This is a genomic window from Allobosea sp. RIT-PG3_2 (assembly GCF_057321085.1).
Genome location: NZ_JBXWCA010000004.1, coordinates 392,381 through 504,699 on the forward strand (window position 1 = coordinate 392,381; position 112,319 = coordinate 504,699).

Here is a 112,319-nt window from a genome sequence, read left to right on the forward strand (position 1 = left end):
CTCCCGCGGCGAACTCGAACAGATGCTCGGCGACCGAGGATTTGACGACGAAGAGATAGGTCTCGTTCGCGCTGGTCACGGACAGGTCCAGCGCGCCGTCGGCGACCTCGATCTCGACCGAGCCATAGGGGCCGTCGAGACGAGCGCCCTCCGGGTGGCGTGTCACGCTGCCGTGCTCGGTGAAATGAGCGCAGACGCGATCGAGCACGGCCATCGGATCGGCCAGCACGACGCGCGCGCTCGCATGGAGCTCGATCTCATCAGCCATGCCGGCTTCCTCCGCGGTTCAGCAGCCAGACCAGATAGGGGCCGCCGATCAGCGCGGCGAACAGCCCGACGGGCACCTGATAGGGGAAAGCGACGAGCCGCGCGAGCCAATCTGCGAGGATCATCACGCCGCACCCGATCAGGACCGACGCGAGCAACTGGTCGCGGCTGCGCGCGAAACCGGCGAGACGGGCGAGGTGCGGGGCGATGAGCCCGATCAGGCTCAACGGTCCGACCAGAAGCGACGCGACCGCCGTCATCAGGGCAGCCAGCGCGGCGAGATAGAGCCGGCTGCGCTCGACCGGCAGGCCGAGGCTGCGGCTCGTCGCCTCTCCCAGCGGCAGCAGGTCGAGCCAGCGCACCGCGAGCAGGAGCGGCGCGATCAGCACGATGCAGGCGATGAGGCCGGTCCAGGCCTCGACTTCGCCGGCGCGGTTGGTCGAGCCCGACAGCCAGACCAGCAGCATGTAGGCGCGCAGATCGCCCTGAGCCATCGCGGTCGAGACCACGGCCATGCAGAGCGCGCCCATGGCGATGCCGGCGAGCAGCAGGCGTTGCGGCCCGACCCCCGGGCGCGCGGCGAAGAGCAGCATGACCAGGAGCACGGCGAGCGAGCCGCCCGCGATGCCGGCCAGCATCGCAAAGGGACTCGCCGGCAATAGGCTGAGCGCAAGCAGCAACCCGACGCCGCCACCGGCGCTGACGCCGAGCACTTCGGGTCCCGCGAGCGGATTGGCGGTGAGGCGCTGCATCAGGCAGCCGGCGGCGCCGAGCAATGCGCCCGCTGTTCCGGCTGCGACGAGGCGCGGGCCGCGGAAGGGCAGCAGCTCCCAGAAGAGCGGGCCGGCCGCGAGGCCCCACCCGTCAGGTCCGCGCCCGAGAACAAGGCCGAGCGCAGCGACCGCCATGATGAGCGCGGCAAGCGGCGCGAGAGCCCGGAACGATCTCGAGGTTCGGTCGGCGCCCGGCACGGCGTCGGTTGCCTGAGGCGGCAGGGCAGGCGGGACGCGCCGCATCAGCCACAGCAGCAAAGGCCCACCGAACAGGGCGGTCGCGGCGCCGGTCGGGGCGAGGTCGTTGAAGCCGGAGCCCAGCAGCTGCACGGCGCTGTCGGTGATCGACAGGAGCAGCGCGCCGAGCGTGGGCGCCGCGAGCAGCATCTGGCGCGGCGTACGGGCGCCGAGTTCACGGGCGAGTGCCGGTGCGGCCAGTCCGACGAAGCCGATCACGCCGACCTCGGCCGTGACGCTGGCCGCGAGCCAGATGGCGATGCCGAGCACGGCGAGGCGGGTGGCATGCAGGGCGAGGCCGAGGCTGCGGGCCATATCCTCGTCGAGCCCCAGCAAGGCGAGGGGGCGAAGCAGCAGCGCGGCGGCAAGCGCGCTCAGCAGAAAGCGCGGGCCGAGCGCCAGAGCCACATCCCAGCTCTGCTGGTTGAGCGAGCCGGCGCCCCAGATGAAGAGCGACAGCACATATTCGCCCTTGGCGAGGATGACGGTCGCGCTTGCCGCCGCCGAGACCAGCGAGACCACCATGCCCGAGAGCACCACGGTCATCGGGTCGAGACCGCGGCGCCAGCTCAGGCCGAGGACGAGGGCGACCGCGACGATGGCGCCGACCAGCGCGACGCCTTCGCGCGAGAAGGCGATCAATGCGGGTGCATAGGCCGTGGCGATGGTGAGCGCGAGCTGCGCGCCGGAGGCGACACCTAGCGTCGAGGCGTCGGCGATCGGGTTGCGCAAAACGCGCTGCAGCAGCATGCCGGCGAGCCCGAGCGCGGCGCCGCATATCAGCGCCGTGACGGCGCGCGGCATCAGGCTTTGCCAGAGCAGGATGTTTTCGAGTGCCCGGGCGAGCTCCGGCGAGCCGGGCAGCGGCGGCCGCGTGGCCACGACGGTGGCGAGGAGCGCTGCCGCTGTCAGCGCGGCCAGGAGCCAGGCGCCGGGATGGCCTTTCCGCAGCGGCCGCGCGGGCTGGACGGCTTCAGCCACGCGCCGTCTCCGCCTTGAGCAAAGCCTCTGCCAGCAGCCGCGCGAAGCGCCGTGCCGCGGGCAGGCCACCATAGGGATTGATCGAGCCGAGCTCCAGCAATCGCCCGTCGCGGAGATTGGGCAGGGCGTTCCAGAAGGCGCTGGCCGCGAGCGTGCGCATCGCGCCGGGCGGCACCGGCGGGATCAGCGCGACGAAGGCATCGGGCATGCGAACGAGCGCCTCGAGGCCGATCGGCGCCATGGCGGAATAGCTCGTCTGGTCCGTCCAGGCGTTGGCGAGGCCGAGACGCTTCAGCACTTCGCCGAACATGCTGTCGGCGCCGAAGACGCGGAAATGCCTGGTGTCGCCGAGATTGACCGGGATCACCGGGCGCGCGGCATGGGGCTTCAGCCGTTCGCGCAGGGCCGCGAGTTCGGCCTCGGTCTCGGCGATGTAGCGCTCGGCCCCGGCGGCGATGCCGAGGCGCTCGCCGATGCTGCGAGTCATGGCGACCGCCGGCTCATAGGGGGCTCGCCCCGGCGCATAGATCGAGAAGCTCTCGACCGGCGCGATCCGACGCAAACGTGGTTCGGACGAGACATAGAAGCTGGACGAGTAGATCAGCTCCGGTCGCGACAGCAGCAGCAATTCGAAGTTGACGGTGCCGCGCAGGCCGAGATCGGTGACCCCTGCCGGCACCTCCGGCTCGACCGCGACCTCGCGGAACTGCCGCAATTCCGGTGCGGCGACCGGGGGAGCTTCGAGCGCGAGCAATGTCTCCAGCACCGACCAGTCCACGGTTGCGACGCGCAGGCCGGCCGCCCGGGCCGGCAGCGGCAGGCCCGCAGCCGCGAGAAGCGCGAGTGCGCCGCGTCGTGTCGGGAATGGAGGGAGGGCGATCATCTATCAGGGTCTAGTGCGTGCTGCGTTTTGATTGAAACGCATGTCATCCCGGACACGGCGAAGCGGAGACCCGGGATCCATGCCTGACGATCTCTTGAGAAACCCGGCATGGATCCCGGGTCAAGCCCGGGATGACGGCGCGGTTCCGTGAAAATTCAATGTGTTCGAGCACAGCCCCAAGGCCGCAGCGGGTGGCTGCGGCCTTGGGTGGTTGATGGTGCCCTTACCAGCGGTAATTCGCCGAGACGGTGACGGTGCGCGCATCGCCGTAGCCGCAGCCGGAATAGCCGTTGCAGCTCTTCACATAGGTCTTGTCGAAGAGGTTGGTGACGTTGACCGCCATGCCCCAGTTGCCGATCTGGTAGCGGATCGCGGCATCGACGAGGGTCGCGGCTGGCACCTTCAGCGTGTTCTCGGCATCGGCGAAGGAGCGGCCGACATAGCGCACGCCGGCGCCGAGCCCGACGCCTTTGAAGAAGCCCTCCGGCACAGTGTAGTCGAGCCAGGCGGAGGCGGTGACCTCGGGTACCACGATCGGCGTCTTGCCGACGAGCAGCGGGCGGGTGTCCTTGGTCGTCTTCAGGTCGAAGGCGGTGAAGGAGGCGAGCAGCTTCAGGTCCTTGGTGACGTTGGCCTTGGCCTCGAACTCGACGCCGCGCGACGTCACTTCGCCGAGCTGCTGCTGGGCAAAGAGATTGATCGCCGTCGGCGCCGGGTTCAGCACGTTCTGCTTGGTGAGGTGGAAGACCGAGGCCGTGAGCAGCGCGTCCATGAAGGTCGGCTTGTACTTCACGCCGGCCTCGAACTGCCGGCCCTCTTCCGGACGGAAGGGCTGCGCTGCCCCGCCGGTGAGGTTCGGGTTCGCGTCGAAGACCGGGTTGAAGAAGGTTGCGACGCTGGCATAGGGGGTCAGCCCGTTGGCGAATTCATAGGCGAGGCCGGCGCGGCCGCTCCAGGCGGCCTCCTCCTTCTCGTAGCTCGGCGAGAACAGCAGCCCGGACGCGCTGACCGACTTCTTGTCGACATAGTCGTAGCGGCCGTTCAGCGTCAGCAGCCAGCCGCCGCCGAAGCGGATCTGGTCCTGCGCGTAGAAGCCGAGCTGATGATGCTTCAGGTCCTGATCGAGATAGACGCCGGGCACGCCCTGCGGTGCGCCGTAGATCGGGTTGGTGACGCTGATCGGCGTGGCGCCGCCCGAAGCCTGCGTGTGGTCGATGTTGAAGTATTTGTAGTCGACGCCGAACAGCAGCGAATGCTGCAGCGGGCCGCTATCGACCTTGCCGTCGATGCGGTTGTCGACCGTGAACGTCCTGACCCGCGTCCGCTCCTGGAAGCCGATGCGGTAGAGCTGGTAGTCCGGCCCCACCGGCTGGAAGCGATTGCCGAAGGGTGAATCCGGGGCGAAGTAGCCGTAGCCGTAGGGGCCGAGCTGCGAGCCCGTCATCACGCCGTAGCGCATGTTCTGCGTGAAATTCCAGTTGTTGGCGAACTGGTGCTGGAACTCGTAGCCGACGAGCGTCTGGGTGCGCTCCTGATCGTCGATCGCCGGCTCGCCGAAGAAGGCGTCGCGGCGGATCTTGCCGAAGGGCGCGTTCACCACCGTGCCGACATAGGGCAGGAAGCCGCCGCCGACACGGACCTGATCGAGCGCCGCGTACATACCGTAGGCGGTGAAACGGGTGGCGCCGGTCGGCTGGTAGGTGATCTGCGGCATGATCACGCCGCGGAAATCCTTGGAATAGTCGGTGTACTGGTCGCCGCCCGAGAGTCTGCCCGTCAGGCGCGTGCTCCAGATGCCCTTCTTGTCGCTGACGCCGACATCGATGCCGACATAGGCGTTGCCGAAATTATTGATGCCGACCTCGACATTGCCGAAGTTCTTGCCGTTCGGGCGCTTGCTGACGAGGTTGATGATGCCGCCCGGATTGGCGCCGCCATAGAGCACGGAGGCCGGGCCCTTCAGGACCTCGACGCGCTCGAGCAGGAACGGGTCGATCTGGAAGCCGCCGAAGCCGTAGGAATAGAGCTGGAGGCCGTCCATGAAGACGCCGGTCTGCGTCGCCTGGAAGCCGCGGATGTAGAACCAGTCGGTATCGGGATCGGGCCCGAAGGTCTGCGCGGCGACGCCGGCTGTGTAGCGCAGGGCTTCATCGACCTTGAGGGCCTTGCGATCGTCGATCTCCTCGCGGCCGACCACGGAGACGGCCTGCGGAATCGCGATGATCGGGGTGTTGTCCTTCGAGCCCGTGGCCGAGCGCGTTGCGACATAGCCGTTGACAGGCCCCGCCGCGGTGTCGGCCTGGCCTTCGACCGTGATGGTGTCGAGCTGGACCGTCGGCCCCGGTGGGGTTTGAGCGAGCGCCGCGCCGCCGTAAAGGAGCGCTGCGAGCGATGCAGTCGAGCAAAGAATAAAATGGCTCTTCATATTCGTAAAATAGCACATAACCGGTTCAAGCCCCAATATTGAGTGCCTCAGCAGAATTGGTTGAATTTAGAACCATTCAAAATCGGGGCACTGCTTCACGATGTGCCGTATCATCGTTGCGAAATTCTGGATTGATCGTTCCTGTGATGCATTGAACGTTTCTGGGCGTGCAGGTACAATTGCGGTCTTCGCGTTGCATTTCGATCACGCACCGCGGCGCAAGTGCCCGGCCATCGGAGAGGCAGATATGGGTTTCCAGCCACGCATGCATTCGGTCCGCGAAGGCATCAGCGTGATCGGCTCGCTCAAATACCGCGTCTGGAACGGCGTCGTCGCCGATCTCTGGCAGGCGGAATGCCAGGCCGGGGCGAAAGGCGAGTATGTCTCGGAGCATCCGCGCCTGTTCGTGGTGCTCGACAAGGTCGGGGGCAATTTCGAGACGCGGCTGAACGCATCGGAGCCCGGCGCCTCCAGCCGGGGGCGGGCGCATTCGATCAGCTTCATGCCGGCCGGCGTGCCGGTCTGGGGGCACACGCAGCAGCGCATGCGCATCCGCCATCTCGATCTGCATTTCGATGCGGCCGAGGTGAGCGAGCGCCTCGGGGAGGCCCTGTCGCCCGACCTGCTGACGCAGCCGCGGATCATGTTCTCGAACGAGCGTATCCAGACGCTGGCCCGGCTCATCGCGGGCGAATGCGCCGAACCCCATGGGCGGCACGATCTCTATGGCGACGGGCTGGTTCTGGCCGTGCTGATCGATCTGCTGGGCGTGCGCGGCAGCGCGCCGCGCCGCAGGACCCCGTTGACGAGCTGGCAGCTCAAGGCGGCGACCGACTACATCACCCAGCATGCGGCGGGCACGATCCGCCTGCAGGACCTCGCCGAGCTCGTCGGCCTGTCGCAATCGCATTTCAGCCACGCCTTCAAGGCCTCGACCGGGCTGCCGCCGCATCAGTGGCAGCTCAAGGCCAGGATCGAGCGCGGCCAGCGCCTGCTTGCTGCCGGCGACAGGTCGCTGACGGAGGTGGCGGTGGAAGCCGGCTTCTCCGACCAGGCACATTTCACCCGCGTCTTCCGGCGCATGGTCGGCGAGACGCCGGCCGCCTGGCGGCGCGGCACGGTGCAGGGCTCGGCGCTGCTCGGCTGAGGCGGGCAATCTGTCGCAGGCCTTTCTTGCGTTCCGTACGCGAGAGCCCTGCACACGGTGACCGGCGCATGGCCGGACCGGACAATGCGATTCTGAAATGGAACACCCTACTTCCGCCATCGGCCGCGGCGGTGTAGGGCGAGGCGCAACGGCTGAAACCCCAGCGACCCCCCGAAGGCGAGTTCGATCATGGAGAGCAAGGCTTCCGCATTTCCGCACGGCGACGGCCTTCTAGCAGCGCAAGCTCTGTCGATGGCGGGGAGCGTTTCCTTGTCAGGCGGCCAGGGCGATCTCTTCGAGCTGGAGGGTTTGACGTTCAGCGTACCGGGCCGCGTGCTGCTGGAGCCGCTGACATTGTCGCTGCCGACGCAGCGCGTCATCGGGCTGATCGGTCATAACGGCTCGGGCAAGTCGACGCTGCTCAAGCTTCTGGCGCGCCAGCAGGCGCCCTCGGGCGGGGCGATCCGGTTCGAAGGCAAGGCGCTCGATGCCTGGAACGGCCGCGCCTTTGCGCGCAAGGTCGCCTATCTGCCGCAGCAGACGCCGCCCTCGTCCGGGCTGCTGGTCAAGGAACTCGTCGCGCTCGGCCGCTATCCCTGGCATGGCGCGCTCGGCCGCTTCGGCGCCAAGGATCGCGAGAAGGTCGCTGAAGCCATGGTGCTGACGGATGTCGAGCGCTTCGCAGACCGGCTGGTCGACACGCTTTCGGGCGGCGAGCGCCAGCGCGTCTGGCTCGCCATGCTGGTCGCCCAGGATGCCGAGTGCCTGCTCCTCGACGAGCCGACCTCGGCCCTCGACATCGCCCATCAGATCGAGGTGCTGTCTCTGGTGCACAAGCTTTCCGCTGATCGGGGGCTCGGCGTCATCGTCGTGCTGCACGACGTCAATATGGCGGCGCGATTCTGCGACGAGATCATCGCGCTGCATTCCGGCAGGATGATCGTCAGGGGAACGCCCGAGGACGTGATGACCTCCGAGCAGCTTGCCCGTATCTACGGCGTCGACATGAGCGTCATCGCCCATCCGCAGACACAGCGTCCGATCGCCCTGCCAGCCTGAGCGCGATCGCCGCGGAGACCGACATGGATCTGATCAAGCGGTTCGCCGCCTATTATCGGCCGCATCGTGGCCTTTTCCTGCTGGATTTCTGCTGCGCGGTCGCGGCCGGCCTGCTCGAACTCGCTTTTCCTGTCGCGGTGACGCTGTTCATCGACCGGCTGCTGCCGACCGGCGAGATCGGCATGATCGCCATCGCCGGTGCCGTCCTGTTCGTCGCGTATCTGGCCAGCGCGGGCCTTCAGGTCGTGGTCACCTATTGGGGCCACATGCTCGGCATCGGCATCGAGACCGAGATGCGCGCCAAGGCCTTCGACCACCTCCAGAAGCTCTCCTTCGGCTTCTTCGACAACCAGAAGACCGGCCATCTCGTGGCACGGCTGACCAAGGATCTCGAGGAGATCGGCGAGGTCGCCCATCACGGCCCGGAAGACCTGTTCATCGCGGTGATGACGCTGATCGGCGCCTTCGCGCTGATGATGTGGGTGCACGCCCCGCTCGCCATCATCACCGCGCTCGTCGTGCCGCTCACGGCGTTCGTCACTATCCGCTACGGCAGCCGCATGACCACGAACTGGCACGCGCTCTACGGCCGGGTCGGGGACTTCAACGCCCGCATCGAAGAGAATGTCGGCGGCATCCGCGTCGTCCAGGCCTTCGCCAACGAGGATCACGAGCGCCGGCTCTTCGCCGAGAGCAACCGCCATTACCGTGACACCAAGCTCCAGGCCTACAAGCTGATGGCGGCGTCGACCTCGCTCTCCTATCTCTCGATGCGCTTCGTGCAGGTCGTGGTGATGCTGGCGGGCGGGTGGTTCGTGGTGCGCGGCGAGCTGTCGGCGGGTGGCTTCGTCGGCTTCCTGCTGCTGGTCGGCGTGTTCTTCCGCCCGGTCGACAAGATCAACGCGGTGATCGAGAGCTATCCGAAGGGCATCGCCGGCTTCCAGCGCTATCTCGCCTTCCTCGAAACACGGCCGGATGTCGCCGATCGGCCCGGCGCCAATCCGATCCAGCGGCTGAAGGGCGACATCGCCTATCGCGACGTACGGTTCGGGTACAGTGCGGAGAGGCCGGTCTTCGCCGATCTCAGCCTCGATATCCGCGCCGGCGAGACGATCGCTTTCGTCGGTCCCTCCGGCGCGGGCAAGACCACGATCTGCTCGCTGCTGCCGCGCTTCTACGAGGTCTCGGGCGGCGCGATCCTGATCGACGGCATCGACATCCGCGACATGACGCTGAAGTCGCTGCGTTCCAATATCGGCATCGTGCAGCAGGACGTCTTCCTGTTCGCCGGCTCGATCCGCGACAACATCGCCTATGGCCGGCTGGACGCGACCGAGGATGAGATCGTCGAGGCGGCCCGCCGCGCCCGGCTCGACGGCGTGATCGCGGCGCTGCCGCAGGGCCTCGACACGGTGATCGGCGAGCGCGGCGTCAAGCTCTCCGGCGGCCAGAAGCAGCGCCTCGCCATCGCCCGCATCTTCCTGAAGAACCCGCCGATCCTGATCCTCGACGAGGCGACCTCGGCGCTCGACACCGAGACCGAGAAGGCGATCCAGCAATCGCTGGCGGAACTCTCGCGCGGCCGGACCACGCTGGTGATCGCGCACCGGCTCGCCACCATCGCCAATGCCGATCGGATCGCCGTGGTCGAGAACGGGCACGTCGTCGAGCAGGGCAGCCACGCCCAGCTGCTCGCCCGCAAGGACGGGCGCTATCGCAGCCTGCATGGTGCGCAGGCCGCCCAGAGCGCTCCGCCCTCAAGCCCCGCGGTCGCCTGAGATCGGGATACCGCCTGCGGCGTCCGCGTCAGAACAAGCCGCGGAAGCTGTCGGGCAATCGCCAGGCTTCGCCGCCGGCGATGTCGAGCGGCGCGACATACATCGTCCCGACCTCGCCGCCGCGCTCCGAGGGCTTGATGCCCTCGATGAAGCTTTGGCAGTAGCGCTCGATCGCCTCGTCCTCCCACTCCCGGCGTTCCAGCCTGTCGAAGCTGCGGTAGAGGTTGAGCAGATCGAGATCGCTATTGCGCTGGTGGTGGCCCTGATCGGCCTGGGCGAAGTCGAGCCCGCGCGTCAGGGATTGCCGGTGCACGCGCTCGCCGAGATCGGCGTATTTCAGGTGGAACAGATAGGCGCCGGAGAAATGCGGCGGGCGGTTGGCGTGGTGGAAGCCGCCGCCCCAGCGCACAGGCTTGCGCACGATCAGCGTCTTGCACATCGGCGAGACGAAGCGGACATGGCCGCGCTGGCGCAGCACCGGGCCGTCGAGCAGAGCCGCGTTCTCCTCCTGCAACATCGGCGTCACGTTGAAGCCGATGCAGGTCGCGTGCTCGAAATCTGTGGCATCCAGCCAGTCGCCGAAGCTCTCGAAACGGCGGGGATCATGGCTGATGAACTCGTCGCAATCGCAATAGATCACGGTTTCGTAGAGTTCGAGCAGCGCACCGACGAGCTTCGAGATGAAGCGTGCGCGCTCCTGATCGTCCAGCGCAGAGCGGGGATAGCGCACGACGCTGACCCCCTGCAGGGTCTCGCGGATTTCCTCGTCGCTGTCGTGATCGACGACATAGAGGTTCTCGCGCCCGACGAGCCCGGAATAATACTCGATCCAGCGCGAGACGTAGAACGCCTCGTTGTACTGCATCGTCACCACGGCGACCTTCTTCATCGCTGGTCTCCGCCGATCACATCCGGTGTGGGACGCCGTTATGGTCGAGGAAGGCCCGCATCCGGTCGTAGGAGGCCGCATAGGACTTCGCGAGCCCGTTCAGCGCCGCCTCGCGATAGACCGCGCGCCAACCGCCCTCTGCCAGCGCCTCCTCGGGCACGACCGGGATCTTCAGCGTCTCCGCCAGTTCCTGGCTGCGCGTGTCGTAGGCGACCAGAACGCCCGGCACTCCGTGTGCGACGGCCGGCAGCACGCCGTGGACGCGGTAGCCGACCGCGAGGTCGACGCTCTGCGCGAAGCGGTCGTAATCCTCGACGTCGAAGAAGGTGAAGAGCTTGCGCTCGTAGATCTCGCGCATGCGTCGGTCGTCGGGGCCGTCCCACCAGCCGGTCCTGGCGAATTCGGCGATGGCCTTCTCCTTCGCTTCCTCGTCGCGCAGGAAGAAGGCCTTCTCCTCCTGCTCGCCATGGGAGGACATCACCATCTCGCTCTGGCCGTCGACCTTGAGCAGGGCGGCGCGTTGGTTGCGCAGATAGGCTTCCGGATCGACCGTGTAGCTCTTGTCGGCCTCGCGACGCAGGCTGAAGGCGACCTTGCGGATCTCGCGCTGATCGGGGACGCGGATATGCAGGTCGCGGTTGCGGGTGCGGAAGATCGAGGGGCAGCCGACGACCTCGACATTGCCGATGCCGTTGCGGCGGAGCGTCTCGGCGCTGAAGGCGCCGCGCACGCCGATGGCCGCAGAGCGGTCTCCTACGATCTGCCAGAAGCGCTTCGAGGCCTCGGACAGCTCGATTGCGCGGTTCTGGCTGGCCTGTGCGCCGACGCCGATGGCGTAGACCGGCAGCTTGACCTTCTCCAGCACCTCGACGGCCTTGAACCACTCCATCTTCTCGTGGATGAAGTTCGAGCCGCGCACGAAGACGAAATCGAAATCGCTCGCATAGCGCTCGATGTCGGCCTCGGTCGGGTTCATGATCTTCATCGGCTCGAGATGCGCATAGCGCAGCAGCTTGAGCGTGGAGTCGAAGACGATCATGTCGCCGATGTTGAAATAGTCGGCGAGCAGCCGCTCCAGCGGGGCGCGATACCAGCGCACCTTGTCGTGTTCGTAGACCTCGCCGGCGGGATAGATGACGAGGGCCCGCAGGTTCTTCGCCGTCGCGACCGGGCGCAGCTCCGAGCCGGGGGCCAGCGCGCCGGTGCGCGCATCGGCGACCGCAATGGCACGCAGCCGCGTCTCGGGCAGGGCGGGCAGCGGGATCGCGATCTCGGCGACGGTCGCGTCGCCGGTGACGAGGGCGCCTGGATGGATCGTGGCGTAGTCCTGCCCGTCGAGCAGGAGCCTCAGGGACGGCCAGCCTCCGCCCGGTTCGCGGGCAACGAGCACGACCACCTCTTCGGTGGTCGCACGCAGGATCTTCATGGTCTGCACGGTCTGGCTGGCGGTGAAATCGTGAGCAGGCGCGTTCATGGTGTCTCTTTCACGATACGGACCTTGATGCGGACGAGGTCGCGCTGCGGCCCCATCTTGCAGCCGGTGACGTGCATCTTGGTCATGAACAGGTAGGGCTCATCGCCCGTCGTCTCGAAATTGCGCGAGGGCGAGGCGGGGTCGGCGACGGCGCCATAGGCGTAGCGCACGCTGTCGCCGCAATCCTTGCTCCACATCGTCGGATGGGTGAGCAGGGTCTGCAGCGGAGACCAGTTCCTCAGGTCCTTCGACCAGCTATAGGCGACGCGGCCGCCGGCAACGCCCTGCTTCGCGTCTGGGCCGAGATGGAAGATGGAGAGCCATAATCCGCTCGCCTCGTGGCGCGTCACCGAGCCGACCGTCGTCGGCAGCACCTTCAGCGGCTGGCAGGGCTTTGCCTGCGCGGTGTCCTGACGGTAGGGGTCGACGGCCGGAACGGTGAAATCCTGCCCGTCGAAGGCGCGCCAGGCCTTCGCATCAGTGATATCGGTCGTGCGGTAGAGGCAGGTGCCGCCCTTCTGGCCCTCGCCGCCGGTCGTCGCGATCAGCGCATACCAGGCGCCGTCCTTCTCGACGATGTTGGAGGGGTTGAAGAAGCCGCGATGACGGCCCTGCCCGACTTCCTGCCGGAAGGCCGGGGCGGCGACGACGGTGGGCGGATCGTCGACCTTGAAGCTTGCGCCACCGTCGCCGGAGCGCGCCGCCGTCACGACGTTGTACCAGCAGGCCATGCCGTCCTTGAACTTGCAGGCGCCGGGGTGGCGGTCGGCGTGATACTCGTCATGCATCAGCGCGTAGACGTCGCGCCCGTCCTTGGTCCAGGTCGCGGCGATCCAGCTCATGTCGCTGAACTGGCTGGGATCGGCGCTGTTCTTCGCCTCGAAGGAGATCGCGCAGGTGGTCTTGATGCGGTCGAGCCCGTTGCCAATTAGCGCGCGGTTGCGATGGTGGCTGGCGAAGGCGACGACTTCGCCCTTGTCGTCCCGGAAGGCGCGCAGCGGCGCGTCAGGGATGTGCCATTCCTGGCAGCGCTCCTTCGACCAGTCGAAGACCGTCTCCTCCTGCGCGCCGGGGGCGATCTCCAGCCGGTAGCGCGGGCCTTCCGCGGCACCGGCGAACGAGGCGGGCAGCAGCGTCGCGAGGAGCAGCGCCGCGCGTGGGAGGCTGCGGGCGGTCCTCATGCCACCTTCCGCTGCGGCTCCGCAGCCGCGCGGCCCGCCATCTTATTGTCGACGCGGTTCTCGACCAGGAAGTCGCGCATCCGCCCGTAGACCTGGGCGTAAGCCGCGTTGAAGCGGTCGAAGCGTGACTGCTCCCAATAATCCTCGAGCCTGAAGTCCTGGCCCGAGAAGACGTCGACGCTCGGGATCTTGAAGGTATCCGCGAATTCGACGGTGCGGCTGTCATAGGTGAAGTAGATCGAGGGCGTGCCGTTGGCGAGCGCCATCAGGTTGCCGTGCAGCCGGTAGCCGAGGACAAGGTCGAGCCCGCGCACCAGCCGCTCATATTCGGCGACCACGTCGGAATAGAACATGCGGCTCTGGTAGAGCCCCTCGACCTGCTCATCGAGATACCAGTCGCGCGCCCAAGCGTTGTCGCGCAGCGCCGCCATGGCTTGCGCCTTCTGCTCGGGTGTGCCGAGCGCGAGCTTCTTCTCCTCGACCTCGCCCTGCGACATCAGCGTGACCTCGAAACGGTCGGCCATCGCCTTCACCAGCGAGCGGTGGAAGGTGAGGTAGCGCTTGATGTCCTGGGCATAGGTCTTGGAGACCTCGCGCCGCAGCGTGACACCAGCCGTCTTGACCTGTTCCAGCGGGGGCAGGCGGATGGCGAGGTCGGGATTGTTGTTCCGGAACGCCGTCGGGCAGCCGATGATGCGGACATTGCGGATGCCGAGATCGTTGAGCACTTCGGCCGAATAGGTGCCGCGCACCCCGAGCGAAGCGGTGGAATCGGAGATCAGCTTGAGGACGGTCTTGGTGTCTTCGCTGAGTTCGAGCTTGCCGCTGACGGGGGCCTGCGCGCCGATGCCGAAAGCGATGACCGGCAGTTTGAGGCGGCGCAGCACCTCGGCCGTGCGCGACCAGTTCATCTGCGCGTGGATGTAGTTCGAGCCGCGCAGGAAGACGTAGTCGTATTCGGCATTGAAGCGGTCGATCGCGGCCGGATCGACATGGGCGATCGGCAGCTCGTCGAGCTTCTCGAAATTCAGAAGCTTGAGCGAGGAATCGAAGACGAAGGCGTCGCCGATGTTGTGATAGTGCTCGATATGGCTGGCGAGATCGGCATAGCGATACCAGCGCACATTGTCGTGGTCGTAGACCTCCCCGGACGGGCTGATGACGAGGATGCGGGCCATGGTTCGGTTCTCCCCTGTTTTATGGTGCTGTTGGCTTCAGGCGATCATCGCGGCGGCGTCGCGCCGCACCGGCGCTGGCTGACCCCGTTCGGCGATGAGGCGGCGATAGAGCTCGAGATGCGTTCCGGCGCATTCGACATGGCTGAGCGGGCGCTTGATGCCGCCGCGCAGCCGGTCCCAGAGCTTCGGCTCGGTCAGCGCGCGGGTCATGCAGTCGACGAGATCCTCCGGGCTGCCGGAGCGGAAATGCAGGCCGTCGACCTCGTCGGTGATCTTCTCGGCCATGCCGCCGAGATTGCTCGCCAGGATCGGGCGCCCGTGGAAGAACGCCTCCTGGATGACGATCGGCGAGTTCTCCCACCAGACCGAAGGCATCACCACCCAGTCGACCGAGCGCATCAGGTTCGGCATCTCGTGGTTCTGGAAGGCGCCGCAGAAGCGGACGCGGCGCCCGGCGCTCTCGACCAGCTTGGCGAACTTGTCCTGATAGGCCTGCGGCTGGCGTTCGAGGTTGCCGCCATAGACGAGCAGGATCGCATCGTCGTCCCAGAGCGAATCGGGAATGCGGGTCACCGCGTCGATCAGCACGTCCGCGCCCTTGTAGGGCGTGAGCTGACCGAAATAGGCGAAGCGCGAGCGCCGCGTCTTGCCCTCGGGCAGGGCGCGCGGCGGGGCGGGCGCGGCGACGTCGATGCCGTTCTCGATCACCGAGAAGCGCTCCTCGGCCAGGCCCCAGTCGGTGAAGCGGTCGGCGAGGAAGCGGCTTGGCGAGACGAAGTGGTCGGCGAGGCCCAGCATGCCCTTGATGAAGGTCTCGCGCGCCAGGAAGCGGGCCGGCGAGATGTCCGGGAAGCAGGCGTTGCAGTCGGTTGGCGAGGACCGGTAGCAGAGCTTGAAAGCGCCGGTCTTCACCATCTGGCCGTGGTGGTGGCAGATGCTGAGATATTCGTGGAAGGTCACGACGATCAGGGCGTCCGGCAGGGTGTCGCGCACCGCGAACAGGCATTCGAGCCCGAGCCCGATGAAATGGTGGAAATGCACGACGTCCGGCTTCAAATCGTTCAGGACGCGCACGAAATCGCGCTCGATCTCTTCCGTCGCGCGGTTGGAGATCAGGAAGTGGTCGTAATCCTCGGCGTAGTAGAGCAACTCGCCGCCGCGCTGCCGCAGGCTCATCAGCGCCGTGCCGGCATGGCGGGGCGTCGGCGCACCGATGCGGGCGAGGTAGTGGGAATCGACGTCGGTGCTGGCCTGCAGACCCTTGTGCAGGTTGTAGGACGCCATCTCCGCGCCGCCTAGCGAGAGCGAGGGATGGCCGTGGGATATTACGAGAACCCGCATCCTCAGCCTTTCATGTTGGAGATGGCGAGCGCCCAGCGCCGGTCGAAACTCGTGCGGTCGGCGAGCTGGGCGAGGGTGCCGACATGCGGCGTCGCCATGTCGCCGTCATCGACCGCGTAGACCTCGACCTCCGGCACCCAGAGCGAGGGCGATCCCGCCATCCTGAGCTTGAGGCAGAGATCGAGCCCTTTCTCCGCCGTGGTGAAATAATTGCGCGCGAAACCGCCGACCTCGACGAAGGCGGCTCGCGAGAGCACGCAGCATTCGCTCGCTCCCGCTGCGACCTCCATGGGGCCGAGATTGCCGACCGCCTCCAGCGGATAGCCGACGAAGCGATTGGCGATGCGCCGGCTTGCGCCTTCGCCCTCCAGCCAGGCGCCGGCCCAGCGGATGGAATCGTCCTCGAAGAGCAGCGTCGGGCTGGCGACGCATTGGCCGCCGCGGGCGCGATAGGCCCGTTCGAGCCTGCCGAGCCAGCCGGGCATCCTGATCTGCGCGGCGCCCGACAACATCGCCACCGTCTGGAAGCGGCAGGCGCGGACGCCGGCCTCCAGCGCGTCGCAGGCATCCTCGACACCCTCGACGGCGACGAGGCGCACCGAGAGCCCGTAGAAGCGCGCGAGCCGGCGGGCCTCGGCGCCGACGCGGTCGAAGCTCTCGGAGGGTGCCGCCAGCACGATCGGCAGGGGCCTCACCTCTGGGTCCATCGCCATCAGCGCGAAGAGCGCCGACAATTCGCGGTGGCGGTGGTCGAGCCCGACGACGAGGCCGAGCGCAGCCTCCGGATCGAAGGCGCCGACATCGACGGTCTCGACGGCGCGTGGCGGCGCGATCTCGGCCGCCTGCAGCGCTGGCGCGATCTGGCGTTCGACCACGGCGCTCGCCGTCGAGGAGCGCGGGTCGAGCAGGCCGAGGATGCGCTCCAGCGTGCGCCGCGCCTGGCCGCGATTGGGTTCGAGCGGCAGGAAGGCCGGGCCGGTACCCTGAACCTCGAAGGCGAGGTGGAGCGGCTGGCCGGGTTCCGGCACGAGCTTCGGCGCGAAGACGATGAAGCCGTGGCTGTTGCGCCGCGAGGCCAGGGCCGGGCCGAAGCGCGGGTCCTCCATGAAGGCCGCGGTCACGTCCGGTCGCTGCACGCGCGTCCAGAGCCGGTCGACGGCGCAGGACTGGCTGCCGCTGCGCAGCGTGACGGCATCGACCCTGCGCTCGGGATCGAAGAGCCAGCCGATGATCAGGACGCCGGTGTTCTCGACGATGGTCACGGCGTCGATGCCGGCGCGCACGGGATCGTCGAGCAGGCAGACGGTGTCGCGGCCATCGAAGCGCTGGGAGGCGCGGCGCAGCTTGTCCGCGGTGGCCTGCGGGGCCGTGCCGCGCTGCAAGCCGTCGCGCAGATGGCCGGGGACGGTGATCGGGTCGAGCAGGACGTAGCGCTCATAGACCTCGAGCGCGCGCCAGCCGTCATTGCCGCGGAAATACAGCCGCTCGATCTCGCCGGGATGCTGAGCGTGGCAATCCTCGAGCAGGCCGTAGAAACCGCGGGCGCCCTCGCCGAGATCGTCGCGCTCGAAGGTTCCCGCTTCCAGATTGGCGGGGGAGAGGCCGCCATGCGCGATCAGGAGCTTGATCCGCCCGGCCGCGAAATGGGAGGTCCAGCCCTGCAGGAAGATGCCGTCGCCATCGAGCGAACCCATCACCTCGACGAAGCCGCCCGGCCGGGCGACGGTCTGCAGGAGCATGGCGACCGCCCGCAGGCGGCGCGGATTGGCGGCGCCGGTCAACAGCACTTCGAGCAGGCCGTCGACGACGCTCGGAAAGGCCTGGCCGGCGTCCTCGGCGAGCTCGGACAGGAAGGCCTGCAGCGGCAGCGGCTTCGGCGCCAGGATCAGGCGCAGGGGACGGCCGGGGCGGCCGATCAGGAGCGCGCCGTTTCCATCCTTGTCGACGGTCGGCGCCGGGGCGAGGCAAAGGAAGCCGGTCGCCGCCGAGGACTCGGCCTGGGGCCGGCGCCAGCTCAGGACCATGGTCTGTGCGCGGTTGCGCGGATTGCCGTCGACCGCGACCGGGACCTTCGCGGGAATCGCGTCGCAGGCGCTGCGGACGAGGATGGCGTTCTCGCCGAGCGGCGTCCAGGCGATGGTCGGAGCCGGGCTGATGGCAGTCCTTTCGGGAACGATGACCTCGCTCATCGTCAGCCTCCCCAGATCGTGACGGCGAGCGTGACGAAGGACATCACGGCGGCGAGCCCCGACAGGAAGCCGAGGATCACGGTGACCTGCCGCAGCGGCGCGCGGGCCTCCTTGCGAATGGCGGTCAGGCGTTCGTCGAAGGCGCGGAGCGTGCCGTCGAAGCGGAGCTGGAAGACGTCGAGCTCGCCGAGGCGCCGCGCGATCTCGCTCTGCGTCTCGGCATCCATCTTGGCGGCCTCGGCAAGCGCGTGGCTCTCTTCGAGACGCGCGGCGATGCGATCGAGCTTCTCGCTCAGATCCTTCTGGGCGAGCTGCCCGCGCCGGTTCAGCGCGATCAGTACCTCGACCTTGTCGAAGAAGCGCGCGAGCGGCACGGCGATCGCCGCCTCCGCCGCCAGCTCGTCCGCTGCCGGCAGACGCAGCTCCAACTGGGTCCCGGTCGTCGGCGAGACGCCGATGACCGTAAGGCGCGCGCGCGCCGCGACCAGCGCGTCGTCGAGCTCCATCGAGAAGGCGTGCTTGCCGTCGCCGATGCCGTTGCGGCGCAAATCGATGCGGCTCTGGTCGGCCTTGATCTCGCGGGCGAGCTTGCCGTCGCAATAGAGCTTCACCGTCATCGGCTGGTCCGGGCGGGTTTCGTCCCAGATCCAGCCATGCAGGCGGTTGCCGTCGAGGGCGTCGACCCGTCCGTTCAGCCGCGCCGGGTTGATGGCCGGCGAATCAACGCGCGGCAGGCGGATTTCGTTGTCCTGTTGGGGCGCTGTGGTCATGCGGCCTCCGCAAGCTTGAGGCTATCGAAGAGGGCGAGATGGCGGCCGGCGCATTCGGCGAGCGAAGGCTGCGCGGCGATGCCGTCGACGAGGCGCTGCCAGAGACCGTCCTCGTCCATCGCCCGGCGCATCGCGCGGGCAAGCGCGGCCGGGTCGCCCGGCCGGACATGGAGCCCGTCGATCTCGTCGCGCACCATCTCGGCCATGCCGCCGATGTTGCTGACGATCAGGGGCCGGCGATGCTGGAACGCCTCCTGGATGACGAGCGGCGCATTCTCCCACCAGATCGAGGGCATCACGACCCAGTCGACTTCGGCCATCAGTGCCGGCACCTCGTGGCGGCGATAGGGGCCGCAATGGGTGACGACGCCTTCGGTCGTGGCGAGGGCGGCGTCGAGCGCCGTGGTGAAGGCTTCGCTCTGGAACGGGGCGCCGCCATGGATGCGCAGCGAGAAATCCTTGTCCCCGGCCGTGCGCAGCAGCCGCGCCGCCTGCAGCAGCGGCAACACGCCCTTCCACGGGTTGACATTGCCGAAATAGCCGAAGCTAATGCGCCGTTCGGCGCCGTCCCGATGCGGAGCCGGCTCCTGGGCAGGGCGCGCATTGGCGATGACCTCGATCTTCTCGGCCGGCAGGCCCCATTCGGCATAGCGCTGGCGCAGGAAGCGGCTGGGAGCGACGAAGCGGTCGACGGCCGCGAGATGCGTCTTGATGAAGCGCTCGCGCAGCAGGAAGCGGTCGGAGCCGATCTCGGGAAAGCAGCCATGGCAGCCGGCGGGGGAGGCGCCCGAGCAGCGCTGCCGGTCGCCGGGCCGCACCATCAGCCCGTCATGATGGCAGATCGAATAATAGTCGTGCAGCGTCATCACGATCGTCGCCTCCGGCAGCAGCCGGCGCGCCAGCGTCAGGAATTCCGCCCCGATCAGCACGAGATGATGGACATGGATCACGTCCGGCCGGAACTCGTTCAGTAACGTTCCGAGGTCCTGCAGCGTGCCGTAATGGTCGATCTGGCTCAGGTGGAAGCGGTCGAAATGACCGCTCCACAGCACGACATCCTCGCCGACGGATTGCAGCGCGGTGCCGGGATGGGGCTGGCGGTGGATCGCATTGGTGGCGCCGAGGAAGAGCACTTCGCAACCCTGCTCGCGATAGGCGCCCGCGAGGTCATGCGCGAAAATCTCGGTCCCGCCCGGATGCAGCTCGGGGTGGTTATGCGCGACGACGAGGATGCGGCGGGTCATCGGCCGCCCCCCGGTTTCGTCGCGATCAGCACGTCCTGGTAATGCGCCGCGCTGATGCCGCGCCAATGGCCCGGCCGCAGGTTCTCGACGGTGAGCCCGGCCTGCGCCGCCTGCTCCAGCAGGAAGGCCGTATCGATGCCGGCAGCGGCAAGCGGCGCCTCGTCGATGGCGTACCAGCCCGGCCCGTCCTGCCAGCGCTTGAACGAGAGGCGTTCCAGTCCCGTGCTGCCATCGATGGCGAAGGCGGTCAGGAAGAGGCGCCCGCCCGGCGCCAGCAGGCGCGCGGCCTCCTGCAGATAGACCACGAGTTCGTCGGGCGGCAGATGCGTGGCGACCGAGATCATCGTGATGAAATCGAAGCTGCCGTTGGCGAAGCCGAAACGGACCTCGATGCCCGGCAGCGAACCCTGCGGGTTGTAGAGGGGATGGGCGATGTCGAGGCGCTGGAAGCGGAAGCGCGGATAGGCCGGCGTGATCGTCTGGGCGCACCAGAGAATGCCGTCCATCACCGGGTCGACGCCGTCATAGCTGCCCCGTGCGGGATCGAGATATTGCGTCAGCGGCACCGCCATGCGGCCGATGCCGCAGCCGATGTCGAAGACCCGCTCATGCGGCTGCAAACGGCCGATGCGGATGAAATGGCCGAGGAATTCGGCGCCGATGGCGCGATAGTCGCCGTCGCCGACGAAGATCGAATCCGGCGGCGGGTGCGGCATGAAGCGGTTGGTCTGCAGCGAGGCCAGCAGCCAGTCGAGTTCCGGCCCCGCAGGGCCGCTCGCGGGCGCCGGCTCGGGCGCGATCTGTCTCAAGGCCGTCATTGCCGTCATGCCGCGGTCGCTCTCCTGAAGGTGAAGCGGGGGGCGAGATTCGGCTCGCTCGGAGCCGGCTCGTGGAGCGCGGGCTCCGCCGCCGAGGTCTCGAAGGCCAGCATCAGCGCATCGATCTGCGCGTCCCAGCGCCGCGTCTGCAGCCAGGCATTGTGCTGGGAGGCGGCGCCGCGCGTGTAGTCGACGCTGCGGGCGATGGACTGCCGCTCGAGATGATAGAGCGCGACACCGGGCGCATAGACGATGCCGAAGCCGGCGCGGCGGACCTTGAGGCAGAGATCGCTGTCCTCGTAGTCGCCGATCACATAGCTCTCGTCGAAACCGCCGAGCTCGGTGAACAGCGCATGCGAGATGACGATGCAGGCGCCGGTGACACCGGGCACCGGGCGCTCGACATTGGCCGGCGCATAGCCGCCCGGCATGCCCTTGAAGTAATGGTGGTTGAGCCAGGTGCCTTTACTGTCGCGCTTGAAGTAAAGCCCGGCGTGCTGCAGCGAGCCGTCGTCATAGAGCAGCTTGGGCCCGACGGCGCCGACCCGGCCGCGCCGGTCGAGCTTCTCGATCAGGGCCGGCAGCCAGCCGTTTTCGGCGGGGATCACATCGGAATTGACCAAGGCGAGCGCCTCGCCGCGGCCCTGCCGGGCGCCGGCATTGCAGGCTGCCGAGAAGCCGCCGTTGCGCCCCATCACCACGAGCCGCATCGGCAGGCCGTAGGCGAGGAACAGCCCGCCGAGGAGATGGGCGACCTCCGCCTCGTGCTCGGGTGAATCGAGCACGTAGATCAGCTCGGCATTCTCGACGAACCAGGGATCGCCGGCGAAGGCGGAGACCTGCACGCGCAGGAAATCGTAGACGCGGTAGAGCGGGATCACGACCGAGGCCTTCGGCCTTGCCGGCGCCCGCCCGTAATCCTTGACCGCTGGCTCCGGCCGGTTTTCCTGCAACTCGTCCTGGCAGGCGGCGAGGATCGGGGCGAGCGTCGCCTCCAGCATCGCGGATGTCAGGTATTGCGGCGGGATCGCCGACAGCGCCTTGGCGCGGATCGTCGTCGCGTCGGCCGGCTGCACCGGCGGGCGCAGCGTCAGCGTCGTGCCGGATTTCAGCTTGATCTCGCAGCGCGGCTGCAGCACCGGCGCGCCGGCGGCATAGTCCGAGGCGAAGGCGGCGAAGCCCGTCGCGGCGCGTGTCTCGCCTTCCGCGCCCGTCGGCAAGCGCACCGGAAAGCGCTGCAGGCGCGCGAGCATGGCGATCGGTTCGCCAGCGCCGCGATGCAGCAGCACCTCCTCGAGCAGATCGTCGGGATCGCGCAGCCAGCCGCCGATCAGCAGGCCGGCGCCGTTACAAACCGCCATATCGAGCTCGGCGGCCGGGAGATCGTCGTTCCGGCGGACATGCTGGACGGCGAGCGGAACCCGGCGCTGCATCTCGACGGCCAGCAGCCGGCCCTGCTCGGACAAACCCGCGAGCTGCTCGACCACCCAGTTGCGCAGGCCGTCGCGGCTCGCCGCCTTGCCGGCCCACCAGCGGCCGAGCGACGGCGCCGCCTGCCGCCCAGGGAGAGCCCGGACCACGAGAGAGCGTTCGCCCTGGAGGATCAGCAGCCCGCCGCCACGAATGGGCGGCTCGTCCAGCACGAGGTGAAGCTCGCGCTTGCCGCTGCGATCGGGAGTGCCGAGGCGTGAGCCGAGGTCGAGGCGGGCGAGGCCGGCGCCGTCGAGGCGCGAGGCCGTGCGCAATTCGCCGAAATCGGCCGGGACGATGGTCTCGAACAGCCACCGGCCCTCGACGAGCGCCGCGGTCGGCTGCATCGCGGCGGGCTTCGGAAACAGCGTCAGCAGAAGCTGGCGCAGAAAGGACAGATAATTCGGAATGGCGGAGAGGCCGAACAGAGGCGGCCAGGCCCGCACGAGTGCATTGGCCAATGTCAGCCGAGCCTGCGGCGCGAGCTCCTTCAGAAGTTCGCGGGGATCGACCAGCCCATGGACGAGCGCCGGGTCGAATGCTGCTGTGACATCGCCCTGCGGGCTCTGGTCGGACAGAGTCGCCACGATGTTGTCATGGCCCGAAGAGCGGAACGCGATCGCGAGCCGTTCGCGGCCATCGCGCAATCCCAGCGAGACCGATGCCGCCGCAAGACGACGGCCGCCTCCCGTCAGCGCAATCGACGGCTTGCCGAAGGGCGAGGCCTCCAGCGTCCAGCAGAGCAGGAAGACCGAGCCGCCGAGGCGGTGGAGCTCAAGCTGGGTCGGGGCAGTCACGGCCATGGTGACGGGCGCAAGTGAAAGCATGGAGGCATCCCTGCGGCACGGAGGGTCCTGGGGGCGCACCTCGCGAAAGCGGAGGCCACTTTCCCGGGGAGCGTTTGCTCCAGAACGGAGATCGGGCACGGATTCTGCCCGCCCGGCCGTTTCCAGCCGGGCGGACGGAACGCTGGATCGATCAGGCGACCGAGAAGTACGAGTTCGGATCGGCCTGGACGTCTTCGGCCGACACGCCGACGAGCGTCAGGGTGTCGCCATGGCCGAGGTCGATGACGGTGTTGCCGCCGACCGAGGTCGCACGCGCAGCCACGTCCTCGGCAGAGGCCACACCGGTGCCGTTGATGTCGGACGCGATCTGCAGGATGTCCGAGCCGGCCTCGAAATCGAGGACGACGTCGTTGCCGCCGCCACCGGCGAAGACGAAGACGTCGCTTCCGGCACCGCCATGCAGCGTGTCGTTGCCGGCACCGCCGAACAGCAGGTCGTCGCCCGCGCCGCCCTGCAGGATGTCGTCGCCGGCACCGCCGTAGAGGACGTCGGCGCCATCGCCGCCCTGGAGGACATCGTTGCCGATGCCGCCCTGCAGGATGTCGTCACCCGGACCGCCCTGCAGGATGTCGTCGCCTTCGCCGCCGATCAGGACGTCGTCGCCGGCGTTACCGCGCAGGATGTCGTCACCGGCGCCGCCGGTGAGCACGTCGTTGCCCTCTCCGCCGAACAGGGAATCGTTCCCTGCGTCGCCCGAGAGGACATCGTCGCCGAGCCCGCCGAAGAGGATATCGTCACCCTCGCCGCCGAACAGGGCATCGTTGCCGCCGTCGCCGTAGAGCAGATCGTTGCCCTCTTCGCCGAAGAGCGAATCGACCTGATCCCCGCCCTTGACGATGTCATCACCCGCTCCGGCGAGGATCACGTCGCTGAATCGACTTCCAATCAAAAAGTCGTCGAATGCACTTCCTTCGATCGTCGCCATCCGGCACCTCCTAGGCGATCTGGTGAACCCGAACCCCTTGGCGGCGAAGCCGCCGAAAATGGAAGTTCAGGAACGGTTCCGACAGCTCCGCATAGTCATGCTGTCGCTCGACGATCTAAGAATTACTCAATGAGTGCGATGCAGCAAGGCTTTTATTGTGACGATTTTGCGATGCAGCACAGTTTAGCCTTTATTTTATAAAGATTATTCTTTCGATGATTGCGTGAATATACTTCCAAAATTGAAATATGAAGTCGAGCGTACGAGATGCCGCCGCGGTCGATGCCGCGCCGCGCCCGGTCAGTCCTCGCGGAAAGCACGATTGAAGCTGTCGGTGAAGGGCGAGATCAGATAGTCCACCGCCCGGCGTGCGCCGTTGACGATCATGACCTCCGCGGTCATCCCGGCATGGAGCGGGACCTTGTAGGCGCGCAGGCTCTCGGGATCGATCTCGGCGCGCACCACGAAATAGGGCACGCCGGTCTTCTCGTCGACGAGCTGGTCGGGGGCGACATAGGTCACCTTGGCCTGCAGCGGCGGCAGCAGGCGCGAGTTGAAGGCGGTCAGGCGAACGCGCGTGCCGGAGCCGACGCGAACCGCATCGATGTCGCGCGGATCGACCTTGGCCTCGACGATCAGGGGCTCGTTCTCCGGCACGATGTCGAGGATCGCCTCGCCGGCCGCGATCACGCTGCCGGCCGTCCGCATCCGGATATTCGCGACGATGCCTTCCTGCGGCGCGGTCACGATCAGCCGGCGGAGCACGTCCTCGGCCTGGACGATGCGCTCGGTGACTTCCGACAGCATCAGCTGCGCTTCCTGGATCTCCTTGGCGATATCGTTCTGGCGTTCCAGGCTGATCGACAGGATCTCCAGATTGGCGCCGGCCACGGCCTGCTCGGCCTTGGCCTTGCGCGCGGCGAATTCGCCGGCCCGGCCGGAAAGCTCGCTCTGCTTGGTCTGCAGCTCGACGAGCTGGCTGCGCTTGGCGTAGCGCTTCTCATAGAGCTCGCCGACCGTGCGGACCTCGTCGTCGATCAGCGAGCGCTGGTGGTTGGTCGCGTCGATCTGCGCCTTCAGCGCCTCGGCCTCGGCCTGGTGCTGCTCGATGACGCGCTGCTGGATGTGAACCTTGCCGTTGTGGACCTGGGCGCGCGACTTGAACAATCCGCGCTCGGCCCGCAGCACCTCGCGCGCGATCGGCGTCACCATCCGCTCGATGTCCTCTGGAAAGGCGACCTCGTTCGCCTCCGTCTGCTCGGCCCGCAGCCGGGCGAGCTTGACGTCCAGGCCGATGCGCTTGGCCTGCAATTGCTGCAGCTCGGCGCGGGCGCGGGCATCCTCCAGCCGCAGCAGCGGCTCGTCCCTGGCGACCCGCTCGCCCTCGGCTTTCAGCAGGGTCTTGAGAATGCCGCCCTCGAGATGGCTGACGGTCTTGCGCTTGCTGTCGACCGCGACGATTCCCGTCGCGACGGCGGCATTGTCGAGCTGCGCGGTCACTGCCCAGGCGCCGAAGCCGCCGAAGCCGACGCCGATCGCCGTGACGCCTGCCAGCACGAGGCTGCGCAGGCTCGGGACGCGCTCGTCCTCCGTCTCCGGCTCCGCCTGCGCCACGAGCGCATGCTCGGGGCGCTTGATCAGAGAACGTCCGGTCATGCCTTCACCTCGCGAATCGGGGTCGGTGCGACCGGCGCATTGGCGGCGGGCTCCATCTCGACGCGGCCACCGGGCGTGATCATGCCGGCGATGGCGGCGCGCGGGCCGAATTGCTGCACCCGGCCTTCGCGCAGCACGAGGAGCTTGTCGACGACCTGCATCACCGAGGGGCGGTGGGCGATGAGCACGACGATCGCGCCGCTCTCGCGAGCAGCGGCGATGGCGCGGATCAGGCTCTGTTCGCCCTCGGCGTCGAGATTGGCGTTGGGCTCGTCGAGCACGATGAGGCGCGGCGAGCCGTAGAGCGCCCGCGCCAGGCCGATCCGCTGACGCTGGCCGCCCGAGAGATTGAAATCGCTGTCGGCGACATTGGTGTCGTAGCCGAGCGGCAGCCGGCCGATCAGCTCGTGCACCCCGGCGATGCGGGCGGCCTCCAGAATGGCGCGGGGATCGGGCTCGCGCATGCGGGCGATGTTCTCGGCGATCGTGCCGTTCAGCAGCGAGACCGATTGCGGGAGATAGCCGACCATCGCGCCGAAGGAGCCGCGCTCCCACAGGAAGGTGTTGTGGCCGTCGAGATAGACGCCGCCGACATTGGGCTTGAGGACGCCGACGAGCAGCCGCGCCAGCGTCGATTTTCCGGCGCCGGACGGGCCGACGATGCCGAGCACCTCGCCCGGCTCGAGCGAGAAGGAGACGCTCTTGATCACCGTCTGCTCCGAGCCCGACGGCGCGAAGACGACGCGGTCGACCACGAGATCGCCCTGGCAGGCCGGGGTCGGCACCGTCTGGCGCTGCGAGGTGCGCGAGAGAACGAGTTCGCGTACGCGCTTCCAGGCGGCCGCAGCCAGGACCCATTGCCGCCAGTCCGTGATCATCGAATCAAACGGCGCGAGCAGCCTGCCGAGCAGGATGCTGGCGGCCATCAGCGTGCCCGCGGTGACTTCGTTGCGGATGATCAGCACCGCGCCTGTCGCATAGACGGCCAGCTGCATCGTCATGCGTGAGGAACGGGTCAACGCAGCGATGAACTTGCCGCGGCGCGTGCCCATGTCGAGCTGCTCGATCATCGCCAGCTGCTGGGCGCGCCAGCGCCGGGACAAAGCGGGCAGCATGCCCATGGCCTCGATCGTCTCGGCGTGGCGCAGGCTGGCGCCGACTTCGTTGATGCTGGCGACGCCGGCCTCGTTCGCCTCCTTGAGCACCCTGCGGGTCAGCATGTCCGACATCACGCCGAGCAGGAGCAGGATGATCAGCGAGGCCACGCCGACCAGCCCGTAGACCGGGTGGAGCGCGAACAGGACGGCGAGGAAGACCGGTGACCAGGCCGCCTCCAGCGGGGTCGCGATCGCGGAACTGGCGATGAAGAAGCGGATATCGTTGAGGTCGCGAATCGCCTGGGTCGCCTGGCCGGAGCCCTGCTCCAGCGATGAGCTCACGGCCGCCTGCAATGCCGGCAGATTGAGCCGGCGTGCAAAAATGCTCGCCATGGTCTGGAAGGTCAGGGAGCGGATGAACTCGACCGTTCCATAGAGGGCGAGCGCGCCGACCGCGATGACGAGCAGCATCGTGAGCGTGTCGTAGCTATGGCTGACGATCACCCGATCCTGAACCTGCATCATGAAGAGCGGCACGGTCAGCAGCAGCAGATTCACGCAGAGGCTGAGGAACGCCGCATAGCCGAGGCCGCCGACGAAGGACCGCTGGAGACTCCGTATCAGAACGTCGGACGCTGGCTTCACCGCCTTCATGCATGTCTCCAGGAGTGAGAATTTGGCGCGGGGAAGCGACACAGCGGCCGCCGCAAGCATGCCCGCTATCAGCAAGGCAAACGTGATACGGAACGAGTGTCAAGATTATGACAGATTAGAACGCTAGTCCATTGAGTCGGAAGAAAGCAAATGGGGCAAAACTATGCAAAACTTTGAATTTCGAATTAGTTTCCGGTCATATCTGGATTGATGCAATCTTAATTGTTAGCCAATGTATGTGGCATGTGCTTTGCCTATAGGCTCTAAGGAGCGAAGGGGATCAAAACGGGTGGATTGTTCAATTTTCGATCAGGCGGAGTAAGGGATGCACTTCAAATTGCATGGCGGCGAGCAATTCCTAGGCAGATCCTTGAACGGCCACCATCAGGCCAACGGTTCGGACGACCTCGACGAGGGGCCCGACCGCAGAATTTCCCCGTTCGACCTGGCGCGGGTCGTCGAACGCGTCAGCCGGCGCTTTCTGGATTATCTGCGCCTCGAGCTGACCAAGCTCGGCATCGACGACATCTCGCCATCACAGGTGATGGTCCTGATGACGATCGGGCAGGGCGAGATCGCGGTCCGCGATCTGCTGGACCGCGGACATTATGGGGGGTCCAATGCGTCCTACAATCTCAAGCAGCTGGTCGAAAGCGGCTATCTCGACCGTGGCGCCTCGCCGCGGGATCGCCGGCAGGCGCGGATATCCCTCTCCCTGAAAGGGCAGATGCTGTGCGAGCGGCTACGCCTGCTCGACGAAGCCAGCCAGGTCGGCCAGCGCCTCGAAAGCAATAGAGACACCGATCTCAACACCACCCATGAAACCCTGCGCCAGCTCGAGCAGTGGTGGAACGACGCACTCCGTTATGGCGGGGTCCTGCTCGCATCATGCATGTCCTATTCGTTCATCGCGCAGGATCTGGTCAATTCGCTGCTCTGATCGCGAGCCTCGTCGCCCAGGGCGACGAGGTCACGCTGATCACGGAACGCCCGGCGCAGGAGCAGCCGGGCGTCAGCCAGCTCGTCTATTCGGTGGAGGAGACGTCGACGCGGCATGCCGCGCTCGCCGCCACCGAATATCATCTGCGGACGGGCGAGGCGGTTGCAGGGTTGATGGAACGCCTGAAACACAGCGATCCGCCCGATGTCGTCCTCGGACATATCGGCTGGGGCGGGATGCTGTTCGCCCGCGACGCGCTGCCGAATGCGGCGCTGATCGGTTATTGCGAATATTATTATCGCAGCGTCGGGTCGGATCTGGATTTCGGTACGGCCGAGCCGATTCCGGCAGAGGAGCGCCACCGCGTCCGCATGCGCAACGCTGCTCAGCTTCTCGCTCTCGATGCGCTCGACGCGGCCTATGCTCCGACGCAGTGGCAGCGGCAGCAATATCCGGCGGCTTATCGCAAGCGCATCGCGGTCTGCCATGACGGGGTCGACACGGCTTTCTGCCGGCCCGATGCGCAGGCTTCCTTCACGCTTCCCGATGGCCGCGTGCTCTCATCGGGTGCGCCGGTCGTCACCTTCGTGGCGCGCGATCTCGATCCTTATCGCGGCTATCCCCAGTTCATGCGTGCCGCCGCGATCCTGGCCGAGCGCTATCCGGACCTGATATTCGTGGCGGTCGGCGGCGATGGCTCGGGCTATGGGCGCCCACGCAGCGACGGGTCGAGCTGGCGCGATGCGATGTGCGCGGAAACCGGCCTGGCCGATCGGGTCATCCATATTCCCTGGCTGCCTTATGAGAGCCTGATCCGGCTGTTCCAGGTTTCGGCAGCCCATGTCTATCTCACCGTTCCCTTCGTGCTGTCATGGTCGTTGCTCGAGGCGATGGCCTGCGGCTGCCTCGTCGTCGGATCGGACACCGACCCGGTGAAGGAGGTGATTCGCGACGGGGTCAACGGGTTGCTGACGCCGTTTCACAACGAGCGCCTGCTCGCGCAGCGCATCGAGCAGGCGCTGTCCCATCCCTTGTCGACGCTGTCTCTGAGACGGGCTGCGCGCGAAACGGTCGTCGCCGGTTACGAGCGTGAGCGCTGCATCGACCGGCAGATCGGCTGGATCCGACAGCTCGGCGATTAGAAAAGCGAGGTGTTTGTAAGCCGGGAGCTTGCTGGTACCGGTGGGGATCGCTTTTCCGTCAGCGGTCGCCATGCAGGGGCCAGACAATCCAATGCGCGTGGATGTTCTCGGGCTTCAGGCCTTCATCAGCATCGCGGAGCGCGGCAGCTTCCGCGCCGCGGCGTCGCATCTGAACCTGTCGCAGACCGCCCTCAGCCACCGCATCCGCAAGCTCGAGGAATCGCTGGGCACGCCGCTGTTCCTGCGCACCACGCGTCAGGTCTCGCTGACCGCCGCCGGCACGACGCTGCTACCGCGGGCGCGCCGCATCTTCGAGGATCTCGGATCCGCGCTCGACGAGGTCAGGGTCGATGTCCGCGAGGGCGACGAGCAGGTCTCCGTCGGCTGCCTGCCGACGGTCGCCGTCCATTGCATGCCGCCGGTGATTGCAGCCTTCGCGAAGCGCCATCCCGGCATCGGGGTGAGGATCCACGACAATTCGGCTTCGGAGATCGCCGACAAGGTCCAGTCCGGCGAGGCGGAGTTCGGTGTCACCATCGTCGCGGCGAATCGCTGGGACCTGGAGCTTAAGCCGGTCGTGAAGGAGCCTTTCGTGCTGGTCAGCCATCGCAGCATGCCGCTGGCACAGGCGTCGTCTCTGACCTGGGCCCAGCTGCAGGGCGAGCCGTTGGTGCGCATCAGCGCCGAGACCGGCAACCGCATCCTGATCGACGATGCGCTGGGGGCGCGGCGCGAGAGCCTGACCTGGCGCTACGAGGTGCAGCGGGTCGTCACCGCCGTCAGCCTCGTGCGCTCCCGCATCGGCTATGCGATCGTTCCGCAGTTCGCGCTCGACGCCGTCGATGACGGCGAACTCGTCGCCGTGCCGCTGCGCGCGCCGGCGGTGACGCGCACGCTCGGCATCATCACCCGAAAGACCGTGCCGCTGCGCCCGGCGGCGCGCGATCTTCTCTCGCTGTTGAGCCAGGCGCTGAAGCGATCGGTCTCGCCGCGATGAGATGAATGAAATTAATCAATCGCTGCATTCTTATCATTTGATGAAGCAATGAGCCTGTTCCACCCTTGCTGCGGGAAGAAACGCGCAGGGAGTGGCGACGATGTCTGGTTCGACACCGGCGACGATCGCATTCATCGGATTCGGCGAGGTCGGGCAGAGCTTTTCGCGCGGCCTGCTGGCCAACGGTGCGGCCGGCATCGGCGCCTATGATCTGCTGTTCGGCAGCGGGGCGGGACGGCGGCTGGAGGATGCGGCGAGCCAGATCGGCGTGACCTGCGGTGCGTCACCGGCGGAGGCCGGCGCGCAAGCCTCCTTCGTCTTCTCGGCGGTGACAGCCGATCGTGCGGAGGCGGTGGCTGTCGAGGCCGCGCGCTGGCTCAGGCCCGGCCAGATCTTCGTCGATGTGAATTCGGCGGCGCCTTCGACCAAGCAGCGCGCCGCCAAGGAGGTGGAAGCCAGCGGCGCCGATTATGTCGAGGCGGCGGTGATGGCGCCGGTGCTGAAGCCCGGCATCGCGGTCTCGATCCTCGCCGGGGGCCCGAAGGCGCAGGCTGCAGCCCAGGCGCTCAACGGGCTCGGCATGAACCTGACGGCGGTTTCCGAGGCCTTCGGCCGCGCATCGGCGATGAAGCTCTGCCGCAGCATCGTCATCAAGGGGCTGGAGGCGTTGATGGTCGATTGCGCCGCCTCCTGCGAGGCATGGGACGTCAAGGACCCGGTCTTCGCGAGCCTGCACGCCACCTTCCCCTCGATCGATTTCCATGCGCTCGCATCCGACATGCGCGAACGCGTCGCGACCCATGGTGTGCGCCGTGCGGCCGAGATGCGCGAAGCGGCGGAGATGCTCACGGCTGCCGGGCTGGAGCCCGGCCTCGCCAGTGCCGTCGCCGATGCGCAGCAGCGCGGGGCACGCCGCAAGGGAGGCGCCTGATGCAGCCCGATCGCCGCTCCGTTCTTGCCGGCCTCGGCACGGCCGGGCTCTCCGGCTTGGCATCGACGCAAGCCCGGGCCGAATGGCCGAGCCAGATCATCCGCCTCGTCGTGCCCTTCACCCCCGGCGGCAGCACCGACGTGCTGGCGCGGCTGATCGCCGCCAGGCTGGAACGCGCGATCCCGGGCAAGGGCTTCGTTATCGAGAACCGGCCGGGGGCCGGCGGCATGACGGCGGCGGGCCAGGTCGCGAAGTCCGAGCCCGATGGCCATACGCTGATGATGGGGCATATCGGGACGCTCGCCTTCGCGCCCGCTCTATATCCCAATGTGCCCTATGAGCCGGTCAAGGATTTCCAGCCGGTCGCGCTTGTCGCGATGGTGCCGAACATCCTGGCGATCAATCCGAAGCTGCCGGCCAAGACGCTCGGTGAGTTCGTGGCCTACGCCAAGGCAAATCCCGGCAAGCTGAACTACAGCTCGGGCGGGCAGGGCAGCGCGGCCCATATCGCAACGGCCTATCTGACCTATCGCGCCGGTATCGAGGCCGTGCACGTGCCCTATCGCGGCACGGCGCCTTCGGTGAACGACCTCGTCGCCGGCAATGTGCAGTTCACGCTGACCGGCGGCCCGGCCGTGCTGCCGCTGTCCGAGGGCGGACAGCTCAGGGTGCTCGGCGTCGCCAGCCGCGAGCGCGTCGGCTTCGCGCCCGAGTTGCCGACGCTGGCCGAGAGCGGTCTGCCGGATTTCGAGGCGGTGCAGTGGTACGGCGTGGTGGCGCCCGCCAAGACGCCGCGTGCGATCGTCGATCGGCTCAACCGCGAGATCAATGCGCTGCTCGGCCAGCCCGATTTCGCCGCTGCCCTGGCCCGCGACGGTGCGATCGCCCGGCCCGAGTCGCCGGATGGCTTCGGCAAGTTGATCGCTTCGGAGCTGGCGCTGTGGCGCGACGTGATCACGCGCGCCGGCATCAAGGCATCGGAGTGAGGCGATGAGCCAGATCGCCGTTCCCTGCATGCTGATCCGCGGCGGCACCTCGAAGGGGGCCTATTTCCTGCGCGACGACCTGCCGGCCGATGTGGCCGCGCGCGATGTCTTCCTGCTCGCGGTGATGGGCTCGCCCGACAAGCGGCAGGTCGACGGGCTCGGCGGGGCTCATCCTCTGACGAGCAAGGTGGCGATCGTTTCGAAATCTGACGAGCCGGGCTGCGACATCGATTTCCTGTTCGCGCAGGTCGGCATCGAGACGGCGCAAGTCGATACGACGCCGAATTGCGGCAACATCCTTGCCGGTATCGGGTCCTTCGCGCTGGCGCGCGGCCTGGTGAAGGCGAACGGCGCACGCACGACCATCCGCGTCCGCACGATCAACACCGGCACCATCGCCGATCTGACGATGGACACGCCGGATGGCGAGGCGAGCACTGAGGGCAGTGCGCGTATCGACGGCGTGCCGGGCACCTCGGCGCCGATCGATATCGGCTTCCTCGATGCCGAGGGCTCGGTCTGCGGGGCGCTGCTGCCGACCGGCAACGTCGTCGATGAGATCGAGGGCGTGCCGTGCACGCTGATCGACAACGGCATGCCGGTGATCGTGATGCGGGCGGCCGATGTCGGGCGCAGCGGCTATGAGCCGCGCGAGCAGCTGGACAAGGACATAGAGCTGAAAGCGCGGATCGAGCGCATCAGGCTCGCCGCCGGGCCACTGATGAATCTCGGCGACGTCGCGAAGAAGGTCGTGCCGAAGATCGCGCTCGTCGCGCCGCCGGCTGCCGGCGGTTCGATCTGCACGCGCAGCTTCATCCCGCATGAATGCCACGCCTCGATCGGCGTCTTCGCGGCGGTGACGGTGGCGACCGCCGCAGCCTTGCCGGGCTCGCCCGCGGCTTCCGTCGTGATGATGCCTGAAGGCCGTGAGCGCTCGCTCTCGGTCGAGCATCCGACGGGCGAATTCACGGTGACGCTGACGGTTGGCGGGACGGCGGAGCGGCCGGCGATCGAGCGGGCCGGATTGCTGCGCACCGCGCGCATCCTGATGGAAGGCCGCGCCTTCGTGCCGGCGAGCGTCATGGCGGCGCATGCGGGCAGCGCCCGTCACGCGGCCAAATGAGACGAGAGGACTGACTGGCGATGGTCAACACGCAGAAGACGGGTCTGGTGATCACGGCGCATCCGGGCGATTTCGTCTGGCGGGCCGGCGGCGCGGTCGCGCTGCATGCGAAGCGCGGGATGCGGGTGAAGATCCTCTGCCTGTCCTATGGCGAGCGCGGCGAGAGCCAGTTCGCCTGGAAGAAGGCCGGCGTCAGGATGGAGGACGTCAAGGCGCAGCGTCGCGAGGAGGCTGAAGCTGCAGCCGTGATGCTGGGCGCCGAGATCGAGTTCATGGATGCCGGGGACTATCCGCTGCGGACCACGCCCGAGATGCTGGACCGCGCCATCGACATCTTCCACGAATTGGGTCCGAGCTTCGTGCTGACCCATGCGCTCGAAGACCCCTACAATGTCGACCATCCCGAGGCGGCCCGCTTCGCGCAGGAGGCGCGCATCATCGCGCAGGCCGCCGGCCACAAGCCCGATTCGGAGCGCGCCTATGCCGCCCCGCCGGTCTTCCTGTTCGAGCCGCACCAGCCTGAGCAGTGCAATTTCAAGCCGAACGTCATCCTCAACATCGACGAGGTCTGGGAAACCAAGCGCAAGGCCTTCGAGATCCTCGCCGCGCAGAAGCATCTCTGGGAATACTACACCCGCGTCGCGCTCAATCGCGGCATGCAGGGCGGCCGGAACTCGGGCAAGGCGATGACCTATGGCGAGGCCTATCAGCGGCTCTTCCCGGAAGCGCTGGAGGCGCTGGCATGACCCCCGTCGTCATCCGCACGAAGAAGCGCGCGCCTGCCGCCGCAACGGCCGATCTCGGAGAACTCGGCGTCTCGACCACGCATGAGGCGATGGGCCGGAGCGGGCTGATGAAGCCCTATATGCGGCCGATCTATGCAGGCGCGCAGATCGCCGGCGGGGCGGTGACGGTGCTCGCCCAGCCCGGCGACAACTGGATGATCCATGTCGCGATCGAGCAGGTGCAACCCGGCGACGTCCTCGTCGTCGCCTGCACCACCGACAACACCGACGGCATGTTCGGCGATTTGCTCGCGACCTCGCTGAAGGCGCGCGGCGGTGTCGGCCTCGTCATCGATGCCGGCGTGCGCGACGTGCGCGTGCTGACCGAGATGGGCTTTCCGGTCTGGTCGCGGGCGATCTCGGCCAAGGGCACGGTCAAGGCGACGCTGGGTTCGGTCAACGTGCCGGTGGTCTGCGCGGGGGCGCTGGTCCATCCCGGCGACGTGATCGTCGCGGACGACGATGGCGTGGTCGTGGTGCCGCGCCGCGATGCCGAGGCCGTGGCCGCCGCAGGCCGCAAGCGCGAGGCAGCGGAGGAGGAGAAGCGCCGGCGCCTCGCCTCTGGCGAACTCGGGCTGGACATGTACGCTATGCGCGAAGGCCTCGCCAAGGCTGGCCTCGTCTATCGCGACGACGAAGACGAATAAACAGAAGCAAAGCCCCGCCAAGGGGACCACAAGCATCTCGGGAGGAACGACATGACGCATCGCAGGACAGTTCTGGGTGGAATTCTCGGCTTCACGCTGGCGGCCACGGCCGGCGGCGCGGCGCTGGCGCAGGAGGCAGTGAAAATCGGCTTGATCCTGCCGATGACCGGGCCCTTCGCCTCGACCGGCCGGCAGATCGACGCGGCGGTGAAGCTCTTCCTCGCCAAGGAGGGCGCGGTTCATGGCGGGCGAAAGCTCGAGGTGATCCTCAAGGACGACGCCGGCAATGCCGATGCGACGCGCCGCCTGGCGCAGGAACTGGTCGTCAACGACAAGGTCGCGGTTCTCGCCGGCTTCGGGCTGACGCCGCTCGCCATGGCGACGGCACAGATCGCGACGCAGGCGAAAGTGCCGGAGGTCGTCATGGCCGCGGCGACCGCGTCGATCACCGAAGCCTCGCCCTTCATCGTGCGGACATCCTTCACCCTGCCGCAGGCCTCCGAGCCGATGGCCGACTGGGCCGCGGCCAACGGCATCAAGAAGGTCTTCACGGTCGTGACCGATTACGGGCCGGGCATCGACGCCGAGACCTCCTTCGCGGCGAAGTTCAAGGCGGCGGGCGGCACGGTCGAGAGCGTGCGCGTGCCGCTGCGCAACCCCGATTTCGCGCCCTTCCTGCAGCGCGTCTCGGAAGCCAAGCCGGATGCGCTCTTCGTCTTCGTGCCCTCGGGGATCGGCGCGCAGTTCATGAAGCAGTTCGTCGAGCGCGGGCTGGACAAGGCCGGCGTCAAGCTGATCGGCCCCGGCGACGTCGTCGATGACGACATCCTCGAAGGCATCGGCGATGTCGCTGTCGGCGCGATCACCACGCATCACTACTCGGTCGCCCATGACAGCCCCGCCAACAAGGCCTTCGTCGAGGCTTTCCAGAAGGCCAATCCCGGCATGCGGCCGAATTTCATGGCGGTCGGCGGCTATGACGGCATGCGGCTCATCGCGGAGGCGCTCAAGGCGACCAAGGGCGATTCCGATGGCGAGAAGCTGATCGCGGCGATGAAGGGCGCGGCCTGGGAAAGCCCGCGCGGGCCGATCAAGATCGACCCCGACACGCGCGACATCATCCAGAACATCTACGTCCGCAAGACGCAGAAGGTGGGCTCCGAGCTGCACAATGTCGAGTTCGCGACGATCAAGGACGTCAAGGACCCGGTGAAGGCCCGCAAGTGACGGGCCAGACAGCCAGCCCGGATCGAAGCGCATGCTGACCATCCTGTTCGACGGCATCGCCTATGGGATGGTGCTCTTCGTCCTCGGTTGCGGGTTGTCCGTGACGATGGGGTTGATGAACTTCGTCAACCTCGCTCATGGCGCCTTCGCGATGCTCGGCGGCTATGTCGCCGTGCTGGCGATGCAGCGGCTCGGCCTGCCGTTCCTGGCGAGCCTGCCGCTCGCCTTCCTCGCGGCGGCGCTGGTCGGGATCGTGCTGGAGCGGCTGATCTACCGGCCCATGTACGCCAAAAGCCATCTCGACCAGGTGATGTTCTCGATCGGGCTGGTCTTCATGGCGGTGGCAGGCACCGACTGGCTGATGGGCTCGACCCAGCAGTTCATTCGGCTGCCGGGCTGGCTGCAGGGGCGCTTCGAGATCGCCGGCATCGGCATCGGCCGCTACCGGCTCTTCGTGATCGCGGTCTGCGGTCTGCTGGCGTTCTCGCTGCAATGGGGCTTCACTCGCACCCGCTTCGGCAGTCGGTTGCGGGCCGCGGTGGATGACGCCCGCGTGGCGCGCGGCTTGGGCATTCCCGTGAACCGGCTGTTCGCGCTGACCTTTGCGCTGGGATCGGGGCTCGCCGGATTGGGTGGCGCGCTTGGCATCGAGCTGATGGGGCTCGATCCCAGCTTTCCGCTGAAGTTCATGATCTATTTCCTGATCGTGGTGACGGTCGGCGGCACCTCGAGCATCACCGGGCCGTTCTTCGCCGCCATGCTGCTCGGCGTCGCCGATGTGGTCGGCAAGTACCTCGTGCCGCAGGTCGGCGCCTTCATCATCTACGCGCTGATGGTGGTGCTGCTGATCACCCGGCCGCACGGGCTCTTCGCGAGGGCGCGGGCATGAGCGCCGGCACGTTCGAGACGCGCGTCCGGCAGGCTCTGTACGCCTCGCGGCGCTGGCATCCGGCGGAGATCGCCTTCTGGGTGCTGGCCTTCGCGGCTTTCCTGCTGTTCCCGCGCAATCTGCTGCTGCTCAACGAGATCGCGATCCTCGCGCTGTTCGCCCTCTCGCTGGACCTGATCCTCGGCTATGCCGGCATCGTTTCCCTGGGGCACGCGGCCTTCCTCGGCATGGGCGCCTATGCGGCAGGGCTCACTGCCAAATACGTCACAGCCGATCCGCTGGCCGGGCTTGCCGTCGGCATGGGTGCGGCGGGGCTGCTCGGCCTCGTCACCAGCCCGCTCGTGCTGCGCGGCACCGATCTCACCCGGCTGATGATCACGCTCGGCGTCGCGCTCATCCTCTACGAGCTGGGGAACTCCTTCGGCTCTCTGACCGGCGGCGCGGACGGCCTGCAGGGCATCATGATGGCGCCGGTGCTCGGGCTGTTCGGCTTCGATATCTTCGGCCGCACGGCGTATCTCTATTCGCTCTCGGTGCTTTTCCTGCTGTTCCTGATCGCGCGGCGGGTGATGCATTCGCCCTTCGGCTTGAGCCTGCGCGCGGTGCGGGACAACCCGCTGCGCGCCTCGGCCTCGGGCGTGCCGAACGGCCGGCGCCTCGCCGCGGCCTACGCGCTCGCGGCGGCCTATGCCGGGGCGGCGGGCGCGCTGCTCGCCCAGACCACGCAGTTCGTCTCGCTCGACGTGCTCGACTTCCACCGCTCGGCCGATCTGATGCTCGTGCTGATCATCGGTGGCGCCGGCTATCTCTATGGCGGGCTGGTCGGCGCGATCGCCTTCAAGCTGCTGCAGGACGTGATCGCGAGCTTCACCCCGCAATACTGGATGTTCTGGATCGGGCTCTTCCTGGTGCTGTTCGTGCTCGGCGGGCGCGAGATGATCCATGGGGCGATCAAGAAGATCGCCGGACGCTTCGCCCGGTTCGGGCGGGGAGGGGCGCAATGACGATCGCGCTCCAGACTTTCGACCTCTACAAGAGCTTCGGCGGCATCACCGCCACGGATCATGTCGACTTCACTCTCGAGCGCGGCGCGCGCCACGCGCTGATCGGGCCGAACGGCGCCGGCAAGACCACCTTCGTCAACCAGCTCACCGGCGTGCTGCGGCCGACATCGGGCCGTGTCGAACTGATGGGCGAGGACATCACGAAGCTGCCGCGCGAGGCGCGGGTGAAGCGCGGGCTCGCCCGCACCTTCCAGATCAACCAGCTCTTCGCTACGATGACGCCGCTGGAGATGATCGCGCTGGTCACCTCCGAGCGGCTCGGCCGGGGCACGCATCCTTTCCGCGCGCTGGATCGCGATCCCGATCTCGTGGCTGAGACCGCCGAGATCCTGACCCGCTTCAGGCTCGACGACATCATGGATAGCCGCATCGCGACGCTGCCCTATGGCAAGCAGCGCCAGATCGAGATCGCCGCCTCCTTTGCCGCGAGGCCGTCGGTTCTGCTGCTCGACGAGCCGGCGGCCGGCGTGCCGGAAGCCGAGCGCCGCGAATTGATGCAGACGGTCGCCGAATTGCCCGACGACGTCTCCGTGCTGCTGATCGAGCACGACATGGACCTCGTCTTCCGCTTCGCGACGCGGATCACCGTGCTGGTCAATGGCCGGGTTCTGGCGGAGGGAACTCCGGACGAGATGGCGCATGATCCGGCCGTGCGTGCCGCCTATCTCGGCGAGGGCGCCCATGTCTGAACTCCTGCAGATCGAGAAGCTGTGCGCCGGTTATGGCGAGGCGCAGGTGCTGTTCGACATCGACCTCACGCTGGCGGAGGGGCATTCGCTTGCGCTGCTCGGCCGCAACGGCGTCGGCAAGACGACGCTGGTCAACAGCATCATCGGCGTCACGCGCCGGCGTGGCGGGCGGATCGTGCTCGCCGGGCGTGATCTCACCAGCGTCTCGCCCGAACAGCGAGCGCAGGCCGGCATCGGCTGGGTGCCGCAGGAGCGCAACATCTTCAAGTCGCTGACCGTGCTGGAAAACCTGACCGCCGTCGCGCGTCCGGGGCCATGGGATACCGCCCGCGTCTTCCGGATGTTTCCACGCCTCGCCGAGCGCAAAGCCAATCTCGGCAACCAGCTTTCCGGCGGCGAGCAGCAGATGCTGGCGATCGGCCGGGCGCTGATGCTCAACCCTAAGCTATTGCTGCTCGACGAGCCGACCGAGGGGCTGGCGCCGATCATCGTCGAGGAACTGCTGCGGGCGTTGAAGGCGCTGTTCCGCGACGAAGGGCTCTCCGCCATCGTGATCGAGCAACATGCGCGCAAGATCCTCGAGTTGACGGACGACGCCATCGTCCTCGAACGCGGCCGCGTGGTCCTGGCGGAACGCAGTGCTACGCTCATCGCCGAGCCGCAGCGGCTCGAACATCACCTCGGCCTCGCCGCCGCGGCCTGACCATCAAGAACCGGGAGGACAAGACATGACCCAGAGACAGAAGCCGCCGTTCCGGGGCGATATGGTGGGCAGCCTGCTGCGTAGCGCGCCCGTCAAGGAAGCCCGCGCCAAGGTCGCCGCCGGCGAGATGAGCCATCCGGAGCTCACCACGATCGAGGACGAGGAGATCAGGAAGCTCGTCAAGAAGCAGGAGGAGATCGGCCTGCAGGCGGTGACCGACGGCGAGTATCGCCGCGCCTTCTGGCATTTCGACTTCCTCGACGGCTTGGACGGCGTCACGACCTACGAGACCGACGCAGGGATTCAGTTCAAGGGCGTCGCCACCAAGGGGCATGGCATCCGCGTGACCGGCAAGCTGGATTTCCCGGCCGACCATCCGCATCTCCAGCATTTCAAGTTCCTGGCGTCGGTCACCAGCCGCGTGCCGAAGATGACCATTCCGAGCCCGTCGATGCTGCACTACCGCGGCGGACGGAAAGCGGTCGACCCGAGCGCCTATCTCAAGATGGAGGATTACTACGACGATCTGGGCAAGGCCTACGCCAAGGCGATCAAGGCCTTCTACGATGCCGGCTGCCGCTATCTGCAGCTCGACGACACCAGCCTGTCCTATTTCTGCGATCCCGAGCAGCGCAAGATGCTGGCAGAGCGCGGCGACGACCCGGACAAGCTCATCTTCATCTATCGCGACGTGCTTAACGCCGCACTGAAGGCCAAGCCTGCCGACATGCAGATCACCACCCATACCTGCCGCGGCAATTTCAAATCGACCTTCATCGCCTCGGGCGGCTACGAGCCGGTGGCCGATCTCGTCTTCAACCAGATCGATGTCGACGGCTATTTCATGGAATGGGACGACGACCGCTCCGGCGGCTTCGAGCCGCTGCGCTTCCTGCCCAAGGGCGACAAGCAGGTCGTGCTCGGCCTCGTGACCTCAAAGTTCGGTTCGGTCGAGAGCAAGGACAATCTCAAGCGCCGCATCGAGGAAGCCGCGAATTTCGCCCCGCTGGAACAGCTCTGCCTGTCGCCGCAATGCGGCTTCGCCTCGACCGAGGAAGGCAATGTGCTGGCCGAGGACGAGCAATGGGCCAAGCTCTCGCGCATCCTCGAAACCGCCAGGGAAGTCTGGGGATGAGCAGCGAGCCCTGTTTCGACGTCGCTCATCTCGGCCATGTCGAGCTCTTCACCAACAAGCCCGAGGCCAGCCTCGATTTCTTCGTCAACATCTTCGGATTGACGGAGAGTGGGCGGGAGGGCGATTCCGTCTATCTGCGCGCCTGGGACGATTACGAGTTCCACACGCTGAAGCTCACCGCTTCAAATAACACCGGGGTCGGTCATATCGGTTACCGCGCCTCGAGCGAGGCAGCGCTCCTGCGCCGCGTCGCCGCGATCGAGGCGATGGGGGCCGGCATCGGCTGGAGCGAGGGCGATCTCGGCCATGGCCGCGCCTATCGCTTCCGCGATCCCGACAACCACGTCTTCGAGATCTATTTCGAGACGAACAAGTATGTCGCTCCCGAAGCGGAGCGGCCGGCGCTGAAGAACCAGGCGCAGCGCAACCATGGCCGCGGTTGCGCGGTGCGCCGGCTCGACCATCTCAACCTGCTCGCGCAGGATGTCGCGGTGATCCGCGACTTCATGCCGAAGGCGCTGGGCAGCCGCGTCACCGAGCAGATCGTGCTGGATTCGGGCGAGGTCGGCGGCTGCTGGTTCACCGTCAACAACAAGAGCTACGACATCGCCTATACGCGCGACCACACGCCGGCGCAGGGGCGCTTCCACCATGTCACCTATGCGGTGGACCAGCGCGAGCACATCCTGGAGGCGGCCGATCTCTTCCTGGAGAACGGCGTCTTCATCGAGACCGGCCCGCACAAGCATGCGGTGCAGCAGACCTTCTTCCTCTATGTCTACGAGCCCGCCGGCAACCGCGTCGAGATCGCCAATGCCGGCGCGCGCCTGATCCTTGATCCGGACTGGCAGACCGTGACCTGGACCGAGACCGAACGGAAGAAGGGCCAGGCCTGGGGGCTCAAGACGATCGAGAGCTTCCATACGCATGGCACGCCGCCGGCAGCGTCGGCGCCGGGATCGCCTTGAACGAGGCCGTCATTCCGGGGCATGCCGCAGGCATGAGCCCGGAACCCATGAACACCGTCGCGGCTGGACAAGGGTGGCGGCTGCCGCTTCGATTCCCCCCGCGATGTCGTGGTCATGGGGGTTCCGGGCTCTTCGCTGACGCGAAGCCTCGGAATGACGGTGTGGTTCCCAGCTAGCGGCGCTGCGAATCAGCTCATCACCAGCCCGCCATCGACATGCAGCGTCTGGCCGGTGACGAAGCCGCTCCAGTCGCTGGCGAGGAAGAGCACGGGGCCCGCCACATCCGCCGGCGTCGCGATGCGGCGCAGCGGCGTCTGCGCTATCAGAATTTCGCGGACCTCTTCCTTGGTCGAAGCGCTCGCATCGGTTGGGTAGACCAGACCGGGAGCGACGCAGTTCACCCGGATGCCGAGCGGGCCGAGATCAACAGCCAGATTGCGGCTGAAGCCGATCAGCGCGGCCTTGGCGGTGGTGTAGTCGTGATAGGGGATGCTCGGGCGCGCCACGAGGTCGCTCGCGATGTTGACGATGCTGGCGCCGCTGCGGCGCTGGAGCAAGGGCAGCATCGCCCGGCAGACCGTGTAGGCGGCCTTCACCGCGCCGTCGAATTGCTGGCCGTATGCCTCCCAGGGCGTCTCCCAGAAGCGGGCGCGATTGTCGGGGTCGAAGCGATAAGGTGCAAAGGCATTGTTGACGACGACATCGAGCCGGCCGACCTCCTCCGAGATGCGTTCGGCCATTGCCGCGACCGCCTCGGGAGAGGTCACGTCGGCCGCGATGGCGAGCGCCTCGCCGCCGAGCGCGCGGCATTCCGCTGCGACGGCTGCGGCGGCTTCATCGTTGCGGAGGTAGTTGACGATGACGATGCCGCCCTCGGCGGCGAAGGCCTTCGCGATCGCGGCCCCGATGCCGCGGCTGGCGCCGGTGACGAGGATGGCGCGGTCGCGGAATTTCACGGCATGCCGTCCTTCTGCGGGATGAGATCGCTCTTCACGATCTCCTTCATGTCGAGCGGGCGGGCGATCAGCCCGAGGCTGCGGAAGGTGTCGGCGCCCTTTTGCAGGGCTTCGAGATCGAAGCGGCCGAGGCCTTCGCGCTCGGTCGTCGGGGAGACGCTGGAGAGGTTGCGCAGCTTGATGATCTCGAGATTGACCGCCTCATCTCGGCCGTTGATGGCGCGGGTGAGGGCGAGGCGGGCAGCCTCCTCGGGCTTGGCGATCATCCAGGCGGCCGAGTCGCGATAGGCGGCGAGGAATCGCTTCAGTAGCGGCTTCTTCGCTTCATAGGTCGCCTGCGTCACGACAAAGAGATCGCTCGGCAGGTTGAGCTGGTCGCGGACCTCGATCACGTCGACCTCGCCCAGCCCCTTGGCGCGGGCGACGAGCAGACCGGTATCAGTCGCGGCGGTGGCGTCGAGCTGCCCCTGCATCAGCGGCGCGAAGTTGAGCAAGCCGGCGACCTGGACTGTCACGTCCTTCTCGCCGAGCCCGACCTGATGCAGCAGTACGAGGAGGTTCTGATAGGTGCCGCTGGCGAGGCTGTAGACGCCGATGCGCTTGCCCTTGAGATCGGCTGCCGAGCGGATGCCGCTCGCCTTCGGCGCAACCACGTTGAAGACGTTCTGCGGATAGATGTTGTAGATCGCGACCAGCTTCTCGCCCTTGTCGAGCGCGAGATAGAGCGAGGCGGGGTCGGTGAAGGCGATGTCGGCCTGGCCCGTCAGCATGTTCTGGATCGCCGCTCCGCCGCCATTGCCGGGCACATAGTCGAGCGCGATGCCCTTGGCCTTGAAGAAGCCCTTGTCCGGCTCGGCGAGCAGGTTGGTGATCTCGCTGATCGGCTGGCTCCAGCCGGCGACGGTGAATTTCTCCAAGGGTTGGGCCTGAGGCGAAGTCCAAGCGGACAGCAAGAGCGCGACCGCTGCCGCTAGGCTCGCCGTCATCCCGGACAAGCGGCCCTCGGGTCCGACTTTCGGTCGGCCCAAGGACAGGCGCAGCCGCGCAGATCCGGGATCCATCGTAGAGCGCGGAGCCCTGCGATGGATCCCGGCGCTCCGCTTCGCTGCGGCCGGGATGACGAGCCCTGTTCTGAGAATACGAGCAAGAGCAGGGAAGATGGACATGGTCTAACCTTTCGAGAAGCGATGCAGGACGCGGCGCTCCAGCACGCGCACGGCCTCGTAGAGCAGCATTCCGAGCGCGGTGATCACGACGAAGAGCGCGAAGATCAGGCTCGAATCCATCACGCTCTGGGCGGCGATGATGGAGGCGCCCAGCCCGACGCGCCCGCCGACGAACTCGCCGACCACCGCGCCGACCAGCGCCAGCACGACTGCGACGCGCAGGCCCGCCATGATGACGGGCAGCGCCGCCGGCAGCTTCAGGCGCAGCAGGGTCTGCAAGCGGCTGGCGCGGAGCATGCGGAAGAGTTCGCGCCGGGCCGGGTCGACCTCGGTCAACCCGGTCAGCGTGTTCTCCATCAGCGGGAAGAAGCAGATCAGCGCGGTGATGACGACGGTCGGCGTCATGCCGAAGCCGAACCAGATGATGAAGAGAGGGCCGAGCGCGAGCTTGGGCACGAGCTGGCTCGCCAGCACATAGGGGTGCAGCAGGCGCCCGAGCATAGGGACTTCCGCGAGCAGGATGCCGACGCCGAGGCCGACGATGGTGCCGATGCCCAGGCCCAGCATCATCTCTGCGGCTGTCACGGCGAGATGCGGCCAGAGCCGGCCGGTGGCGATCTCGCTCCACAGCGTCGCCAGCACGGCCGAGGGTGGTGGCAGGACGAGGGCGGAGAGCCCGCCGAGCCGGCACCAGGCTTCCCAGCCGGCGAGCAGGGCGAGAAGCAGCAGGAAGGAGGGGAGGCGCGCCGTCATGCCGCCGGCCTCCGGCTTGCGATAGCCCCGGGTTCGCCATCCATGGCGTCGCGCAGTTCGCGGCAGGCGGCCGTGAATGTGGGTGCATAGCGCATGTCGCGATGGCGCGGGCGCGGCAGCTCGATTCGGCGCGCATGGGTGAGGCGGCCCGCCGCCATCACCGCGACCTTGTCGGCGAGATAGACGGCCTCGGCGATATCATGGGTGACGAAGAGCGCCGTCGTGCCATGGAGCGCGCAGAGCCGCAACAGGTCGTCCTGCAATTCCTCGCGGGTCAGGGCGTCGAGTGCCGCGAAGGGCTCGTCGAGCAGCAGCAAATCCGGTTCGCCGATCAGCGCGCGGGCGACGGCGACGCGGCTCTGCTGGCCACCAGAGAGTTCGGTGGGGCGGCGGCTAGAGAAATCTGCGAGGCCGACACGCTCAAGCAGGTCGAACGCAGCATCCTTATCGGTGACGGTCGGACGGCGCTTCAGCGAGATCGGCAGCAGGACATTGTCGAGAGCGCTCAGCCAGTCGAGCAGGGTCGGGGCCTGGAAGACGAAGCCGGCGCGGAGGCTCGGGCCATGCAGCGCCTCGCCGCCAATGCGGATGGCGCCCTCGCTTGGCACGAGCAGGCCGGCGGCGAGCTTGAGCAGCGTGGTCTTGCCGCAGCCGCTGCGGCCGAGCAGGCAATGGATCTCGCCGCGCGGGATGACCCAGTCGACGCCATCGACGATGGCCGGGCCGCCCGCGTCATAACGGAAGGCGACCCGCTCGATCGCGACGAAGCCGGGGGTGGCGGGGTCAGTCGACATAGGGCGCGAACCCTTCTGCCGCGGTTTCCGCGCCGTGCTCGATCTCGGTCAGGGTGATCAAGTCGAGCAGGCTGAAGCGCCCGTCATGATGCCAGCCGGCTTCCGGGGCGGTCATGCGGTCGAACGGGGCGATGCGGGTGACGCCAACCTCAGCCAACTGCTCCGCGAGCCGGAACAACCTCTCCGGCGCGGCGGCTACCCCGGCCGTCTGCAGGAAGTTGCGATAGGGCGCGATGAGGGCCGGGATCTCGTCGAGGCTGTCGACCGAAACCAGTTTGAGCGTGCGGTTGAGGCCTGTCGGACTCAGGTCCTCGGGCGTCTCGACATGGGCGACGCTCCACGAATCGGTGGGCTCGCCAAGGAGTTCTGCGGCGCCTTTCAGTGCGCCCATCTCCTGCGCGCTGCGCCAAGCCGTGATGGAGGCGGATTCGGCCGGCGAAAGCGCGCGACGGGGGTGGCGATGGGCGAGGGCGGCGAGTTCCTGCGCGACATGGCGAGCGAATTCTGCGGGGCTGACCCGCCCGCCGCGCTCGACGAAAAGCATCTGCGGGGAATAGCAGCCCTGCTGCTCGTAGCGGGCGACGTCATGAGCGGCGAGGCGGGCCAGCGCGGGTGCCTTGCGGCTATCGAGCGCCTCGCGCGCGACGACCCCGAAGCCGATCTTGTGGCCATGCGGCAGGAAGCGCGTGGTGATCGGCAGCTTGGCGCGCAGCGCCGTAAGCGTATCGTTGCCGCCATAGGCCATCACGGTGTCGGCCGCGCGCAGAAAAACGGGTTCGGCCGGTGCTTCGCCGCCCTTCCACCAGGTAATGGCGAGGCATTCGCCGAGTTCGGGGTCGATCTCGGCGATCAGGCTAGCGAACCAGCCCGCCGTCAGCGGCTCGGCCGAGGCGAGTTTGCCGATCGTGCCGGCCTTGACCAACAGCCCGCAAATCAGGCTCCAGAGCGAAAGCGCCGGCACATTGCCGGCCCAGACATGCAGCAGCAGCTCCGGGCCGCGGGCGCGCAGGTAGCCGCCCTTGGGCGTCGGCTGGAAGCCGTCGAGCATGGCGGGATTGGCGAAATCCTCGGCCAGGAAGCGCAGGAGCTGCGGGCGCCGGAAGGTTTTCAGATAACTCGTGAGGCCGAGACGCACCGTCTCGCGGTCGTAACCGGTGACGATCGGCAGGAGATGCTCGGCCTTGCGCCGCAGCGGATGCTCGCGGTGGAGCAGGCGCGCGATGACGGCGTCGATCGCAGCGACGATGCGCGCGACCGGCATCGTCCTCAGCCGCATGCGGGCGTTGTCGCGCACATGGTCGCAGAGAGCAGCCGCCTGAGCCTCGTCCAGCTCCGGCAGCGCGATGGTTGCGCTCTCGCCCCAGGCGCTGTGGCTGATTTCTCGCCAGCGCAGCGCCTCGCGATTCAGGCCCGGCAGATGGCCCGCATATTCGATCACCCTATCAGCCTCGCGCTGCGGCCAGGAATTCGGCGACCGCGACCGAGCAGCCCTTCGAGGCCTCGCCATCGACCCGGCCGAGCAGCTTGAATCCGCCCGGGACGATCTCGCCGGCGTCCTCGGTCAGGATCGCCGAGACGCAGTTGAAATGCGCGAGGTCGTGATGGACGATCACGCCACGCTCGCCCTCGGGCAGGTCGGTGCCGGTCAGCGGATCGACGACGCGGCTGCGAATCCAGTGCGGGCCGGATTTGATCGAGGGGCAGACGGCATTGCCGTCGTCATAGAGCTGGGAGCTCAGCTCGGTCATCCCGTACATGTTGATGCAGGCCGAGCGCGGCACGCCAAAAGCGAGGCTAAGACCGTCATAGAACTCGTCGGGTCCCGGCTCGCGCGATTGGCCCTTGAAGCCGCCGGTGTCGAGGATGCGGCTGCCTTCGGGCAGGGCGAAGCGCCGGCCGTTCGCCGCGAGCGCGTCCAGCACCGGAACGAAGGAATAGCTCGCCCCGAGCAGGGCATAGGGCTCGCCGCTCTTCTCCGCTTGCTCCAGCGCCGACAAAAGGCCGTCGAGGTCGAGACCCGACGAGCCGACGAACACCTCCGAATCGGGCGTGCCGCATTCGCGTCGGGCGAGCCCGAGATAATGCGCGAGCGAGGAGTTCGGCAGGGTGGTTTCGTCGGGGAAGAGGATGCCCATGCGGATGCGCTCGCGGCCCCGCATGAAACGCTCACGGAAGTTCACCAGCATCGAGCGGCTCCAGACGGCGAGCGTCGGGTGGTAGCTGCGGCCGCGTATCCCTTGCGTCGTGCCGCTGGTCATGAAAACGCGCTCGGCCGCTTCCGGCGGGCTGCAGCTCAGCGTCAGGTCCTTGAAGGCGGTGATCGGCACGGCCGGGATGTCGCGCCAGCGCCTGACCGAGAGCGGCGTGCGGCCGCGCTGCAGGCAGAAGCGCTTGTAGGGCTCGTTGTTGCGGAACTGATACGCGAAGACCTTCAGCGCCATCGCCTCGAATTCGGCATCCGACGCATCGGGGAGCGCGATGAACGCCAACAGCGCGTCGATGATCTCGGCTTGCGTCATCTTAAGCCCGCTCCTGCCCGACCCGCCGGCTTGCCCGGACGGAATCGATCGCGATGAGGACCACATGCGCAGCTGGAATCGGGGCCTCGATGGCCGCCTGTCCCGCATCCCTACGCCGGTATGATCCGGATCAGGTTCGGAGGGTCACCGCGTTGCCGAGCTCGAAAGCCCCGCGGGCGGAATCTCAGCCTCCTAGCGAGGCCCCCCTGGGAACAGGGTTTAGGTGGGGCCTCGGCCCCTGCCTTGTCAAGCGTTGCCGGCACAAGGCCGCCGATTGTGGGTGAGTGGCCCGAACATGGCGCGCATGCCGAAGAAGAGGCTCGACGTCGGGCCGCAAAAGCGTTGATGTGCCGCCCATGAACGTTTCCGCTCCGCCGCCCCGCATCGCCTCTTTCACCTGCGAGAAGAAGCCGGCCACCGGCTCGCGCGGGATGGTCGTCACCAATCATCCGCTCGCCTCGGCGGCGGGCGCGCAGATGCTGCTAGCCGGTGGCAATGCGATCGACGCCGCGGTCGCCTCGCTGTTCGCGTTGACGGTGGTGGAACCGATGATGGTCGGCATCCTCGGCGGCGGCCTGAGCCATATCCGCCTCGTCGATGGCCGCCATGTCGTGATCGACAATCTCTCGACAGCGCCGGGCCATGCGACGGCGGACATGTACGATTGCCTCTCAGACGAGATCGGCAAGCAGCGCGATACGCGCGACCGGGAGAATTTGATCGGGGCCAAGGCGGTCGCGGTTCCCGGCGCGTTGAAGGGGTGGTGCGAGGCGCTCGCCCGTTTCGGCACGTTGCCGCTGGCAGAGGTGCTGCAGCCGGCCATCGGGCTGGCCGAGCAGGGCTTCGTCGTCACGCCCTATCTCTCGAACTGCATCACCGACAACGCCGCCGATCTCGCTGAAGATCCCGGCCTTGCGGCAATGCTGCTGCCGGGCGGCCAGCCGCTCCAGCCCGGCACAAGGCTGGTCCAGTCAGACTATGCCGCGAGCCTGAGGCTGATCGCGGCAGAAGGGCCGCAGGCACTCTATGGCGGGCGGCTCGGAAGGGCGCTGACCGACTACATGGCTGCCCATGCCGGGCTGATCGATCAGACCGATCTCGCCAATTACAGCATCGAATTGCGCGAGCCGATCCGTGGCTCCTATCGCGGCTATGAGATCGTCGGCCCGCCGCCGCCTTCCTCCTCCGGCGTGCACATCACGCAGATGCTCAACATCCTCGAAGGCTACGATATCGGCGCGCTCGGCTTCGGCTCGACGGACGCGGTGCATCTGCTGGCCGAGGCGCTGAAGATCGCCTTCGCCGACCGGGCAGTGGCGACGGCCGATCCGGCCTTCGTCAAGGTCCCGGTCAATAAGTTGATCGACAAGGCCTATGCCGACGAGCGCCGCGCCCTGATCGCGGTGGGCGAGGCGAAGAGCTGGACGGCCGGACTGTCAGGCGGCGAATCCGCCGATACGACCCATGTCACCGTGGCCGATGCACAGGGCAACGTCGTCAGCGCGACGCAGACGATCAACGGGCTGTTCGGCGCCTGCGTCCAGATTCCCGGCACCGGGATGATCGCCAACAACTACATGTTCAACTTCGATCCGCATCCCGGCCGGGCGCTTTCGATCGCGCCAGGCAAGCGGGTTTTCACCTCGATGGCGCCGATGATGGCGCTGAAGGGCGGGAAAATCGCTTTCGCGCTCGGCCTGCCGGGGGCGCTGCGCATCTTTCCCTCCGCATTGCAGGCGATCGTCAACCTGATCGACCATCGCATGACCTTGCAGGAGGCGGTCGAGGCGCCGCGCGTCTGGACCGAGGGCGGCGTGCTTGAACTCGAGGAAGCCATCCCCGAGGCGGTGGCACAGGAACTCGCGGCACGCGGCCATCGCGTCGTGCGCTCGCCGCGCGTCGCAGGCGGCATGAACGCCATCGCCTTCAATGCGGATGGCACGCTGACCGGGGCCGCCTGCTGGCGCGCCGATGGCACGCCGGTTGCCATCTCGGGCGGGCTTGCCCGTGCCGGCGCACGCTTCACCATCTGACCGTATTCCCGGAAAATTCAATGCCCGAGACCATCGTCCTCCTCGACATGACCAGCCCCGAGCGCGCCGAGCGCATGCGGGCGCTGCTCCCGCCCGGCTTCGTGTTCACCCACGGCACGGCGCGCGGCGACGATCATATGAAGCAGATCATCGCCGAGGCCGATTACGCGATCTCGGGCCAGGTCGGCGTCTCGCGGGAGGTGCTGGGCGCAGCGAGGAAGCTGAAGCTGCTGCATAAATGGGGCGTCGGCTACGACAATATCGACATTGCCGCCGCAAAGGATCTCGGCATCACCGTGGCGCGCACCACCGGCTCCAATTCCGTGCCGGTGGCCGAATTCGCGCTCGGGCTGGCGCTCTCGGCGCTGCGCTTCATCGGCTATGGCCATGCCGAGCTGAAGCAGGGGCATTGGGCGACCGGCAAACTGCCGGGCGATCCCTTCATGCTCTCGGGCAAGACGGTCGGCATCGTCGGCTTCGGCGCGATCGGCCAGAATCTGGCGAAGCTGCTCAAGGGCTTCGGCTGCACGATCCTCTACAGCAAGCGCCAGCCGCTCGACGCCGAGGCGGAAGCGGCGCTCGGCGTCCGGCATGCATCGCTGCCGGACATTCTGGCGCAGTCCGACATGGTCTCGCTGCATTGCCCGCTGACGCCGGAGACGACCAATCTGATCGATGCGGCAGCGTTCAAGGCGATGAAGAAGACGGCGGTGCTGGTCAATGTCGCGCGTGGCGGCGTGGTCAACGAGGCCGATCTTGTCGCGGCGCTCCGGGCGCGGGAGATTGCCGGCGCGGCGATGGACGTGTTCTCGATCGAGCCGCTGCCGGCCGACAGCGAGCTTCTGACCCTCGACAATCTCGTGGTGACGCCGCATCTCGCCGCGATGGCCGCCGATAATTTCGCGCCGACCGTGAAGCGCATGTTCGACAACATGGCGCGCGTTTCGCGCGGCGAGCCTGTGCCGGAGCGCGATCTGGTGGTGTGAGGCTTCAGCGGCTCAGTGCAGCCCGCCGACACCCACATAGCGTTCGAGCACCTCGGCATCGGCGCGTAGCGCGGCCGGCTTGCCCGACCAGACGATCCGTCCGCGTTCGAGGACAATGACATCCTCGGCAAAGTCGAGGGCGCTCTCCAAGCGCTGCTCGACGAAGAGGATCGTCATCGCGCCGCTGCCGGCGAGCCGGGTGAAAGCCTCCATCAGCATGTCGCAGATGACCGGTGCCAAGCCCTCCAGCGGCTCGTCGAGCAGCAGCACCGAGGGCTGGCCTAGGATGGTGCGCGCCGTCGCCAGCATCTGCTGCTCGCCGCCCGAGAGTTGGGAGCCGAGATTGCGCCGGCGTTCCTGCAGGCGCGGAAACAGCGCATAGGCCTCCTCGATCGCGCTGCGGGGGCGACCCTTGAGCCCGGCGAAGAGGTTCTCCTCCACCGTCAGGCCCCTGAAGATTTCGCGGGTCTGGGGGACGAGGCCGATGCCGCTATGGGCGCGGGCGGCGGTGCCAAGCGCTGTGATGTCGGCTCCGCCGAGGCTGATGCTGCCGGCATAGCGGCGCGCCAGCCCCATCAGGCTCGCCATCAGCGTGGTCTTGCCCATGCCATTGCGGCCAAGAATGGAGAGGCGTCCGCCTGCGGGCACGGAGAACGAGACATCCTCCAGCACATGGGTCTGGCCGTAGCCGGCGCTCAGGGCGCGGACGTCAAGCGTGGCTGCCGGCATGCGCGTAGTTCCCGAGATAGGCTTCACGGACCTTGGGATCCCTGGCGACGTCGGCCGGCAGGCCCTGGAAGATGAGCTCGCCCGCCGCCAGCACCACGACCCGCTTCGCGAAGCGGAAGACGAGGTCCATGTCGTGCTCGATCATCAGCACGGCGAGCGAGGGCGGCAGACGGGCCAGCGCCTCCTCGATGCGTGGGGTGTCGGCGGAGGGTACGCCGGCCGCCGGCTCGTCGAGCAGCAGCACCTTCGGGCGCTGCGCCAGCGCGATCGCGATCTCGAGCAGGCGCTGCTGGCCATAGGCGATGGTGGCGACCTTGCGGCCGGAGACCTCGGTGAGCCCGAGCGTCGCGAGAATGTCGGCGGCCTCGTCGCGGGCTTCGGAATCGCCATGGAAGCGGGCGAAGATGCGCGTCGCGCGGCCGAGCCGCTGCAGGATGGTCATGACGACGTGCTCTTCGGGCGTCATGTCCGGGAAGAGGCGCGTGACCTGGAAGGTGCGGACGAGCCCGCGCCTGACGCGCTTGACGGCGCCGAGCGCGGTGATGTCCTCCCCCGCGAGACGGACGCTGCCGGCGCTCGGCGGGATGCGACCGGTGACGAGGTTGACGAAGGTGGTCTTGCCGGCCCCGTTCGGGCCGATCAGCGCCAGCCGCTCGCCCGCGGCCATCGCGAGGGAGAGGTCGTGATTGACCTTGAGCCCGCCGAATTGCTTCGAGAGATGCGAAACCTCGAACAGGGCGGTCATCGGCCTGCCCCCCAGCGTCGGCGCGTCAGCAGCCGAGCCAGCTCGTCCAGCGATCCCGAAAGCCCGCGCGGGGCGAACAGCACGATGGCGATCAGGACGGCGCCGACCAGCGTCATCCAGTGGAAGGGGTTGATGGCGGAGACGATATGTTCGAGCGCCATGAAGATTACCGTGCCGATCAGCGCTCCGTAGAGGCTGCCGATGCCGCCCAGCACCAGCATGACGAGAGCGTTGGCCGAAATCTCGAAGCTCACGCTGTCGAGGCCGACGACCTGGGTCGCGATCGCCGCGAGCGCGCCGCCCATGCCGGCGACCGCGCCGGAAATCACGAACATCTTGAGCAGCACGGGGACGGCGAAGATGCCGAGCGCGCTGATGCGCAGCGGGTCTTCCTTGAGGCCGCGGCAGACCATGCCGAAGGGCGAATGCACGATGAAGCGCAGCGCCGCGAATACGACGAGCAGCAGCGCGAGCCCGAAGAAATAGGCGCTGCGGCCCCAGAGATCGAATTCGAAGATGCCGAAGAGCGGGGCGGGCACCATGCCGGAGAGGCCGTCGCTGCCGCCGGTGAGCGACGAGGCCTTGTTGGCGGCCTCGTGCAGGAGTTGGACGATGGCGATCGAGAGCACGAGTTGCGGCAGGCCGTGGGCGCGCAGCATCACGGTGCCCATGAGCAAGCCCATGACGGCGCCCGCGGCGGCGCCGATCAGGAAGAGCAGGAAGGGCTCGGTGATGCCGTGGACGCAGGCGATGCCGGCGGCGTAGGCGCCCGCGCCATAGAGCGCGCCTTGTCCGAGCGAGGCGATGCCGCAATAGCCGACGATGAGGTCAAGCGAGAGCACCAGCAGCGCCACCGAGATGACGCGGGTCAGGAAGGCGAGATTGTCGGGGAAGAGCACATAGCCGCCGAGGCCGAAGAGCGCGATCAGGCCGAGGCCAAGGAGGTCCCGGCCGAGCGGGCGGGCTCGGGGCGCGGCAGTGCGTGGAGGCAGGACATCCGTCATTCTACTGCGCCCGCCCCATCAGGCCGCGCGGGAAGGCGTATACCACCAGGATCACCGCGAGATAGAAGAAGAAATTGCCGAATTCAGGCACGAGATAGCGGCCGGTGACGTCGATTGCACCCAGCAGCAGGCAGGCCGCGAGCGCACCTGGGATCGAGCCCGCGCCGCCGACCGAGACGACGACGAGGAAGGTCACCATGTAGCGCAGGGCGTAATAGGGCTCGATCGGCAGGAATTCGGCGCCGACCACGCCGCCGAAGGCCGCGAGCCCGATCGCCAGCGCGAAGCTCGCCGCATAGATGATCTCGGTGCGCACGCCGAGCGCGCGCGCCATGGGCGCATTCTCGACGGCAGCGCGCAGATGGATGCCGAAGCCGGTGCGTTCGATCAGGAACCACAACCCTCCGGCGACGACGAGGCCGCTCGCGATAACGAAGAGCCGATGGCCGGCGATGCTGCGGAAGCCGAGATCGATCGGCCGGGCGAGGTCTGCCGGCAGGGGGATCGTCTTCAGCGTCGGGCCGAAGAAATAGTTGGTGATGCCGATGACGCAGAAGGTGATGCCGATGGTCATCAGCACCTGCGAAAGTTCGCTGCGATCATAGATGCGGCGATAGAGCAGGCGTTCCAGCGGCACGGCGATCAGCACCGTGCCGACCATGGCGAGGATGATGGCGAAGCCGTAGCCGAGGCCGAGATCGCGCGCCGCATAGGAGGCGATGTAGCCGCCGATCATGGCGAAGGCGCCATGCGCGAGGTTGACCACCCGCATCAGCCCCATCGTCAGGGACAGGCCGATGCAGATGATGAACAGCGCCATGCCATAGGCGAAAGCGTCCATGGCGATGCTCAGCGCGGTCTGCATCTGCGGGCCTCGTTGCTGCCTGGCGCGGCGCATGGCGGGAAAAGCCGCCGTCATGCTCGGGCTTGACCCGAGCTTCTCATGAAGAAGAGGCGCCAGAGCCTCTTCCGGGCGGAGATTCTCGGGTCAATCCCGAGAATGACGGCGCGGTTCAAGCGAAAATGACGTGCTCACTTCGCTAGGCCGGGGTCCTTCTGGTCCGGGAAGCTGGCGATCTCCCGGTTGATCCAGCGGCCCTGCGCATCCTTGGCGACCTCGCGCAGATAGATGGTCTGCGTGACGTGGCGTGTCTCGGGGTCGATCTTGACCGGGCCGCGCGGGCTCTCCCAGGCGAGGCCCTTCACCGCCTCGACCGCCTTCTCGGCATCCTGCTTGCCGCCCGTGGCCGCGATCATCTTGGAGATCACGAACAGGCCGTCATAGGCGCCGACGGCCGGGAAGGAGAGCAGATCGGGCGCGCCGATCGCCTTGTCGGCGGCGGCGACGAAGCGCTTGTTGATCTCCGAGTCGTGCGAGACGGCATAGTGGAAGGAGGTCACCATGCCGGAAGCGGCTTCGCCCAGAGCCGGCAGATCGGATTCCTGCGTCAGGTCGCCGGTGGCGAAGAGCTTGACGCCTGCCTGCTTCAGGCCGGTGTCGCTGAACGCCTTGACGAAGCCGAGCGTCGGCGGACCGGAGGGCAGGAAGGCGAAGACGCCCTGCGCGCCAGCATCGCGGATGCGCTGCATGATCGGGCTGAACTCGGTGGTGTTGAGGGGCATGCGGATCGATTCGGCGACTTCGCCTCCGGCCGCCTCGATCGCCTTCTTGAAGGCGCCTTCGGCATCGACGCCCGGGCCGTAATCGGTGACGACCGAGACGAATTTCTTGATGCCGCGCTCGACGGCGGCCTTGCCGATCGGGGTCGCGGTCTGCGCCGTGGTGAAGGAGGTCCGCACCACCAGCGGCGAGGAGGTCATGATCGCCGAGGTCGCGGCGTTGAAGATCACCAGCGGGACGTTGCCCTGCTTCAGCAGCGGCGTGATCGCCATCGCATCCGGCGTGAAATAGACGCCGCCGAGATACTGGACCTTGTCGCGGACGATCAGCTCCTGCGCCAGGGCGCGGGCCTGCTGCGGGTTGGCCGTCGGCAGGTCGCGATAGACCAGCTCGATGTCGTGGCCGGCGACGGACTTGCCGTTCTGCGCCAGCCAGGCCTCGGCGCCGGCCTGGAAATTCTTGCCCTGCAGGGCGAAGGGGCCGGAGAACGGCCCGATGATGCCGACCTTGATGGTATCGGCCCAGGCCGAAGCGCTCAGAGTCAGCGCTGCCGCGACAGCCAGCGCGCCCGCGGGCAGCAGCCTGCCCAACAATCCCTTGCTCATCTACGTCTCCTCCCAATGCTGCTGGCGATCCCGCAAGCGCTTTGCGCGGATCGATGCTCTAGCTGTCCGGGCCGGTTGCCGCCATGGCGCCGGGCCTCTTGTTATCACCAACGCAATTTTCCGCCCTGCCGCAAGGCTCTCAATAGGGCAGGCCGACATAGTTCTCGGCGACGGCGGTGGCAGCCGCGCGCGAGTGAATCAGATAATCGAACTCCGCCTGCTGGATGCGCTGGTCGAAGCCGTCACGCTCGGGGAAGCGGTGCAGCAGGTTCGTCATCCACCAGGAGAAACGTTCCGCCTTCCAGACGCGGGCGAGAGCTCGAGCCGAATAGGCTGCGAGACCGGCATCCGAACCGTCGCGATAGTGCTCGCGCAGGGCGTCGAAGAGATAGCGCACGTCGCTCGCGGCCAGATTGAGGCCCTTGGCCCCGGTCGGCGGCACGATATGGGCGGCATCGCCGGCCAGGAACAGCTGGCCGTGGCGCATCGGCTCGACGACGAAGCTGCGCAGGGGAGCGATGCTCTTTTCGAGCGAAGGGCCGGCGGTCACCGTATCGGCCACCTTGGCCGGCAGGCGCCGGCGCAGCTCGTCGAAGAAGGCCTCGTCCGACCAGTTCTCGACGCGCTCCTCCAACGGGACCTGGATGTAGTAGCGGCTGCGCTCGGCCGAGCGCATCGAGCACAGGGCGAAGCCGCGCTCGTGGTTGGCATAGACCAGCTCATGCGCCGCCGGCGGACGGTCGACCAGCAGGCCGAGCCAGCCGAAGGGATAGATTCGCTCGAAGCCCTGCAGCGCGGCCGGCGGGATGGAGGCGCGCGAAACCCCGTGATAGCCGTCGCAGCCGGCGATGAAATCGCAGCGCAATTCCTGGGCCTGCCCGTTCGCCCGGAAGGTCACGCGCGGCGAAGCGGTATCGATGTCGTGCAAGGCGACACCCTCGGCCTCGTAGATCGTCGGATGGCCGAGCGCCTGCCGGGCTTCGACGAGGTCGCGCGTCACCTCGGTCTGGCCGTAGACGGTGACAGTCCTGCCCCCGCTCAGCTGTTTCAGATCGATGCGATGGAGCGCGCCGCCGAAGGCGAGCGAAAAGCCGTCATGGACCAGGCCCTCCTGATCGAGCCGCTTGCCGACGCCGGCCTCGTGCAGGAGATCGACCATGCCCTGTTCGAGCACGCCGGCACGGATGCGCGACAGCACGTAGTCGACGCTGCGCCGCTCGACGATGACATTGTCGATACCGGCACGCGACAGAAGCTGTCCGAGCAGCAGGCCGGCAGGGCCGGCGCCGATAATGGCGACCTGCGTTCGCATTGTTATTGACCTCCCGCGAAGCGCCGATTTGCACCGTTCGATCCGCACGACAGAGCTAAGCTATTAAAGCCAGTTGACGGAATGGAGGATTCGCGCAGTGTCTTGGACTAATCGATCTTGAGGCCTGGATGCCCGGCAGAACCGTCCCCGCTTATTGGCTCTATGGCGAGCGCCTGAGCGACCGTTTCCCCGATGCGCTGCATATCGAGCCGATCATGGCGCGCAGCTCGCTGCATGGCTGGACGATCCAGCCGCATCTGCATCACGACCTGTTCCAGTTCTTCCTCGTGGCGCAAGGGGGCGGCCGGACACGCGTCGATGGCCGCGACCATCTTCTGTCGCCGGGATCGGTGCTGTTGTTGCCGCCTTCGACCATCCATGAGTTCGCGTTCCTCGATGGGACCGATGGCTTCGTTGCCAGCGCAGCCGCGACCTCGCTGAAACGCCTGTTCGGCAGCGAGCCGGAAGCGGGGGCCCTGCTTGGCGCCGCGGCGGTGCTGCATGTGCCTGCGGATGGTGCGGAGTTCATCGGGCTGCAGGCTCTCATGCGGCTGGCGATGAGCGAATTCTCCGCGAACCTGCCGGTGCGCGAGTTCGCGCTCGGCGCCTATGCCGATCTCATTGCATCCTGGTTCGTGCGCGCGATGCGTGGCGTCAAGGCTGGCGCAGAGCCGGCGAGGGACGCGCGCGCTGGCCTCGTGCGCCGCTTCGTCGAGCGCGTCGAGACCCGCTTCCAGCAGCATGATGCGCTCACCGATTATGCGCGCGCGCTGGGCGCGTCGGTGCCGCATCTGTCGCGCAGTTGTCGGGAGTTGCTCGGCCATTCCGCCGCGCGCGTGATCCAGGACAGGCTGATGATCGAAGCGCGGCGCGATCTGGTCTATACCGCGATGACGATCTCGCAGATTTCTTTCCGGCTGGGCTTCGCCGATCCGGCCTATTTCTCGCGCTTCTTCGCCAAGCGCGCGGGCGTGTCGCCCTCAGATTACCGGGCGAAGACCTGAGCGGCCAGGCAGCCTCCGAGGTCGTCAGCCTGCGGCTTCTATCTCCTTCATCACCGCCGCGGCTTCGGCGAAGGCGGTGTTCCCGGCCGGGACGCCGGCATAGATCGCCGTCTGCATCAGCACTTCCTTGAGGTCGTCCTGTGTGAAGCCGCCGCGAGTCAGCCCGGCGCGGACATGGAGGCGGAACTCCTCCCAGCGGCCGAGGCTTGCGGTGATCGCGATGACGAGCAGGCGCCGCGTCCGGTCGTCGAGACCGGGCCGGCTCCAGATCTCCTGCCAGGCGATGCGGGTGATCATTGCCTGGAATTCGGCGTTGAAGGGCGTGCGGCCGGCGAGCGAGCGATCGACCCAGGCATCGCCGAGGACGCGGCGGCGGTTCTTCAGCCCGGCCTCGAACAGGGCTTCGGCCGAGTCCGCGACATCGGGGCCGGGTGAAAGGAATCCGCGCAGCGCGCCGGCCAGAGCAGCGGGCGCTTCGAGCGGGGCGAGATGGCCGCAATCGAGCCGCGCCAGTCGCGCAGCGGGAATGGCGGCGACGAGGTTCTCGCCATGGCCTGCGAAGGGAGTCGAGGCGTCGCGCTCGCCGACGACGATCAGCGTCGGACAGGAGAGGTGGCTCAGGCGGCCGACCAGATCCATGTCGCGGATCGCGGCTCCGGCCCCCGCATAGCCTTCGCGCGCCATTCCGACGAGGCTGCGCCTGACGCTTTCGGCAATGGCGGGCTGGCCTGCCGTGAAGGCTGGCGAGAGGAAGCGCTGCATGGCGAGGTCGGCGATCGCCGCCGTGCCGCCGGCCCGGACCTTGGTGATGCGGTCCTGCCATGCCGCCCGGTCCATGGTCGCCGAGGTGCAGATCAGCGCCAGCGCCGAGACGCGTTCCGGCCGGGTCAACGCCAGCTCCATCGCGATCATGCCGCCGAGCGAGACACCGGCAACCGCGGCCTTGTCGAGGCCGGCGCCGTCCATTGCCGCCACGGTATCGCCGGCGAGCTGGGCGAGCGTGTAGTCGCCGTCAGGGGCATCGGATGCGCCATGGCCGCGCGTGTCGAGCCGCAGCACGCGGAAGGCCGCGAGCAAGGCGGGCATCGCCGCATCCCAGAGCGAGAGGTCGGTGCCGATCGAATTCAGCAGTACGAGCGCCGGCTTGTCGTCGGCACCTTCGAGTTTCCAATAGATGCGGGCGCCGTTGCTGACTGCGAAAGGCATGGAATCGTCCTTCAGATGCGCGGCGCGAGCAGAGCTGCGACAAGCGTTTCGCTTTCGCCGATATCGGTACCGACCTCCGCCGCCGCGAGATTGCGGGCGATGGCGGCTTCGTCGATCTCCAGGCCTTCCGCGACCGTCGCCATGGCTTCGGCTGCGCCCGCCGCCAGTAGGAAAAGCTCGGCCAGGGCTGGGCCTTCGGCCTGCCAGCCGCCGAGGCCTCGCTCTTCCTCGGCGGGAAGGCCGGCGAGGATGCCGGCGATCAGGCCGGGTGCGCGCATGGCGGCCGAAAGTGCGACCTGGCAGCCGGTGGGATTGCGCTTGTGCGCCATCGCGGAAGAGCCGCCGCGCCCCGGAACCGCCGGCTCGCGCGCCTCGCCGACACCATTCTGGGCGAGAAGCGAGACGTCGCGCGCCATCTTGCCGAGCGCCCCGATCGCGATGGCCAAGGATGTCGCGATGCCGGCGACACCACCGCGGCGGGCGTGCCAGGGCGCCACATCGGGCAAGCCGAGCGCAGCGGCGAGGCGCGCGGCCACAGCGGCGCCCTTGCCATCGAGGCCGGCGCGGCTTCCCGCGGCACCGCCGAATTGCAATGTCGCTCCGGTCTCCACCTCGCGCCGCAGGCGGGCGGCGGCATCACCGACACCAGCCTGCCAATGCGCGATGCGCAGGCCGAAGCCGATCGGCAGCGCGTCCTGCAGCAGGGTGCGGCCGATGGCCGGGGTTGTTGCGTGGCGTTGCGCCAGCGCGGCGAGCGCCGTCGCGACGCGATCGAGATCGCTGTCGAGCAGTTCGCTTGCGGCACGGATCTGGCAGGCGAGAACCGTATCCGCGACGTCCTGGCTGGTTGCGCCCTTGTGCAGGGCCTTGGCTGCTGCCGCATCCGGCAGGGCGGCGCGCAGCCGCGCCACCAGCGGGATCGCGAGCGTGCCGGCGAGCGCCGCCTCATCGGCGAGCTCGGCGGGGTCGATAGCGATGTCCGTGCAAAGCCTTGCGATCGCCTCGGCCTGTGCCGGGCCGATAAGCCCTTCGGCGGCTTCGGCGCGCGCAAGCTCAGCCTCGAAGGCCAACGCATGACGCAATGTAGCCGTGTCCGAGAACACGGCCAGCATCGCTTTGGTTGTCGCCGGCCTGCTGCGGAGGAGCTGGCTCACGCGGCCTTGGCGAGCGACGGCGCGACGGCGAAGGGAGCACCCGTCTTGGCCTTGACCTCGGCGAGGTCGACGCCCGGCGCGAGCTCGATCAGCGTCAGCCCGCCGCCATTGGCCTTGTCACAGCTCATGACGCAGAGATCGGTGATGATGAGATCGACGACGCCCGCGCCGGTCAGCGGCAGCGAGCAGCGCTCCAGCACCTTGGACTCGCCCGCCTTGTTGGCATGATCCATCACGACGATGACCTTCTTGACGCCGGCGACGAGATCCATCGCGCCGCCCATGCCCTTCACCATCTTGCCGGGAATGGTCCAGTTGGCGATGTCGCCATTGGCAGCCACTTCCATGGCGCCGAGGATGGTCAGGTCGATATGGCCGCCGCGGATCATCGCGAAGCTGTCGGCCGACGAGAAGAAGCTCGAGCTCGGCAGCGCCGTGATCGTCTGCTTGCCGGCATTGATCAGGTCGGGATCGGCCTCGCCCTCATAGGGGAAGGGGCCGATGCCGAGCAGGCCGTTCTCCGACTGCAGCGTCACGTCGACGCCATCGGGGATGTAGTTCGCCACCAGCGTGGGGATGCCGATGCCGAGATTGACGTAGAAGCCGTCCTTCAGTTCCTTGGCGGCGCGGGCGGCCACCTCTTCGCGGGTCCAGGCCATTATGCCGCCTCCCTCTTGCGCTCGGTCAGCTTCTCGATCTTCTTCTCGTTGATCGTGCTCTTGATGATGCGGTCGACATAGATGCCGGGGGTGTGGATCGCCTCGGGATCGAGCGAACCGACCGGCACGATCTCCTCGACCTCGACGACCGTCACCTTGCCGGCCGTGGCCATGTTCGGGTTGAAGTTGCGGGCGGTGCGCCGGTAGACGAGGTTGCCGGCGGTGTCGGCCTTCCAGGCCTTGACGATGGCGAGGTCGGCACGGAGCCAGGTCTCGCGGACATAGAGCTGGCCATCGAACTCCTCGACCGGCTTGCCCTCGGCGACCACCGTGCCGACGCCGGTCTTGGTGTAGAAGGCCGGGATGCCGGCGCCACCGGCGCGGATGCGCTCGGCCAGCGTGCCCTGCGGATTGAGCTCGAGCTCGAGCTCGCCGGCGAGATATTGCTGCTCGAACAGCTTGTTCTCGCCGACATAGGACGCGATCATCTTCTTGACCTGCCGGGTCTGCAGCAGCATCCACAGGCCGAAGCCGTCGGCGCCGGCATTGTTCGAGATCACCGTCAGGTTCTTCACCCCGGAATCGCGAATCTGCGGAATCAGGCTCTCGGGGTTGCCCGACAGCCCGAAGCCGCCCGACATGATCGTCATCCCGTCAAAAAGCAGCCCCTCCAATGCAGCCGAAGGGCTGTCATAGATCTTGTGCGTCATCGATCCTCCATAGGCGCGGCTTGGCGCCGCGGCATTCGCTTCGATGGCCCGGCCGCCGCGATGGACGGGCCAAAAGTTTCCGGCGCCGATCAGAATACGATCGCCCGCGAATGTCCATGGGTGGGATGCATGGGTAGCCCCACCTTCGAAGAAAAGCGGGCCCGCTGCCGGGGGCGCTCAGGCGACCGCCATCCGCGCGGGTGACGGGATCGGGAAGGCGCGGTCATAGGCCAGATTGAACAGGAAAGCGTAGACCACGTAGAAGACGACGATGGCGAGGTCCATCACGAAGGTCTGCCACAGGCTCATGCCGAGATACCAGGCGATCGGCGGCAAGAGCAGCAGGAGCAGGCCGCCCTCGAACAGCAGCACATGCAGGACGCGCGTCGCGACATTCTTGCGGGTATGCCCGACGAGGTGGTGCATGGCGTGGTCGAAGCCGAGATTGAAGACGAAGTTCCAGATCGTCGCGACCGTCGCCGAGCCGACGCCGATCACGCCCATATGCGTGGCGGGGAGGCCGAAAAGCTGAGCGCCACCCGGAATCACCAGTGCCAGCCCGATCGCTTCGAACAGGAGCGCATGGCGAACCCGGTCGGGAAAGGAGCGCATCGACATATGAAACAACCTGCCGTTCTTGTTGACGGCGTGTCTTCTATCTCCAAATCTACGTATCTCAAGTTAGATGATATCTGGATATCAGATAGATGGGTGTTTCCTTCGAGCAGCTGGAAGCCTTCGTCGCGGCGGCCGAACATGGTTCGTTCTCCGCGGCCGGCCGGGTTCTGCGCAAGGCGCAATCCGCGGTCAGCACGCAGGTTACCAATCTCGAGGATGATCTCGGGATCGCATTGTTCAGCCGGGCGGGCCGCAACCCTGTGCTGACGGCTGCGGGCGAGCGCCTGTTGCGGGAAGCCAGGGTGATCCTCGACCGGCGCGAGCATCTGGTCGGCGTCGCCAGCGGTTTCGAGGCCCATGTCGAGACGCGGCTCGTCGTCGCCATCGACGAGCTCTATCCCGAACATCTGCTGGGTACGCTCTTCGCGGATTTCGCGCGGCAGTTCCCCCATGTCGAGCTGGAGCTGCTGTTCCCGCTGATGGAGGATGTCAGCCAGCTCGTTCTGGCGGGGCAGGCCGATATCGGGGTGATGTGGCGGCAGGAGGTGCTGCCGCCGGAACTCGGCTTCCAGACCGTCGGCTGGGTGCCGATCAAGCTCGTCTGCGGCAAGCAGCATCCGCTCGCCGGCACCCGCGTCGACTGGGAAGAGCTCAAGCGACATCGGCAGATCCTCGTCGCGGCACGTGGCAACGGCCCGGAGAAGCAGCGCCTGCGTGTCGCGGCCGAGGTCTGGTGGGTCGAAAGCCATTGGGTCATCCTGCAACTGGTGAAGCAGGGCATCGGCTGGGCCTTCGTCTCCAGCTACGTCATCGAGCATTCGCCGGTGGCGGCCGATCTCGTCACGCCCGACCTGCAGTTCGACAATTTCGATCTTCCGGTGGCGCTGGAGATGGTCTGGCACAAACAGCGCCCCTGTGGGCCGGCTGCGGCCTGGCTGCGCGAGCGCTTCGCGGCTGCCCGCATCGACACGGCCTGACCACGGTAGAACTGGCAATTTATCCCAGCCGGGGTGCCGATATCTTTTCGATCGGCGACAGATTTGCAATTAAATTACATTCTCTTCGCTGGCCGCATCGCACCACATACGCGATCTCTGGTTTAAAGCCAATTCTGCGCGCCTACTGCGACCACGAGGTTGCCACGTCGAATTGGCTGGGCTAAATAATCCGTAATAAAATTTCATAATGCCGCTCAGAGCGGTTTCATCTGGGGAGTGACCATGCAGACCAATTCCTTCTCTCGCGCTGCCCTGACGCGGCGTGGCCTCGGTGGGCTTGCGGCCGGTCTCGCGGCCTCGACCATGCTGGCTCCGGTTGCAGGCTGGGCTCAGGGCGCATCGAGCGCGAACCTCGCCATGGTCGGCGAGCCGCAGTCGCTCGATCCGATGGCATCGACCGCCGACCTCGTCGGCACGATCATGCAGCATGTCTACGAGCCGCTGTTCACCTTCGACGCCAACTGGGCGACGCAGCCCATGCTGGCTGCCGCGCTGCCCACGGTCTCGGCCGACGGCAAGACCTATACGATCGAGCTGCGCAAGGGCGTGAAGCTCCATAACGGCCGCGACCTCGATGCCGAGGACGTCGTCGCCTCGCTGAAGCGCTGGTTCGACATGACGCCGCGCGGCAAGGGGCTGGCGAAGAGCCTCGCCAGCCTGACGGCGAAGGGGTCGACGACGGTCGAGATCGTCCTGAACAAGGTCGAGCCGGCCTTGCTGGCGCATCTGGCGCTGCCATCGGGCTTTGCCGCGATCATGGCGAAGGAATCGATCGCCAATCCGCTGACCGAATTCGTGGGCACTGGCCCCTACAAGTTCCGCGAGCGCAAGCCCGACCAGTTCGTGGTGCTGGTCAAGCACGAGGGCTATGCCTCGCGCAGCGAGCCGGCCTCCGGCTATGCCGGGAAGCGCGAAGCGAAGATCGACGAGTTGCGCTTCATCCCGGTGCCCAACGCCAATACCCGCCTCGAAGGCGTGATCGCCGGCCAGTATCAGTTCTCCGACCAGCTCCCGGTCGAGAGCTTCAAGAAGCTGTCGGCGGCCAGCGCCGCGCGCGCCGTGCTGACCATGCCCTTCGGCTTCCCCTATTTCCCGACCAACACCAAGCAGGGCCCGATGGCCGATCTGAAGGTCCGTCAGGCCTTCCAGATGGCGCTCGATCTCGAAGAGGTGCTGATGGCCGGCTTCGGCGAGCCGAAATTCTTCGCGACCGCCGCCGAGCACTTCCCCAAGGGTTCGCCCTTCTTCTCGGAAGCGGGCAAGGACAAGTACAGCAAGGCCGACGTCGCCGGCGCCAAGAAGCTGCTGGCCGAGGCGAAGTATGACGGCACGCCGATCCGCATCCTCAATTCGAAGCAGTACGACTTCCATCACCGCATGGCGCTGGTGATGGCCGAGCAGATGAAGGCGGCGGGCTTCAAGGTGCAGCTCGACGTCGTCGATTGGGCGACACTGATCCAGCGTCGCGGCGACGCGGCGCTGTGGGACATCTACATCACCCATTCTGCCTTCCTGCCCGAGCCGATGCTGTCGCCGCCGCAACTGGGCGAAGGCGCCCCCGGCTGGTGGTCGAGCCCGGCGAAGGACGCGGCGCTTGCCGCCTTCAACGCCGAGCCCGACCCGGCCAAGCGCGGCGCGCTCTGGGGCAAGGTCCAGCAGGTCGTCTATGACGAGGTGCCCTATATCCGTGCCGGCAATTTCGGCGCGCTGTCGGGAGCCTCGGCCAAGATGAACGACTTCGCCGCCATGCCCTGGCCGTCCTTCTGGAACGTCAGCCTGGCCAAGTAACCGGCTCTCGGCATCGCCCGCACCAGAGAGACCGGCGCGGCACACGCTGCGCCGGAACTCACTCCCGACACGCCTGCTTCCTGCAAACGGAGCGTATCCGATGCTCGCGCATATCGGGCGCCGGTTCACCGGCCTGCTGCTCGTGCTCCTCATCGTCGCCGCGCTGGTGTTCTTCCTGACGCGGCTGGCGCCGGGCGATCCTGCGGCCCTGATGCTCGGCGATCAGGCGACGGCCGATGACATCGCGCGGCTGCGCGCCGCCTATGGCCTCGACAAGCCGCTGCTGCTGCAGTTCTTCCTCTGGCTGAAGGAGGTCGCGAGCGGCAATCTCGGCCAGTCGATCTTCCTGCAGCGGCCGGTGACGCAAGCGCTCTTCGAGCGCGCCGAGCCGACCTTTTTCCTCGCCATGTTCTCGCTCGCCATCGCGGCGGCGATCGGCATCCCCGCCGGCATCGCCTCGGCGGTCTGGCGCGGTCGCGCGGTCGACCAGGCCGTCAGCGGCCTTGCGATGCTGGCGGCTAATATCCCGAGCTTCTGGCTCGGGCTGATCTTCATCCAGCTCTTCGCGGTGAAGCTCGGCTGGTTCCCGGTCGCCGGCTATGGCGCGCCGGAGGCTGGTTTCGCCGAGCGGTTGCGGCATCTCCTGCTGCCGGCCGCCGTGCTGGGCGTCGTCAATTCCGCCCTGATCACGCGCTTCACCCGCGCGAGCATGCTCGACATCCTCGATGCCGACTTCCTGCGCACGGCGCGGGCGAAGGGCTTGTCCGAGCGGCGCGTGCTGCTGGGACATGCCTTCCGCAACATTCTCGTTCCGGTGATCACCGTGCTCGGCCTGACACTGGCGCTGCTGATCGGCGGCGCGATCGTCACGGAGACCGTGTTCGGGCTGCCCGGCATCGGCAATCTCGTCGTCTCCGCCGTGCTGCGGCGCGACTACCCGGTGATCCAGGGGGCGCTGCTCGCCGTCGCCGCGATCTACGTGCTGATCAACCTCGTCATCGACGTGATCTACACGCTCGTCGATCCGCGTGTCCGTTACTGAGGCCGCGCCGATGAACTCGCCCTTTTTCGCCTTCTTCCGCAGCCTGTTCCGCCGCAAGCTGGTCCTGATCGCGACGATCATCCTCCTGGTCGCGTTCGCGCTGGCCGTGCTCGCGCCCTGGGTTTCGCCCTTCGATCCCGGTGCGATGCGGGTGGTGCGGCGGCTGCGTCCGCCGGGCGAGGTCAACTGGTTCGGCACCGACGAGCTCGGCCGCGACATCTTCTCGCGGATCATCTGGGGCGCGCGCGCCTCGCTGGGCATCGGCTTCGCCGTGGTGGTCATCTCGGTCGGCGTCGGATCGGCGCTCGGATTGATCGCCGGCTATTTCAAGCGGCTCGACGCCGCGATCATGCGCCTGGTCGACGCGCTGATGGCGCTGCCCGACATCCTGCTCGCGATCTTTCTCGTCGCGGTGCTGGGCGCGTCTGCCGGCAATGTGATCCTCGCATTGTCGATCGTCTACACGCCGCGCGTCGTGCGGGTGATCCGGGCCTCGACGCTGGTCGTCCGCGAGCTGCCCTTCGTCGAGGCGGCCCGCTCGATCGGCGTCTCGACCCCACGCATCCTCGCGGTGCATCTGCTGCCGAACATCGCCTCGCCGGTGCTGGTCCAGGCGACCTTCATCTTCGCCTATGCGGTGCTGGCGGAAGCGGGTCTTTCCTTCCTCGGCGCCGGCGTGCCGCCGGAGACGCCGACCTGGGGCACGATGATCGCTTCTGGCCAGCAATATGCAGATGATGCCTTCTGGCTCGTCGCTTTTCCGGGCTTTGCGATCGTGCTCGTGGCATTGTCGTTGCAGATCCTCGGCGACGGGTTGCGCGACATGCTCGATCCGCGGCTCAGAAAGGCACTGTGATGGCCGCTTTCGCCCCCTTTTCTGCCCTGGCCTGGGGAAGTTTCTCGCGGCCGATGCGGATCGGGGCGAAACCGGATCGCAAGCGCGGCGCCAGCGAAGCTCCCGTGGCATGACGAACGAATTCGAGCCCTCCGCGATGATGCCACGGCCGAGCGGGCCGGACGATTCCGTCGGGGCTTCCGATATCCTGAGCACCATCCGCGCCGGGCTCGAGGGCATGTCCGAAAGCCAGAAGCGCGTCGGACTGCTGTTCATCGGCGACCCGGAATGGGCGGTGAAGGCGAATGTCGAGGACATCGCCGCGCGGGCCGGGGTCAGCGCGCCGACGATCGTGCGCTTCGCCCGTGCGGTCGGCTGCGAGGGGCTGCGGGACCTGAAGCTGAAGCTCGCCGGAGCGCTGGCGCTGGGTGCGCCTTTCCTGCATCGCTCGGTGCATGTCGGAGAGACGGCTGCCGATGTGGTGCGCAACGTCACCGGCAGCATGACGACCGTCATCGCCGACTGGCAGCGCCGGCTCGACCCGGCCGAGCTGGATCGCGCCGCGGCGGCGATCAAGCAGGCGCGCCGTGTCGACTGCCTCGGCACCGGCGCAACCTCGCATTTCCTGGCGCAGGACCTGCAGGCGCGGCTGTTCCGCCTCGGCCTGACGGCGAATGCGTTCTCCGATGCGCATTTCCAGCTCGTGGCCGCGGCGACGCTGACCTCGGCCGATGTTCTGGTCGCGATCTCCTTCGTCGGCCGCATGCCGGCCCTGCTGCGCGCCGTCGAGGTCGGCCGTGCGCGCGGTGCGACGGTGATCGTCCTGACACAGGCGCGCACGCCGCTGGCCGAACTCGGCCATATCGTCATTCCGATGGATGTGCCGCATGACGCGACCATGCTGGTCGGCACCGATGCCTATGTCGTCCAACTCATCGCGATCGAGGTCCTGATGATCCTGGTCGGGCTGCGTCAGGGGCCGGGGCTGATCGCCCGCATGAACGAGCTCCAGCACGTGCTCAACACCTATGGCGTCGATCGCGAGGACCCTTCGGTCCTGCACGCCAGCTGGCGCCAGATGCTGGAATCCGATCTCGGTCCGCCCGAGACGGGCTGACGCGAAATCGCGGGCAACTGCGCCCGCCTATTGGTGGAACGTCCAGAGCAGGCTTTCGCTCAGCTCCTTCAATGCTTCGACCGCGTCCGGCCGTTCACGCGCGACGGCTGCGATCAGGGCGTCTGCCAGCGCGAACACCGCCGTGGGCGAGTTCGGCAGCAGCCGGCTGCGCGCGGGCGCGAACAGCGTGACATCGGCGATCGGCGCGAGCGGAGAGGTCGGGCTGTCCGTCAGCACCAGCAGCGCGGCGCCGCGTTTCTTGGCGAAGCTGGCGAGATCGAGCGTCGCGCGGGAATAGCGCGGCACCGAGATCGCCACGACGAGATCGTCCGGACGTGCCGACATCATGTGGCGGATGGCGCGCTCCGGCCCGGTGCGCGATGACGCGAAGATCACGTCGGCGTCGAGATAGAGCGCCAGCCCATCCTCGAGGAAGGACGCGACGTGGTGGCTCGCGCCCGAGGCTGCGATGAAGACGCGGGGCGCCTTCAGCAAGAGTTCGACCGCCCGCGTCACGGCCGGTTCGGTCAGCCCGTCGCGCGCCGCCTGGAGATTGCCCGCCTGATCTGCGAGGGCCGCTGCGAAGGTCGCGAAGGTCGAGCCTGCCGCCGAGCGCGCTCCGGCAAAGTTGTCGACAGGGTCGTGCGCGAATTTCAGCGCCGCCGAAAGCGCGCTGCGGAACTCGCCATATCCGCCATAGCCGAGCGTCCGGACGAAACGCGTCACCGTGGCGTTGGACGTCCCGCTTCCTTCTGCCAGCCCTTCGATCGTCATGGTCGCGACGTCGAGCGGATGCTGCAGAACGAAATCTGCGGCGCGGCGATGGCCGTTGCTCAGCGACGGATAGATCCGCGCGATCCGGTTGGAAAGGTCCGTCGTCGGCTTCAGGCCTTGGGACATATGTCGCCACCCGATTGACGTTCAAATATTTTCATGTTTGCTACTAGACGAAAATAAAGCTGTCAAAAGCGTCCAGCTCGGGAGCGGATACCACCATGCGTCATTCCCTGTTCGCCGCGGCCCTCGCCGCCCTCTGCCTGCCCGCGAGTGCGGTTTCGGCGCAAACCCTGCGCATCGCGCTGGCCTCCGAGCCGACGGCCGTCGATCCGCATTATCACGATCTCACGCCGAACAACGCTTTGGCGCAGCATATCTTCGATTCGCTCGTCAGCCAGGACGAGCAGCAGAAGCTGCACCCCAGCCTTGCGGCCTCCTGGGAGAACGACGGCAAGAACCGCTGGACGTTCAAGCTGCGCGAGGGCGTGAAGTTCTCGAACGGCAAGCCCTTCACCGCCGAGGACGTGGTCTTCACCTTCTGCCGCACGCTGAAGAACGAGACCAAGGTCTCGGATTCCTTCGCCGACGTCACCGGCAACTTCGCGTCAGTCGAGACGCCCGATCCGCAGACGCTGGTGATCAACACCACCAATCCCGAGCCGCTGCTGCCTAACCTGCTCTCGGCGCTCAGCATCCTCTCGGCATCGATCGTCGAGCATGGCCCGATCAGCTACGATATCGCCAAGAATTGCGGTGTCACCGGACCTTGGCCGACGGTCAACGGCTTCAATGACGGCACGCTCGCCATCGGCACCGGTCCCTACAAGCTGAAGTCCTATGTGCGGGGATCGGCGATCGAGCTGGAGCGCAACGCGAGCTATTGGGGCAAGGCCGAACCCTGGGCGACCGTGCGCCTGCTGCCGGTCAGCAATGCCGGCCCGCGCCTCGCCGGCCTGCTCGCCGGCGATTACGACGTGATCGAGAACCCGGCGGCGCGCGATCTCGGCCGGATCAAGGGCGACAAGCGCTTCGGCCATGTCATCACCCCCTCGACGCGCGTGGTCTATTTCCAGCTCGACGTCGCCCGCGACCAGAGCCCCTTCGTCAAGTCCGACGACGGCAAGAACCCGTTGAAGGACCCGCGCGTGCGCCAGGCGATGTCGCTCGCCATCGATCGCGACGCCATCGTCAAGCGCATCATGGATGGCGCGGCCGAGCCGGCCTATCAGTACCTGCCGACCGGCATGTTCGGCACGCAGGCCAACCCGCCGAAGCTCGCCTATGATCCGACTGCGGCCAAGAAGCTGCTGGCCGAGGCCGGCTATGCCAAGGGCTTCCAGCTCACCCTGTCGACGACCAACGACCGCTACATCAACGACAGCCAGATCACTCAGGCCGTCGCGCAGTACCTGACCCAGATCGGCATCAAGACCGAGGTCGATGCGATGACGCGGGCGATCTATTTCCCGCGCCGCGCCAAGAAGGAATTCAGCGTCGCGCTCGGCGGCTGGGGCTCCGGCACCGGCGAGGCGGCCTCCTTCCTGCGCCAGTGGCCGCCGACCCCGAACGAGACCAAGACCATCGGCGGCTCGAACTATGGCGGCTACAAGAACGACCAGTTCGACAAGCTGATCCGCGAGGCGATCACCACCCTCGACGACGCCAAGCGCGCGGCGCTTCTGCAGGAAGCCGGCAAGCTCGTCGTCGCCGACAACGCCTTCATCCCGCTGCACTTCGAGAGCGGCATCTGGGCCTTCAAATCCGATCTCGCCGTCACCGGCCGCGCCGATCAGTACATGCTGGCGATGTCGGTGAAGCCGGTCGCCAAGTAATCCCCCGAAACGATGGGCCGCCCTGTCGGGGCGGCCCATGCGGAATGCGTAGCGGAGCCGGCCCAGCCTCATGACCGCCTATGTCCTGCAGCGGCTGATCCAGAGCGTGCTCGTGCTGCTCGCGGTTTCGGTCGTGGTCTTCTTCGCCGTCTACGGCATCGGCGATCCCATCGAGCTCCTGGTCTCGCCATCGGTCAGCGCGGCCGAGCGCGAGGCGCTGATCCGGCGCCTCGGCCTCGACCTGCCGGTCTGGCAGCAATATTTCGTGTTCATGGGCAATGCCCTGAAGGGCGATCTCGGCCGCTCCTTCGTGCATGGCGTGCCGGCGATCGAGCTGATCCTCGCCCGGCTGCCGGCGACCTTCGAGCTCGTGCTTCTGGCGATGACGCTGGCGATCTTCACCGGCGTGCCGCTCGGGCTCTATGCCGGGCTCGATCCGGAGAGCCGGCCCTCGCGCATCATCATGGGCGGCACGGTGCTGGGCTATTCGCTGCCGAGCTTCTGGAAGGGCATGATGCTGATCCTGCTCTTCGCCGTGGTGCTCGGCTGGCTGCCGACGGCCGGGCGCGGCGAGACGGTCTCGGTGCTCGGCATCCGCACCAGCCTGCTGACGCTGGACGGCCTCAAGCATCTGGCATTGCCGGCGCTGAACCTCGCCATCCCCAACATGGCGCTGATGATCCGCCTTGTCGCGGCGGGCACGACCGAAACCATGACGCAGGACTACGTGAAATACGCCCGCGCCAAGGGCGTGCGGCCGCGTCGCATCGTCGGCCGGCACGTGCTGCGCAACATCCTGATCCCGGTCGTTACCGTGGTCGGCATCGAGTTCGGCAGCCTCGTCGCCTTCTCGACCATTACCGAGACGGTCTTCGCCTGGCCGGGCATGGGCAAGCTGCTGATCGACTCGGTCTACCAGCTCGACCGGCCGGTGGTCGTCGCCTATGTCCTGCTGGCGACGCTGCTCTTCGTCACCGTGAATTTCCTCGTCGACATCCTCTACGCCGCGCTCGATCCGCGGGTGAAGCTGACGGGAGAGATGGCATGAGCGCCGAGACGAAAGTGCCGGCCGTTCCGGCCTATGCCGACACGCCGCTGCGCCAGAAGGTGTTGCGCCGCATCCGCAGCCGGCCGACGACGCGCGGTGCTGCGATCCTGCTCGGCATCATGGTGCTGCTCGCGCTGCTGGCGCCGGTCATCGCGCCGCAGAACCCCCACGACCTCGCCTCGCTTAGCGTGATGGACAACCGCCTGCCGCCGGGCGAGGCCGGCATGACCGGCACGATCTATTGGCTCGGCACGGATTCGCAGGGGCGCGACATGCTGAGTGCGATCCTCTACGGCCTGCGCACCAGCCTGATGGTCGGCCTTTCAGCGACGCTCGGCGCGCTCTTCATCGGCATTTCGGCCGGGCTTCTGGCGGCGCAGTTCGGCGGTGCCGTCGACGCCATCATCATGCGCGTCGTCGATTTCATGCTCGGCTTCCCCTCGATCCTGATCGCGCTCGTGCTGCTCGCCTCGATCGGACGCGGCGTCGACAAGGTCATCCTCGCCATCGTGCTGGTGCAGTGGGCGCAATATGCCCGGCTGATGCGCGCCTCCGCCCTGGTCGAGCGGCGCAAGGAATATATCGAGGCGGCGCTGAATTTCGGCCTGCCGACCCGGCACATCATGATCGCGCATCTGCTGCCGAACTCGGTCGGCTCGGTGCTGGTCGTCGCCTCGATCAGCGTCGCCAGCGCGATCACGCTTGAGGCCACGCTCTCCTTCCTCGGCGTCGGCGTGCCGGTGACGCAGCCCTCGCTCGGCCTGCTCATCGCCAACGGCTTCGAGTTCCTGCTCTCGGGCGAATACTGGATCGCGGTCTTCCCCGGCATCGCGCTGGTGCTGCTGATCGTCTCGCTCAACCTCGTCGGCGACCGGCTGCGCCGCAGTTTCAACGTGCGCTCATGACCGAAGCCCTGCTCGAAGTCCGCGGTCTCAGGACCGTCTTCCATGCGCTCGATGGCGCCTGGCCCGCCGTCGACGGCGTCGATCTCAGCGTCGCACGGGGCGAGGTGCTCGGGCTGGTCGGCGAATCCGGTTCCGGCAAGTCGGTGACCGGCTTCTCGTTGGTGCGATTGATCGATCCGCCCGGCGAGATCGTCGCCGGGACTATCAGCTTCGACGGCGAGGATCTGCGCGGCGCGACCGAAGAGCGCCTGCGCGACCTGCGCGGCGACCGCATCGCCATGATCTTCCAGGATCCGCTGATGACGCTGAACCCGGTGCTCAGCATCGGCGAGCAGATGAGCGAGGCGATCCTGGAGCATCGCGACTGTGGCCGGGAGGAGGCGCTGGCCGAGGCTGCCAAAGCGCTGTCGCGCGTCGGAATCTCCTCGCCCGAGGCGCGGCTCAAGCAGTTCCCGCACGAATTCTCCGGCGGCATGCGCCAGCGCGTCGCCATCGCCACGGCGCTGCTCAACAAGCCCGACCTGATCATCGCCGACGAGCCGACGACGGCGCTCGACGTCACCATTCAGAGCCAGATCCTGTTCGAGGTGCAGAAGCTCGCCCGCGAGACCGGCACGGCCGTGCTCTGGATCACCCATGATCTCGCCGTCGTGGCCGAGCTCGCGGACCGGGTGGCGGTGATGTATGCCGGCCGCGTCGTCGAGATCGGCCCGGTCGACGAGGTGCTGGATGCGCCGCGCCACCCCTATACGCTCGGGCTGCTGAATTCCTCCGCCGCCAATGTCGCGCCGGGCGAGCGCCTGAACCAGATCGACGGCGTCGCGCCGCGTATCGATGGGCGTCCGAGCGGTTGTCCGTTCCGGCCGCGTTGCCCTCGTGTCCAGCCGATCTGTGCCGATGTGGACCCGGTAGCGACGGGGGAGGGCGAGCATCGGTTCCGCTGCCACAACCCGGTTCCGTTCGGAGAAGCGGCATGAGCGCTCCGGTCATCGAGCTCAAGGGCATCACCAAGCATTTCCGCCGCAGCCCGACTCTTGCCGAGCGCATCCTGATGGCGACCGGGCGGGGCAAGGCGCCGCCGGTGCTGCGCGCCGTCGACGGCATCGATCTCAGCGTCAAGCGCGGCGAGGTGCTTGGCCTCGTCGGCGAATCCGGTTGCGGCAAGTCGACGCTCGCGCGCGTCGTCACCGGCATCCTGAAGCCGAGCGCGGGCGAGGTCGTCTACGAGCAGCAGCCGGTGGCAGGTCTCAAGGGCAAGGAGCGGCTGGATTTCCTGCTCAAGGTCCAGATGATCTTCCAGGACCCTTATGCCTCGCTCGATCCGCGCATGAAGGTCAGCCGCATCGTCGGCGAGGCGCTGAGCGTCCACAAGCTTCTGCCCAAGGCCGAGATCGATGCGGCTGTGGACCAGGCGCTGAGCGAGGTCGGGCTCGATCTCGCCTATCGCGAGCGCTATCCGCACCAGTTCTCGGGCGGGCAGCGCCAGCGCATCGGTATTGCGCGCGCCCTTGCCGTGAAGCCGGATTTCCTGGTCTGCGACGAACCGGTCTCGGCGCTCGACGTCTCGATCCAGGCGCAGGTCATCAACCTGTTCATGGATGTGCGCGAGCGCCATGGCCTGACCTATCTGTTCGTCAGCCACGATCTCGGGCTCGTCAGACATATCAGCGACCGGGTTGCCATCATGTATCTCGGCCGCATCGTCGAGATCGGAGCGGCGAACGAGGTGTTCGCAAAGCCCGCGCACCCCTATAGCGCGGCACTGATCGCGGCGATTCCCTCGGCGTCACGGCGCAAGCGCGCCTTCCAGCCGCTCAAGGGCGAATTGCCGTCGCCGCTGGCGCCGCCGCCGGGCTGCCCTTTCCACCCGCGCTGCGAGCAGGCGATGCACGTCTGCCGCGAGGTCCGGCCTGTCCTGGCCGAAATCGCGCCCGGCCGCAGCGCCGCCTGCCACCTGCACACGGCTCCGGAGGCCGCATGACCACGACGACACTCAACCCGCCGGTCGGGCGCAGCACGCTGCCCTTCGTCGACAGCCGTCATCCTGACCGGCCGCTCGCCGTCAACTTCTACCGCCCGGCGCGCCACCAGCCGAACGATCCCGTCATCGTCGTGCAGCACGGCATGCTGCGCAACGGCGACGATTACCGCGATTTCTGGATCGATGCGGCCGAGAAGCACGGCCTGCTGATCGTGGCGCCGACCTTTCCCGACGAGCACTTCCCCAAGGCCGAGGGCTACAATAACGGCCTGATGGTGTCCGAGGACGGCGCGATCGCCCCGCGCGAGCAGTGGCTCTATTCGGTGCCGGAACGCGTGCTCGACGCGCTGCGCGCCGACGGTGTGATCGAAAGCCCGGTCATCCGCATCTTCGGGCATTCGGCCGGGGGCCAGTTCGTGCATCGCATGCTGGCGACGGAAGGCGGCGAACTCTTTGCCGCCGCGATGGCCTCCAATCCGGGTTGGTACACGCTGCCGGTGCTCGAGCGTCGCTTCCCGGAAGGGCTCGGCGGGCTCGATCTCGATCGTGATACGCTCACCCGCTGGCTCGCCTATCCGATGATCGTCTTCGCCGGGGACCGCGACATCGTCACCGACGATCCCAACCTGCCGGCGCAGGCCGAGGCACTGGCGCAGGGCCCGCATCGCTATGGCCGCGCCCATTTCATGCTCGACTTCGCCCGAGCCGAAGCGGCGCGCCTCGGTGTGCCCTGCAACTGGCAGCTGATCACGGTCGGCGGGATCGGCCATGACGGCGCTGCGATGTCGCGCGCGGCGGCGGCCTACTGGTTCGAAGGGGGCCGCATTCCTCCGGTGGAGGAACTCGGGAAGCAGGCCGAACCCGTGCTCTGACGCTCGACACACGGACGCAGATCGACCACGGCATCTTCGGTTATTGCGGCGCGCTGGTCGTCACGTCGGAACTGCTGCTTCCTCCGGACGGAACCTCGCCCGGAGTCCTGCTCGACAAGGCGCGGAACATCGGCCGGGGCACCTTCCCCGCTGCTGCTCCGTGGCGGCGGCCTGACACCGGCCCGATAAGGGATGCCTGCCTCTTCGGTAGGCAACACTGCCGTAATCTTCGCTCGCAATCTGCGCATGCCGACCCGCTCCGATCCACGGGGAAGGGATGCAGGCAGATGTGTCGGCGGCAATGACAGCCGCTGCAAGGAGTTGTTGATGTCTCGCACCCTCCCGATGACGGCCTTTGGCCTGCTGGCCCTGTTCGCGGTGCCCGCAGCGGCGGCGGATCGCCCCCTGCCGCGCGTGCAGGAGTGGCCGGCCTATACCGCGCCGCGCACCTATAACTGGAACGGCATCTATGCCGGTATCCACTCCGGCGCGGCGTTCGACCGCTTCGACGGCGCCGCCAAGAAGAGCCGCAACGAAGTGCTGCTCGGTGGCCAGCTCGGCTACAACATGCAGCTCGGCAACATGGTCTTCGGCATGGAAGGCGACATGTCGATGAACGGCCTCAGCAGCAGCTCCAAGCGGCGAGGCGCCGGCACCAGCGCCGACATGCGCTATGTGAGCACCCTGAAGGCGCGCGCCGGCGTCGCCTTCGACCGCGTGCTGGTCTACGGCACGGGCGGTCTGGCCTATGGCAACATGAAAGCCAGCGACGGCCTGCTCTCGAAGACGAAGAGCAAGCTGGGCTATGTGGTCGGAGCCGGCGCCGAATACGGCATCACCAACAATCTGACCGCCAAGCTCGAGTACAATTACGTCTCCCTGGGCAAGCAGAACTTCCAGTTCGGCGGCAACCGGACCCGGATCGGCGTCACCGAGCACCTCGTCAAGGCGGGTCTGAACTACCGCTTCTGATCTCGCGATCGTGGCCGGCTTTGCCGAGCCGGCCCTGACTTACGGCCTTTTGGCCGTTTCGAGGTAGGGATGGAGCGCGATGTCTGGACTACCGCCCCTTGTCCGGCATCACGTTCCATCCCTGCACTCCGACAGGACAGACATGCGCGCATTGATCGTCGAGGACGAGCCGGAGCTGATGGCTTTCCTGTCCCTGCTCCTCACGAATGCCGGGCTGATCGTGGACCGCACGACCACGATCGATGCCGCGCTGTCGGCGTTGCGGACGGCACCCTTCGACATCGCCATCGTCGACCGGCGGTTGCCGGACGGCGACGGCCTGTCGATCGTCAAGGCCCTCAGCGCGGAAGAGACGCGGCCGGCCTTCCTGATCCTGACGGCGCGCGACGCCAAGACGGATGTCATCGAAGGCCTCAATGGCGGCGCCGACGACTATCTGGTGAAGCCGTTCGAGCCGGGCGAATTGCTGGCTCGCCTGCGCGTCATCGCGCGCCGGCGCCAGCCGAAGCGCTCGCTGGTCATCGCGGCCGGCAATCTCTCGATCGATCTGGAGGGGCGAAACGCCTGCGTCGGGACGGAGCCGCTCGACCTGCGCCGGCGCGAGACGCTGATCCTGGAAGCGCTGGTGCAGCGCGTCGGCCGCGTCGTCACCCGCGACGTGCTGATCGAGGCGGTCTATGGCTTCGACGACCTGATCGAATCCAATACGCTGGAAGCACAGATCTCGCGATTGCGCCGCAAGCTCAGGGATGCCGGCGCCCAGGTCGAGATCACCTCGCTGCGCGGCATCGGCTACATGCTGAAGACCTGCGCGCCCGCTCCCTGACCGCCCTCACGCGCCGTTCGCGCCGTCAGCGGAAAAGATCAGGCGCACCGTGGTGCCGCCGGCTTCGTTGCCGAGAATGGCGATGGTTCCGCCATGGGCTGCCATGATGTCGCGCACGATGGTGAGGCCGAGGCCGGCGCCGATCGAATGCGGCGACATCCGGTTGAACGGCTCCATCGCCTGCGCGCGCTTGACGGCGGCGATGCCGATGCCGTCATCGGTGACCTCCAGAACGGCCCCGTCGAGGACCCGGACCAGGATGGTCGATTTGGCCTGCGAGTGACGCAGGGCGTTGTCGACGAGATTGGCCAGCGCGGCACGCACCGTCGCCTCGTTGGCGTCGATCATGACATGGTGTTCGCCCTCCTCCTCCAGTGCGACGTCGACGCCATGGCTGAGGATCAGCGGAGCGAGGTCCGCCAGCACGGCTCGGGCGAGCGCGTTGAGCTGCAGGGGCTCGAAGGGCAGATCGGTGGCGTGCAGGCGGGCGAGCTGGAGCATCGACGAGACGATGGTGGTCAGCCGGCTCAGATCCGTCGTCAGCGCAAGGCGCGCCGGCTCGTCGGCCAACGCGTCCACCCGGCTGCGCATCACGGTGAGCGGGGTGCGCAGCTCATGCGCGACATTGTTCATGAAGCGCTGCTGCACCTCCATGTTTCCGGCAATCTGGTCGAGCGCGGAGTTGAGCGCGGTGGTCAAGGGCATCAGCTCGACGGGAGTCTCCTCCGTCGGCAGCAACCCACGGGGCGCGCGGGGATCGATGCGCGCGGCGGCCTCGGCGGCGCTGCGCAGCCGCGCGCTGATATAGGAGACGGACATGGCGATCGCAGCGGCGATCATGATCCCGAACACCACCGAGATCGCCAGCGCGGAGCCGGCGATGGCGCGCAGGAAGTAGCCGAGGATCAGGTCCCAGCCGGGTTGCCCGCCGCCTGTCGCGACGATGATGCGGGTGCCGTCCTTCTCGATGACGTCGAAGGCCAGCGCGTTGTCGCCGCCCACCCGCATCTGCGCGGCGATGGTCGGGCCGTCCAGCCGGATGTCGATGGGCAGCCCCGGCCGCAACTCTAGCGCATACTCGACGACGGATCGTCCGTCGGAGACGAGATACCAGAGCTTGGGGCTGGCGCGTTCGATCTGCACCAGCCCCGTCGTCTTCTCGACATGCAGCCCGCTGCCTGCCGGCTGGCGAACGCTTTGCTGGATGACCCGCGAGGTGACATCGTTGCGCAGGACGCCGGGATCCTCGGTGATGAAGGTGAAGGCCAGAACGGCAGCGATGAAAGCCGCGAACAGGACGATGCCCAGCAGGCTCAGCCGGATGGTGAGGGCGCGCGAAAGCGAGGTCACCGCAACCCTCCGGGCCGCGTGGTCACGGATTCAGCGTTGCGGGTCGTCACGGAGCCTCTGTGCGGGTATGGCTTGTCTGACGGGGCTTGCCGCCCTGCTTCGCCCTGCATGGACCGTATCACCGTTGCCGTTCAACTCTTTCCTGGATCTGCCGGCCTGATGTCCGTGTTGCGTGCCCTGGCGAAATGGAGCGGTGCGGTCTTCGCGCTGACCGCGCTCCTGGCCTTTGCACCCGTCTTCCCATCCGCCTTTGCGCAAGGCGGGCCGGTCACGAAAGAGCAGATCAGGCCGGGCCAGCTGCCGACGGCCTCGCGGAACGAGATTCTGAGAATGGTCGAGGGCGTCTTCGACACGGCGTCGAAGACCGTGAGCCTGCCGATCGAGCGCTCGCTGGCGCTGTTCGGCGAGCCAAACGCCTATATCGTCGGTGGCGAGCTGAGCGGTTCCTTCGTCCTTGGCGGCCGGCATGGCAGCGGCGAGCTGCGCTTCCCGGAAGGGGCGCCCGAGCCGGTGATCTGGTCGGCCCTGTCGGTCGGCATCGGGCTCGGCGCCGATTACGGCCGGGTGATCATGCTGGTCTACGGGCTCGACCGGCGCGAGGACGTGTTCGGCGTCTATGCCAGCCTCGGCGGCAGCGCTCATTTCCTGGCTGGTGCCAATGCGACGATCCTCGCCTCTCCCCGTGCCAGGATCGTCCTCATCTCGTCGGGCCTCGGCCTGCGCTTCTCGGGCGATCTCAGCCGCATTCGCATCGAGCCGGCAGGCGAGCCGGAGGTGTTGCGCCCGCCAGGCAACATCTGCGGCAACCCGGCCGATTGTCCGCCATCTGGACGCCCCTGAGATGCCAGGAGAGAAGCACGTCTAGCGCCCCCGCTCGAGGGACCGGTAGGCGGTGGCATGGAGATCGTCGAGGCGCGCCGAGATGTCCATCGCGATCAGCCCGACCTCGCGATCGTCAGCGCCCTTGCGGACGTAGAGCGGCTCCGACCACAGGACGCAGCCGCGCCCGAAAGGCAGGGCGATGCTGGCCCGATCCCAGTTGTCTAGATCGAAGCGCGCGCTGGTGACGGCGGCGAAGAGATAGATCGGCCTGCCGGAGGCGCGGGCGAGCTGCACCGCCCCCTTGCCGGCGATGCGCGAGACCTTGGGAACATCGGCCGTCAGCATGACGCTGGTTCCATCGCGCAGAGCATCGCGCATCTCGAAGAAGGCGGGAACGGCGCGCTTGAGCTGGATCTTGGGGCGGCTCTGCGTCCCCGAGCCGCGGATGGTCCGGAAACCTGCCCGTTCGACGACCGAGGCGACGACCGCGCCGTCGAAATGCAGGGAGGCCAGGACGGCTACCTGCGAGGCCCCCTGCAGCGCGGCGAGGCTCAGCATCTGCTGGCCGTGCCAGGTCAGCGCGATGAAGGGCTCGCGGCTGCGCTCCCAGGGGCGGGCGCCGGGGATCTCCGGCTTGAACCGGGTGGTTCGCTGCACGAGGTCGATATAGGCATGCAGCGCGCGGCCGGCGAGCGCCGCGGACTGGCCTGAGCTGGGACGCATCATCCGATCTCCATGGTGAATCACCCGGAGTGGTCGGCTTCACGGCTTGCTGGAACATTGCGCGGCTGCAGGGCAGCAGGCCGCTTTCGTGCGAAATCAGGGCTGGAGCGCGGTATCGACCGCGTCAGCCGCTCCGGCCATGGCTGTGGTCCGTCTTGAGGCGCCGCTCGATGAAGCGGCTATAGGAGCCCATGCTGTAGCTGAACAGGGCATAGACGAGCGCGGCGAAGACATAGCCTTCCATCACGGCGATGCCCTGCCAGTTCGGGTCGCGCAGCGAGGCGCGCACCGTATCCAGGAAGTCGAGCAGGCCGATGATGGTGACCAGCGTCGTGTCCTGGAAGAAGCCGATGAAGATGTTGACCAGCGGCGGGATGACGATCTTCAGCGCCTGCGGCAGCACGATCTTGCGCATCGACAGCCAGTAGCCGAGGCCGAGCGAGGCGGCGGCCTCGTGCTGGCCCTTCGGCACCGCCTGCAGCCCGCCGCGGACCGTCTCGGCGATATAGGCGCCGGCGAAGATGATGATCGCGACCTGCGCCCGCAGCAATTTGTCGATGGTCACGCCGTCCGGCATGAACAGCGGCAGCATCACCGAGGCCATGAACAGGATCGAGACCAGCGGCACGCCGCGCACCATCTCGATGAAGATGACGGCGATGACCTGGATCGCCGGCAGCTTCGAGCTGCGCGCCAGCGCCAGCAGGACGCCGAGCACGAAGCCGAAGGCGAGGCCGACCGAGGAGAGCATGAAGGAGAGCGGCAGGCCGCCCCAGCTTGTGGTGGTGACGATCGGCAGGCCGAAGACGCCGCCATACATCAGGACGCCGCAGCCGAGCACGACCGCGAGCCAGAGCCAGAGCAGGTTTCTCGACCAGAAGCGCGGGATCATCGACACGATCATCACGGCGAGGAACAGGACCAGCGCCAGGGCCGGCCGCCAATGCTCCTCATAGGGATAGAAGCCGAAGATCATGAAGCGCAGCTTGGCTGCCAGGAAGGGCCAGCATGCGCCGTTGCCGGCCTTGCAGGCCTGCGGCCCTCCTTCCAAGACCGCGCGGGTGACGAGCCAGTCCCAGACGCCGGTGACCAGCCGATAGATCAGCCACAGGCAGGCGAAGGTGATGACGGCGTTGAGCGGCGAGCCGACATAGGGCTTCAGCCCCGAGAGCCACCGGCGCCCCTGCGAAGGACGGTCCGGCCGCTCGATGCCGAGCATCGCCGTGTTGGTCAGATCGGCCATCTCAGCGCTCCACCAACGCGACGCGGGCGTTGTACCAGTTCATGAAGAGCGAGATCGTGATCGACATGCCGAGATAGACCAGCATGAAGATGGCGATGCCCTCGATGGCCTGCCCGGTCTGGTTCATGGTGGTGTTCGAGACCATCACCAGATCGGGGTAGCCGATCGCGATGGCGAGCGATGAGTTCTTGAAGGTCGAGAGATAGGAGCTAGTCAGCGGCGGCACGATCACGCGCAACGCCTGCGGCAGCACGACGAGGCGCATCGTCTGGCGATCGTGCAATCCGACGGCGCGCGCGGCTTCCCATTGTCCGCGCCCGACCGAGAGGATGCCGGCCCGGACGATCTCGGCGACGCCGGCCGAGGCGGACAGTCCTAGCCCGACCAGAAGCGCCGTGAATTCCGGCGTGACCTGCACGCCGCCGGTGATGCGGAAGCGGCCCCTCTCCGGCCAGTTCACCACGAGATCGGGTTGCAGCAGCAGGATGGCGAGGAGCGGCGGCCCGAGCAGCGCGAGCATGACGAAGGGCCAGGCCGGGCGGGCTTGACCGGAGGCGACCCGCCGTCGCCGCAAGGCGGAGGCGACGACGAAGGCCAGCACGATGCCGAGGACCGCCGATGCCAGCACGCCGCTATGCGCGGACGACCATTGCAGAGAGGGAACGATCAGGCCGCCATTGCTGAGAAAGACGTCGGGCAGGATCTGCCAGGCTTCCCGCACCGGCGGGAAGACCGCGACGATGAGCGCGTACCAGAGGAAGAGATAGAGCAGCAGCGGAACGTTGCGAAGGGCCTCGACATAGATCAGGGCGAGGAAGGACAGCAGCGGATTGCGCGACAATCGCGCGATGCCGACGATCAGGCCGAGCACGCTCGACAGCATCACGGCGAAGATCGAGACCCAGACGGTGTTGAGCAGCCCGACGAGCAGGGCGCGGGCATAGGTGTCGCTGGATTCGTAGCGGATGAAGGATTGGCTGATGACGAAGCCGGCCGGCCGCGACAGATAGTCGAAGCCGGTCGCGATGTTCTGGTCCGCGAGCTTCCGCGAGACGGTGCCGAACAGATAGAAGCCGACGCCGACGACGAGGGCGACCGCCACGACCTGATAGAGGATGGCGCGCACGCGCACATCGTAGAGCAGCCGCACCGGGCTGGAGGTTGATGAGGCCATCGGGCTGTTCCGTGCTGGAGACGCACCGGCCGCATGGCGCGGCCGGTGGTTTCAGGTCAATCGAGGGAACGCACGTCGGCCGGGATCACCGGAAGGGCGGCGAGTAGATCAGACCGCCCTTGTTCCAGAGCTGGTTCGGGCCGCGGCTGAGACCAAGCGCGGTCTTCTCGCCCAGGCTGCGCTCGAAGATCTCGCCGTAATTGCCGTTCTGCTTGATCGCGTTGTAGGCCCATTTGACGTCAAGGTTGAGCATCTTGCCGAGATCGCCGGTGACGCCGAGCAGGCGCTGGACCTCGGGGTCCTTGCTCTTCAGCTGCTCGTCGATATTGCCCTTGTTGACGCCGTACTCCTCGGCCGCGATCAGGGCGTTGACGGTCCAGGAGACGATGTCGCGCCAGTTGCTGTCGTTCTGGCGGACGACGGGGGCGAGCGGCTCCTTCGAGATCGTCTCCGGCAGGATGACGAACTGCTTGGGGTCATTGGCCACGGCCCGCACCGAGGCGAGGTCGGAGCGGTCCGAGGTGATGACGTCGCAGCGGCCGGAGAAGAAGGCGTTGCGCCACTCGTTGTTGTCCTCGAAGACGACCGCCTCGTATTTGATGTTCCGCGGCTTGAAGTAGTCCTCGAGGTTCTGCAGCGTCGTCGTGCCCGGCAGCAGGCAGATCGCCGCCTGAGACAGCTCTCCGGCGCTCTTCACGCCGAGCTTGGTCGAAACCATCAGGCCCTGGCCGTCGTAGAAGACGATCGGCGCGAAATCGAGCCCGAGCGAGGTGTCGCGCGAGAAGGTCATCGTCGTCTGGCGCGACAGCAGGTCGACTTCGCCGGATTGCAGGCCCTGGAAGCGGATATTGGTGTTGAGCGGAACGAACTCGACCTTGTCCGGCGCGCCGAAGACGGCGGAGGAGACGGCGCGGCAGACGTCGCTATCGAAGCCCTGACGGACGCCCTTGTCGTCGGCGTAGGAGAAGCCCGCCGAAGTCGGGGAAACGCCGCAGAGAACCTTGCCGCGCTTCTTGACGGCATCGAGCGTCGCCTGCGCCGAGGCCGGAGCGGCAAACACTGAAAAAGCGGCCGCGGCGAGACCGAGCGCGGCCAGCTTGCAGAACATCTTTGGCATAGGCTTTCCCCTTGTGCACGCCTGTCGTCGGCGCGTCATAAGCGAGCCTATTGAGGCGGGATTGCCGCGGCAAGGGCCTTTCCGCGCTCTCGACGCCAGCCGCCGCTCGCCACCGAGATGACGGGCGCGTGATGCAGTGACGCCGCCGACCGGGCGCGATAGGCTGGGCTCGAACCGGATCGCACCCCTTGAAGCCCCGACTTGTCCCATTCCTGATGCTGTGGGTTCCCCTCGCGCTCGCCGGCCTGGGGGTGGGAGCCGGCGTCGAGATCATGCGGGCGCGCGAGGCCGTCCAGCGGGAAGGGACGACGCTGCACCGCGTCATCTCGCAGCGAGTCGAACAGCATGACGCGCATTTGACGAGCCTCGCGGCGGTGCTGGCGAGCTCGACGGCGGAGTCCGGCACCTTCCGGGCCGTCATCGAGGCGATGCAGCGCTTCTATCCCCGCATCGTGGCGGTCGAATTGATCGGGCCGGGAATCTCTCCGGATGTCTCGACCGGTCGAGCGCCGGGAAGTCTCGGGGATTTCGACCTGTCTGCGCTGTCTGCACGAATCGGCGAACTGGTGCCGGGTCAGGCGGCGACGCTCGCCAGTGCCGCGGGCACGCCGTTCTACGCCTTGGTCAAGCGCGTTCCGGACAGCGGATCAGGGCCGCGCGCGCTGGTGCTCGTTATCGACGCCCGGCTCCTGACCGAGCCGGAGGGCGGATTGCCCGGTGACGCCTTCCTCACCTTGCGCGATGCGTCCGGCACGGCGATCGTCGAGCAGGGACTGCTGGTGCCGCAAAAGATTCCGATCCCGAAATTCGCCTTCGAGAAGGCCCTCAGCAGCCGGTCCCAGCCGCTGGTCCTGACATGGGCGCGGCAACCGAAGATCGCCGAGATCCTGCCGCCGGGCTTGCTGATCGGCTGGCCGCTGGCGTCCTGGCTGGCCGTGTTCCTGTTGCTCGCGATGCTGCGTGAACGGCGTGCCGGCCAGCGGGCGCGCGAAGCGATGCGCCTGCATCAGCAGGAGGCGCGACTGGCCCATGCCATGCGGGTGAATACCGTCGGCGAGATGGCGTCCGGCATCGCCCATGAGATCACTCAGCCGCTGACCGCCATCCTGAGCCAGAGCCAGGCGGGCTTGCGCCTGGCGCGTTCGGGACTGGCGACATCCGAGGAGTTGACCGGCGTTCTCGATGCGAATGTGCGGCACGCCCGGCGTGCCGGCGACATCCTCGAGCGCCTGCGGGCCTATGTCACGCGCCGCGACCCGCAGCCCCAGCCGAACGATCTCAACCGGATCGTGCGCAATGTCGTCGAGCTGACGCAGCGTGATCTGCAGGAACGCGGGATCACGCTCACGCTTGAGCTGAGTGCCTCGGTGCCTTTGGCGCGGGTCGACCGCGTCTCGATCGAGCAGGTGGTGCACAACCTCGTCCGCAACGCCGCCGAGGCCATCGAGAACAGCCCTGGCGCGAAGCGGGAAGTCGTCCTTGCGACGCGTGTTTCCGGCGGCGAGGTCGAGATCTCCGTCAGCGATAGCGGCCCGGGTATCGCCGAGGCCGATTTGGCGCGGCTGTTCGAGCCGTTCTTCACGACCAAGAGCAGCGGCATGGGGCTGGGGCTGCCGCTCTGCGAGCGCCTGGTCGAGGCGGCGGGCGGACGCATCGCCGCGCGGAGCGATCCCGGCCGTGGCGCCGTCTTCACGGTGCGTTTCCCGGCTCTTGCCGCCGGGCAGGGGATCGCGGCCGAATGAAGCCCGCTGCCCGCACGGTCTACCTGATCGATGACGATGTCGATGTCCGGGATGCTCTCGCGCTCCTGCTGCGCACGATGGGTTTTGCGGCGAAGCCCTTCGCCAGTGTCCAGGCCTTCCTGGAGCGGCCGAACCCGCGTCATGACGGTTGCCTCGTCGCGGATATCCGCATGCCCGGAACATCCGGCCTGCAACTGCTCGAGCGCATGGCTGCCGAGGCGGGACAGATGCCGACCATCATCATCACCGGCCACGGCGATGTCGCCGCCTGCCGGCGGGCCTTCAAGGCCGGCGCAGTCGATTTCCTGACCAAGCCGATCGACGAACAGGTCCTGCTCGAGGCGATCGAGGCCGGCTTCGCGCTGCTGGACGAACGCGGCCGCACGCAGGCTGCGCGTGCCGGGCGCGATGCGCGCCTCGCGAAGCTGACCCAGCGCGAACGCGAGATCCTCGACCTCGTCGCCGAGGGGCTTTCGACCAAGGAGATCGCCCGCGCGCTGGAACTCTCGCCGCGCACGGTCGAGACCCACCGCGCCAACATCGCCGAGAAGCTGGGAGCCGGTTCCGTGGCGGAGATGGTTCGCTTCGCGCTCGACGGGTAGGGACGCTCGTCCAGGCCCTTTCTGCGTAGGACTACGGAGCCCCCTCCGGCACCGCACCGATCCTTTTTCGCCACGCCGCCCGGTAGCTTGGCCCCTGTCGAGCTCAGAGCTCGCCCCATGCCCCGCACCGGAGAGACCATGTCCAGGATCCTTTTTGCCGCCGCTGCGGCGCTCGCGCTTGTCCCCGCCATTGCCGGCGCCCAGGTCCTGCAGGAGCGCAACATTCCGCTCGGCATCGCGCAGGAGATCGCACAGGCGACGGTCGAGGCCTGCGCTACCAAGAACTTCAACGTCACCGCCACGGTCGTCGACCGCGCCGGCGTGGTCCGCGCCGTGTTGCGCGCTGACCGTGCCGGCCCGCATACGGTCGCGGCGAGCCGTGACAAGGCCTTCACCGCGGCCTCGGCCCGCAACGTCACCAGCGCCATCGCCGACGGCGCCGAGAAAAACCCGGCCGCACGCCATCTCGCCTCGATCGAGGGCTTCCTGCTGCTTGCCGGCGGCGTACCGGTCAAGGTCGGCGACGAGGTGGTCGGTGCGGTCGGCGTCGGCGGCGCGCCGGGCGGTCATCTCGACGAGGAATGCGCCAATGCCGGCATCGAGAAGGTGAAGGCCAAGCTTCGCTGAGCCGGGCTGGTTCGTAACAGTGCAGGTGGCCGCCATCGCGGCCGCCTGCGTCGCCGTTCGAGGAGCATGAGATGACGCGAGGATTGCTGGCCGCCCTGATCTTCGCAGCCGCTATCTGTGTGGCTCCGGCCATGGCGCAGACGCCGCCCAGCGCTACCGAGCTCGCCGCCTATCGCGGCCTGCATGCGGCAGCTGCGGCTGGCGATGTCGCGACCATCCGCCGGCTGGCCGTGGCGGGCGACAATCTCGATGCGCGCGACGGCAATGGCCGAACGCCGCTTCATGTCGCGGCCTTTCAGGGGCATGGGGAGGCGGCTCGTCTCCTGATCGCCATCGGCGCAAAGCCCGGACTCCTCGACGATCAGCGCTATGATGCGGTGACGATCGCCGCGGTGCGCGACGACGTGCCCGTGGTGAAGGCGCTGCTGGCAACCGGCGCTTCGGCCAAGCTGATCACCAGCCGCTATGACGGCACGGCTCTGATCGCGGCCGCCCATCTCGGCCATGATGGTGTCGTCAGGGAACTGATCGAGGCCGGGGCGCCGCTCGACCATGTCAACAATCTCGGCTGGACCGCTCTCATGGAAGCCGTAGTGCTCGGCGATGGCGGGCCACGCCATGTCGAGACGGCCCGCGCTCTGCTGGCGGCCGGTGCCGACCGCACAATCGCGGACCGCCAGGGCATCACGCCGCTGCAGCATGCCAGGGCTCGTGGGTATGTGGCGATGGCCGAGCTGCTGGAAACGGCTCCGCGGCGCTGAGACTCTATAGCCGGTCCTTTCCTGCCGCTCGCCCTGACTGAAAACCTCGCTGTCACGGCATGGAACTCCGCTACCGGCTTCCCCGTTTAAGCCTGTAACGGAAGAGGTTGCCAATGCCTGCAAGAGCGATGGAATTGCGCCGTTCGGATGCTCTCACAGCGCCCGCCTGGCATGAGCGATGCCAGGATTCGAACGGAAACAGATATGTCGTCGCCGCCTGGCCGGGTGCGAGGGGCGCTACGCGTTACGAGCTTCTCGACGGTACCGGCGTCAGGAAGATCGATCGTGAGACATTCGAGCTTCCCGGCGGCGTGCGGCTCCGCCGCGACGAAGACGCTCCGTTTTCGCATTGGGCTTGAGACAGCAGTTCGCTCGCCTTGCCGATAGAAACCTTCGTTAAGACAACCCGAGCCGCGGGAGAGCTGATGGCCGATGCTCCGCTTGCCTCGCAGCGCTCGCGCATGCGTCAATTCTTCCGGGTCGCCCTGCGCTTCTGGAGCGATCCGGAGACGCGGTGGCGCGCCTGGGGGATAACCGCGGCGGTGCTGGCCTTCGTCGCCGCGCAAATTACGACTGCAGTCGGCATCAACAGCTGGAACCGCCTGTTCTTCGATGCCCTCGAAAAGCGCGACGTGGCCGGCGTGTGGTCCGCGACGGGCTGGCTGCCGCTTCTCGTCGTGGCCTCGGCCTTGTCGGTATCGGGCCTCGTCGTCAGCCGCATGCTGCTCCAGACGCGCTGGCGCGAGAACCTGACAGGGCGCGTCTCGGGCTGGTGGATCGCCGACCAGCGCTATTACCGCCTGGGTTTTCTCACCAAGAAGCTCACCGCGCCCGAATACCGGATCGCGGAGGATGTGCGCCTTTCGATCGAGCCGTTGGTCGAAATGGCGATCGGCCTGATCAGCGCCTTCATCACGGCGGCGACCTTCGCGGCCATCCTCTGGCAGGTCGCGGGCTCGGCAGAACTAACGCTCGGAGGGGTCACGGTGGTGATCCCGAGCTACATGGCGGTTGCCGCCGTCCTCTATGCGTTCGTGGCATCGGTGGCGGCCTATTTCACCGGCCGGCCGCTCGTCGGCCTCGTGTCGCACAAGAACGAGATGGAGGCCCAGTTCCGGGCTGAGATGACCCGGCTGCGCGAGAACGCCGAGAGCATCGCCCTCATTCGCGGCGACGCTGACGAATTGAGCGCCGTGGGCGAGAATTACGGGCGCGTCGTCGCGGCCTGGCTCAGGATCATCCGCCAGCAAGGCATCATCGCACTGGTGCTCAACACCAATGGCGCCCTGTTCCCGATCGTGCCGCTCCTGCTCATCGCGCCCAAGTTCCTGGCCGGCGCCGTGACGCTGGGCGCGGTCGTGCAGGTCGTGGCCGCCTTCAGCGCGGTCCAGGCCGCGCTGATCTGGTTCGTCGACAACTTCGTCAGGCTGGCCGAATGGTTCGCGTCGGTCACCCGTGTCGACGAACTGGTCGAGGAGCTGCAGGGCCTCGACGTCGGCACGATCATGGAGGGCGACACCCGGATCGAGCTTGGAAACAGCGACGACGACGCGATCCACATCGAGAACCTGTCGCTCGCCCACAGCAATGGCCGCATCGTCGTCGCGGATGCGACGGTCGCCATCGAACGGGGCGCGAAAGTCCTGATCGCCGGGGAGAGCGGCTCGGGCAAGAGCACGCTCATCCGCGCGCTGGCCGGGCTATGGCCCTGGGGTTCCGGGTCGATCCGCGTCCCCGAAGGACAGTCGATCGCCTTCGTCCCGCAGAAGCCCTATCTGCCGCGCGGCACGCTGCGCTCGATCCTGCTCTATCCGGCTTCCGACCAGGCGGTCGACGAGGAGACGATCACGGGCGCGCTGCAGCGTTGTGGCCTCGGCTATCTCTTCAAGCGGCTCGATGAGGACGATGATTGGGATCGTATCCTCTCCGGGGGCGAGCGCCAGCGCATCGCCTTTGCGCGCCTGCTGATCCAGAAGCCCGATATCATCGTCATGGACGAGGCGACCTCCGCGCTCGACGAGGAGAGCCAAGAATCGCTGCTGGGCTTGTTCGACAGTGAACTTTCTCAGGCCACGCTGATCAGCGTCGGCCATCGCCCGGGGCTCGAGGACTACCACGACCAGAAGATCACGCTGGAGCGCCGCCCCGCGGGCGCACACATGACAACCAGGCGCCTCGGCAGGTCGCTGTGGCGGCTCTTCAGGAGCCGCAGAGCAGCGAATGAGGACGCCAAGGCCGATACGTGATGAGGCCGCCGTTCACCCGGCTCGCATGATCTCCCTCGCAGTGGCAGCGGCCGGCTTTGGAACCGGCCGCTCAGGCTGAGGTCAGCCCTTCACGAATGCGAGCAGGTCGGCGTTGAGCACCTCGGCATTGGTGGTGAGCATGCCGTGCGGGTAGCCCGGATAGACCTTGAGCGTGCCGTTCTTCAGAAGCTTGATCGATTCATGCGCGGAGGCGCCGATCGGCACGATCTGGTCGTCGTCGCCATGGGCCACCAGCGTCGGCACGCTGATCGCCTTCAGGTCCTCGCTCTGGTCGGTTTCCGAGAAGGCCTTGATGCCGTCGTAATGGGCCTTGGCGCTGCCCGCCATGCCCTGCCGCCACCAGTTCCAGATCACGCCCTGGTCGATTTTCGCGCCCGGCCGGTTGTAGCCGTAGAAGGGGCCGGTCGGAACATCGAGGAAGAACTGCGCGCGGTTGTCGGCGAGCGCCTTGCGGAAGCTGTCGAAGACTTCGATCGGCAGGCCGCCGGGGTTCTTCTCGGTCTTGACCATCAATGGCGGCACGGCGCTGACCAGCACCACCTTGGCGACGCGGCCCTGAGGCTCGCCGAATTTCGCGACATAGCGGGCGACCTGGCCGCCGCCGGTCGAATGGCCGATATGGACGGCGTTCTTCAGGTCGAGATGCTCGACGACGGCCGAGGCATCGGCGGCATAGTGATCCATGTCATGGCCGTCCCAGACCTGCGACGAGCGGCCATGGCCGCGCCGGTCGCTGGCGACGACGCGATAGCCCTTCGACAGGAAGAAGAGGAGCTGCCCGTCCCAGTCATCCGAAGACAGCGGCCAGCCATGGTGGAACATGATCGGCTGGGCGTCCTTCGGACCCCAATCCTTGTAGAAGATCTCGACCCCGTCCTTGGTGGTGACGAATGACATATCGATGTCCCTTCTGTGCGCCAAACATGGTCCTTGCAGGCCATATTGTCTGATTGGCCCGCGCTTTGTCTCTTATCGTTCCGGCTTGGCGGATATGCGTCAACGCTGGCCGCGCCATGCCTCCGGCAGGTCCCGGCATGACGCGTTAAAACCCGTGTGAAAGATGTGGTCATCAGCGCCGCAACCGGCCGCTTTCGTCAAGAGCGACGAAAGTGCGGTCCATGTTCCGGCCTGGGTTTTCGGTTCGTCGCTGTTGAAGCATTAGATTGCGGTCGGCCGCTTCCGGGCATCTCCCGGTCAGGGCGCAACATAGGTCAGTTCCAGCCGCTGCGGCGGTCCCAGCTCGCGGCGGGCGGTCGAGATCGTTCGGACACTCGTCGGAGCGCGGGCGATCTCGTACATGCGGATCAGCCGCGCGCCTTCGAGATCGTGCTCCCGCAGGTCTGGGAGACCTGGCAGGGCGGACTCGGCCACGCAGGCAGTGAACGCGAAGGGCGTGTAGGCGGGAAGCTCATAGGGTTCCCACCCGTCGGATCCCATCGGGCTCGGGCGCTCCATGACCCATTCGGCGGTCGCGCCGCTGATGCGCAGGCCAGCGGGCGCGAGCGCATCGAAGGCCTGCAGGATGATGCCCTTGCTGACGTTCTTCAGATTGCAGCGCACGGTCGTTTCGTTGAGCACGGTGATGATGGCGCTGATCTCGTCATAGGCATCGACCGGAAGCGCGAGATCCTGAATGGGCAGATCACGACCCCGCGCCCACCACTGGAACCAGCTCGAATATTCGGATCGTGGAGTCGGCTGCGTAAGGCGCCTCTGTTTTGTGCCGATCTGGGGGAGCGAGGAATCGAGATAGCGCTTCTGCCCGTCCAGCCCGATCCAGGTGGAGCTCTGATATTCCGAGGCATTTCCGCTTGTGGGTGCCGAGACTTCTGGCACCGTCCAGTTCGCCATCACGGACGCAAAGCTGCGGCCATCGCGCGGGGTGACGTATCCGCCCGACCAGTTCATGCTCTTCTGGGATGGCCAGGAGACCGGCGCGGCAATCGCGATGATCCCTGACGGCGGGGGCCCCGCCGTGGGCTCGACCGCGAGAAGGAAGCTCAAGGGAGGGGTGCCCGGACGGCGGCGCAGGAAAGCCCGGCGAAACGCTGCCGCCGTCCGATTGCCGCTGAATGCCATCTGTGTGGGCAGACCGAAGCGACGCAATTCCTCGTCGCTCGCAGCCGCGGGATCGAAATGGTCCGGCGGCAGCGGATACGGCGCGATCGCGCCGTTCGGATGCAGGGATACGGTCCTGTCACGCGGGCGGATGACCATCACCGCCTCCTCAACCCGCTTTCCATTCGGCGGCGGCTTTCGTGACGGCCTCGCCGAAGGACCGGAGCGTATAATGGCTCACGCTTTGCCCGGTGCCGGTGTGCTTCGAGAGCTTCGCGAAAGCTGCGGATGCCAGTGCCGCGCCGGCCGCGGAATCGCTGGGGTAATGCAGCCCGGCGATCTCGCGGTTGCGCGCGACGCGCCGCGCCAGCGCCTTGAGCGTCTCGGTCAGGGCGGTCCGGTCGGCCTGCGGCAGCGCCGGCGTCACGATCGTCAGCACATGTTCCATGCAGGCGGCCATGAGAAGCGCCTGGGTGGCATGGCCACTTGGGTAAGCCGAGTGTCCGGGCACGGGGATCGGCGGCATCAGCGCCGGGCATTCCCAGGAAGGGCGTGGCCGCTGAAAGACCTGCTTGTAGTAGAGGGCGCCGAAGGAAGCGACCAGGCTGGCGATATGCAGAACCCGGAATGTCTGCGGATGCGAAGCCGGTGTCATTGCCAGCGCCGCCATGAAGGTGCTGATGAACTCGCCATCCTGCCCGAGAATCTCGCCCAAGGCGGATGCCCTTTCGTCACGCGCGGCGGCGAGCAGGTTCTTGATCTCCAGCGCCTGCTTGGTCTCGGTCCCGACCAGGGTGTTCAGGTCGATCAGGATGTCGGCGAGGGTATTGTTCAGCTGGGTGGTGTTCCAGTTCGTTGCCGTGAAATCCGTCAGCACGCGGAAGGCAAGCCAGCGGGCAGCCCAGTTGCGATCCGCGAAGGTCACAGGGTCTCCGCCGCCGGCGGCATTGGTGAAGAGAATTTTCTTTACCGGTCCCGGTGTCGGATCCAGCCGGATATGAACCGACTTGTGAAGGTCGCGGATTCGGCCGCCGGTCGCCGTCGATTCCATCGAGAACGGAAAATCGGCCCTGTCGGGCACGAACCAGCTCCCGTCGTCGCCGCTGATGCCGGCGTTTCCCGTGTTTCCCGTGTTTCCGGTATTGCCGGTGTTGCCAGTATTGCCGGTCATCGCGTGAACCCCGCACGGTTGCTGTTGCGGCAAACTCGTTAGGCTTCGGCTCAGTCAGGCAGTCCTGCCTTCCGCAAATGCGTGATCCATTGCTCAAGAATAGGCGAGGCGAACGGGCAGCGCTGCGCGTAGGGCGTCAGTCGAAAATCGGGCTGGACCAAAAGAAGCCGGTCAGACGCGCTTGCAGCCTCTCTCGTTCGACCCGCAGCGATCAGGCTGGCGGCAAGCGTACGTAGAGTAAAGCGGATTGATGGATTATGGGCAACTGCACTTCGTGCCCAGCCAACCGCCTGATCATAGTCGCGGTTAATGTAGTGCGCCTGGGCCAGGATGCCTTCGTGCCAGAAGCGATAGGGATCGGCCGGGGCGAGGCGTTGACCTTTCTCGCCGTGCAGAACCGCCAAGGGCCCGTTGCCGACGAAGCCACGTGTGGCGCTGCTCATCGTCCAGGCCATCGCGACGCTCGGCCCGGCCTCGATCGCCCGGTCGAGGAAGCGCTGAGCCGTGACCGTATCGCGCAGGAAGAATGCCTGGACATGGCCGTAGATCGCGAGCGCGAGCGGGTCGTTGCCGTCGCGCTCGATTGCCGCCCGCGCCCGATCGACCGCCGCCTGCGCATCGCCATCGGGATCGGGCGAGCCCAGTTCGCCGACGCGGAAGACATGCCAGAGCGCGGTGTAGGTGAAAGGGGGAGCGTAGGACGGATCGAGCGTCATCGCTTGCTGGAGGAGGCCGCGCGCCCGGGCAAAGCTGTCGGCATCCATCTTGTAGAGCAGGTCGAGGGCCTGAAGCAGTAGATCGTATGCGGTCATGTTCTGCGGATGCTGCCGCAGGGCCCGCTGCAACTCGCGCTCGCGGACATGGGGCGCGACGGTCCGGACGAGCTTCAAAGCGATGCGGTCCTGCAGGTCGAACAGTTCGTTGACCCTGCCGTCATAGTGATCTGCACTGACCACGGCGCCGTTCTCGTTGGCGATGAGCTCGGTGCTGATGCGCACGCGACGGTCGGACAGCGAGACGGTGCCGTCCATCACGTAGCGAACGCCGAGCTTGCGCCCGAAGGCCACCGGGTCGATCCGCTGCCGGCCGTATTCCAGCGTCGAGCCGCGTGAGATGACGAACAGCTCCTTGAGCCCCGACAGCGACTGGATGATCGAGTCGACCACGCCGTCGGCGATGGAAACCTTGTGGGATCGGGAGCCGTTCATGCGAAACGGCAGGACCGCGATGGAAGCTCTGGCATCGATTGCGGCATGGCTTTCGCCGATCTTGCTGCTGGGAGCGGGCCCGGGCTCGGATCGAAGGGCGAAGACGCGCACCGGCCGTTCGTGATTGCGCAGGAAGATCTCGCCCATGTCGGAGCCCAGCGTTCTCGTCGCATCGTCAAGCTGATCAAAGACTGCCTCGGAGATGATCACTCCGTCTTGTTCGGCATAGGATTGCAGCCGGGCCGCGACGTTGACGCCATCTCCGAAAATATCGCCACTCTCGAAAATGACGTCGGCGAGATGGATTCCCATGCGAAACGCGATCCGCAGGGACATCGGTTGGTCGGCCGTCGCGGCTGTCAGCGCGCGCTGCAGCGAAAGGGCACAAAGGGTCGCCTGAAGCGCGCTTTCGAACGTGGCCAGAAATCCGTCGCCGGTGTTCTTGACGGTGTGCCCGCCATGCTCGCGCACACACGGATCGATCAGATCTGCGCGCAGACTCATCAGCCGCTGGTGCGTCGCTTCTTCCGCCGCTTCGCTCAGGCGCATGTAGCCGACCACGTCGGCTGAAAGGATGGCGGCCGGACGACGCTGCATCTGCGTTGGAGCTTTCGCACCTGGTCCCGGTCCTGTCCGGACCGGGATCGACAAGGATGGATCAAGCCTCCGCGAATGCTGGCATGAGAGCTTCGTCGGGTCTACCTGTAAGCGCTTCCGTATGGGAACCATGACGTGGAAAGGCGAGCCTTCGCCTTTCCACGAGTCGCTGTCCGTCCGGATTGCGTTCCGTTGCGGGTCGGCGATACGGACGGCTGAGTGGTCGGGACCGGCGGACAAGGGATACCGCCGATCTATTTCTTCGGGCCGCTATAGAGCATTTCTATTCGCGTCAGCCCGATATCGTTCAAGGTGTGCTCGTCGAGGGGCCCGGGGCCCGCTGCACCTCGCCAAAGGGTGTAGGCTGGCACCAGCCAGCGAAGCAGCCGCGGTGCTCTGCGCGATGGCGGCACCATGAGCGGCGCTTCCGTCGCGCCGTCGCGTAACGGGGCCAGAGCTGCTAGGTTCAGAGGCGCTTTAGCGCGGTCCAGAGCGTCGTACACGATGAGCTCCGTTCTCGATCGGCTCTCACCCGGCCGCGGAATGCGGTGCTGGGCGGCCTGTCGGGGCAGAGTTCTGTGCCGTTCACGCTTCACCTTCCGTGCGCTGGATCACATAGGAATAGACTGCTCCGAAAAGCCGGATACCGGGAGCACCAGATGAACGACGGATCCCATCGCATCGCGAGCCTTCTGTCGGTGAATCCGTTCTTCGCGGGCATGCTTCCGGGGACGCTGGAGGACATCGCGCTGATCTGTCGGCCGCAGCATCTGGCCGCACGCGAGGTCCTGTTCCTGAAGGGGGATCCGGGCGATGGCCTTTATGCCATCCGCCGCGGTCTGATCCGTATCGGCACGACAGATGATCTGGGGCAGCAGATGACCGTGAATCTGCTCGGAGGCGGCGACATCTTCGGCGAAATCGCCCTTCTCGATGGGCGTTCGCGAACCGCCGATGCGGTGGCCATGGAAGATACCGAGATGTTCTTCCTGCCGCGCCGGGATTTTCTGAAACTGCTTTCGGGCGACCCTGCAATTTCATTGCAGCTTATCGAGCTCCTTTGTGCGCGGTTGCGCGACGTGCTCCAGCGCATGGAGGACACCACCTTCTTCCCTGCCGCGACCCGGCTGGCGCGGCGCATCCTCACGCTCGCGATCGACTATGGGACGGAGGTGCACGCAACGCAGGACGAGTTGGCGTCGCTCAGCGGGATCACGCGCGAGACGGTGAACCGCCAGCTCCAGAGCTGGAAGCGGATGGGCGTTCTCTCGCTCGGCCGCGAACGCCTGACGATTCACGATATCGACGAGTTCCGCCGGATTGCGAAAATCGCAATGTCCAAGCCGGGCCGCACAAGCGTCTGAGTGACGCTAAGCTTTTTCGGTGACGACGAGGGAATGGACCGGCACAGGTTGGTCGAACCCTTTCAAGACCCGCGCTTTCAGCTCGACGAGCGGCAAGCGGGAACCGATCGCGTCAGCCGCCGCGCGATCGCAGAGAATCTCGAAATCGCGGGCGGTCGAACACAGGCGCGAGGCGAGGTTCACGACATTTCCGATCGCCGTGTAATCGAGGCGGCCCTCCGAGCCGATCCGGCCGACGGTCGCGAGGCCCATGGCAAGACCCACGCCGAACCCCAGCCGATGGTCGAGCTCGCGCTGACCGGCCAACAGCTTGTGCACGTCGACCTGCATGTCATGCGCCATTTCCAGGGCGCGCATCGCCGGGTCCGAGCAAGAGAAAGGCGCATTGAACAGCACCATCGCGCCGTCGCCGGAGAAGTTCGTCAACGTCGCTCCATGGGCGCTGACCACCTTTTCCAGAACGGTGTAGTACTCGCCGAGCATACCGATGATGGTTTCGGGTTCGGCCCGCGCCGAGAAAGCGGTGAAACCTCGCAGATCGCAGAACAGGACGACCACTTCGAGACGCCGCCCGTCGAGCAGGTGCTCGTCCCCGGTGCGTTCGACGAGTTCTGCCACCTGCGGGGCCAGGAAGCGCTTGAGCCTGCTTATGCGCTCCGAGCGCTCCTGCGAGATCGCCAGTTCGCTTGCCATCTCGTTGAAACGGGTCGCCAGCCGCTCGAACTCGTCGCCCGTCGCGAGGTGGATCCGGTGCTCGAAATGCCCTGCGCCGATCCGGGTCACCCCGTCTTCGAGAAGGACGATGGGCTCGACCATGCGTTGCGTGAGCCAGTAGGCCAGCACGGCAGCGAGGCCCGCACCGGCGACGAGCAGGGCCACCGTGCGCCATAAAGCGGCGTAGATCGGGCCGAACGCCTCCACGATGGGCTGCTTGACGACGACGGTCCAGTCGACCCCAGCGATGGGCGCCATGGCCGCGAGCACTCTGCCTCCCGTCAAATCCCGGCCGGCGATCGCCTCGCCCGGTTGGGCCAGGATCGATGCCCGCAAGTCCCGCAACGGCCCCACCGCGGTCTCATCGGCGCGCAGGACCAGGCTGATGTCCGGGTGAGCGACGAGGCGGCCCGGCTGGTCGAGCACGAAGGCTTCCCCCGTGCGCCCGACGCGGATCGCCGCGATCACGTCCCAGATGAATTTGAGATTGACCTCTGCGACCGCCACGCCGGCGGTTGGGCGGTTGCCAGCGACCGCAATCGTCATGAAAGGCTCCGAGCCGCGTTGAAACGTGACCGGCCCAAACCAGGCGCGATGCGAGCGCGCTCCCGCAACGGCCGGGTTCCCGGATTGATCATCCCCGCTTTCGACCCTGTTCAGGCCGATGCGGGACAGGAACAACCGTTCCCGGCCGGCGGCGTCGATCAGGCTGAGGCTCTGGATGGCCGGAACCTGCCGAAGCACGAGAAACGCATCGAGCCTGCGCTTCTCGTCGGCGCTATCCGACCAGGACAAGAGGACGGCCCATCCGAGCTGATCGCGGATGCCCTCGATGAAGTCCTGAATCTTGGCTGCTGCTGCCCGCGCCTCGGCATCGAGGATATCGTTCAGGCTGGTGCGCTGGTCGCGATAGCCGAACCACGCCTCGACACTCCCCGCGAACAGGAGCGGCACGACGACGGCCGCGAACAGGGCGAGAAAATACTTCCTGAACAGCGATAGTCGCGGCGCCGCTGGCATGTTGGACATCGCGTAGGCTCGCTCAGCGGCTCACCGGCCGGGTTATTCGATCACGAAGTCGGCACTGCTCAGGAGCGAAGGCGGGATGGACAGGCGGAGAGCGTTCGCAGCCTTGAGGTTGATGAACATCTCGACCTTGGTGACGCGTTGCACCGGCAGCTCCGACGGCTTCATGCCCTTGAGGATGCGGCCGGCGTAGACGCCGGTGTGACGGTGAGATTGCTCGAAATCGCCGCCATAGCTCATCAATCCGCCAGCGACGGGGAAGTCTCGGGACTGGGTGATCGCCGGTACGGCGTGAGCGGCCGCGAGCGCGGCGAGCTGCGGGCTGCGGTAAGCGAAATAGGGGTCCGACGTGAAGATGAGGCCGCCTGCGCCGGCTTGAGCGGCCCCGGCGAAAAGCGCGCCAAACTCCTGTTCCATGCTGGCCTTGAGGAGATGCAGCGTCAATCCGAGGCTGCCCGCGGCATTATGAAGGTTCGCCAACTGCGAGCTCGATGTCGGGCTTGCCGGGTTCACGGCGACCGCGAAGAGCTTCGCGCTCGGCAGCAATTCCGCCATGAACTCCAGCCGCTTGCGCGAGACCTCGACGCTCAGGCTGGATACGCCGGTGAGATTGCCGCTGGGCCGGGACAGGCTGTCCACCAGCCCGAGGGCAACGGGGTCTCCGCCCAGCTCGAATACGACCGGAATCGTGGCCGTCGCCGATTTCGCCGCGAGCGCGACTTCTGCGCCTCCGGGAGCGACGATCACGCTTGCATTGCGCTGGACCAGATCCTTCGCCAGCGCCGGCAAGCGCTGGTACTGGCCTTCCGCCCATCGATAATCGATCACGACGTTGCGCCCCTCGGCATAGCCGGTCTCGGCCAGCCCGGCACGAAAGGCCACGAGGCGACTGGCGTAGCGATCAGGGGTTTCCGAGCCGAGATAGCCCAGCAGCGGCATCGCGGGTTGCTGCGAGTAGGCCGGGCCGGCCCATGCCGCCGCCCCGCCAGCAAGCACGAGGACGTCGCGTCGGCTCATGCGACCGGGAGCCTCTGTCGAGGCGAAGGGCAGAAAGCGCAAGGCCGTCTCCTCCCAACGGCGCTCATCTGTATCGAGCGGGCGGATATTACTCCAGCCATTCGGCAACGGCATCGTTTTGTTGTGGCGCTCGGTATGCGGAAACAACTCTTTATTGCCGCCTTCCCATGAGGAATGGGCGCATCGGGCGTTCCCATGCATTGTCGCGCGGCGGCGATGCGACCGGCGCGACCGCGCAGCGGGCTAACTTCCTTCGAAAACGCGCCTGCGCGCGCTTTCAAGGTGGGTTTGCATGGCGCGCCGCGCCGCCGTCTCGTCGCCGCTCTCGATCGCGTCCAGGATCGCCCTGTGCTCGATCTGGACCGTCAGAAGGCGGGGGCGCGGCTGGATCAGCGAGAGGTTGCGATTGAGGCTGATGCCGGTCGCGATCTGCTCGTGGAGCCCGTTGAGCGTGGTCACGAAGAAATGGTTGCCGGTGGTCTCGGCGACGGCACGGTGGAAGGCGATATCCTCCTCGACGCCGAGCCGGCCCTGCTCGCTGACGATCTCCAGCGCGTTGAAGGCGTGGCGCAATCTCAGAAGCCCGTCCACATCGCGCATCTTCGCCGCCAGCGCGGCGATCTCTCCTTCCACCGCGATACGGAAGACGAAGCAGCGCTGGATGTCCGCAATGCTGCTGATCGGGGCGAAGCTGCGGACATCGGGGGCGGGCCGGCGCAGGACATAGGAGCCGGAGCCGCGCCGCGATTCGACCAGGCCGTCGTCGCGCAGGCGGCCGAGGGCCTCCCGCACGATCGGGCGGGAAACGGCAAGGCGCTCGGCGAACTCGCTCTCGGCGGGCAGCCGCGCCGCCACCGCGAAGTCCCCGGTCATGATCTGGCTCAGAATATATTCGTAGACGCGGTCGCCGAGCTTGCCCGCCGCCACCTTTGTCGCTGCCGTCACCCGCTTCGCCCCATCGCAGTTGCCGACATTCTAGTGCAGGGCCGGCTTCGGCGCATCGTCTCAAAAACTACTTTACAACTTATTTTACAAATTATACTCGCTTTAGCGGCCGCCCGGCTTGGGGCCGGTTCAGCCGTTCGACGTGGGCTGGGTAAGAAGAATTCGCTGGGAGAGACGAGATGAATTTCAGCTCTCGGGATCACTTATGCGGCGTGATGCTTACATGGCTCGGCGGGGCGCGGGTCCCGCAGAAGATCGAGCTGGGTTAGTGAGGAAGGCCGGGCAGAAGGTCGTCGCCGGTATCCGGCCGGAGCATCTCGGTTTGGGCGCAAGCCCGCTCGACGCGACGGTCACGATGATCGAAATGACCGCCCGGAGCGGCTCGTTAGCCTCGATCTCGGCGGCGCCGCACGGGTTGCGACCACCGACAAAAGCCGGAAACTTGCCGTCGGCGAGCAGATGCCGCTCGCCATCGACCCCACCGCCATCCATGTCTTCGAAGCCGCCGGCGGGCGGCGCATCTCCTCGGGAATGAACTGATGTCCAAGCTCAAGCCGGAAATCCGCGCCAAGCTCCGCACCGTCTCGGTCGCGACGGTCTGCACCGCGCTGTTCAAGCGCGGTCTTCGCAACCAGTTCATCCAGGATGTGCGGCCGCTGAGCCCGAACACCGGCACCATGGTCGGCGAGGCCTTCACGCTGCGCTACATCCCGGCGCGGGAAGACCTGAATCCGCTCTCGGTCTTCCTCGACCGGGCCCATCCGCAGCGCAAGGCGGTCGAGGATTGTCCTCCCGATGCGGTGATGGTGATCGACAGCCGCAAAGACCCGCGGGCCGCCTCGGCGGGCGCCATTCTCGTCTCGCGCCTGATGAAGCGTGGTGTCGCCGGCGTCGTCACCGATGGTGGCTTCCGCGATTCTCCGGAGATCGCCGCGCTGCCGTTCCCGGCCTATCACAACCGGCCGGCGGCGCCGACCAACCTGACCTTGCATCAGGCTATCGACATCAACGTGCCGATCGGCTGCGGCGATGTCGCGGTCTGGCCGGGCGATGTCGTGCTCGGTGACGGCGAGGGCGTGGTCGTCATCCCCGCCCATCTCGCCGACGAGGTGGCCGAGGAGGCGGTCGAGATGACCGCCTTCGAGGATTTCGTCGCCGAGGAGGTGATGAAGGGCCGCTCGATCCTCGGGCTCTACCCCGCGACCGAGGAGCAGACGAAGATCGACTTCGCGGAATGGCGCCGCGCCAACAACCGCTGAGGAACGCTCGGCCTAAGGCTCGGAACGCCTGTTCCCGAGCCAGACCAGCGCGAGGCCGGAAGCAGCGAGCAGGCCGCCGGCGATCGGGATGGCGGCATAGCCGAGGTCCAGGCTGATGACGGCGGCGCCGAGCGCGGCGCCGACGGCATTGCCGAGGTTGAAGGCGCCGACATTGATCGAGGAGGCGAGGCCGGGAGCCTCGGACGCCGCCTCCATCACGCGCATCTGCACCGGCGGCACGATTGCGAAGGCCGCCGCGCCCCAGACCAGCAGGCCGATGGCCGCGCCGATATGGCTGGTGAGGACCAGAGGCAGTGCGAACATGATTACGGCGAGCGCACCGAGGAAGATCTTCGTCGCGCCGTCCAGCGACCGGTCGGCCAGTCGCCCGCCGAGCGCATTGCCCAGGGTGAAGCCGACGCCGATCAACACCAGTCCGAGCGTGACGAAGCCGTCGGACGCACCGGTCAGGGTCGCGAGAACGGGCGCGACATAGGTGTAGAGCGTGAACATGGCGCCCGCGCCCATCACGGTCGTCGCCATCGCCAGCACCACGGCCGGGCGGGTCAGCACGCGCAGCTCACGTCGCAGGTCGGGCCGCGTGCCTGCCTCACCGCGCGGAAGCGCGAACCATAGCGCAGCGATTGCGGCGAGCCCGAGCACGGCCGTGCCGGCGAAGGCCATGCGCCAGCCGATCTGCTGGCCGATCCAGGTCGCCGCAGGCACGCCGCCGATATTGGCGATCGTCAGGCCCATGAACATCGCCGCGACGGCGCTCGCCTGCTTCTCCTTCGGCACCACGCTGGCCGCCACCACCGCGCCGAGCCCGAAGAAGGCGCCGTGGTTCAGGCTGGTGACGAGGCGGGCGAGCAGCAGGGTGAAATAGCCCGGCGCCATCGCCGACATCAGATTGCCGATGGTGAAGATGCCCATCAACAGCATCAGCGCGGTGCGCTTGCCGAAACGGCTGAAGGCGAGCGTCATGACCGGCGCGCCGAGCATCACGCCGATCGCATAGGCGCTGATCAGCAGGCCCGCGGTCGGTATCGAGACGTCCACGCCCTGGGCGATGACGGGCAGGAGGCCCATCGGCGAGAATTCGGTGGTGCCGATGCCGAAGGCGCCGACGGCGAGCGCCAGCAGCGCCCAGCGGGCATGCGGCGCGGCGGCGGCTTCGGCCGTCGCCGAACAGGTGGTTGCGGTCATTGTCGCCTCGGCTTCACGCGTCCCAGGCGGGCGCCAGGCCCGCCGGGCTGACGAGCCGCCCGTCCGGTCGGGCCAGTTGCGCGATTGCTGTCATGTCCGCATCGGACAGCGCAAAATCGAAGATCGCGATGTTCTCGGCGACACGTTCCGGCTTCGCGGTCTTCGACAGCGCGACGAAGCCCTGCTGGACCAGCCAGCGCAGTGCGACCTGCGCGGCGCTCTTGCCGTATTGCGCGCCGATCTTCTGCAGGACGAGGTCGCGCGGCACGGCCCCATCGGCCATGCCGTAATAGGCGGTGATCGCGATGCCGGCCTGCTTCGCGGCGGCGGCGAGACGACTTTGGTCCAGATAAGGATGCAGCTCGACCTGATTGGTGACGATCGGCGCAGTGCTCAGCGCTGCCGACGCCCGCATCTGCGCGATGTTCTGGTTGCTGACGCCGACGAAGCGCGTCTTGCCCGCCTTCTGTACCGCGTCCAGCATCGCGATCTGCTCGGCGATGGCGACCTCGGCCGGCCAGTGCAGCAACAGCAGGTCGACCCGGTCGACCTTCAGCTTGTCGAGGCTCTCATCCACCGAGGCTGCGAATTTGACGGGGCTGTAATTCTCGACCCAGACCTTGGTGGTCAGGAACAGGTCGTCGCGGCGGGCTCCCGCGCTTGCAAGGGCACGGCCTAGCGCCGCCTCGTTCCCGTAGATCTGGGCGGTGTCGAAGTGGCGGAAGCCGGCTTCCAGCGCGGCGGGCACAACGGCCTCCACCTCGGCGTCCGACATGCGGAAGACGCCGAAACCGAGCGCCGGAATCTCCGCGCCATGCGCTTTCACGATTTCCATTGTCTGTCTCCTGAGTGCTTAGGCGGCCTGCGCCTTGGGTTTGGTGGCGAGCGCCGGGATGACGTCCGACGCCAGTTCTTCGATGATCTCCACCGGCGGCCGTGCCGACTGCCTGAGGTTGAGGGCGAGGTGGTCGACTCCGGCGGCCGCCAGGGCCTGCAGATGCGCGACCAGCCCGTTGCGACCCACGCGCGCCCCGAAGCGGATTGGCTCGGCCGGCGCGGCGGCATCCTCCAGAAGATCGAGATGGAAGGCGCTGATGAAGGCGCCCGGGCCGGTGGTGGCGGCCCGCCAGCGCGCGACCTGTGCCGCCATGCGCTCGACGCTGCCGGGATAGACGAAGCGGCCATCCATGTTGGCCGCGAGCCAGGCGTCGTCCTGCCGCGCCTGTCCGGCGACGACGAGCGGTATGCTCGGCTGGTCGGGCCGGGGCAGCAGATCGAGCCCCGCCATCCGCTCTCCGTTCACCGGCAGCCCGCCGGGCTGCCAGGCCGCGCGCAGATAGGCGACGGCCTTGCGAAAAGCTTCGCCCCGTGTCTCGAAATCGAGACCGAGCAGCGGATATTCGACCGGTCGGTCGCCCGAGGCGACGCCGAGGATCAGGCGACCTCCGGACAGCGCGTCGACCGAAGCCGCGGCCTTGGCCGTCATCAGAGGATGGCGGATCGGCAGCACGACGGCAGCCGTTCCGAGCGCAATATTGCGCGTCTGGCCGGCGAGGAAGCCGAGCAGCGTGAAGACGTCGTATACCGAGCCTGCGTCGCCCATATTGACCCGGTCGAACACCGGCACGTCGCGCAGCCAGACGGCCGAGAAGCCGAGATCGTCCGCCCAGCGGATCAGCTCCGTCTGCCGGCTGAGATCGGGGACGCCGGGCGGACGCCCCTGCTCGATGCGGCGGGCTTCGCCGGCGGGCGACCAGTCGTTGTCGAGCGGCAGCTCGAGGCCGAGCGTCAGGCGATCCGGCTTCCGGATCAGGTCCAATGCGGAGTTCCGTGTCATGGCCGGGAGATAGGGCACCGCGACCAGCTTGATAATCACGCCTCCTGCCACATTATCTGTGAACGGGCTTCACAGACGAGAGCGTCCTGGATAATCGCGCCGGCGGCTTACGGCGTCATGACGACGGCGCGCCTCTCGACCGACTCATCTCAGGCTTCCGCCTTCAGGGCGGGAGCGGTGCCATGGCTCTTGCGGTGGACGATGGTCTTCTCCAGCGCCTCCCAATCCCAATCGATGCCGAGGCCCGGCTTGTCGGAAGGGATCGCCTTGCCGTTCTCGATGCGGATCGGCGAGGAGGTGACGAGGTCGAGCTGGGGAATGTATTCGAGCCAGCGGCTGTTGGGCACCGCGCAGCACAGCCCGAGATGGATCTCCATCAGGAAATGCGGGCAGACCGGCACGTTGAAGGCCTCGGCCATATGCGCGACCTTGAGCCAGGGCGTGATGCCGCCGATCCGGCCGACATCGACCTGCACGATCGAGCAGGCGCCGGCCTCGAGATAGTCCTTGAACTGCGAGAGCGAATACATCGACTCGCCGACCGCGATCGGCACGGTGGTCGATTGCGAGAGACGCCGATGCGCGCCGACATCGTCGGCATGGATCGGCTCCTCGAACCAGGCGACGTCGAGCTTCTCGTAATGACGCGCCCGCCGGATCGCCTCGTCGAGGGAAAGGCCCTGATTGGCGTCGGTCATGATCTCCCAGCCGAAGCCGACCTTGTCGCGCACCGCGGAAAGGCGCTTCACATCCTCGGCGACATGCGGCCGGCCGACCTTGACCTTGGTACCGCCGAAGCCGCTTTCCTTGGCCTTGAGCGCCTCCTCGACCAGCTCGGACTGCTCCATGTGGAGCCAGCCGCCCTCGGTGTAATAGAGCTCGATCGCATTCTTGGCGCCGCCGGCGAGCCGGTGCAGCGGCAGGCCCGTCTTGCGGGCGCGCAGGTCCCACAGCGCCGTGTCGATCGCGGCGAGCGCGATCGAGGTGATGCCGCCCACCGTCGTGGCGTGGACGCGGAAGAACAGGGCTCGCCACAGCCCCTCGATCTCCTCGGCCTCGCGGCCGATCAAGACGGGTGCGAGATGATCGTCGATCAGCTTGCAGACCGAGGAGCCACCGGTGCCGATGGTGTAGCTGTAGCCCGTGCCGGTCACGCCATCCGCATCGGTGATGCGGACCATCGGCGTCTCCTGCAGCTCGAAGCTCTGCACGGCGTCGGTGCGCTTGACCTTGGGCTTCAGGTCCGCCTGCAGCACTTCGACGGATACGATTTTGGCCATTCTCGGCTTCCTTCCCGGGTGATCTCTCAGCGTTTCTCCGGCCGGTCCGCATGCCAGCCATTGTAGCGATGCCATGACGTCTTCAGATGCGACTCCACCGCGGCCTGCGCGCCGTCCTCGTCGCCGCGAAGGACCGCGCCGAGGATGGCGCGGTGCTCGTCGAGCATCGGCGCGATGTCGTGGGGAATACGGCTGAACAGCCGGGCGTGGTGCAGATGCGGATGCAGGCCTCTCACCGCCTGGGCCAGGATCTCGTTGCCGGCTGCTTCCAGTATCGCCTCATGGAAGATTTCGTCGGCGCGGCTGGCACCGACATAGTCCCACGCCTGCCCGCGCGGAGGATCGCGCTCCATCGATGCGATGCTGGCGCGCATCCGGGCGATCGCGTGAGGATCGCGGCTGCGGGCGAGCTGCCTGGCGGCCCAGCCCTCGTTCAGTATGCGGAAATCGCGGAGTTGCTCGAACCATTCGCGTGGCGGTTCGGGCGCCACGGAGAAACCGGTGAAGGATGCCGAAGCGACGAGGCCGAGCGCGGAGAGCCGTGTCAGCGCCTCGCGGATCGGCGAGGAGCTGACCTCGAACTCGCGGGTGAGCGCATCGATATTGAGCTTCTCTCCCGGCGCATAGGCCCGATCGAGGATGCGTTCCATCAGAACGGCCGTGACCTGATCGACCAGCGCCACGCGCGCCAGAACGGGCTTTACGATCATGCCGAGTTCTCCCCAAGCGTTGATCATCCATCGCCGATCATCGGCCGTCAATCATCGATCGTGCATGATTTTGGGAATGGCATTGCCGAGGCAATGGACCGGTCGACTCCGGGGCGCACGACAAACGAGGCCAGTCCTCTGCACAGGCCTCTGTTGGATGAAGGGTTCTCTAAGGGCTGATCGCCGGCGTTCTCGAGTCGAACAAGCTACATCGATGCGACGGCGAGATCACGCCCGCATCCTGCCGCTCCGCCTGCACGGCCTGCGATCGCGCACGCCTTTTCCGGCCAGGCCCATGTCGCGATTCGGCAATCAATAGTCCTGCCTGCCATGGCAATACGCGATCTGGTGGGATGTCCTCCAGATCGCGGCTGGCGTGAAATGCGAATGCGTACGCAGTTTGCCCCGACATCGGTTTGCCCCGGGCAAAATCGCGTGCAGGATGCTGTCAGACCGTCTCGCCGACCGCCTGCAGATAGAGGTCGAGGATCGCCTCTTCCTCCTTGCGCTCTTCGAGATCGCGCTTGCGCAGCGCCACCACCTTGCGCAGCACCTTGACGTCGTAGCCGTTGCCCTTGGCCTCGGCATAGACCTCCTTGATGTCGTCGGCGATCGTCTTCTTCTCTTCCTCGAGCCGCTCGATGCGCTCGACGATGCTCTTGAGCTGGTCGCCCTGAACCGGATCGTCCATCTGATATCCTTCCGGGGTATAAAAATTCGGCCGGCAGCGTTCGCCCGGATCGGGGCTGGGCGTCAAGCCGGAAACCGCTCGCCCTCAACAGCTGTGATGCCGCAATCACCCGCTTCGGGCCGACGATGAAAAGTATGACTTAATCTGGATAAGACAGATGACGCCGGCCTTCGCGCCATCTAGGAAGAATCAAGAGGACCGTCGCGGCCAGCGACGACGCTGGGTGGAAATGGGCAACGTGCACAGTCCTGCGAGCGAGACAGCGAAGCCGCGCGCGACGGCGCGGAAGATCTACGATGCCGCCGTCTCCCGGGCCCATCCGGCCGAATGCCTGCCGCAACATCTCCCGCCTGCCCCTGCAACGGGCCGCCTGATCCTGCTTGCAGCCGGAAAGGCTGCCGGCAGCATGACCGCCCTTGCCGAGGCGCATTATCTCGATGGCGGTTTTCCGCAGGAGCGACTTTTCGGTCATGCCGTAGCTCGCCACGGCTACACCGCTCCGACCCGCCGGATCCCGATGATCGCCGCCGGCCATCCCGTGCCTGATCAGGGCAGCATCGACAGCGCCGAACACGCGCTGGCGCTGGCGGCTTCCGCGACCGCGGACGATCTCGTGCTGGTCCTGCTTTCGGGCGGGGGCTCGGCCAATTGGGTTGCCCCGGCCGGCTCGCTTACGCTTGCCGAGAAGCAGGCCGTCAACAAGGCGCTGCTGCGCTCCGGCGCCCCAATCGGTGAGATGAACATCGTCCGCAAGCGCCTGTCGCGCATCAAGGGCGGCCGGCTCGCGCTTGCGGCGGCGCCGGCGAAGCTGCTGACGCTCGCCATCTCGGACGTGCCGGGCGACGAGCCCACCGCCATCGCCTCGGGCCCGACCGTCGCGGACCCGTTCACTACGGACGAGGCCCGCGCCATCGTCGCCCGCTATGGGCTCGATCTGCCGCCCGCCGCCCGCGCGCTGCTCGACGACTCCGCAAACGAGACGCCGAAACCCGGCCATCCCGCCTTTGCCAACAGCGCGTTCCGCATCATCGCCCGCCCGGCCGATGCCTTGGCCGCCGCCCGCGCCGTCGCCGAGGCGGAGGGCTACGAGGTGCACGATCTCGGCCCCGATCTGGAAGGCGAGGCGCGAGAGGTCGCGGCAGATCATGCCGAACTCGCACGCCGGCTGAAGCGCGAGGGCAGGCGGGCCGCCATCCTCTCCGGCGGCGAACTCACGGTGACGCTGCGTGGCTCCGGCCGGGGCGGCCCGAGCCAGGAATACGCGCTGGCGCTGGCGATCGCGCTGGCCGGCGAGCCCGGCATCGTCGCACTCGCGGGCGACACGGACGGCACGGATGGCGGCGGCGGCGAGGCGACCGACCCGGCAGGCGCGCTGGTCGATCCCCAAACTTTGGCGCGCGCCGCCGAGATCGGCCTTGATCCCGCCCGATCCCTCGCCGAAAACGATTCGACCGGCTTCTTCGAAGCGCTGGGCGATTTGCTGCAGCCGGGACCGACGCTGACCAACGTCAACGACTGCCGCGTGATCCTGATCGAGCCGTGAGATTCTCCTTCAATCAGCGAACGGGCCTTCTGGCCGCCTGCTGCGCCACAGCCTTCATCGCAGGCGCCGTGCCCGCGAAGGCCGATCTGCGCATGTGCAACACCACGTCGAGCCGGATCGGCGTCGCGATCGGCTACCGCGACGCGCAGGGCTGGACCACCGAAGGCTGGTGGAACATCAGCCCGCGCGGCTGCGAAACCCTGCTGCGCGGCACGCTGGCGGCGCGCTTCTATTACGTTCACGCCGTTGACTACGACAAAGGCGGCGAGTGGACCGGCAAATCCGTCATGTGTGTCCGCAACAAGGAATTCACGATTCGCGGCATCGAGGACTGTCTGGCACGCGGCTATGACCGCGCCGGCTTCTTCGAGGTCGACACCGGAGAGCAGAAGAGCTGGACGATCCAGCTCACCGATACGGGCGGAACTGCGTCGCCCCGACCATGAGCGGCGCGGCGAGGCGGGTGCGAGCACGAGAACGATAAAAGGCGGGCCATTCGGGCCTGCCCAAAGGGAAACAGGGGACGCCGCGTCGGGGCAGCAGGATTGCTGGCCGATGGCAGCTCTGCAACGATTGAAGGGGCCTGGATGGGACCGAAGCCGCACCGGCTCTCGGACCGCAGGGGAAAAGCAATGAAGCGCGAACGCCGGATCAAGATCATCGCCACCCTCGGGCCGGCTTCCTCGAGCGAGGAGATGTGCGCCAAGCTTTTCGAGGCGGGCGTCGACGTCTTCCGCATCAATATGAGCCATACCCAGCGCGAGACGCTGGCCGAAAAGATCGCGATGCTGCGCGGCCTGGAGGCCAAGTTTCATCGTCCGGTCGGGATTCTCGCCGATCTCCAGGGCCCGAAGCTGCGCGTCGGCCAGTTCGGCGGCGATGGCGGCGTGATGCTGGAGAACGGCGCCCGCTTCACGCTGGATTCCGATCCGGCGCCGGGCGACGTCAAGCGCGTCCACCTGCCGCATCCAGAGATCCTGAGCGCGCTGGAGCCCGGCCACACCCTGATCCTCGACGACGGCAAGCTGCGCCTCGTCGTCGAGAAGGCGTCGCCCAAGGAGGCGGTCACGCGCGTCACGGTCGGCGGGCGGCTGTCCTCGCGCAAGGGCGTCAGCCTGCCCGACACCACCATCGCCGTCTCGGCTATGACCGAGAAGGACCGCGCCGATGCCGAGGTCGCGGCCGAGGTCGGGGTCGACTGGATCGCGCTCTCCTTCGTGCAGCGCCCCGAGGATATGGCGGAGCTGCGCAAGATCGTGCGCGGCCGGGCGCTGGCGCTCGCCAAGATCGAGAAGCCGCAGGCGGTCGTGCGGATGGAGGAGATCATCGACGCCTCCGACGCCATCATGGTGGCGCGCGGCGATCTCGGGGTCGAAATGCCGCTGGAGAAGGTCCCCGGCACGCAGAAGCGGCTGACCCGCATGGCCCGGCTCAAGGGCAAGCCGGTCGTGGTCGCGACGCAGATGCTGGAGAGCATGATCACCAGCCCGGTGCCGACCCGCGCCGAGGTCTCCGACGTCGCCACTGCCGTCTTCGAAGGGGCCGACGCGGTGATGCTCTCGGCCGAGAGCGCCGCTGGCCAGTACCCTATCGAAGCGGTGACGATGATGAACCGCATCGCCGAGGAGGTCGAAAACGACGCGGTCTACCGTTCGATCCTCGATTCGCAGCGCAACGAGCCGGAGGCCACCGGTGCCGACGCCATCGCCAAGGCCGCCCACGAGATCGCCGAGACGCTGAACCTCAAGGCGATCTGCGCCTGGACCTCGTCCGGCTCCACCGCCTTCCGCATCGCGCGCGAGCGCCCGAACTCGACGGTGATCGCGCTGACGCCGAACCGCGCCACGGCGCGCCGGCTCACTTTGGTCTGGGGCGTCCACGCCATAGTGACCAAGGACGCCAGCGACGCCGACGACATGGCCTTCCGCGCCTGCAAATTCGCGGTACGCGAGCATTACGCCAAGATCGGCGACCGGGTGATCGTCGTCGCCGGCGTGCCGTTCGGGACGCCGGGCGCGACCAATATGGTGCGGATCGCCTTCATCGCCCAGGAGCATGTGGCGAAGGCCTGAGCGGGGAGGGCAGGGCGCGGCTGGTTGCGACGCTCAGGCGTCGCGACCATCGACCTCGGTCTTGAGCGCGTCGACCGCCTTCTTCACGGCGTCGAATTCCGGATAGATCGTCAGCGCCTTGCGGAAGGCGATCATGGCGCCCTTGTCGTCGCCCTGTTGGCGCAGGATCATGCCGAGCCCCATCATCGCGCCGTAATGGCGCGGCTCGCGCTTCAGCGTCTCGCCGATATCGATCATCGAGCGGATTGAATCGCCGGAGAGGTAGAGCGCATTGGCACGCTGGTTCCAGGCCTCGGCCCAGTCCGGTTGCAGGCTGATGACGCGATCCAGCAGCTCGATCGCGATTTCCGTCTGCTTCTCCTGCAAGGCCTTCTGAGCGCGGGTCATCAGCAGGTCGGCGGTATCGGAGCCGGATCGCGCCCAACGCCGCTGGATCAGCCGCGCGACCCCCTCGGCCTCTTCCTGCGTCTTGGCCTCATGCAATCGCTCGAACAGCCGCTCGAGCGTCGCAGCCGGGCCGCGTTGAGGGGCGGAGGGCGTGACGGGATTATCGGCTTTGTCGGAAGGCGCGACCGTGCCGGGCCGCGGCGGCGCGGCCTCCTGAGCGGGAGCCGCGACCGTGCCGAGAGAGGCGGCCACGGCCAATCCGAAAGCGAAAGCAGGCGCCAGATGGAAACGCATCATGCCGTCGACTGTAGCCACGTGTTCAGGCAGGTCAAATCACGCCTGGGCGAGCGCGCAACGCAAAAAGCGGGGCGCGCCGGTCGGCGCCCCGCTCTGCAAAGTCCCGGTCGGGCTTTCGCGCGGCGAGAGCCGCGCAGAAGCTCAGCCCTGACGCGCCTTGAAGCGCTTCTGGACCTTGTTGATGATGTAGACGCGGCCCTTGCGGCGCACCAGCTGGTTGTCGCGATGGCGCGCGCGCAGCGACTTCAGCGAATTGCGGATCTTCATCGTCTCAACTCCATCGACCCGCCCTTGCGGACGCGCCGGTCAAAAACCTTCAGCCTGCGACTTGGGGCCAAGCCCTCACCGCCCATGACAATGGTGCGACTGATGCGATGGCGGCTGTATACGGATTTTTCCGCAGATCGCAAGTGCGTTCGCACTCGCACGCGCAAAAGAGCGCGGGAAAGTCCGGGGAACAGAGTAGCCGCGGCAGCGTTTCCCCTGAGCTTTCCTCGGGGGGACCCCATCATGCGCATTTCGACACTGGCTTTGATCGCTGCCGCAGGCCTCGCTCTCGGCGCCTGCGGCAATACCACGGAGCAGCGCATCGGCGGCGCAGCAGTTGGCGCCGGCACCGGAGCCGTCGTGGCCGGGCCGGTCGGTGCCGTGGTCGGCGGCGCGGCAGGTGCGGTGACAGCCCCGACCGTCGTCCGGACGACCCGTCGCGCCACCCGCTGACGCAGCATCGATGGCGGGGGCGGCTCGGCACGCCGCCCTTCGCAGCAGGATCGAGCCGCGAATGGGGCCACCGGTTTGCCCTCCTCCTGCCGGCTGTCATCAAACTCTCATCGAGCGATCCAATGCTCGTCGGATGGCCGATTCGCTGCAGAGACTCCACGCTGCCGTCCTCGAAGCGCGATTCCGGGACCCGGCTTGCTCGCGAACCGCAAAACTCTTTGCCGACGGCCTGCCCAAGATGGCGAAGAAACTGGCTGAGGAAGCGGTCGAGCTCAGCCTTGAAGCGTTGCAAGGCAAGCGACAGGCGGCGATCCTCGAAAGCGCCGATCTCATCTACAACCTGATCGTCCTCTGGACCGCCATGGGGATCGAGCCGGATGAGATCTGGAGCGAGATCGACCGGCGCGAGCGGCTTTACGGAATCGCCGAGAAGCTGCCGAAGGGCGGCCGCGCACAGCGCGCGAAGCGAAGCCGGCAACAGGCGCCCGCCGTCGCGGCGCAAACGCGTTGAGACGGCGCATGACGGCATCCCTGTCCACAGTCGCGGAGAATTCGGGCCCTCGATGATTTTGGGGTTGCCAAGACGAAATGAAGCCGTTATCTCGGCGTCCATCAGGCCAGACGCTCTAGCGTCTTGACGCTCTGAGACGCGCCCGTAGCTCAGCTGGATAGAGCATCAGACTACGAATCTGAGGGTCAGAGGTTCGAATCC

At 67.0% G+C, this 112,319-nt stretch carries 102 protein-coding genes and 1 riboswitch (1 of these 103 cut by a window edge); of the genes, 47 read left to right on the forward strand and 55 right to left on the reverse strand.

Annotation, left to right across the window (positions count from 1 at the left end; all coding sequences use genetic code 11):
- The 4 genes from AC2FAN_RS15155 to AC2FAN_RS15170 form a co-directional block, all read right to left on the reverse strand.
- A protein-coding gene (locus tag AC2FAN_RS15155; protein ID WP_265050489.1) for a siderophore-interacting protein crosses the window boundary here: on the reverse strand, window positions 1-268 show its 5' portion. It extends 812 nt beyond the left edge of the window; only the first 268 of its 1,080 coding nucleotides appear in the window; its start codon is at window positions 266-268; its stop codon lies off the left edge, out of view.
- Entirely contained in the window at window positions 261-2,258 is a 1,998-nt protein-coding gene (fhuB, locus tag AC2FAN_RS15160; protein ID WP_265050488.1) for a Fe(3+)-hydroxamate ABC transporter permease FhuB, read from the reverse strand. The genes AC2FAN_RS15155 and fhuB overlap by 8 nt, the downstream gene beginning before the upstream one ends.
- Entirely contained in the window at window positions 2,251-3,141 is an 891-nt protein-coding gene (locus tag AC2FAN_RS15165; protein ID WP_485175118.1) for an ABC transporter substrate-binding protein, read from the reverse strand. Before AC2FAN_RS15165 ends, fhuB begins: the two co-directional genes overlap by 8 nt.
- A gap of 223 nt (window positions 3,142-3,364) precedes the next feature.
- Entirely contained in the window at window positions 3,365-5,584 is a 2,220-nt protein-coding gene (locus AC2FAN_RS15170) for a TonB-dependent siderophore receptor (RefSeq protein WP_485175120.1), read from the reverse strand.
- A 229-nt stretch (window positions 5,585-5,813) separates the two neighbouring features.
- Between AC2FAN_RS15170 and AC2FAN_RS15175 the strand changes: the two genes are divergently transcribed.
- The 3 genes from AC2FAN_RS15175 to AC2FAN_RS15185 all read left to right on the forward strand — a co-directional run bounded on the left by AC2FAN_RS15175 (window position 5,814) and on the right by AC2FAN_RS15185 (window position 9,550).
- Window positions 5,814-6,713 (forward strand): AraC family transcriptional regulator, encoded by a 900-nt coding sequence (locus AC2FAN_RS15175; RefSeq protein ID WP_485175122.1) that lies wholly within the window; start codon window positions 5,814-5,816, stop codon window positions 6,711-6,713.
- Between the two features lie 252 nt (window positions 6,714-6,965).
- Window positions 6,966-7,772 carry an ATP-binding cassette domain-containing protein gene (locus AC2FAN_RS15180; protein ID WP_265050484.1) on the forward strand — a complete coding sequence of 269 codons (807 nt, stop codon included), beginning with the start codon at window positions 6,966-6,968 and terminating at the stop codon, window positions 7,770-7,772.
- Window positions 7,773-7,795: 23 nt separating this feature from the next.
- Window positions 7,796-9,550: an ABC transporter ATP-binding protein gene (locus AC2FAN_RS15185; protein WP_485175124.1), complete on the forward strand. Its 1,755-nt coding sequence runs from the start codon at window positions 7,796-7,798 to the stop codon at window positions 9,548-9,550.
- Window positions 9,551-9,578: 28 nt separating this feature from the next.
- Here the strand turns inward: AC2FAN_RS15185 and AC2FAN_RS15190 are convergent, their stop codons facing one another.
- The 13 genes from AC2FAN_RS15190 to AC2FAN_RS15250 form a co-directional block, all read right to left on the reverse strand.
- Window positions 9,579-10,439: a glycosyltransferase family 2 protein gene (locus AC2FAN_RS15190; protein ID WP_265050482.1), complete on the reverse strand. Its 861-nt coding sequence runs from the start codon at window positions 10,437-10,439 to the stop codon at window positions 9,579-9,581.
- A 16-nt stretch (window positions 10,440-10,455) separates the two neighbouring features.
- Window positions 10,456-11,913: a polysaccharide pyruvyl transferase family protein gene (locus AC2FAN_RS15195; RefSeq protein ID WP_265050481.1), complete on the reverse strand. Its 1,458-nt coding sequence runs from the start codon at window positions 11,911-11,913 to the stop codon at window positions 10,456-10,458.
- Window positions 11,910-13,094: a hypothetical protein gene (locus tag AC2FAN_RS15200; protein WP_265050480.1), complete on the reverse strand. Its 1,185-nt coding sequence runs from the start codon at window positions 13,092-13,094 to the stop codon at window positions 11,910-11,912. Before AC2FAN_RS15200 ends, AC2FAN_RS15195 begins: the two co-directional genes overlap by 4 nt.
- A complete protein-coding gene (locus AC2FAN_RS15205) occupies window positions 13,091-14,272 on the reverse strand; it encodes a polysaccharide pyruvyl transferase family protein (RefSeq protein WP_476806148.1) in 1,182 nt (393 codons plus the stop codon). Before AC2FAN_RS15205 ends, AC2FAN_RS15200 begins: the two co-directional genes overlap by 4 nt.
- Before the next feature lie 36 nt (window positions 14,273-14,308).
- Window positions 14,309-15,613, reverse strand: a complete 1,305-nt coding sequence (locus AC2FAN_RS15210) for a glycosyltransferase family 4 protein (protein WP_265050478.1) — start codon at window positions 15,611-15,613, stop codon at window positions 14,309-14,311.
- A gap of 2 nt (window positions 15,614-15,615) precedes the next feature.
- Window positions 15,616-17,802, reverse strand: coding sequence for a glycosyltransferase family protein (locus AC2FAN_RS15215; RefSeq protein WP_265050477.1), 2,187 nt, complete (start codon window positions 17,800-17,802; stop codon window positions 15,616-15,618).
- Between the two features lie 2 nt (window positions 17,803-17,804).
- Entirely contained in the window at window positions 17,805-18,572 is a 768-nt protein-coding gene (locus AC2FAN_RS15220) for a hypothetical protein (protein WP_265050476.1), read from the reverse strand.
- Window positions 18,569-19,816, reverse strand: a complete 1,248-nt coding sequence (locus AC2FAN_RS15225; RefSeq protein ID WP_485175128.1) for a glycosyltransferase family 4 protein — start codon at window positions 19,814-19,816, stop codon at window positions 18,569-18,571. The genes AC2FAN_RS15220 and AC2FAN_RS15225 overlap by 4 nt, the downstream gene beginning before the upstream one ends.
- Window positions 19,813-20,643 carry a class I SAM-dependent methyltransferase gene (locus AC2FAN_RS15230; protein WP_485175130.1) on the reverse strand — a complete coding sequence of 277 codons (831 nt, stop codon included), beginning with the start codon at window positions 20,641-20,643 and terminating at the stop codon, window positions 19,813-19,815. Before AC2FAN_RS15230 ends, AC2FAN_RS15225 begins: the two co-directional genes overlap by 4 nt.
- Window positions 20,640-22,931, reverse strand: coding sequence for a glycosyltransferase (locus tag AC2FAN_RS15235; protein WP_485175132.1), 2,292 nt, complete (start codon window positions 22,929-22,931; stop codon window positions 20,640-20,642). The genes AC2FAN_RS15230 and AC2FAN_RS15235 overlap by 4 nt, the downstream gene beginning before the upstream one ends.
- 151 nt (window positions 22,932-23,082) lie before the next feature.
- Window positions 23,083-23,877: a calcium-binding protein gene (locus tag AC2FAN_RS15240; RefSeq protein ID WP_265050472.1), complete on the reverse strand. Its 795-nt coding sequence runs from the start codon at window positions 23,875-23,877 to the stop codon at window positions 23,083-23,085.
- Between the two features lie 300 nt (window positions 23,878-24,177).
- Entirely contained in the window at window positions 24,178-25,533 is a 1,356-nt protein-coding gene (locus AC2FAN_RS15245; protein WP_265050471.1) for an HlyD family type I secretion periplasmic adaptor subunit, read from the reverse strand.
- Window positions 25,530-27,284: a type I secretion system permease/ATPase gene (locus AC2FAN_RS15250; RefSeq protein WP_485175135.1), complete on the reverse strand. Its 1,755-nt coding sequence runs from the start codon at window positions 27,282-27,284 to the stop codon at window positions 25,530-25,532. Before AC2FAN_RS15250 ends, AC2FAN_RS15245 begins: the two co-directional genes overlap by 4 nt.
- 325 nt (window positions 27,285-27,609) lie before the next feature.
- Here AC2FAN_RS15250 and AC2FAN_RS15255 point away from each other — a divergent pair, with 325 nt between their 5' ends.
- The 15 genes from AC2FAN_RS15255 to AC2FAN_RS15325 all read left to right on the forward strand — a co-directional run bounded on the left by AC2FAN_RS15255 (window position 27,610) and on the right by AC2FAN_RS15325 (window position 41,510).
- Window positions 27,610-28,224 carry a MarR family transcriptional regulator gene (locus AC2FAN_RS15255; protein WP_265050469.1) on the forward strand — a complete coding sequence of 205 codons (615 nt, stop codon included), beginning with the start codon at window positions 27,610-27,612 and terminating at the stop codon, window positions 28,222-28,224.
- On the forward strand, window positions 28,173-29,366 hold the full coding sequence (locus AC2FAN_RS15260; protein ID WP_485175137.1) for a glycosyltransferase: 1,194 nt from the start codon (window positions 28,173-28,175) through the stop codon (window positions 29,364-29,366). Before AC2FAN_RS15255 ends, AC2FAN_RS15260 begins: the two co-directional genes overlap by 52 nt.
- Window positions 29,367-29,457: 91 nt before the next feature.
- On the forward strand, window positions 29,458-30,363 hold the full coding sequence (locus tag AC2FAN_RS15265; RefSeq protein ID WP_485175139.1) for a LysR substrate-binding domain-containing protein: 906 nt from the start codon (window positions 29,458-29,460) through the stop codon (window positions 30,361-30,363).
- A 100-nt stretch (window positions 30,364-30,463) separates the two neighbouring features.
- Window positions 30,464-31,294: an NAD(P)-dependent oxidoreductase gene (locus tag AC2FAN_RS15270; protein WP_485175140.1), complete on the forward strand. Its 831-nt coding sequence runs from the start codon at window positions 30,464-30,466 to the stop codon at window positions 31,292-31,294.
- Window positions 31,294-32,280: a Bug family tripartite tricarboxylate transporter substrate binding protein gene (locus AC2FAN_RS15275; protein WP_485175142.1), complete on the forward strand. Its 987-nt coding sequence runs from the start codon at window positions 31,294-31,296 to the stop codon at window positions 32,278-32,280. The genes AC2FAN_RS15270 and AC2FAN_RS15275 overlap by 1 nt, the downstream gene beginning before the upstream one ends.
- 4 nt (window positions 32,281-32,284) lie before the next feature.
- Complete coding sequence (locus AC2FAN_RS15280) at window positions 32,285-33,403, forward strand: 4-oxalomesaconate tautomerase (protein ID WP_485175144.1); 1,119 nt, start codon at window positions 32,285-32,287, stop codon at window positions 33,401-33,403.
- 20 nt (window positions 33,404-33,423) lie between these two features.
- Complete coding sequence (locus AC2FAN_RS15285) at window positions 33,424-34,149, forward strand: PIG-L deacetylase family protein (RefSeq protein ID WP_485175146.1); 726 nt, start codon at window positions 33,424-33,426, stop codon at window positions 34,147-34,149.
- Window positions 34,146-34,835, forward strand: coding sequence for a 4-carboxy-4-hydroxy-2-oxoadipate aldolase/oxaloacetate decarboxylase (locus tag AC2FAN_RS15290; protein ID WP_485175148.1), 690 nt, complete (start codon window positions 34,146-34,148; stop codon window positions 34,833-34,835). Before AC2FAN_RS15285 ends, AC2FAN_RS15290 begins: the two co-directional genes overlap by 4 nt.
- Before the next feature lie 51 nt (window positions 34,836-34,886).
- Window positions 34,887-36,062, forward strand: coding sequence for an ABC transporter substrate-binding protein (locus tag AC2FAN_RS15295; RefSeq protein ID WP_485175150.1), 1,176 nt, complete (start codon window positions 34,887-34,889; stop codon window positions 36,060-36,062).
- A 31-nt stretch (window positions 36,063-36,093) separates the two neighbouring features.
- Window positions 36,094-36,951: a branched-chain amino acid ABC transporter permease gene (locus AC2FAN_RS15300; protein WP_265050460.1), complete on the forward strand. Its 858-nt coding sequence runs from the start codon at window positions 36,094-36,096 to the stop codon at window positions 36,949-36,951.
- A complete protein-coding gene (locus tag AC2FAN_RS15305) occupies window positions 36,948-37,955 on the forward strand; it encodes a branched-chain amino acid ABC transporter permease (protein WP_485175152.1) in 1,008 nt (335 codons plus the stop codon). Before AC2FAN_RS15300 ends, AC2FAN_RS15305 begins: the two co-directional genes overlap by 4 nt.
- Complete coding sequence (locus AC2FAN_RS15310; protein WP_476806143.1) at window positions 37,952-38,704, forward strand: ABC transporter ATP-binding protein; 753 nt, start codon at window positions 37,952-37,954, stop codon at window positions 38,702-38,704. The genes AC2FAN_RS15305 and AC2FAN_RS15310 overlap by 4 nt, the downstream gene beginning before the upstream one ends.
- Window positions 38,697-39,407 (forward strand): ABC transporter ATP-binding protein, encoded by a 711-nt coding sequence (locus AC2FAN_RS15315; protein WP_265050457.1) that lies wholly within the window; start codon window positions 38,697-38,699, stop codon window positions 39,405-39,407. Before AC2FAN_RS15310 ends, AC2FAN_RS15315 begins: the two co-directional genes overlap by 8 nt.
- Before the next feature lie 25 nt (window positions 39,408-39,432).
- Complete coding sequence (locus AC2FAN_RS15320; protein WP_485175154.1) at window positions 39,433-40,542, forward strand: 5-methyltetrahydropteroyltriglutamate--homocysteine S-methyltransferase; 1,110 nt, start codon at window positions 39,433-39,435, stop codon at window positions 40,540-40,542.
- Entirely contained in the window at window positions 40,539-41,510 is a 972-nt protein-coding gene (locus AC2FAN_RS15325; RefSeq protein WP_265050455.1) for a catechol 2,3-dioxygenase, read from the forward strand. The genes AC2FAN_RS15320 and AC2FAN_RS15325 overlap by 4 nt, the downstream gene beginning before the upstream one ends.
- A 188-nt stretch (window positions 41,511-41,698) precedes the next feature.
- Here the strand turns inward: AC2FAN_RS15325 and AC2FAN_RS15330 are convergent, their stop codons facing one another.
- The 6 genes from AC2FAN_RS15330 to AC2FAN_RS15355 form a co-directional block, all read right to left on the reverse strand.
- Window positions 41,699-42,466, reverse strand: a complete 768-nt coding sequence (locus AC2FAN_RS15330; RefSeq protein ID WP_485175156.1) for an SDR family oxidoreductase — start codon at window positions 42,464-42,466, stop codon at window positions 41,699-41,701.
- Window positions 42,463-43,383 (reverse strand): ABC transporter substrate-binding protein, encoded by a 921-nt coding sequence (locus AC2FAN_RS15335; RefSeq protein WP_485175158.1) that lies wholly within the window; start codon window positions 43,381-43,383, stop codon window positions 42,463-42,465. Before AC2FAN_RS15335 ends, AC2FAN_RS15330 begins: the two co-directional genes overlap by 4 nt.
- A 252-nt stretch (window positions 43,384-43,635) precedes the next feature.
- On the reverse strand, window positions 43,636-44,385 hold the full coding sequence (locus AC2FAN_RS15340; protein ID WP_485175160.1) for an ABC transporter permease: 750 nt from the start codon (window positions 44,383-44,385) through the stop codon (window positions 43,636-43,638).
- Window positions 44,382-45,179, reverse strand: coding sequence for an ABC transporter ATP-binding protein (locus tag AC2FAN_RS15345; RefSeq protein ID WP_485175161.1), 798 nt, complete (start codon window positions 45,177-45,179; stop codon window positions 44,382-44,384). The genes AC2FAN_RS15340 and AC2FAN_RS15345 overlap by 4 nt, the downstream gene beginning before the upstream one ends.
- A complete protein-coding gene (locus tag AC2FAN_RS15350) occupies window positions 45,169-46,617 on the reverse strand; it encodes an acyl-CoA reductase (protein WP_485175163.1) in 1,449 nt (482 codons plus the stop codon). The genes AC2FAN_RS15345 and AC2FAN_RS15350 overlap by 11 nt, the downstream gene beginning before the upstream one ends.
- A 4-nt stretch (window positions 46,618-46,621) precedes the next feature.
- Window positions 46,622-47,698: a LuxE/PaaK family acyltransferase gene (locus tag AC2FAN_RS15355; protein ID WP_485175165.1), complete on the reverse strand. Its 1,077-nt coding sequence runs from the start codon at window positions 47,696-47,698 to the stop codon at window positions 46,622-46,624.
- An 89-nt stretch (window positions 47,699-47,787) separates the two neighbouring features.
- Window positions 47,788-47,916, reverse strand: a riboswitch (TPP riboswitch).
- 138 nt (window positions 47,917-48,054) lie between these two features.
- On the opposite strand from AC2FAN_RS15355, the gene ggt reads away from it, so the two are divergent.
- On the forward strand, window positions 48,055-49,731 hold the full coding sequence (ggt, locus tag AC2FAN_RS15360) for a gamma-glutamyltransferase (protein WP_485175167.1): 1,677 nt from the start codon (window positions 48,055-48,057) through the stop codon (window positions 49,729-49,731).
- Between the two features lie 20 nt (window positions 49,732-49,751).
- Window positions 49,752-50,717, forward strand: coding sequence for a 2-hydroxyacid dehydrogenase (locus AC2FAN_RS15365; RefSeq protein WP_265050447.1), 966 nt, complete (start codon window positions 49,752-49,754; stop codon window positions 50,715-50,717).
- Window positions 50,718-50,729: 12 nt separating this feature from the next.
- Here the strand turns inward: AC2FAN_RS15365 and AC2FAN_RS15370 are convergent, their stop codons facing one another.
- The 6 genes from AC2FAN_RS15370 to pobA form a co-directional block, all read right to left on the reverse strand.
- Window positions 50,730-51,446, reverse strand: a complete 717-nt coding sequence (locus tag AC2FAN_RS15370; RefSeq protein ID WP_485175169.1) for an ABC transporter ATP-binding protein — start codon at window positions 51,444-51,446, stop codon at window positions 50,730-50,732.
- The gene (locus AC2FAN_RS15375; protein ID WP_265050445.1) at window positions 51,427-52,191 is read right to left on the reverse strand and encodes an ABC transporter ATP-binding protein; all 765 of its coding nucleotides are present in this window, start codon (window positions 52,189-52,191) and stop codon (window positions 51,427-51,429) included. The genes AC2FAN_RS15370 and AC2FAN_RS15375 overlap by 20 nt, the downstream gene beginning before the upstream one ends.
- Window positions 52,188-53,195: a branched-chain amino acid ABC transporter permease gene (locus AC2FAN_RS15380; protein ID WP_485175171.1), complete on the reverse strand. Its 1,008-nt coding sequence runs from the start codon at window positions 53,193-53,195 to the stop codon at window positions 52,188-52,190. Before AC2FAN_RS15380 ends, AC2FAN_RS15375 begins: the two co-directional genes overlap by 4 nt.
- Window position 53,196: 1 nt before the next feature.
- Window positions 53,197-54,060 (reverse strand): branched-chain amino acid ABC transporter permease, encoded by an 864-nt coding sequence (locus AC2FAN_RS15385; protein ID WP_485175173.1) that lies wholly within the window; start codon window positions 54,058-54,060, stop codon window positions 53,197-53,199.
- A 167-nt stretch (window positions 54,061-54,227) separates the two neighbouring features.
- Window positions 54,228-55,421, reverse strand: a complete 1,194-nt coding sequence (locus tag AC2FAN_RS15390) for an ABC transporter substrate-binding protein (protein WP_485175175.1) — start codon at window positions 55,419-55,421, stop codon at window positions 54,228-54,230.
- Window positions 55,422-55,560: 139 nt separating this feature from the next.
- The gene (gene pobA / locus AC2FAN_RS15395) at window positions 55,561-56,733 is read right to left on the reverse strand and encodes a 4-hydroxybenzoate 3-monooxygenase (protein ID WP_485175177.1); all 1,173 of its coding nucleotides are present in this window, start codon (window positions 56,731-56,733) and stop codon (window positions 55,561-55,563) included.
- A gap of 128 nt (window positions 56,734-56,861) precedes the next feature.
- Between pobA and AC2FAN_RS15400 the strand changes: the two genes are divergently transcribed.
- A complete protein-coding gene (locus AC2FAN_RS15400; protein WP_485175179.1) occupies window positions 56,862-57,737 on the forward strand; it encodes a helix-turn-helix domain-containing protein in 876 nt (291 codons plus the stop codon).
- Window positions 57,738-57,761: 24 nt separating this feature from the next.
- Here AC2FAN_RS15400 and pcaDC read toward each other — a convergent pair whose 3' ends face one another.
- The 5 genes from pcaDC to AC2FAN_RS15425 form a co-directional block, all read right to left on the reverse strand.
- Complete coding sequence (gene pcaDC / locus AC2FAN_RS15405; protein ID WP_485175181.1) at window positions 57,762-58,943, reverse strand: bifunctional 3-oxoadipate enol-lactonase/4-carboxymuconolactone decarboxylase PcaDC; 1,182 nt, start codon at window positions 58,941-58,943, stop codon at window positions 57,762-57,764.
- Between the two features lie 11 nt (window positions 58,944-58,954).
- Window positions 58,955-60,097: a lyase family protein gene (locus AC2FAN_RS15410; protein ID WP_485175183.1), complete on the reverse strand. Its 1,143-nt coding sequence runs from the start codon at window positions 60,095-60,097 to the stop codon at window positions 58,955-58,957.
- Window positions 60,094-60,756, reverse strand: coding sequence for a 3-oxoacid CoA-transferase subunit B (locus AC2FAN_RS15415; RefSeq protein ID WP_265050438.1), 663 nt, complete (start codon window positions 60,754-60,756; stop codon window positions 60,094-60,096). The genes AC2FAN_RS15410 and AC2FAN_RS15415 overlap by 4 nt, the downstream gene beginning before the upstream one ends.
- The gene (locus AC2FAN_RS15420; RefSeq protein ID WP_485175185.1) at window positions 60,756-61,466 is read right to left on the reverse strand and encodes a CoA transferase subunit A; all 711 of its coding nucleotides are present in this window, start codon (window positions 61,464-61,466) and stop codon (window positions 60,756-60,758) included. Before AC2FAN_RS15420 ends, AC2FAN_RS15415 begins: the two co-directional genes overlap by 1 nt.
- A gap of 177 nt (window positions 61,467-61,643) precedes the next feature.
- Window positions 61,644-62,084, reverse strand: coding sequence for a PACE efflux transporter (locus AC2FAN_RS15425; protein WP_265050436.1), 441 nt, complete (start codon window positions 62,082-62,084; stop codon window positions 61,644-61,646).
- An 89-nt stretch (window positions 62,085-62,173) separates the two neighbouring features.
- On the opposite strand from AC2FAN_RS15425, the gene AC2FAN_RS15430 reads away from it, so the two are divergent.
- The 5 genes from AC2FAN_RS15430 (at window position 62,174) to AC2FAN_RS15450 (ending at window position 67,864) form a co-directional block, all read left to right on the forward strand.
- Window positions 62,174-63,061 carry a LysR family transcriptional regulator gene (locus tag AC2FAN_RS15430; protein ID WP_485175188.1) on the forward strand — a complete coding sequence of 296 codons (888 nt, stop codon included), beginning with the start codon at window positions 62,174-62,176 and terminating at the stop codon, window positions 63,059-63,061.
- Between the two features lie 243 nt (window positions 63,062-63,304).
- Entirely contained in the window at window positions 63,305-64,870 is a 1,566-nt protein-coding gene (locus tag AC2FAN_RS15435) for an ABC transporter substrate-binding protein (protein WP_485175189.1), read from the forward strand.
- A gap of 100 nt (window positions 64,871-64,970) precedes the next feature.
- Window positions 64,971-65,912: an ABC transporter permease gene (locus AC2FAN_RS15440; RefSeq protein ID WP_265050433.1), complete on the forward strand. Its 942-nt coding sequence runs from the start codon at window positions 64,971-64,973 to the stop codon at window positions 65,910-65,912.
- 10 nt (window positions 65,913-65,922) lie between these two features.
- On the forward strand, window positions 65,923-66,768 hold the full coding sequence (locus tag AC2FAN_RS15445; protein ID WP_265050432.1) for an ABC transporter permease: 846 nt from the start codon (window positions 65,923-65,925) through the stop codon (window positions 66,766-66,768).
- Between the two features lie 109 nt (window positions 66,769-66,877).
- Window positions 66,878-67,864: a MurR/RpiR family transcriptional regulator gene (locus tag AC2FAN_RS15450; protein WP_485175192.1), complete on the forward strand. Its 987-nt coding sequence runs from the start codon at window positions 66,878-66,880 to the stop codon at window positions 67,862-67,864.
- 27 nt (window positions 67,865-67,891) lie between these two features.
- Here the strand turns inward: AC2FAN_RS15450 and AC2FAN_RS15455 are convergent, their stop codons facing one another.
- On the reverse strand, window positions 67,892-68,764 hold the full coding sequence (locus AC2FAN_RS15455) for a MurR/RpiR family transcriptional regulator (RefSeq protein WP_265050430.1): 873 nt from the start codon (window positions 68,762-68,764) through the stop codon (window positions 67,892-67,894).
- Between the two features lie 95 nt (window positions 68,765-68,859).
- Between AC2FAN_RS15455 and AC2FAN_RS15460 the strand changes: the two genes are divergently transcribed.
- The 8 genes from AC2FAN_RS15460 (at window position 68,860) to AC2FAN_RS15495 (ending at window position 77,077) form a co-directional block, all read left to right on the forward strand.
- Complete coding sequence (locus tag AC2FAN_RS15460) at window positions 68,860-70,473, forward strand: ABC transporter substrate-binding protein (protein ID WP_476806134.1); 1,614 nt, start codon at window positions 68,860-68,862, stop codon at window positions 70,471-70,473.
- A 70-nt stretch (window positions 70,474-70,543) separates the two neighbouring features.
- Window positions 70,544-71,521, forward strand: a complete 978-nt coding sequence (locus AC2FAN_RS15465) for an ABC transporter permease (protein ID WP_265050428.1) — start codon at window positions 70,544-70,546, stop codon at window positions 71,519-71,521.
- Window positions 71,518-72,426 (forward strand): ABC transporter permease, encoded by a 909-nt coding sequence (locus tag AC2FAN_RS15470; protein WP_265050427.1) that lies wholly within the window; start codon window positions 71,518-71,520, stop codon window positions 72,424-72,426. The genes AC2FAN_RS15465 and AC2FAN_RS15470 overlap by 4 nt, the downstream gene beginning before the upstream one ends.
- Window positions 72,423-73,403, forward strand: a complete 981-nt coding sequence (locus AC2FAN_RS15475; protein ID WP_485175195.1) for an ABC transporter ATP-binding protein — start codon at window positions 72,423-72,425, stop codon at window positions 73,401-73,403. The genes AC2FAN_RS15470 and AC2FAN_RS15475 overlap by 4 nt, the downstream gene beginning before the upstream one ends.
- Complete coding sequence (locus AC2FAN_RS15480) at window positions 73,400-74,407, forward strand: ABC transporter ATP-binding protein (protein WP_485175197.1); 1,008 nt, start codon at window positions 73,400-73,402, stop codon at window positions 74,405-74,407. The genes AC2FAN_RS15475 and AC2FAN_RS15480 overlap by 4 nt, the downstream gene beginning before the upstream one ends.
- Window positions 74,404-75,279, forward strand: coding sequence for an alpha/beta hydrolase (locus AC2FAN_RS15485; protein WP_485175199.1), 876 nt, complete (start codon window positions 74,404-74,406; stop codon window positions 75,277-75,279). Before AC2FAN_RS15480 ends, AC2FAN_RS15485 begins: the two co-directional genes overlap by 4 nt.
- A gap of 327 nt (window positions 75,280-75,606) precedes the next feature.
- Complete coding sequence (locus AC2FAN_RS15490; protein ID WP_485175201.1) at window positions 75,607-76,251, forward strand: outer membrane protein; 645 nt, start codon at window positions 75,607-75,609, stop codon at window positions 76,249-76,251.
- A 142-nt stretch (window positions 76,252-76,393) separates the two neighbouring features.
- The gene (locus AC2FAN_RS15495; RefSeq protein ID WP_265050422.1) at window positions 76,394-77,077 is read left to right on the forward strand and encodes a response regulator transcription factor; all 684 of its coding nucleotides are present in this window, start codon (window positions 76,394-76,396) and stop codon (window positions 77,075-77,077) included.
- Between the two features lie 6 nt (window positions 77,078-77,083).
- Here the strand turns inward: AC2FAN_RS15495 and AC2FAN_RS15500 are convergent, their stop codons facing one another.
- Entirely contained in the window at window positions 77,084-78,427 is a 1,344-nt protein-coding gene (locus AC2FAN_RS15500; protein ID WP_265050421.1) for a sensor histidine kinase, read from the reverse strand.
- Between the two features lie 159 nt (window positions 78,428-78,586).
- Here AC2FAN_RS15500 and AC2FAN_RS15505 point away from each other — a divergent pair, with 159 nt between their 5' ends.
- Entirely contained in the window at window positions 78,587-79,267 is a 681-nt protein-coding gene (locus AC2FAN_RS15505) for an EipA family protein (protein WP_265050420.1), read from the forward strand.
- A gap of 21 nt (window positions 79,268-79,288) precedes the next feature.
- On the opposite strand, the gene AC2FAN_RS15510 is transcribed toward AC2FAN_RS15505, so the two are convergent.
- The 4 genes from AC2FAN_RS15510 to AC2FAN_RS15525 form a co-directional block, all read right to left on the reverse strand.
- Window positions 79,289-79,972: a lysophospholipid acyltransferase family protein gene (locus AC2FAN_RS15510; RefSeq protein ID WP_265050419.1), complete on the reverse strand. Its 684-nt coding sequence runs from the start codon at window positions 79,970-79,972 to the stop codon at window positions 79,289-79,291.
- Window positions 79,973-80,096: 124 nt separating this feature from the next.
- Window positions 80,097-81,215 carry an amino acid ABC transporter permease gene (locus tag AC2FAN_RS15515; RefSeq protein WP_265050418.1) on the reverse strand — a complete coding sequence of 373 codons (1,119 nt, stop codon included), beginning with the start codon at window positions 81,213-81,215 and terminating at the stop codon, window positions 80,097-80,099.
- Between the two features lies 1 nt (window position 81,216).
- Complete coding sequence (locus AC2FAN_RS15520) at window positions 81,217-82,389, reverse strand: amino acid ABC transporter permease (protein WP_265050417.1); 1,173 nt, start codon at window positions 82,387-82,389, stop codon at window positions 81,217-81,219.
- Between the two features lie 85 nt (window positions 82,390-82,474).
- Window positions 82,475-83,497, reverse strand: coding sequence for an amino acid ABC transporter substrate-binding protein (locus AC2FAN_RS15525; protein WP_442865038.1), 1,023 nt, complete (start codon window positions 83,495-83,497; stop codon window positions 82,475-82,477).
- 197 nt (window positions 83,498-83,694) lie between these two features.
- On the opposite strand from AC2FAN_RS15525, the gene AC2FAN_RS15530 reads away from it, so the two are divergent.
- The 5 genes from AC2FAN_RS15530 to AC2FAN_RS15550 all read left to right on the forward strand — a co-directional run bounded on the left by AC2FAN_RS15530 (window position 83,695) and on the right by AC2FAN_RS15550 (window position 89,484).
- Window positions 83,695-85,248 carry a sensor histidine kinase gene (locus tag AC2FAN_RS15530; protein WP_265050415.1) on the forward strand — a complete coding sequence of 518 codons (1,554 nt, stop codon included), beginning with the start codon at window positions 83,695-83,697 and terminating at the stop codon, window positions 85,246-85,248.
- A complete protein-coding gene (locus AC2FAN_RS15535; RefSeq protein WP_265050414.1) occupies window positions 85,245-85,850 on the forward strand; it encodes a response regulator transcription factor in 606 nt (201 codons plus the stop codon). The genes AC2FAN_RS15530 and AC2FAN_RS15535 overlap by 4 nt, the downstream gene beginning before the upstream one ends.
- A 138-nt stretch (window positions 85,851-85,988) precedes the next feature.
- Complete coding sequence (locus tag AC2FAN_RS15540; protein ID WP_265050413.1) at window positions 85,989-86,477, forward strand: GlcG/HbpS family heme-binding protein; 489 nt, start codon at window positions 85,989-85,991, stop codon at window positions 86,475-86,477.
- Window positions 86,478-86,548: 71 nt separating this feature from the next.
- A complete protein-coding gene (locus AC2FAN_RS15545; protein WP_485175206.1) occupies window positions 86,549-87,238 on the forward strand; it encodes an ankyrin repeat domain-containing protein in 690 nt (229 codons plus the stop codon).
- Window positions 87,239-87,663: 425 nt separating this feature from the next.
- Window positions 87,664-89,484 (forward strand): ABC transporter ATP-binding protein/permease, encoded by a 1,821-nt coding sequence (locus tag AC2FAN_RS15550; RefSeq protein ID WP_485175208.1) that lies wholly within the window; start codon window positions 87,664-87,666, stop codon window positions 89,482-89,484.
- Between the two features lie 81 nt (window positions 89,485-89,565).
- Here AC2FAN_RS15550 and AC2FAN_RS15555 read toward each other — a convergent pair whose 3' ends face one another.
- The 4 genes from AC2FAN_RS15555 to AC2FAN_RS15570 form a co-directional block, all read right to left on the reverse strand.
- Window positions 89,566-90,402: an alpha/beta fold hydrolase gene (locus AC2FAN_RS15555; protein WP_485175210.1), complete on the reverse strand. Its 837-nt coding sequence runs from the start codon at window positions 90,400-90,402 to the stop codon at window positions 89,566-89,568.
- A gap of 297 nt (window positions 90,403-90,699) precedes the next feature.
- Window positions 90,700-91,722, reverse strand: coding sequence for a G1 family glutamic endopeptidase (locus AC2FAN_RS15560; RefSeq protein ID WP_485175212.1), 1,023 nt, complete (start codon window positions 91,720-91,722; stop codon window positions 90,700-90,702).
- 10 nt (window positions 91,723-91,732) lie between these two features.
- Window positions 91,733-92,734 carry a phosphatase PAP2 family protein gene (locus AC2FAN_RS15565; RefSeq protein ID WP_485175213.1) on the reverse strand — a complete coding sequence of 334 codons (1,002 nt, stop codon included), beginning with the start codon at window positions 92,732-92,734 and terminating at the stop codon, window positions 91,733-91,735.
- A gap of 50 nt (window positions 92,735-92,784) precedes the next feature.
- Window positions 92,785-94,539, reverse strand: coding sequence for an adenylate/guanylate cyclase domain-containing protein (locus AC2FAN_RS15570; RefSeq protein ID WP_265050407.1), 1,755 nt, complete (start codon window positions 94,537-94,539; stop codon window positions 92,785-92,787).
- A 659-nt stretch (window positions 94,540-95,198) separates the two neighbouring features.
- Between AC2FAN_RS15570 and AC2FAN_RS15575 the strand changes: the two genes are divergently transcribed.
- Window positions 95,199-95,903 carry a Crp/Fnr family transcriptional regulator gene (locus AC2FAN_RS15575; protein WP_485175216.1) on the forward strand — a complete coding sequence of 235 codons (705 nt, stop codon included), beginning with the start codon at window positions 95,199-95,201 and terminating at the stop codon, window positions 95,901-95,903.
- A gap of 6 nt (window positions 95,904-95,909) precedes the next feature.
- Here AC2FAN_RS15575 and AC2FAN_RS15580 read toward each other — a convergent pair whose 3' ends face one another.
- From AC2FAN_RS15580 to AC2FAN_RS15590, 3 genes are all read right to left on the reverse strand, one after another.
- Complete coding sequence (locus tag AC2FAN_RS15580) at window positions 95,910-97,646, reverse strand: cache domain-containing protein (protein WP_485175218.1); 1,737 nt, start codon at window positions 97,644-97,646, stop codon at window positions 95,910-95,912.
- Window positions 97,647-97,679: 33 nt separating this feature from the next.
- The gene (locus AC2FAN_RS15585; RefSeq protein ID WP_485175256.1) at window positions 97,680-98,660 is read right to left on the reverse strand and encodes an ABC transporter substrate-binding protein; all 981 of its coding nucleotides are present in this window, start codon (window positions 98,658-98,660) and stop codon (window positions 97,680-97,682) included.
- Between the two features lie 243 nt (window positions 98,661-98,903).
- A complete protein-coding gene (locus tag AC2FAN_RS15590) occupies window positions 98,904-99,605 on the reverse strand; it encodes a FadR/GntR family transcriptional regulator (protein ID WP_485175220.1) in 702 nt (233 codons plus the stop codon).
- A gap of 539 nt (window positions 99,606-100,144) precedes the next feature.
- On the opposite strand from AC2FAN_RS15590, the gene AC2FAN_RS15595 reads away from it, so the two are divergent.
- Window positions 100,145-100,864: a ribonuclease activity regulator RraA gene (locus AC2FAN_RS15595; RefSeq protein ID WP_485175221.1), complete on the forward strand. Its 720-nt coding sequence runs from the start codon at window positions 100,145-100,147 to the stop codon at window positions 100,862-100,864.
- A 12-nt stretch (window positions 100,865-100,876) separates the two neighbouring features.
- Here AC2FAN_RS15595 and AC2FAN_RS15600 read toward each other — a convergent pair whose 3' ends face one another.
- The 6 genes from AC2FAN_RS15600 to AC2FAN_RS15625 all read right to left on the reverse strand — a co-directional run bounded on the left by AC2FAN_RS15600 (window position 100,877) and on the right by AC2FAN_RS15625 (window position 106,588).
- Complete coding sequence (locus tag AC2FAN_RS15600) at window positions 100,877-102,070, reverse strand: MFS transporter (protein ID WP_485175223.1); 1,194 nt, start codon at window positions 102,068-102,070, stop codon at window positions 100,877-100,879.
- A 13-nt stretch (window positions 102,071-102,083) separates the two neighbouring features.
- Window positions 102,084-102,905 carry an aldo/keto reductase gene (locus tag AC2FAN_RS15605; RefSeq protein WP_485175225.1) on the reverse strand — a complete coding sequence of 274 codons (822 nt, stop codon included), beginning with the start codon at window positions 102,903-102,905 and terminating at the stop codon, window positions 102,084-102,086.
- 18 nt (window positions 102,906-102,923) lie between these two features.
- Window positions 102,924-103,946, reverse strand: a complete 1,023-nt coding sequence (locus AC2FAN_RS15610; protein WP_485175227.1) for a TIGR03571 family LLM class oxidoreductase — start codon at window positions 103,944-103,946, stop codon at window positions 102,924-102,926.
- A gap of 110 nt (window positions 103,947-104,056) precedes the next feature.
- The gene (locus AC2FAN_RS15615) at window positions 104,057-105,187 is read right to left on the reverse strand and encodes a mandelate racemase/muconate lactonizing enzyme family protein (protein WP_485175229.1); all 1,131 of its coding nucleotides are present in this window, start codon (window positions 105,185-105,187) and stop codon (window positions 104,057-104,059) included.
- A 26-nt stretch (window positions 105,188-105,213) separates the two neighbouring features.
- Window positions 105,214-105,897, reverse strand: coding sequence for a GntR family transcriptional regulator (locus AC2FAN_RS15620; RefSeq protein WP_485175231.1), 684 nt, complete (start codon window positions 105,895-105,897; stop codon window positions 105,214-105,216).
- Window positions 105,898-106,345: 448 nt separating this feature from the next.
- Window positions 106,346-106,588 (reverse strand): DUF2312 domain-containing protein, encoded by a 243-nt coding sequence (locus AC2FAN_RS15625; protein ID WP_038363023.1) that lies wholly within the window; start codon window positions 106,586-106,588, stop codon window positions 106,346-106,348.
- Between the two features lie 238 nt (window positions 106,589-106,826).
- Between AC2FAN_RS15625 and AC2FAN_RS15630 the strand changes: the two genes are divergently transcribed.
- The 3 genes from AC2FAN_RS15630 (at window position 106,827) to pyk (ending at window position 110,203) form a co-directional block, all read left to right on the forward strand.
- On the forward strand, window positions 106,827-108,131 hold the full coding sequence (locus AC2FAN_RS15630; protein ID WP_485175233.1) for a glycerate kinase type-2 family protein: 1,305 nt from the start codon (window positions 106,827-106,829) through the stop codon (window positions 108,129-108,131).
- Window positions 108,132-108,160: 29 nt separating this feature from the next.
- Entirely contained in the window at window positions 108,161-108,577 is a 417-nt protein-coding gene (locus AC2FAN_RS15635; protein ID WP_485175258.1) for a DUF1036 domain-containing protein, read from the forward strand.
- 186 nt (window positions 108,578-108,763) lie between these two features.
- Window positions 108,764-110,203 carry a pyruvate kinase gene (gene pyk, locus AC2FAN_RS15640; RefSeq protein WP_265050396.1) on the forward strand — a complete coding sequence of 480 codons (1,440 nt, stop codon included), beginning with the start codon at window positions 108,764-108,766 and terminating at the stop codon, window positions 110,201-110,203.
- 33 nt (window positions 110,204-110,236) lie between these two features.
- Here pyk and AC2FAN_RS15645 read toward each other — a convergent pair whose 3' ends face one another.
- Both AC2FAN_RS15645 and ykgO read right to left on the reverse strand, forming a co-directional pair.
- Window positions 110,237-110,842, reverse strand: a complete 606-nt coding sequence (locus tag AC2FAN_RS15645) for a tetratricopeptide repeat protein (protein ID WP_265050395.1) — start codon at window positions 110,840-110,842, stop codon at window positions 110,237-110,239.
- Between the two features lie 186 nt (window positions 110,843-111,028).
- Complete coding sequence (gene ykgO, locus AC2FAN_RS15650; RefSeq protein ID WP_038363015.1) at window positions 111,029-111,154, reverse strand: type B 50S ribosomal protein L36; 126 nt, start codon at window positions 111,152-111,154, stop codon at window positions 111,029-111,031.
- A 243-nt stretch (window positions 111,155-111,397) separates the two neighbouring features.
- Between ykgO and AC2FAN_RS15655 the strand changes: the two genes are divergently transcribed.
- Together AC2FAN_RS15655 and hisE are read left to right on the forward strand one after the other, a co-directional pair.
- Window positions 111,398-111,607, forward strand: coding sequence for a hypothetical protein (locus AC2FAN_RS15655; protein WP_265050394.1), 210 nt, complete (start codon window positions 111,398-111,400; stop codon window positions 111,605-111,607).
- A 10-nt stretch (window positions 111,608-111,617) separates the two neighbouring features.
- Window positions 111,618-112,118, forward strand: a complete 501-nt coding sequence (gene hisE / locus AC2FAN_RS15660) for a phosphoribosyl-ATP diphosphatase (RefSeq protein WP_442864842.1) — start codon at window positions 111,618-111,620, stop codon at window positions 112,116-112,118.
- The last annotated feature ends 201 nt before the right edge of the window (window positions 112,119-112,319 follow it).

Coding starts and splice junctions, on each gene's coding strand:
- AC2FAN_RS15165 (WP_485175118.1), bottom strand. CDS start 3,141: ATGATCGCCCTCCCTCCATTCCCGACACGACGCGGCGCACTCGCGCTT.
- AC2FAN_RS15170 (WP_485175120.1), bottom strand. CDS start 5,584: ATGTGCTATTTTACGAATATGAAGAGCCATTTTATTCTTTGCTCGACT.
- AC2FAN_RS15175 (WP_485175122.1), top strand. CDS start 5,814: ATGGGTTTCCAGCCACGCATGCATTCGGTCCGCGAAGGCATCAGCGTG.
- AC2FAN_RS15180 (WP_265050484.1), top strand. CDS start 6,966: ATGGCGGGGAGCGTTTCCTTGTCAGGCGGCCAGGGCGATCTCTTCGAG.
- AC2FAN_RS15185 (WP_485175124.1), top strand. CDS start 7,796: ATGGATCTGATCAAGCGGTTCGCCGCCTATTATCGGCCGCATCGTGGC.
- AC2FAN_RS15190 (WP_265050482.1), bottom strand. CDS start 10,439: ATGAAGAAGGTCGCCGTGGTGACGATGCAGTACAACGAGGCGTTCTAC.
- AC2FAN_RS15195 (WP_265050481.1), bottom strand. CDS start 11,913: ATGAACGCGCCTGCTCACGATTTCACCGCCAGCCAGACCGTGCAGACC.
- AC2FAN_RS15200 (WP_265050480.1), bottom strand. CDS start 13,094: ATGAGGACCGCCCGCAGCCTCCCACGCGCGGCGCTGCTCCTCGCGACG.
- AC2FAN_RS15205 (WP_476806148.1), bottom strand. CDS start 14,272: ATGGCCCGCATCCTCGTCATCAGCCCGTCCGGGGAGGTCTACGACCAC.
- AC2FAN_RS15210 (WP_265050478.1), bottom strand. CDS start 15,613: ATGCGGGTTCTCGTAATATCCCACGGCCATCCCTCGCTCTCGCTAGGC.
- AC2FAN_RS15215 (WP_265050477.1), bottom strand. CDS start 17,802: ATGAGCGAGGTCATCGTTCCCGAAAGGACTGCCATCAGCCCGGCTCCG.
- AC2FAN_RS15220 (WP_265050476.1), bottom strand. CDS start 18,572: ATGACCACAGCGCCCCAACAGGACAACGAAATCCGCCTGCCGCGCGTT.
- AC2FAN_RS15225 (WP_485175128.1), bottom strand. CDS start 19,816: ATGACCCGCCGCATCCTCGTCGTCGCGCATAACCACCCCGAGCTGCAT.
- AC2FAN_RS15230 (WP_485175130.1), bottom strand. CDS start 20,643: ATGACGGCAATGACGGCCTTGAGACAGATCGCGCCCGAGCCGGCGCCC.
- AC2FAN_RS15235 (WP_485175132.1), bottom strand. CDS start 22,931: ATGCTTTCACTTGCGCCCGTCACCATGGCCGTGACTGCCCCGACCCAG.
- AC2FAN_RS15240 (WP_265050472.1), bottom strand. CDS start 23,877: ATGGCGACGATCGAAGGAAGTGCATTCGACGACTTTTTGATTGGAAGT.
- AC2FAN_RS15245 (WP_265050471.1), bottom strand. CDS start 25,533: ATGACCGGACGTTCTCTGATCAAGCGCCCCGAGCATGCGCTCGTGGCG.
- AC2FAN_RS15250 (WP_485175135.1), bottom strand. CDS start 27,284: ATGAAGGCGGTGAAGCCAGCGTCCGACGTTCTGATACGGAGTCTCCAG.
- AC2FAN_RS15255 (WP_265050469.1), top strand. CDS start 27,610: ATGCACTTCAAATTGCATGGCGGCGAGCAATTCCTAGGCAGATCCTTG.
- AC2FAN_RS15260 (WP_485175137.1), top strand. CDS start 28,173: ATGCATGTCCTATTCGTTCATCGCGCAGGATCTGGTCAATTCGCTGCT.
- AC2FAN_RS15265 (WP_485175139.1), top strand. CDS start 29,458: ATGCGCGTGGATGTTCTCGGGCTTCAGGCCTTCATCAGCATCGCGGAG.
- AC2FAN_RS15270 (WP_485175140.1), top strand. CDS start 30,464: ATGTCTGGTTCGACACCGGCGACGATCGCATTCATCGGATTCGGCGAG.
- AC2FAN_RS15275 (WP_485175142.1), top strand. CDS start 31,294: ATGCAGCCCGATCGCCGCTCCGTTCTTGCCGGCCTCGGCACGGCCGGG.
- AC2FAN_RS15280 (WP_485175144.1), top strand. CDS start 32,285: ATGAGCCAGATCGCCGTTCCCTGCATGCTGATCCGCGGCGGCACCTCG.
- AC2FAN_RS15285 (WP_485175146.1), top strand. CDS start 33,424: ATGGTCAACACGCAGAAGACGGGTCTGGTGATCACGGCGCATCCGGGC.
- AC2FAN_RS15290 (WP_485175148.1), top strand. CDS start 34,146: ATGACCCCCGTCGTCATCCGCACGAAGAAGCGCGCGCCTGCCGCCGCA.
- AC2FAN_RS15295 (WP_485175150.1), top strand. CDS start 34,887: ATGACGCATCGCAGGACAGTTCTGGGTGGAATTCTCGGCTTCACGCTG.
- AC2FAN_RS15300 (WP_265050460.1), top strand. CDS start 36,094: ATGCTGACCATCCTGTTCGACGGCATCGCCTATGGGATGGTGCTCTTC.
- AC2FAN_RS15305 (WP_485175152.1), top strand. CDS start 36,948: ATGAGCGCCGGCACGTTCGAGACGCGCGTCCGGCAGGCTCTGTACGCC.
- AC2FAN_RS15310 (WP_476806143.1), top strand. CDS start 37,952: ATGACGATCGCGCTCCAGACTTTCGACCTCTACAAGAGCTTCGGCGGC.
- AC2FAN_RS15315 (WP_265050457.1), top strand. CDS start 38,697: ATGTCTGAACTCCTGCAGATCGAGAAGCTGTGCGCCGGTTATGGCGAG.
- AC2FAN_RS15320 (WP_485175154.1), top strand. CDS start 39,433: ATGACCCAGAGACAGAAGCCGCCGTTCCGGGGCGATATGGTGGGCAGC.
- AC2FAN_RS15325 (WP_265050455.1), top strand. CDS start 40,539: ATGAGCAGCGAGCCCTGTTTCGACGTCGCTCATCTCGGCCATGTCGAG.
- AC2FAN_RS15340 (WP_485175160.1), bottom strand. CDS start 44,385: ATGACGGCGCGCCTCCCCTCCTTCCTGCTGCTTCTCGCCCTGCTCGCC.
- AC2FAN_RS15345 (WP_485175161.1), bottom strand. CDS start 45,179: ATGTCGACTGACCCCGCCACCCCCGGCTTCGTCGCGATCGAGCGGGTC.
- AC2FAN_RS15355 (WP_485175165.1), bottom strand. CDS start 47,698: ATGACGCAAGCCGAGATCATCGACGCGCTGTTGGCGTTCATCGCGCTC.
- ggt (WP_485175167.1), top strand. CDS start 48,055: ATGAACGTTTCCGCTCCGCCGCCCCGCATCGCCTCTTTCACCTGCGAG.
- AC2FAN_RS15365 (WP_265050447.1), top strand. CDS start 49,752: ATGCCCGAGACCATCGTCCTCCTCGACATGACCAGCCCCGAGCGCGCC.
- AC2FAN_RS15370 (WP_485175169.1), bottom strand. CDS start 51,446: ATGCCGGCAGCCACGCTTGACGTCCGCGCCCTGAGCGCCGGCTACGGC.
- AC2FAN_RS15375 (WP_265050445.1), bottom strand. CDS start 52,191: ATGACCGCCCTGTTCGAGGTTTCGCATCTCTCGAAGCAATTCGGCGGG.
- AC2FAN_RS15380 (WP_485175171.1), bottom strand. CDS start 53,195: ATGACGGATGTCCTGCCTCCACGCACTGCCGCGCCCCGAGCCCGCCCG.
- AC2FAN_RS15385 (WP_485175173.1), bottom strand. CDS start 54,060: ATGCAGACCGCGCTGAGCATCGCCATGGACGCTTTCGCCTATGGCATG.
- AC2FAN_RS15390 (WP_485175175.1), bottom strand. CDS start 55,421: ATGAGCAAGGGATTGTTGGGCAGGCTGCTGCCCGCGGGCGCGCTGGCT.
- pobA (WP_485175177.1), bottom strand. CDS start 56,733: ATGCGAACGCAGGTCGCCATTATCGGCGCCGGCCCTGCCGGCCTGCTG.
- AC2FAN_RS15400 (WP_485175179.1), top strand. CDS start 56,862: ATGCCCGGCAGAACCGTCCCCGCTTATTGGCTCTATGGCGAGCGCCTG.
- pcaDC (WP_485175181.1), bottom strand. CDS start 58,943: ATGCCTTTCGCAGTCAGCAACGGCGCCCGCATCTATTGGAAACTCGAA.
- AC2FAN_RS15415 (WP_265050438.1), bottom strand. CDS start 60,756: ATGGCCTGGACCCGCGAAGAGGTGGCCGCCCGCGCCGCCAAGGAACTG.
- AC2FAN_RS15420 (WP_485175185.1), bottom strand. CDS start 61,466: ATGACGCACAAGATCTATGACAGCCCTTCGGCTGCATTGGAGGGGCTG.
- AC2FAN_RS15425 (WP_265050436.1), bottom strand. CDS start 62,084: ATGTCGATGCGCTCCTTTCCCGACCGGGTTCGCCATGCGCTCCTGTTC.
- AC2FAN_RS15430 (WP_485175188.1), top strand. CDS start 62,174: ATGGGTGTTTCCTTCGAGCAGCTGGAAGCCTTCGTCGCGGCGGCCGAA.
- AC2FAN_RS15435 (WP_485175189.1), top strand. CDS start 63,305: ATGCAGACCAATTCCTTCTCTCGCGCTGCCCTGACGCGGCGTGGCCTC.
- AC2FAN_RS15440 (WP_265050433.1), top strand. CDS start 64,971: ATGCTCGCGCATATCGGGCGCCGGTTCACCGGCCTGCTGCTCGTGCTC.
- AC2FAN_RS15445 (WP_265050432.1), top strand. CDS start 65,923: ATGAACTCGCCCTTTTTCGCCTTCTTCCGCAGCCTGTTCCGCCGCAAG.
- AC2FAN_RS15450 (WP_485175192.1), top strand. CDS start 66,878: ATGACGAACGAATTCGAGCCCTCCGCGATGATGCCACGGCCGAGCGGG.
- AC2FAN_RS15455 (WP_265050430.1), bottom strand. CDS start 68,764: ATGTCCCAAGGCCTGAAGCCGACGACGGACCTTTCCAACCGGATCGCG.
- AC2FAN_RS15460 (WP_476806134.1), top strand. CDS start 68,860: ATGCGTCATTCCCTGTTCGCCGCGGCCCTCGCCGCCCTCTGCCTGCCC.
- AC2FAN_RS15465 (WP_265050428.1), top strand. CDS start 70,544: ATGACCGCCTATGTCCTGCAGCGGCTGATCCAGAGCGTGCTCGTGCTG.
- AC2FAN_RS15470 (WP_265050427.1), top strand. CDS start 71,518: ATGAGCGCCGAGACGAAAGTGCCGGCCGTTCCGGCCTATGCCGACACG.
- AC2FAN_RS15475 (WP_485175195.1), top strand. CDS start 72,423: ATGACCGAAGCCCTGCTCGAAGTCCGCGGTCTCAGGACCGTCTTCCAT.
- AC2FAN_RS15480 (WP_485175197.1), top strand. CDS start 73,400: ATGAGCGCTCCGGTCATCGAGCTCAAGGGCATCACCAAGCATTTCCGC.
- AC2FAN_RS15485 (WP_485175199.1), top strand. CDS start 74,404: ATGACCACGACGACACTCAACCCGCCGGTCGGGCGCAGCACGCTGCCC.
- AC2FAN_RS15490 (WP_485175201.1), top strand. CDS start 75,607: ATGTCTCGCACCCTCCCGATGACGGCCTTTGGCCTGCTGGCCCTGTTC.
- AC2FAN_RS15495 (WP_265050422.1), top strand. CDS start 76,394: ATGCGCGCATTGATCGTCGAGGACGAGCCGGAGCTGATGGCTTTCCTG.
- AC2FAN_RS15505 (WP_265050420.1), top strand. CDS start 78,587: ATGTCCGTGTTGCGTGCCCTGGCGAAATGGAGCGGTGCGGTCTTCGCG.
- AC2FAN_RS15510 (WP_265050419.1), bottom strand. CDS start 79,972: ATGCGTCCCAGCTCAGGCCAGTCCGCGGCGCTCGCCGGCCGCGCGCTG.
- AC2FAN_RS15515 (WP_265050418.1), bottom strand. CDS start 81,215: ATGGCCGATCTGACCAACACGGCGATGCTCGGCATCGAGCGGCCGGAC.
- AC2FAN_RS15520 (WP_265050417.1), bottom strand. CDS start 82,389: ATGGCCTCATCAACCTCCAGCCCGGTGCGGCTGCTCTACGATGTGCGC.
- AC2FAN_RS15525 (WP_442865038.1), bottom strand. CDS start 83,497: ATGTTCTGCAAGCTGGCCGCGCTCGGTCTCGCCGCGGCCGCTTTTTCA.
- AC2FAN_RS15535 (WP_265050414.1), top strand. CDS start 85,245: ATGAAGCCCGCTGCCCGCACGGTCTACCTGATCGATGACGATGTCGAT.
- AC2FAN_RS15540 (WP_265050413.1), top strand. CDS start 85,989: ATGTCCAGGATCCTTTTTGCCGCCGCTGCGGCGCTCGCGCTTGTCCCC.
- AC2FAN_RS15545 (WP_485175206.1), top strand. CDS start 86,549: ATGACGCGAGGATTGCTGGCCGCCCTGATCTTCGCAGCCGCTATCTGT.
- AC2FAN_RS15550 (WP_485175208.1), top strand. CDS start 87,664: ATGGCCGATGCTCCGCTTGCCTCGCAGCGCTCGCGCATGCGTCAATTC.
- AC2FAN_RS15555 (WP_485175210.1), bottom strand. CDS start 90,402: ATGTCATTCGTCACCACCAAGGACGGGGTCGAGATCTTCTACAAGGAT.
- AC2FAN_RS15560 (WP_485175212.1), bottom strand. CDS start 91,722: ATGGTCATCCGCCCGCGTGACAGGACCGTATCCCTGCATCCGAACGGC.
- AC2FAN_RS15565 (WP_485175213.1), bottom strand. CDS start 92,734: ATGACCGGCAATACTGGCAACACCGGCAATACCGGAAACACGGGAAAC.
- AC2FAN_RS15570 (WP_265050407.1), bottom strand. CDS start 94,539: ATGCAGCGTCGTCCGGCCGCCATCCTTTCAGCCGACGTGGTCGGCTAC.
- AC2FAN_RS15575 (WP_485175216.1), top strand. CDS start 95,199: ATGAACGACGGATCCCATCGCATCGCGAGCCTTCTGTCGGTGAATCCG.
- AC2FAN_RS15580 (WP_485175218.1), bottom strand. CDS start 97,646: ATGTCCAACATGCCAGCGGCGCCGCGACTATCGCTGTTCAGGAAGTAT.
- AC2FAN_RS15585 (WP_485175256.1), bottom strand. CDS start 98,660: ATGAGCCGACGCGACGTCCTCGTGCTTGCTGGCGGGGCGGCGGCATGG.
- AC2FAN_RS15595 (WP_485175221.1), top strand. CDS start 100,145: ATGTCCAAGCTCAAGCCGGAAATCCGCGCCAAGCTCCGCACCGTCTCG.
- AC2FAN_RS15600 (WP_485175223.1), bottom strand. CDS start 102,070: ATGACCGCAACCACCTGTTCGGCGACGGCCGAAGCCGCCGCCGCGCCG.
- AC2FAN_RS15605 (WP_485175225.1), bottom strand. CDS start 102,905: ATGGAAATCGTGAAAGCGCATGGCGCGGAGATTCCGGCGCTCGGTTTC.
- AC2FAN_RS15615 (WP_485175229.1), bottom strand. CDS start 105,187: ATGGCCAAAATCGTATCCGTCGAAGTGCTGCAGGCGGACCTGAAGCCC.
- AC2FAN_RS15620 (WP_485175231.1), bottom strand. CDS start 105,897: ATGATCGTAAAGCCCGTTCTGGCGCGCGTGGCGCTGGTCGATCAGGTC.
- AC2FAN_RS15625 (WP_038363023.1), bottom strand. CDS start 106,588: ATGGACGATCCGGTTCAGGGCGACCAGCTCAAGAGCATCGTCGAGCGC.
- pyk (WP_265050396.1), top strand. CDS start 108,764: ATGAAGCGCGAACGCCGGATCAAGATCATCGCCACCCTCGGGCCGGCT.
- ykgO (WP_038363015.1), bottom strand. CDS start 111,154: ATGAAGATCCGCAATTCGCTGAAGTCGCTGCGCGCGCGCCATCGCGAC.
- AC2FAN_RS15655 (WP_265050394.1), top strand. CDS start 111,398: ATGCGCATTTCGACACTGGCTTTGATCGCTGCCGCAGGCCTCGCTCTC.
- hisE (WP_442864842.1), top strand. CDS start 111,618: ATGGCGGGGGCGGCTCGGCACGCCGCCCTTCGCAGCAGGATCGAGCCG.